The sequence below is a fragment of the Serratia symbiotica (Periphyllus acericola) genome, assembly GCF_964019515.1.
Lineage (GTDB): Bacteria > Pseudomonadota > Gammaproteobacteria > Enterobacterales > Enterobacteriaceae > Serratia > Serratia symbiotica_D.
Genome location: NZ_OZ026452.1, coordinates 634,386 through 749,728 on the forward strand (window position 1 = coordinate 634,386; position 115,343 = coordinate 749,728).

Annotated in this window: 74 protein-coding genes, 5 tRNA genes, 1 other RNA gene and 45 pseudogenes (2 of these 125 cut by a window edge); 38 read left to right on the top strand and 87 right to left on the bottom strand. The window is 50.2% G+C overall.

Annotation, left to right across the window (positions count from 1 at the left end; genetic code table 11):
* The 29 genes and pseudogenes from AACL06_RS03555 to AACL06_RS03695 all read right to left on the bottom strand — a co-directional run.
* On the bottom strand, window positions 1–1,099 hold the 5' portion of the coding sequence (locus AACL06_RS03555) for a glycosyltransferase family 4 protein (RefSeq protein WP_339037931.1). It extends 17 nt beyond the left edge of the window; 1,099 of the gene's 1,116 nt are visible here — the first part of the coding sequence; the start codon lies at window positions 1,097–1,099; the stop codon falls past the left edge of the window.
* A gap of 7 nt (window positions 1,100–1,106) precedes the next feature.
* Window positions 1,107–2,240: a glycosyltransferase family 1 protein gene (locus AACL06_RS03560; protein ID WP_339037932.1), complete on the bottom strand. Its 1,134-nt coding sequence runs from the start codon at window positions 2,238–2,240 to the stop codon at window positions 1,107–1,109.
* 2 nt (window positions 2,241–2,242) lie between these two features.
* A complete protein-coding gene (locus AACL06_RS03565; RefSeq protein ID WP_425336929.1) occupies window positions 2,243–2,647 on the bottom strand; it encodes a GDP-mannose 4,6-dehydratase in 405 nt (134 codons plus the stop codon).
* A pseudogene (locus AACL06_RS03570) lies at window positions 2,583–2,795 on the bottom strand (glycosyl transferase family 1); the annotation flags it as partial. The pseudogene AACL06_RS03570 and the gene AACL06_RS03565, both read right to left, overlap by 65 nt.
* A gap of 7 nt (window positions 2,796–2,802) precedes the next feature.
* The gene (locus AACL06_RS03575) at window positions 2,803–3,936 is read right to left on the bottom strand and encodes a glycosyltransferase family 1 protein (protein ID WP_339037932.1); all 1,134 of its coding nucleotides are present in this window, start codon (window positions 3,934–3,936) and stop codon (window positions 2,803–2,805) included.
* 2 nt (window positions 3,937–3,938) lie between these two features.
* Window positions 3,939–4,343 carry a GDP-mannose 4,6-dehydratase gene (locus AACL06_RS03580; protein ID WP_425336929.1) on the bottom strand — a complete coding sequence of 135 codons (405 nt, stop codon included), beginning with the start codon at window positions 4,341–4,343 and terminating at the stop codon, window positions 3,939–3,941.
* Window positions 4,279–4,491, bottom strand: a pseudogene (locus tag AACL06_RS03585) (glycosyl transferase family 1); the annotation flags it as partial. The gene AACL06_RS03580 and the pseudogene AACL06_RS03585, both read right to left, overlap by 65 nt.
* A gap of 7 nt (window positions 4,492–4,498) precedes the next feature.
* A complete protein-coding gene (locus tag AACL06_RS03590) occupies window positions 4,499–5,632 on the bottom strand; it encodes a glycosyltransferase family 1 protein (RefSeq protein WP_339037932.1) in 1,134 nt (377 codons plus the stop codon).
* A 2-nt stretch (window positions 5,633–5,634) separates the two neighbouring features.
* Window positions 5,635–6,039: a GDP-mannose 4,6-dehydratase gene (locus AACL06_RS03595; RefSeq protein WP_425336929.1), complete on the bottom strand. Its 405-nt coding sequence runs from the start codon at window positions 6,037–6,039 to the stop codon at window positions 5,635–5,637.
* A pseudogene (locus tag AACL06_RS03600) lies at window positions 5,975–6,187 on the bottom strand (glycosyl transferase family 1); the annotation flags it as partial. The gene AACL06_RS03595 and the pseudogene AACL06_RS03600, both read right to left, overlap by 65 nt.
* Before the next feature lie 7 nt (window positions 6,188–6,194).
* A complete protein-coding gene (locus AACL06_RS03605) occupies window positions 6,195–7,328 on the bottom strand; it encodes a glycosyltransferase family 1 protein (RefSeq protein WP_339037932.1) in 1,134 nt (377 codons plus the stop codon).
* Window positions 7,329–7,330: 2 nt separating this feature from the next.
* Window positions 7,331–7,735 carry a GDP-mannose 4,6-dehydratase gene (locus AACL06_RS03610; RefSeq protein ID WP_425336929.1) on the bottom strand — a complete coding sequence of 135 codons (405 nt, stop codon included), beginning with the start codon at window positions 7,733–7,735 and terminating at the stop codon, window positions 7,331–7,333.
* Window positions 7,671–7,883, bottom strand: a pseudogene (locus AACL06_RS03615) (glycosyl transferase family 1); the annotation flags it as partial. The pseudogene AACL06_RS03615 and the gene AACL06_RS03610, both read right to left, overlap by 65 nt.
* Window positions 7,884–7,890: 7 nt before the next feature.
* Window positions 7,891–9,024, bottom strand: coding sequence for a glycosyltransferase family 1 protein (locus tag AACL06_RS03620; RefSeq protein WP_339037932.1), 1,134 nt, complete (start codon window positions 9,022–9,024; stop codon window positions 7,891–7,893).
* 2 nt (window positions 9,025–9,026) lie between these two features.
* Window positions 9,027–9,431, bottom strand: a complete 405-nt coding sequence (locus AACL06_RS03625; RefSeq protein WP_425336929.1) for a GDP-mannose 4,6-dehydratase — start codon at window positions 9,429–9,431, stop codon at window positions 9,027–9,029.
* Window positions 9,367–9,579, bottom strand: a pseudogene (locus tag AACL06_RS03630) (glycosyl transferase family 1); the annotation flags it as partial. The pseudogene AACL06_RS03630 and the gene AACL06_RS03625, both read right to left, overlap by 65 nt.
* 7 nt (window positions 9,580–9,586) lie before the next feature.
* Entirely contained in the window at window positions 9,587–10,720 is a 1,134-nt protein-coding gene (locus tag AACL06_RS03635) for a glycosyltransferase family 1 protein (protein ID WP_339037932.1), read from the bottom strand.
* 2 nt (window positions 10,721–10,722) lie between these two features.
* Complete coding sequence (locus AACL06_RS03640; protein ID WP_339037933.1) at window positions 10,723–11,097, bottom strand: GDP-mannose 4,6-dehydratase; 375 nt, start codon at window positions 11,095–11,097, stop codon at window positions 10,723–10,725.
* 98 nt (window positions 11,098–11,195) lie between these two features.
* Window positions 11,196–12,248: a GDP-mannose 4,6-dehydratase gene (gene gmd / locus AACL06_RS03645; RefSeq protein ID WP_339038266.1), complete on the bottom strand. Its 1,053-nt coding sequence runs from the start codon at window positions 12,246–12,248 to the stop codon at window positions 11,196–11,198.
* A gap of 288 nt (window positions 12,249–12,536) precedes the next feature.
* Window positions 12,537–12,812 (bottom strand): glycosyltransferase, encoded by a 276-nt coding sequence (locus AACL06_RS03650; protein ID WP_339037935.1) that lies wholly within the window; start codon window positions 12,810–12,812, stop codon window positions 12,537–12,539.
* Window positions 12,813–12,890: 78 nt separating this feature from the next.
* Window positions 12,891–13,199 carry a hypothetical protein gene (locus AACL06_RS03655; RefSeq protein ID WP_339037937.1) on the bottom strand — a complete coding sequence of 103 codons (309 nt, stop codon included), beginning with the start codon at window positions 13,197–13,199 and terminating at the stop codon, window positions 12,891–12,893.
* Between the two features lie 720 nt (window positions 13,200–13,919).
* Window positions 13,920–14,321: pseudogene (locus tag AACL06_RS03660) on the bottom strand (glycosyltransferase).
* Window positions 14,322–14,746: 425 nt separating this feature from the next.
* On the bottom strand, window positions 14,747–14,962 hold the full coding sequence (locus AACL06_RS03665) for a hypothetical protein (protein WP_339037939.1): 216 nt from the start codon (window positions 14,960–14,962) through the stop codon (window positions 14,747–14,749).
* Between the two features lie 330 nt (window positions 14,963–15,292).
* On the bottom strand, window positions 15,293–15,808 hold the full coding sequence (locus AACL06_RS03670; RefSeq protein ID WP_339037941.1) for a hypothetical protein: 516 nt from the start codon (window positions 15,806–15,808) through the stop codon (window positions 15,293–15,295).
* Window positions 15,809–15,923: 115 nt separating this feature from the next.
* A complete protein-coding gene (locus tag AACL06_RS03675) occupies window positions 15,924–16,217 on the bottom strand; it encodes a class I SAM-dependent methyltransferase (protein WP_339037943.1) in 294 nt (97 codons plus the stop codon).
* A pseudogene (locus tag AACL06_RS03680) lies at window positions 16,207–17,437 on the bottom strand (ABC transporter ATP-binding protein). Before AACL06_RS03680 ends, AACL06_RS03675 begins: the two are co-directional and overlap by 11 nt.
* Window positions 17,437–18,234 (bottom strand): annotated as a pseudogene (locus tag AACL06_RS03685) (ABC transporter permease). The pseudogenes AACL06_RS03680 and AACL06_RS03685 overlap by 1 nt, the downstream one beginning before the upstream one ends.
* Before the next feature lie 2 nt (window positions 18,235–18,236).
* Window positions 18,237–19,610, bottom strand: coding sequence for a phosphomannomutase CpsG (gene cpsG / locus AACL06_RS03690; protein ID WP_339038268.1), 1,374 nt, complete (start codon window positions 19,608–19,610; stop codon window positions 18,237–18,239).
* Between the two features lie 14 nt (window positions 19,611–19,624).
* A complete protein-coding gene (locus AACL06_RS03695) occupies window positions 19,625–21,037 on the bottom strand; it encodes a mannose-1-phosphate guanylyltransferase/mannose-6-phosphate isomerase (RefSeq protein WP_339037945.1) in 1,413 nt (470 codons plus the stop codon).
* Between the two features lie 587 nt (window positions 21,038–21,624).
* Between AACL06_RS03695 and AACL06_RS03700 the strand changes: the two genes are divergently transcribed.
* From AACL06_RS03700 to AACL06_RS03715, 4 genes and pseudogenes are all read left to right on the top strand, one after another.
* Complete coding sequence (locus AACL06_RS03700) at window positions 21,625–21,786, top strand: hypothetical protein (RefSeq protein WP_339037947.1); 162 nt, start codon at window positions 21,625–21,627, stop codon at window positions 21,784–21,786.
* Window positions 21,719–22,621, top strand: a pseudogene (locus AACL06_RS03705) (IS5 family transposase). Before AACL06_RS03700 ends, AACL06_RS03705 begins: the two are co-directional and overlap by 68 nt.
* Window positions 22,605–22,739 carry a hypothetical protein gene (locus AACL06_RS03710; RefSeq protein WP_339037948.1) on the top strand — a complete coding sequence of 45 codons (135 nt, stop codon included), beginning with the start codon at window positions 22,605–22,607 and terminating at the stop codon, window positions 22,737–22,739. Before AACL06_RS03705 ends, AACL06_RS03710 begins: the two are co-directional and overlap by 17 nt.
* 80 nt (window positions 22,740–22,819) lie before the next feature.
* Window positions 22,820–24,394 carry a TerC family protein gene (locus tag AACL06_RS03715; protein ID WP_339037950.1) on the top strand — a complete coding sequence of 525 codons (1,575 nt, stop codon included), beginning with the start codon at window positions 22,820–22,822 and terminating at the stop codon, window positions 24,392–24,394.
* Between the two features lie 28 nt (window positions 24,395–24,422).
* Here the strand turns inward: AACL06_RS03715 and asmA are convergent, their stop codons facing one another.
* The 4 genes and pseudogenes from asmA to apbC form a co-directional block, all read right to left on the bottom strand.
* The gene (asmA, locus tag AACL06_RS03720; RefSeq protein ID WP_339037952.1) at window positions 24,423–26,252 is read right to left on the bottom strand and encodes an outer membrane assembly protein AsmA; all 1,830 of its coding nucleotides are present in this window, start codon (window positions 26,250–26,252) and stop codon (window positions 24,423–24,425) included.
* Window positions 26,253–26,263: 11 nt separating this feature from the next.
* The gene (gene dcd, locus AACL06_RS03725; protein ID WP_339037954.1) at window positions 26,264–26,845 is read right to left on the bottom strand and encodes a dCTP deaminase; all 582 of its coding nucleotides are present in this window, start codon (window positions 26,843–26,845) and stop codon (window positions 26,264–26,266) included.
* Between the two features lie 129 nt (window positions 26,846–26,974).
* A complete protein-coding gene (gene udk, locus AACL06_RS03730; RefSeq protein WP_339037956.1) occupies window positions 26,975–27,616 on the bottom strand; it encodes a uridine kinase in 642 nt (213 codons plus the stop codon).
* A gap of 100 nt (window positions 27,617–27,716) precedes the next feature.
* Window positions 27,717–28,777 (bottom strand): annotated as a pseudogene (gene apbC, locus AACL06_RS03735) (iron-sulfur cluster carrier protein ApbC).
* A 53-nt stretch (window positions 28,778–28,830) separates the two neighbouring features.
* Here apbC and AACL06_RS03740 point away from each other — a divergent pair.
* A pseudogene (locus AACL06_RS03740) lies at window positions 28,831–29,716 on the top strand (IS5 family transposase).
* Between the two features lie 92 nt (window positions 29,717–29,808).
* On the opposite strand, the gene acnB reads toward AACL06_RS03740, so the two are convergent.
* The 5 genes and pseudogenes from acnB to pdhR all read right to left on the bottom strand — a co-directional run bounded on the left by acnB (window position 29,809) and on the right by pdhR (window position 39,695).
* Window positions 29,809–32,406: a bifunctional aconitate hydratase 2/2-methylisocitrate dehydratase gene (gene acnB, locus AACL06_RS03745; protein ID WP_339037957.1), complete on the bottom strand. Its 2,598-nt coding sequence runs from the start codon at window positions 32,404–32,406 to the stop codon at window positions 29,809–29,811.
* A 346-nt stretch (window positions 32,407–32,752) separates the two neighbouring features.
* Complete coding sequence (gene lpdA / locus AACL06_RS03750) at window positions 32,753–34,177, bottom strand: dihydrolipoyl dehydrogenase (RefSeq protein ID WP_339037959.1); 1,425 nt, start codon at window positions 34,175–34,177, stop codon at window positions 32,753–32,755.
* A gap of 363 nt (window positions 34,178–34,540) precedes the next feature.
* On the bottom strand, window positions 34,541–36,103 hold the full coding sequence (gene aceF, locus AACL06_RS03755; RefSeq protein WP_339037961.1) for a pyruvate dehydrogenase complex dihydrolipoyllysine-residue acetyltransferase: 1,563 nt from the start codon (window positions 36,101–36,103) through the stop codon (window positions 34,541–34,543).
* Between the two features lie 13 nt (window positions 36,104–36,116).
* Window positions 36,117–38,780, bottom strand: a complete 2,664-nt coding sequence (gene aceE, locus AACL06_RS03760; protein WP_339037963.1) for a pyruvate dehydrogenase (acetyl-transferring), homodimeric type — start codon at window positions 38,778–38,780, stop codon at window positions 36,117–36,119.
* Between the two features lie 128 nt (window positions 38,781–38,908).
* Window positions 38,909–39,695: pseudogene (pdhR, locus tag AACL06_RS03765) on the bottom strand (pyruvate dehydrogenase complex transcriptional repressor PdhR).
* Window positions 39,696–40,302: 607 nt separating this feature from the next.
* On the opposite strand from pdhR, the gene AACL06_RS03770 reads away from it, so the two are divergent.
* On the top strand, window positions 40,303–41,655 hold the full coding sequence (locus AACL06_RS03770; RefSeq protein ID WP_339038270.1) for an amino acid permease: 1,353 nt from the start codon (window positions 40,303–40,305) through the stop codon (window positions 41,653–41,655).
* 108 nt (window positions 41,656–41,763) lie between these two features.
* Here AACL06_RS03770 and fumA read toward each other — a convergent pair whose 3' ends face one another.
* Window positions 41,764–43,410 carry a class I fumarate hydratase FumA gene (gene fumA, locus AACL06_RS03775; protein ID WP_339037965.1) on the bottom strand — a complete coding sequence of 549 codons (1,647 nt, stop codon included), beginning with the start codon at window positions 43,408–43,410 and terminating at the stop codon, window positions 41,764–41,766.
* Window positions 43,411–43,709: 299 nt separating this feature from the next.
* Between fumA and AACL06_RS03780 the strand changes: the two are divergent.
* A pseudogene (locus AACL06_RS03780) lies at window positions 43,710–44,234 on the top strand (SprT family zinc-dependent metalloprotease).
* A 191-nt stretch (window positions 44,235–44,425) separates the two neighbouring features.
* On the opposite strand, the gene AACL06_RS03785 reads toward AACL06_RS03780, so the two are convergent.
* From AACL06_RS03785 to mutY, 5 genes and pseudogenes are all read right to left on the bottom strand, one after another.
* Window positions 44,426–44,659: a sugar ABC transporter substrate-binding protein gene (locus AACL06_RS03785; protein WP_339037968.1), complete on the bottom strand. Its 234-nt coding sequence runs from the start codon at window positions 44,657–44,659 to the stop codon at window positions 44,426–44,428.
* A 9-nt stretch (window positions 44,660–44,668) separates the two neighbouring features.
* Window positions 44,669–45,815: pseudogene (locus AACL06_RS03790) on the bottom strand (Na+/H+ antiporter); the annotation flags it as partial.
* Window positions 45,816–45,866: 51 nt separating this feature from the next.
* Window positions 45,867–46,943, bottom strand: coding sequence for a membrane-bound lytic murein transglycosylase MltC (mltC, locus tag AACL06_RS03795; protein WP_339037970.1), 1,077 nt, complete (start codon window positions 46,941–46,943; stop codon window positions 45,867–45,869).
* Between the two features lie 255 nt (window positions 46,944–47,198).
* Window positions 47,199–47,471, bottom strand: coding sequence for an oxidative damage protection protein (locus AACL06_RS03800; RefSeq protein ID WP_339037972.1), 273 nt, complete (start codon window positions 47,469–47,471; stop codon window positions 47,199–47,201).
* A 1-nt stretch (window position 47,472) separates the two neighbouring features.
* Window positions 47,473–48,558 (bottom strand): A/G-specific adenine glycosylase, encoded by a 1,086-nt coding sequence (gene mutY, locus AACL06_RS03805; protein ID WP_425336930.1) that lies wholly within the window; start codon window positions 48,556–48,558, stop codon window positions 47,473–47,475.
* 177 nt (window positions 48,559–48,735) lie between these two features.
* Between mutY and trmB the strand changes: the two genes are divergently transcribed.
* Window positions 48,736–49,455: a tRNA (guanosine(46)-N7)-methyltransferase TrmB gene (trmB, locus tag AACL06_RS03810; protein WP_339037974.1), complete on the top strand. Its 720-nt coding sequence runs from the start codon at window positions 48,736–48,738 to the stop codon at window positions 49,453–49,455.
* Window positions 49,455–49,781 carry a YggL family protein gene (locus AACL06_RS03815; RefSeq protein ID WP_339037976.1) on the top strand — a complete coding sequence of 109 codons (327 nt, stop codon included), beginning with the start codon at window positions 49,455–49,457 and terminating at the stop codon, window positions 49,779–49,781. Before trmB ends, AACL06_RS03815 begins: the two co-directional genes overlap by 1 nt.
* A 732-nt stretch (window positions 49,782–50,513) precedes the next feature.
* Here the strand turns inward: AACL06_RS03815 and dolP (AACL06_RS03820) are convergent.
* The 6 genes and pseudogenes from dolP (AACL06_RS03820) to AACL06_RS03845 all read right to left on the bottom strand — a co-directional run.
* Window positions 50,514–51,089: a division/outer membrane stress-associated lipid-binding lipoprotein gene (dolP, locus tag AACL06_RS03820; RefSeq protein WP_339037979.1), complete on the bottom strand. Its 576-nt coding sequence runs from the start codon at window positions 51,087–51,089 to the stop codon at window positions 50,514–50,516.
* 9 nt (window positions 51,090–51,098) lie between these two features.
* Window positions 51,099–51,368, bottom strand: a pseudogene (locus AACL06_RS03825) (phosphoheptose isomerase); the annotation flags it as partial.
* Window positions 51,369–51,396: 28 nt separating this feature from the next.
* Window positions 51,397–51,972, bottom strand: a complete 576-nt coding sequence (dolP, locus tag AACL06_RS03830) for a division/outer membrane stress-associated lipid-binding lipoprotein (RefSeq protein WP_339037979.1) — start codon at window positions 51,970–51,972, stop codon at window positions 51,397–51,399.
* Between the two features lie 9 nt (window positions 51,973–51,981).
* Complete coding sequence (diaA, locus tag AACL06_RS03835; protein WP_339037981.1) at window positions 51,982–52,572, bottom strand: DnaA initiator-associating protein DiaA; 591 nt, start codon at window positions 52,570–52,572, stop codon at window positions 51,982–51,984.
* A 69-nt stretch (window positions 52,573–52,641) separates the two neighbouring features.
* Window positions 52,642–52,966 (bottom strand): annotated as a pseudogene (locus tag AACL06_RS03840) (YraN family protein).
* 2 nt (window positions 52,967–52,968) lie between these two features.
* Window positions 52,969–54,600: pseudogene (locus AACL06_RS03845) on the bottom strand (penicillin-binding protein activator); the annotation flags it as partial.
* A 62-nt stretch (window positions 54,601–54,662) separates the two neighbouring features.
* On the opposite strand from AACL06_RS03845, the gene rsmI reads away from it, so the two are divergent.
* Both rsmI and rnpB read left to right on the top strand, forming a co-directional pair.
* Window positions 54,663–55,526: a 16S rRNA (cytidine(1402)-2'-O)-methyltransferase gene (gene rsmI / locus AACL06_RS03850; protein ID WP_339037983.1), complete on the top strand. Its 864-nt coding sequence runs from the start codon at window positions 54,663–54,665 to the stop codon at window positions 55,524–55,526.
* A 41-nt stretch (window positions 55,527–55,567) separates the two neighbouring features.
* Window positions 55,568–55,946: RNase P RNA component class A (gene rnpB, locus AACL06_RS03855), an RNA gene on the top strand.
* Window positions 55,947–56,113: 167 nt separating this feature from the next.
* Here rnpB and AACL06_RS03860 read toward each other — a convergent pair.
* A pseudogene (locus AACL06_RS03860) lies at window positions 56,114–57,146 on the bottom strand (RNA-guided endonuclease InsQ/TnpB family protein); the annotation flags it as partial.
* A gap of 16 nt (window positions 57,147–57,162) precedes the next feature.
* Here AACL06_RS03860 and AACL06_RS03870 point away from each other — a divergent pair.
* A pseudogene (locus tag AACL06_RS03870) lies at window positions 57,163–57,752 on the top strand (IS5 family transposase); the annotation flags it as partial.
* A gap of 26 nt (window positions 57,753–57,778) precedes the next feature.
* Here AACL06_RS03870 and AACL06_RS03875 read toward each other — a convergent pair.
* The 6 genes and pseudogenes from AACL06_RS03875 to AACL06_RS03900 all read right to left on the bottom strand — a co-directional run.
* Window positions 57,779–58,238: pseudogene (locus AACL06_RS03875) on the bottom strand (LrgB family protein); the annotation flags it as partial.
* Window positions 58,235–58,642 carry a CidA/LrgA family protein gene (locus tag AACL06_RS03880; protein WP_339038272.1) on the bottom strand — a complete coding sequence of 136 codons (408 nt, stop codon included), beginning with the start codon at window positions 58,640–58,642 and terminating at the stop codon, window positions 58,235–58,237. The pseudogene AACL06_RS03875 and the gene AACL06_RS03880, both read right to left, overlap by 4 nt.
* Window positions 58,643–58,839: 197 nt before the next feature.
* Window positions 58,840–60,867, bottom strand: coding sequence for a methionine--tRNA ligase (metG, locus tag AACL06_RS03885; protein ID WP_339037987.1), 2,028 nt, complete (start codon window positions 60,865–60,867; stop codon window positions 58,840–58,842).
* Window positions 60,868–61,001: 134 nt separating this feature from the next.
* Window positions 61,002–61,181, bottom strand: coding sequence for a hypothetical protein (locus AACL06_RS03890; RefSeq protein WP_339038497.1), 180 nt, complete (start codon window positions 61,179–61,181; stop codon window positions 61,002–61,004).
* Window positions 61,165–62,067 (bottom strand): annotated as a pseudogene (locus tag AACL06_RS03895) (IS5 family transposase). The gene AACL06_RS03890 and the pseudogene AACL06_RS03895 overlap by 17 nt, the downstream one beginning before the upstream one ends.
* Entirely contained in the window at window positions 62,000–62,161 is a 162-nt protein-coding gene (locus tag AACL06_RS03900) for a hypothetical protein (RefSeq protein WP_339037989.1), read from the bottom strand. The pseudogene AACL06_RS03895 and the gene AACL06_RS03900 overlap by 68 nt, the downstream one beginning before the upstream one ends.
* Window positions 62,162–62,803: 642 nt before the next feature.
* On the opposite strand from AACL06_RS03900, the gene AACL06_RS03905 reads away from it, so the two are divergent.
* Entirely contained in the window at window positions 62,804–64,495 is a 1,692-nt protein-coding gene (locus AACL06_RS03905; protein WP_339037991.1) for a protein-disulfide reductase DsbD, read from the top strand.
* A 511-nt stretch (window positions 64,496–65,006) separates the two neighbouring features.
* Window positions 65,007–65,082, top strand: a tRNA-Phe gene (locus AACL06_RS03910).
* A 309-nt stretch (window positions 65,083–65,391) separates the two neighbouring features.
* Here AACL06_RS03910 and AACL06_RS03915 read toward each other — a convergent pair.
* Window positions 65,392–65,520, bottom strand: a complete 129-nt coding sequence (locus tag AACL06_RS03915) for a hypothetical protein (RefSeq protein WP_339037994.1) — start codon at window positions 65,518–65,520, stop codon at window positions 65,392–65,394.
* 13 nt (window positions 65,521–65,533) lie between these two features.
* On the opposite strand from AACL06_RS03915, the pseudogene AACL06_RS03920 reads away from it, so the two are divergent.
* Window positions 65,534–66,484 (top strand): annotated as a pseudogene (locus tag AACL06_RS03920) (IS5 family transposase).
* Here AACL06_RS03920 and AACL06_RS03925 read toward each other — a convergent pair.
* The 6 genes and pseudogenes from AACL06_RS03925 to tamA form a co-directional block, all read right to left on the bottom strand.
* Window positions 66,484–67,020 (bottom strand): annotated as a pseudogene (locus tag AACL06_RS03925) (IS256 family transposase); the annotation flags it as partial. The pseudogenes AACL06_RS03920 and AACL06_RS03925 sit on opposite strands and share 1 nt — an antisense overlap.
* Window positions 67,021–67,281: 261 nt before the next feature.
* Window positions 67,282–67,353: pseudogene (locus AACL06_RS03930) on the bottom strand (IS3 family transposase); the annotation flags it as partial.
* A 19-nt stretch (window positions 67,354–67,372) separates the two neighbouring features.
* Window positions 67,373–67,701: pseudogene (locus AACL06_RS03935) on the bottom strand (transposase); the annotation flags it as partial.
* A 70-nt stretch (window positions 67,702–67,771) separates the two neighbouring features.
* Complete coding sequence (locus AACL06_RS03940; RefSeq protein WP_339037996.1) at window positions 67,772–68,122, bottom strand: gamma-glutamylcyclotransferase; 351 nt, start codon at window positions 68,120–68,122, stop codon at window positions 67,772–67,774.
* Between the two features lie 2 nt (window positions 68,123–68,124).
* Window positions 68,125–71,937 (bottom strand): autotransporter assembly complex protein TamB, encoded by a 3,813-nt coding sequence (gene tamB, locus AACL06_RS03945; RefSeq protein WP_339037998.1) that lies wholly within the window; start codon window positions 71,935–71,937, stop codon window positions 68,125–68,127.
* Window positions 71,934–73,673 (bottom strand): autotransporter assembly complex protein TamA, encoded by a 1,740-nt coding sequence (gene tamA, locus AACL06_RS03950; protein WP_425336931.1) that lies wholly within the window; start codon window positions 73,671–73,673, stop codon window positions 71,934–71,936. Before tamA ends, tamB begins: the two co-directional genes overlap by 4 nt.
* Between tamA and AACL06_RS03955 the strand changes: the two genes are divergently transcribed.
* The 4 genes and pseudogenes from AACL06_RS03955 to pitA all read left to right on the top strand — a co-directional run bounded on the left by AACL06_RS03955 (window position 73,654) and on the right by pitA (window position 77,218).
* On the top strand, window positions 73,654–73,830 hold the full coding sequence (locus AACL06_RS03955; protein ID WP_339038001.1) for a hypothetical protein: 177 nt from the start codon (window positions 73,654–73,656) through the stop codon (window positions 73,828–73,830). The two genes, tamA and AACL06_RS03955, sit on opposite strands and share 20 nt — an antisense overlap.
* Window positions 73,831–73,965: 135 nt before the next feature.
* Window positions 73,966–74,450 (top strand): annotated as a pseudogene (gene msrA, locus AACL06_RS03960) (peptide-methionine (S)-S-oxide reductase MsrA); the annotation flags it as partial.
* Between the two features lie 78 nt (window positions 74,451–74,528).
* Window positions 74,529–75,452, top strand: a pseudogene (locus AACL06_RS03965) (IS5 family transposase).
* 266 nt (window positions 75,453–75,718) lie between these two features.
* Window positions 75,719–77,218, top strand: a complete 1,500-nt coding sequence (gene pitA / locus AACL06_RS03970) for an inorganic phosphate transporter PitA (RefSeq protein WP_339038003.1) — start codon at window positions 75,719–75,721, stop codon at window positions 77,216–77,218.
* A 346-nt stretch (window positions 77,219–77,564) separates the two neighbouring features.
* On the opposite strand, the pseudogene AACL06_RS03975 reads toward pitA, so the two are convergent.
* Window positions 77,565–78,208: pseudogene (locus tag AACL06_RS03975) on the bottom strand (MFS transporter); the annotation flags it as partial.
* Window positions 78,209–78,810: 602 nt separating this feature from the next.
* Between AACL06_RS03975 and AACL06_RS03980 the strand changes: the two are divergent.
* Both AACL06_RS03980 and iolB read left to right on the top strand, forming a co-directional pair.
* Window positions 78,811–80,261: pseudogene (locus AACL06_RS03980) on the top strand (CoA-acylating methylmalonate-semialdehyde dehydrogenase).
* Between the two features lie 136 nt (window positions 80,262–80,397).
* A pseudogene (gene iolB, locus AACL06_RS03985) lies at window positions 80,398–81,171 on the top strand (5-deoxy-glucuronate isomerase).
* Between the two features lie 126 nt (window positions 81,172–81,297).
* On the opposite strand, the pseudogene AACL06_RS03990 reads toward iolB, so the two are convergent.
* Window positions 81,298–82,128: pseudogene (locus AACL06_RS03990) on the bottom strand (MurR/RpiR family transcriptional regulator).
* 246 nt (window positions 82,129–82,374) lie between these two features.
* Window positions 82,375–84,248, bottom strand: a pseudogene (locus AACL06_RS03995) (bifunctional 5-dehydro-2-deoxygluconokinase/5-dehydro-2-deoxyphosphogluconate aldolase).
* Between the two features lie 26 nt (window positions 84,249–84,274).
* Between AACL06_RS03995 and AACL06_RS04000 the strand changes: the two are divergent.
* The 8 genes and pseudogenes from AACL06_RS04000 to AACL06_RS04035 form a co-directional block, all read left to right on the top strand.
* Window positions 84,275–84,436, top strand: coding sequence for a hypothetical protein (locus tag AACL06_RS04000; protein WP_339038005.1), 162 nt, complete (start codon window positions 84,275–84,277; stop codon window positions 84,434–84,436).
* Window positions 84,369–85,271: pseudogene (locus AACL06_RS04005) on the top strand (IS5 family transposase). The gene AACL06_RS04000 and the pseudogene AACL06_RS04005 overlap by 68 nt, the downstream one beginning before the upstream one ends.
* Window positions 85,272–85,545: 274 nt before the next feature.
* Window positions 85,546–85,998 carry a type II 3-dehydroquinate dehydratase gene (gene aroQ / locus AACL06_RS04010; RefSeq protein ID WP_339038008.1) on the top strand — a complete coding sequence of 151 codons (453 nt, stop codon included), beginning with the start codon at window positions 85,546–85,548 and terminating at the stop codon, window positions 85,996–85,998.
* A 33-nt stretch (window positions 85,999–86,031) separates the two neighbouring features.
* Window positions 86,032–86,490, top strand: a complete 459-nt coding sequence (gene accB / locus AACL06_RS04015; protein ID WP_339038010.1) for an acetyl-CoA carboxylase biotin carboxyl carrier protein — start codon at window positions 86,032–86,034, stop codon at window positions 86,488–86,490.
* Window positions 86,491–86,501: 11 nt separating this feature from the next.
* A complete protein-coding gene (accC, locus tag AACL06_RS04020; protein WP_339038012.1) occupies window positions 86,502–87,842 on the top strand; it encodes an acetyl-CoA carboxylase biotin carboxylase subunit in 1,341 nt (446 codons plus the stop codon).
* Between the two features lie 153 nt (window positions 87,843–87,995).
* Window positions 87,996–88,147 (top strand): annotated as a pseudogene (locus AACL06_RS04025) (IS256 family transposase); the annotation flags it as partial.
* Between the two features lie 84 nt (window positions 88,148–88,231).
* Window positions 88,232–88,393 (top strand): hypothetical protein, encoded by a 162-nt coding sequence (locus tag AACL06_RS04030; protein ID WP_339038015.1) that lies wholly within the window; start codon window positions 88,232–88,234, stop codon window positions 88,391–88,393.
* A pseudogene (locus tag AACL06_RS04035) lies at window positions 88,326–89,227 on the top strand (IS5 family transposase); the annotation flags it as partial. The gene AACL06_RS04030 and the pseudogene AACL06_RS04035, both read left to right, overlap by 68 nt.
* A gap of 124 nt (window positions 89,228–89,351) precedes the next feature.
* Here AACL06_RS04035 and AACL06_RS04040 read toward each other — a convergent pair.
* From AACL06_RS04040 to AACL06_RS04105, 14 genes and pseudogenes are all read right to left on the bottom strand, one after another.
* Window positions 89,352–89,797: pseudogene (locus AACL06_RS04040) on the bottom strand (transposase); the annotation flags it as partial.
* 229 nt (window positions 89,798–90,026) lie between these two features.
* Window positions 90,027–94,253 (bottom strand): DNA-directed RNA polymerase subunit beta', encoded by a 4,227-nt coding sequence (gene rpoC / locus AACL06_RS04045; protein ID WP_339038017.1) that lies wholly within the window; start codon window positions 94,251–94,253, stop codon window positions 90,027–90,029.
* Window positions 94,254–94,370: 117 nt separating this feature from the next.
* The gene (rpoB, locus tag AACL06_RS04050) at window positions 94,371–98,399 is read right to left on the bottom strand and encodes a DNA-directed RNA polymerase subunit beta (protein WP_339038274.1); all 4,029 of its coding nucleotides are present in this window, start codon (window positions 98,397–98,399) and stop codon (window positions 94,371–94,373) included.
* Window positions 98,400–98,729: 330 nt separating this feature from the next.
* The gene (gene rplL, locus AACL06_RS04055; protein ID WP_339038019.1) at window positions 98,730–99,095 is read right to left on the bottom strand and encodes a 50S ribosomal protein L7/L12; all 366 of its coding nucleotides are present in this window, start codon (window positions 99,093–99,095) and stop codon (window positions 98,730–98,732) included.
* 65 nt (window positions 99,096–99,160) lie between these two features.
* Window positions 99,161–99,658, bottom strand: a complete 498-nt coding sequence (rplJ, locus tag AACL06_RS04060) for a 50S ribosomal protein L10 (RefSeq protein ID WP_339038021.1) — start codon at window positions 99,656–99,658, stop codon at window positions 99,161–99,163.
* A 327-nt stretch (window positions 99,659–99,985) separates the two neighbouring features.
* Window positions 99,986–100,690, bottom strand: a complete 705-nt coding sequence (gene rplA / locus AACL06_RS04065) for a 50S ribosomal protein L1 (RefSeq protein ID WP_339038023.1) — start codon at window positions 100,688–100,690, stop codon at window positions 99,986–99,988.
* A 3-nt stretch (window positions 100,691–100,693) separates the two neighbouring features.
* On the bottom strand, window positions 100,694–101,122 hold the full coding sequence (gene rplK / locus AACL06_RS04070; protein WP_339038024.1) for a 50S ribosomal protein L11: 429 nt from the start codon (window positions 101,120–101,122) through the stop codon (window positions 100,694–100,696).
* Window positions 101,123–101,284: 162 nt separating this feature from the next.
* Window positions 101,285–101,830, bottom strand: a complete 546-nt coding sequence (nusG, locus tag AACL06_RS04075; RefSeq protein ID WP_339038025.1) for a transcription termination/antitermination protein NusG — start codon at window positions 101,828–101,830, stop codon at window positions 101,285–101,287.
* A 1-nt stretch (window position 101,831) separates the two neighbouring features.
* Complete coding sequence (gene secE / locus AACL06_RS04080) at window positions 101,832–102,215, bottom strand: preprotein translocase subunit SecE (RefSeq protein ID WP_339038276.1); 384 nt, start codon at window positions 102,213–102,215, stop codon at window positions 101,832–101,834.
* Window positions 102,216–102,437: 222 nt separating this feature from the next.
* On the bottom strand, window positions 102,438–103,622 hold the full coding sequence (tuf, locus tag AACL06_RS04085) for an elongation factor Tu (RefSeq protein ID WP_339038027.1): 1,185 nt from the start codon (window positions 103,620–103,622) through the stop codon (window positions 102,438–102,440).
* Window positions 103,623–103,737: 115 nt separating this feature from the next.
* Window positions 103,738–103,810 (bottom strand) — tRNA-Thr (locus AACL06_RS04090).
* A gap of 6 nt (window positions 103,811–103,816) precedes the next feature.
* Window positions 103,817–103,891: transfer RNA gene (locus AACL06_RS04095), tRNA-Gly, on the bottom strand.
* A gap of 204 nt (window positions 103,892–104,095) precedes the next feature.
* Window positions 104,096–104,180, bottom strand: a tRNA-Tyr gene (locus AACL06_RS04100).
* 24 nt (window positions 104,181–104,204) lie between these two features.
* Window positions 104,205–104,280, bottom strand: a tRNA-Thr gene (locus tag AACL06_RS04105).
* A 463-nt stretch (window positions 104,281–104,743) separates the two neighbouring features.
* On the opposite strand from AACL06_RS04105, the gene AACL06_RS04110 reads away from it, so the two are divergent.
* The 4 genes and pseudogenes from AACL06_RS04110 to AACL06_RS04125 all read left to right on the top strand — a co-directional run bounded on the left by AACL06_RS04110 (window position 104,744) and on the right by AACL06_RS04125 (window position 106,728).
* A complete protein-coding gene (locus AACL06_RS04110) occupies window positions 104,744–104,953 on the top strand; it encodes a hypothetical protein (RefSeq protein ID WP_339038028.1) in 210 nt (69 codons plus the stop codon).
* A 280-nt stretch (window positions 104,954–105,233) separates the two neighbouring features.
* A pseudogene (locus AACL06_RS04115) lies at window positions 105,234–105,743 on the top strand (IS630 family transposase); the annotation flags it as partial.
* Entirely contained in the window at window positions 105,732–105,893 is a 162-nt protein-coding gene (locus AACL06_RS04120) for a hypothetical protein (protein ID WP_339038499.1), read from the top strand. The pseudogene AACL06_RS04115 and the gene AACL06_RS04120, both read left to right, overlap by 12 nt.
* Window positions 105,826–106,728, top strand: a pseudogene (locus tag AACL06_RS04125) (IS5 family transposase). The gene AACL06_RS04120 and the pseudogene AACL06_RS04125 overlap by 68 nt, the downstream one beginning before the upstream one ends.
* A 103-nt stretch (window positions 106,729–106,831) precedes the next feature.
* Here the strand turns inward: AACL06_RS04125 and AACL06_RS04130 are convergent.
* A pseudogene (locus tag AACL06_RS04130) lies at window positions 106,832–107,222 on the bottom strand (IS481 family transposase); the annotation flags it as partial.
* Between the two features lie 346 nt (window positions 107,223–107,568).
* Here AACL06_RS04130 and uspA point away from each other — a divergent pair.
* From uspA to AACL06_RS04145, 3 pseudogenes are all read left to right on the top strand, one after another.
* Window positions 107,569–108,003 (top strand): annotated as a pseudogene (gene uspA / locus AACL06_RS04135) (universal stress protein UspA); the annotation flags it as partial.
* A gap of 46 nt (window positions 108,004–108,049) precedes the next feature.
* A pseudogene (locus tag AACL06_RS04140) lies at window positions 108,050–108,588 on the top strand (substrate-binding domain-containing protein); the annotation flags it as partial.
* Window positions 108,588–108,733: pseudogene (locus tag AACL06_RS04145) on the top strand (sugar ABC transporter ATP-binding protein); the annotation flags it as partial. The pseudogenes AACL06_RS04140 and AACL06_RS04145, both read left to right, overlap by 1 nt.
* Window positions 108,734–108,803: 70 nt before the next feature.
* Here AACL06_RS04145 and rsmJ read toward each other — a convergent pair.
* Window positions 108,804–109,550 carry a 16S rRNA (guanine(1516)-N(2))-methyltransferase RsmJ gene (gene rsmJ / locus AACL06_RS04150; protein ID WP_339038030.1) on the bottom strand — a complete coding sequence of 249 codons (747 nt, stop codon included), beginning with the start codon at window positions 109,548–109,550 and terminating at the stop codon, window positions 108,804–108,806.
* An 8-nt stretch (window positions 109,551–109,558) separates the two neighbouring features.
* Window positions 109,559–111,595, bottom strand: a complete 2,037-nt coding sequence (prlC, locus tag AACL06_RS04155) for an oligopeptidase A (RefSeq protein WP_339038031.1) — start codon at window positions 111,593–111,595, stop codon at window positions 109,559–109,561.
* Between the two features lie 222 nt (window positions 111,596–111,817).
* Here prlC and AACL06_RS04160 point away from each other — a divergent pair, with 222 nt between their 5' ends.
* The gene (locus AACL06_RS04160; protein WP_339038033.1) at window positions 111,818–112,660 is read left to right on the top strand and encodes a 23S rRNA (adenine(2030)-N(6))-methyltransferase RlmJ; all 843 of its coding nucleotides are present in this window, start codon (window positions 111,818–111,820) and stop codon (window positions 112,658–112,660) included.
* A gap of 118 nt (window positions 112,661–112,778) precedes the next feature.
* A pseudogene (locus tag AACL06_RS04165) lies at window positions 112,779–113,615 on the top strand (FAD-dependent oxidoreductase); the annotation flags it as partial.
* 33 nt (window positions 113,616–113,648) lie between these two features.
* Here AACL06_RS04165 and AACL06_RS04170 read toward each other — a convergent pair.
* The 3 genes and pseudogenes from AACL06_RS04170 to AACL06_RS04180 form a co-directional block, all read right to left on the bottom strand.
* Window positions 113,649–114,572, bottom strand: a pseudogene (locus AACL06_RS04170) (IS5 family transposase).
* A gap of 250 nt (window positions 114,573–114,822) precedes the next feature.
* A pseudogene (locus AACL06_RS04175) lies at window positions 114,823–115,084 on the bottom strand (IS110 family transposase); the annotation flags it as partial.
* 158 nt (window positions 115,085–115,242) lie between these two features.
* Window positions 115,243–115,343, bottom strand: the 3' portion of a protein-coding gene (locus tag AACL06_RS04180) for a YoaH family protein (RefSeq protein ID WP_339038036.1). Its footprint extends 91 nt past the window's final position; the window shows 101 of its 192 coding nt (coding positions 92–192); the start codon falls outside the window, past its right edge; the stop codon is at window positions 115,243–115,245.

Genomic DNA, 115,343 nt, shown 5'->3' on the forward strand with positions numbered 1-115,343 from the left:
GATGGTACAACTCGATATAGCTTTCCGCCATAGGCTCGGAGGTGAACAAAGCCTGAAAGCGTTTGGCGGCGTTTTCGCCATAGCGCTGCGCCTGCTCAGGATCGTGCCATAATGCGTGCATCGCCTCGCGCAGTGCTTGCGGGTTGGACGGCGGCACAACAATGCCCGTTTCCTGATCGATATTGATATAAGTGGTTCCTGTACCAATCTCACTTGAGATCAGCGGCTTACCATACATAGCCCCCTCAAGCAAGGTTATGCCAAAGGCTTCAGAGCGCAGATGAGACGGAAACACCACGCTATAGCATAATTGCAACAACGCGGCTTTATGTTCATCAGGCAGTGCTCGGAGGAAGTGAATGTGTTTCAATCCCAGATCCTGCGCCTGTTGTTTGAGTGCCGCTTCGATAGGGCCAGCACCGATAATGACCAATGGGAAGTCAGTGTGCTGAATGGCTTTCAGCAAAATATGCAGACCTTTGTAATAGCGGAATGCGCCAACAAACAAGAAAAAACGCTCGCCAACTTGTCGACGCCAATACGCCAGGTGAACCTCATCGGCAACAGGATAAGACTTTTTATCCAGGCCATAGGGAATAACTTTTACCTTGGATAAATACTTTTGCAGTACCGGGCTGGTCTTAACATAGTTTGGAGAGGCGGCAACAATAAAATCGACAGAGTTCAAAAATTTGTCCATCAATGGCGCGTAAATTTTCAATGCTATTTGTTGCTTAACAATATCTGAGTGATAGCTCACTATCGTTGGCTTTTTTATCCCGGTAATAAAGTGCAACAAATCCATGAATGGGTAAGGGAAATGGTAATGAATGATATCTGCCTGAGCCGCCAGCGCTTTAAATTTACTTATTGCACTCATCGAAAAGGGAGTGGATGCCACTTCAAAATCGCAGGCGGCATAGTAAGCCACATGTTTTCCAACCCGTTCATTATCGATATTGCCACGCGCGCTGAGAGACAATATCGTCGATTCAATCTGGTGACACACACCGGCTTCACTTAATTGAAAAATAACCTGTTCTATACCACCAAATGAATCTGGGTAATAAGTTTTATAAAAATGCATAACTTTCAACATGAAAATTTTAAACCTGCTGGTAAGCAAAAATGGTTTCTTGCGCACAGCGTTGCCAAGAAAATTGTTTTGCCCGATTTATCCCGTTTATCCTCGCCTGTTCACGCCAGGCGTCATCTTCAATGCTTTTTTGGATAAGTTCAGTGAGTGTGTCAACATCCTTTGCCGCACACATTAATGCGCAGTCGCCAGCCACTTCAGGTAATGATGCACTGTCAGAACAAACCACCGGTATGCCGGATGCCATTGCCTCCAGCACCGGTAATCCAAATCCTTCATACAGCGACGGAAATAGGAAACTGCGAGCGCCGGCAAATAGGTACGGCAAAACTGCGGACTTCGCGTAGCCCAGATAATGCAGCCAGCAAGCATTTTCAGCACGTTCGAAACGCTGGTGCAACCCTGCGCTGCTCCACCCATAGAATCCACTGATAACCAAAGGATTAGCCAGACGCAATGCCAACGGCAAACGCTCGTAAGCATCCAGCAGTGTTTCAATATTTTTTCGCGGCTCTATAGAGCCAGTAAACAAACAGTAGTGATCAGCTTTTAAACCGAGCGGGGCTAAAAACGGCTTAAGCTTTTCAGCTTCACGTGGATAAAAATCATCGCTACTGGCTAGCTTAGCGGCATACACTTGGCTCAAAGGCAGATTAAAATACTCAGCCAATTCAAGGCGCGTGAATTCGGAGTCCGTTATAAGAATATCGGCGCGCTTAATCGTCAGCAGCAGTTCTTTCTGCATAAAAAGGACACGTTCCGCCGGATGACATTGTGGCCAAGTAAATACCGAGAGATCATGAAAAGTCGCCAGGCAGCGATCGGTCTTGGGCGGCAAATAAAAATTAGGACTGTGGTAGATCGCATCCCGGTGTTTTCTAAGTGTATGCGTTTTTAACCAGGGGGCATTCAAGCGATATAATTCTGAAGCAAAATGGCTTTTTTGTAACCGCCGCCGCAGCCCCTTGACTGCGGAGGGCTGCTCCCAGGCGGTAGGGATCTGTCGGCTTAAATGACGCCCCTGAAGAAATAAAAGCTCAGATATCTCTGATCTTTCTTGCAGGCAGTTGGCTAACTCATAAGCATACCGGCCAATCCCAGTCATAGGAAATTGAATCGGGTCAGTACCAAATACAACTTTCATTATCAGTTTTCAAGCATCCAGCCTAATGTTTCTTCTAGATGTGGTGTCTGCCATGCGCCGATGATTGCGCGCAATTTAGTTGCATCCCCACACAGGCGTTTCACTTCGTTCGGGCGAACAAAAGCAGGGTTCACTCGGATCTCTAAGGAATGACCAGTGATCTTTTTACAGAACATGATCACCTCACGCAGAGAACAGGTTTTACCCGAGCATACATTGATCGTTTCAGCTAGCAGCCTCATTTTCAGTAGCGCTACGTAGGCTTTACTTAAAGCGCGCACATCGGTGAAATCACGCAAAACGTCGATATTCCCTAATTCAATCATTGCCGCATTCTCTTTAGGGAGTGGATGCCACTTCAAAATCGCAGGCGGCATAGTAAGCCACATGTTTTCCAACCCGTTCATTATCGATATTGCCACGCGCGCTGAGAGACAATATCGTCGATTCAATCTGGTGACACACACCGGCTTCACTTAATTGAAAAATAACCTGTTCTATACCACCAAATGAATCTGGGTAATAAGTTTTATAAAAATGCATAACTTTCAACATGAAAATTTTAAACCTGCTGGTAAGCAAAAATGGTTTCTTGCGCACAGCGTTGCCAAGAAAATTGTTTTGCCCGATTTATCCCGTTTATCCTCGCCTGTTCACGCCAGGCGTCATCTTCAATGCTTTTTTGGATAAGTTCAGTGAGTGTGTCAACATCCTTTGCCGCACACATTAATGCGCAGTCGCCAGCCACTTCAGGTAATGATGCACTGTCAGAACAAACCACCGGTATGCCGGATGCCATTGCCTCCAGCACCGGTAATCCAAATCCTTCATACAGCGACGGAAATAGGAAACTGCGAGCGCCGGCAAATAGGTACGGCAAAACTGCGGACTTCGCGTAGCCCAGATAATGCAGCCAGCAAGCATTTTCAGCACGTTCGAAACGCTGGTGCAACCCTGCGCTGCTCCACCCATAGAATCCACTGATAACCAAAGGATTAGCCAGACGCAATGCCAACGGCAAACGCTCGTAAGCATCCAGCAGTGTTTCAATATTTTTTCGCGGCTCTATAGAGCCAGTAAACAAACAGTAGTGATCAGCTTTTAAACCGAGCGGGGCTAAAAACGGCTTAAGCTTTTCAGCTTCACGTGGATAAAAATCATCGCTACTGGCTAGCTTAGCGGCATACACTTGGCTCAAAGGCAGATTAAAATACTCAGCCAATTCAAGGCGCGTGAATTCGGAGTCCGTTATAAGAATATCGGCGCGCTTAATCGTCAGCAGCAGTTCTTTCTGCATAAAAAGGACACGTTCCGCCGGATGACATTGTGGCCAAGTAAATACCGAGAGATCATGAAAAGTCGCCAGGCAGCGATCGGTCTTGGGCGGCAAATAAAAATTAGGACTGTGGTAGATCGCATCCCGGTGTTTTCTAAGTGTATGCGTTTTTAACCAGGGGGCATTCAAGCGATATAATTCTGAAGCAAAATGGCTTTTTTGTAACCGCCGCCGCAGCCCCTTGACTGCGGAGGGCTGCTCCCAGGCGGTAGGGATCTGTCGGCTTAAATGACGCCCCTGAAGAAATAAAAGCTCAGATATCTCTGATCTTTCTTGCAGGCAGTTGGCTAACTCATAAGCATACCGGCCAATCCCAGTCATAGGAAATTGAATCGGGTCAGTACCAAATACAACTTTCATTATCAGTTTTCAAGCATCCAGCCTAATGTTTCTTCTAGATGTGGTGTCTGCCATGCGCCGATGATTGCGCGCAATTTAGTTGCATCCCCACACAGGCGTTTCACTTCGTTCGGGCGAACAAAAGCAGGGTTCACTCGGATCTCTAAGGAATGACCAGTGATCTTTTTACAGAACATGATCACCTCACGCAGAGAACAGGTTTTACCCGAGCATACATTGATCGTTTCAGCTAGCAGCCTCATTTTCAGTAGCGCTACGTAGGCTTTACTTAAAGCGCGCACATCGGTGAAATCACGCAAAACGTCGATATTCCCTAATTCAATCATTGCCGCATTCTCTTTAGGGAGTGGATGCCACTTCAAAATCGCAGGCGGCATAGTAAGCCACATGTTTTCCAACCCGTTCATTATCGATATTGCCACGCGCGCTGAGAGACAATATCGTCGATTCAATCTGGTGACACACACCGGCTTCACTTAATTGAAAAATAACCTGTTCTATACCACCAAATGAATCTGGGTAATAAGTTTTATAAAAATGCATAACTTTCAACATGAAAATTTTAAACCTGCTGGTAAGCAAAAATGGTTTCTTGCGCACAGCGTTGCCAAGAAAATTGTTTTGCCCGATTTATCCCGTTTATCCTCGCCTGTTCACGCCAGGCGTCATCTTCAATGCTTTTTTGGATAAGTTCAGTGAGTGTGTCAACATCCTTTGCCGCACACATTAATGCGCAGTCGCCAGCCACTTCAGGTAATGATGCACTGTCAGAACAAACCACCGGTATGCCGGATGCCATTGCCTCCAGCACCGGTAATCCAAATCCTTCATACAGCGACGGAAATAGGAAACTGCGAGCGCCGGCAAATAGGTACGGCAAAACTGCGGACTTCGCGTAGCCCAGATAATGCAGCCAGCAAGCATTTTCAGCACGTTCGAAACGCTGGTGCAACCCTGCGCTGCTCCACCCATAGAATCCACTGATAACCAAAGGATTAGCCAGACGCAATGCCAACGGCAAACGCTCGTAAGCATCCAGCAGTGTTTCAATATTTTTTCGCGGCTCTATAGAGCCAGTAAACAAACAGTAGTGATCAGCTTTTAAACCGAGCGGGGCTAAAAACGGCTTAAGCTTTTCAGCTTCACGTGGATAAAAATCATCGCTACTGGCTAGCTTAGCGGCATACACTTGGCTCAAAGGCAGATTAAAATACTCAGCCAATTCAAGGCGCGTGAATTCGGAGTCCGTTATAAGAATATCGGCGCGCTTAATCGTCAGCAGCAGTTCTTTCTGCATAAAAAGGACACGTTCCGCCGGATGACATTGTGGCCAAGTAAATACCGAGAGATCATGAAAAGTCGCCAGGCAGCGATCGGTCTTGGGCGGCAAATAAAAATTAGGACTGTGGTAGATCGCATCCCGGTGTTTTCTAAGTGTATGCGTTTTTAACCAGGGGGCATTCAAGCGATATAATTCTGAAGCAAAATGGCTTTTTTGTAACCGCCGCCGCAGCCCCTTGACTGCGGAGGGCTGCTCCCAGGCGGTAGGGATCTGTCGGCTTAAATGACGCCCCTGAAGAAATAAAAGCTCAGATATCTCTGATCTTTCTTGCAGGCAGTTGGCTAACTCATAAGCATACCGGCCAATCCCAGTCATAGGAAATTGAATCGGGTCAGTACCAAATACAACTTTCATTATCAGTTTTCAAGCATCCAGCCTAATGTTTCTTCTAGATGTGGTGTCTGCCATGCGCCGATGATTGCGCGCAATTTAGTTGCATCCCCACACAGGCGTTTCACTTCGTTCGGGCGAACAAAAGCAGGGTTCACTCGGATCTCTAAGGAATGACCAGTGATCTTTTTACAGAACATGATCACCTCACGCAGAGAACAGGTTTTACCCGAGCATACATTGATCGTTTCAGCTAGCAGCCTCATTTTCAGTAGCGCTACGTAGGCTTTACTTAAAGCGCGCACATCGGTGAAATCACGCAAAACGTCGATATTCCCTAATTCAATCATTGCCGCATTCTCTTTAGGGAGTGGATGCCACTTCAAAATCGCAGGCGGCATAGTAAGCCACATGTTTTCCAACCCGTTCATTATCGATATTGCCACGCGCGCTGAGAGACAATATCGTCGATTCAATCTGGTGACACACACCGGCTTCACTTAATTGAAAAATAACCTGTTCTATACCACCAAATGAATCTGGGTAATAAGTTTTATAAAAATGCATAACTTTCAACATGAAAATTTTAAACCTGCTGGTAAGCAAAAATGGTTTCTTGCGCACAGCGTTGCCAAGAAAATTGTTTTGCCCGATTTATCCCGTTTATCCTCGCCTGTTCACGCCAGGCGTCATCTTCAATGCTTTTTTGGATAAGTTCAGTGAGTGTGTCAACATCCTTTGCCGCACACATTAATGCGCAGTCGCCAGCCACTTCAGGTAATGATGCACTGTCAGAACAAACCACCGGTATGCCGGATGCCATTGCCTCCAGCACCGGTAATCCAAATCCTTCATACAGCGACGGAAATAGGAAACTGCGAGCGCCGGCAAATAGGTACGGCAAAACTGCGGACTTCGCGTAGCCCAGATAATGCAGCCAGCAAGCATTTTCAGCACGTTCGAAACGCTGGTGCAACCCTGCGCTGCTCCACCCATAGAATCCACTGATAACCAAAGGATTAGCCAGACGCAATGCCAACGGCAAACGCTCGTAAGCATCCAGCAGTGTTTCAATATTTTTTCGCGGCTCTATAGAGCCAGTAAACAAACAGTAGTGATCAGCTTTTAAACCGAGCGGGGCTAAAAACGGCTTAAGCTTTTCAGCTTCACGTGGATAAAAATCATCGCTACTGGCTAGCTTAGCGGCATACACTTGGCTCAAAGGCAGATTAAAATACTCAGCCAATTCAAGGCGCGTGAATTCGGAGTCCGTTATAAGAATATCGGCGCGCTTAATCGTCAGCAGCAGTTCTTTCTGCATAAAAAGGACACGTTCCGCCGGATGACATTGTGGCCAAGTAAATACCGAGAGATCATGAAAAGTCGCCAGGCAGCGATCGGTCTTGGGCGGCAAATAAAAATTAGGACTGTGGTAGATCGCATCCCGGTGTTTTCTAAGTGTATGCGTTTTTAACCAGGGGGCATTCAAGCGATATAATTCTGAAGCAAAATGGCTTTTTTGTAACCGCCGCCGCAGCCCCTTGACTGCGGAGGGCTGCTCCCAGGCGGTAGGGATCTGTCGGCTTAAATGACGCCCCTGAAGAAATAAAAGCTCAGATATCTCTGATCTTTCTTGCAGGCAGTTGGCTAACTCATAAGCATACCGGCCAATCCCAGTCATAGGAAATTGAATCGGGTCAGTACCAAATACAACTTTCATTATCAGTTTTCAAGCATCCAGCCTAATGTTTCTTCTAGATGTGGTGTCTGCCATGCGCCGATGATTGCGCGCAATTTAGTTGCATCCCCACACAGGCGTTTCACTTCGTTCGGGCGAACAAAAGCAGGGTTCACTCGGATCTCTAAGGAATGACCAGTGATCTTTTTACAGAACATGATCACCTCACGCAGAGAACAGGTTTTACCCGAGCATACATTGATCGTTTCAGCTAGCAGCCTCATTTTCAGTAGCGCTACGTAGGCTTTACTTAAAGCGCGCACATCGGTGAAATCACGCAAAACGTCGATATTCCCTAATTCAATCATTGCCGCATTCTCTTTAGGGAGTGGATGCCACTTCAAAATCGCAGGCGGCATAGTAAGCCACATGTTTTCCAACCCGTTCATTATCGATATTGCCACGCGCGCTGAGAGACAATATCGTCGATTCAATCTGGTGACACACACCGGCTTCACTTAATTGAAAAATAACCTGTTCTATACCACCAAATGAATCTGGGTAATAAGTTTTATAAAAATGCATAACTTTCAACATGAAAATTTTAAACCTGCTGGTAAGCAAAAATGGTTTCTTGCGCACAGCGTTGCCAAGAAAATTGTTTTGCCCGATTTATCCCGTTTATCCTCGCCTGTTCACGCCAGGCGTCATCTTCAATGCTTTTTTGGATAAGTTCAGTGAGTGTGTCAACATCCTTTGCCGCACACATTAATGCGCAGTCGCCAGCCACTTCAGGTAATGATGCACTGTCAGAACAAACCACCGGTATGCCGGATGCCATTGCCTCCAGCACCGGTAATCCAAATCCTTCATACAGCGACGGAAATAGGAAACTGCGAGCGCCGGCAAATAGGTACGGCAAAACTGCGGACTTCGCGTAGCCCAGATAATGCAGCCAGCAAGCATTTTCAGCACGTTCGAAACGCTGGTGCAACCCTGCGCTGCTCCACCCATAGAATCCACTGATAACCAAAGGATTAGCCAGACGCAATGCCAACGGCAAACGCTCGTAAGCATCCAGCAGTGTTTCAATATTTTTTCGCGGCTCTATAGAGCCAGTAAACAAACAGTAGTGATCAGCTTTTAAACCGAGCGGGGCTAAAAACGGCTTAAGCTTTTCAGCTTCACGTGGATAAAAATCATCGCTACTGGCTAGCTTAGCGGCATACACTTGGCTCAAAGGCAGATTAAAATACTCAGCCAATTCAAGGCGCGTGAATTCGGAGTCCGTTATAAGAATATCGGCGCGCTTAATCGTCAGCAGCAGTTCTTTCTGCATAAAAAGGACACGTTCCGCCGGATGACATTGTGGCCAAGTAAATACCGAGAGATCATGAAAAGTCGCCAGGCAGCGATCGGTCTTGGGCGGCAAATAAAAATTAGGACTGTGGTAGATCGCATCCCGGTGTTTTCTAAGTGTATGCGTTTTTAACCAGGGGGCATTCAAGCGATATAATTCTGAAGCAAAATGGCTTTTTTGTAACCGCCGCCGCAGCCCCTTGACTGCGGAGGGCTGCTCCCAGGCGGTAGGGATCTGTCGGCTTAAATGACGCCCCTGAAGAAATAAAAGCTCAGATATCTCTGATCTTTCTTGCAGGCAGTTGGCTAACTCATAAGCATACCGGCCAATCCCAGTCATAGGAAATTGAATCGGGTCAGTACCAAATACAACTTTCATTATCAGTTTTCAAGCATCCAGCCTAATGTTTCTTCTAGATGTGGTGTCTGCCATGCGCCGATGATTGCGCGCAATTTAGTTGCATCCCCACACAGGCGTTTCACTTCGTTCGGGCGAACAAAAGCAGGGTTCACTCGGATCTCTAAGGAATGACCAGTGATCTTTTTACAGAACATGATCACCTCACGCAGAGAACAGGTTTTACCCGAGCATACATTGATCGTTTCAGCTAGCAGCCTCATTTTCAGTAGCGCTACGTAGGCTTTACTTAAAGCGCGCACATCGGTGAAATCACGCAAAACGTCGATATTCCCTAATTCAATCATTGCCGCATTCTCTTTAGGGAGTGGATGCCACTTCAAAATCGCAGGCGGCATAGTAAGCCACATGTTTTCCAACCCGTTCATTATCGATATTGCCACGCGCGCTGAGAGACAATATCGTCGATTCAATCTGGTGACACACACCGGCTTCACTTAATTGAAAAATAACCTGTTCTATACCACCAAATGAATCTGGGTAATAAGTTTTATAAAAATGCATAACTTTCAACATGAAAATTTTAAACCTGCTGGTAAGCAAAAATGGTTTCTTGCGCACAGCGTTGCCAAGAAAATTGTTTTGCCCGATTTATCCCGTTTATCCTCGCCTGTTCACGCCAGGCGTCATCTTCAATGCTTTTTTGGATAAGTTCAGTGAGTGTGTCAACATCCTTTGCCGCACACATTAATGCGCAGTCGCCAGCCACTTCAGGTAATGATGCACTGTCAGAACAAACCACCGGTATGCCGGATGCCATTGCCTCCAGCACCGGTAATCCAAATCCTTCATACAGCGACGGAAATAGGAAACTGCGAGCGCCGGCAAATAGGTACGGCAAAACTGCGGACTTCGCGTAGCCCAGATAATGCAGCCAGCAAGCATTTTCAGCACGTTCGAAACGCTGGTGCAACCCTGCGCTGCTCCACCCATAGAATCCACTGATAACCAAAGGATTAGCCAGACGCAATGCCAACGGCAAACGCTCGTAAGCATCCAGCAGTGTTTCAATATTTTTTCGCGGCTCTATAGAGCCAGTAAACAAACAGTAGTGATCAGCTTTTAAACCGAGCGGGGCTAAAAACGGCTTAAGCTTTTCAGCTTCACGTGGATAAAAATCATCGCTACTGGCTAGCTTAGCGGCATACACTTGGCTCAAAGGCAGATTAAAATACTCAGCCAATTCAAGGCGCGTGAATTCGGAGTCCGTTATAAGAATATCGGCGCGCTTAATCGTCAGCAGCAGTTCTTTCTGCATAAAAAGGACACGTTCCGCCGGATGACATTGTGGCCAAGTAAATACCGAGAGATCATGAAAAGTCGCCAGGCAGCGATCGGTCTTGGGCGGCAAATAAAAATTAGGACTGTGGTAGATCGCATCCCGGTGTTTTCTAAGTGTATGCGTTTTTAACCAGGGGGCATTCAAGCGATATAATTCTGAAGCAAAATGGCTTTTTTGTAACCGCCGCCGCAGCCCCTTGACTGCGGAGGGCTGCTCCCAGGCGGTAGGGATCTGTCGGCTTAAATGACGCCCCTGAAGAAATAAAAGCTCAGATATCTCTGATCTTTCTTGCAGGCAGTTGGCTAACTCATAAGCATACCGGCCAATCCCAGTCATAGGAAATTGAATCGGGTCAGTACCAAATACAACTTTCATTATCAGTTTTCAAGCATCCAGCCTAATGTTTCTTCTAGATGTGGTGTCTGCCATGCGCCGATGATTGCGCGCAATTTAGTTGCATCCCCACACAGGCGTTTCACTTCGTTCGGGCGAACAAAAGCAGGGTTCACTCGGATCTCTAAGGAATGACCAGTGATCTTTTTACAGAACATGATCACCTCACGCAGAGAACAGGTTTTACCCGAGCATACATTGATCGTTTCAGCTAGCAGCCTCATTTTCAGTAGCGCTACGTAGGCTTTACTTAAAGCGCGCACATCGGTGAAATCACGCAAAACGTCGATATTCCCTAATTCAATCATTGCCGCATTCTCTTTAGGGAGTGGATGCCACTTCAAAATCGCAGGCGGCATAGTAAGCCACATGTTTTCCAACCCGTTCATTATCGATATTGCCACGCGCGCTGAGAGACAATATCGTCTAATCAGCGCGGGTTTGCCGCTGCCAAACATCAAAACGAGAACCAATTCTGATTACGGCGAATATCCTGCTCAACCATCATCTGGCATAACTGCTCCAGATTAGTTTTTGGCTGCCAACCCAAAATTTCTTTGGCGCGTTCAGGATTGCCAATCAACAGTTCAACCTCGGCTGGGCGGTAGAATTTGGCATTGACGCGAACCCGCGTTTTGCCCGTCACCACATCGATACCCACTTCTTGCTCTTCTTTACCCTCAAAACGCAAGGTCATGCCCGCCGCTTTAAAAGCCATAGACACGAAATCACGCACGGTTTCGGAACGGTTGGTCGCCAGCACGAAGGTATCCGGCTGTTCGGCCTGCAACATACACCACATACCTTCTACATATTCTTTGGCAAAGCCCCAATCCCGCTTCGCGTCCATATTGCCCAGCTCTAGCACCGCCAGTTGACCTAATTTAATCTTAGCGACGGAATCAGTAATCTTGCGGGTAACAAATTCCCGGCCACGCAAAGGGGATTCATGATTGAACAAAATACCGCTGGAGGCGAAAATGCCGTAGCTTTCACGGTAATTGATGGTCATCCAGTATGCGTATAGCTTCGCCACGCCATATGGGCTGCGCGGATAGAATGGCGTATCTTCTTTTTGCGGTACCCTTTGCACCAAACCAAACATTTCAGAGGTTGATGCCTGGTAAAAGCGAATTTTGGGATTAACGATACGGATTGCTTCCAACAAATTTACTGGGCCAATACCTGTAATTTCAGCTGTGGTGATTGGCTGTTCGAATGAAACGCCAACAGAGCTCTGAGCCGCCAGGTTATACACTTCGGTGGCCCCTGTTTGCTGCAATAGACGAATGCTGGTGGAAAGATCGGTCAAATCGTACTCAATCAAGTTCAAATTTGGGTGCTTAGCAATACCCAATTCTTCAATACGCCAGAAATTGACAGAACTGGTACGGCGATAGGTTCCATAGACCACGTAACCTTTTTCCAACAGCAGTTCAGCAAGATAAGCGCCATCTTGGCCGGTGATACCAGTAATTACGGCTACTTTTTGAAGCATTTCATTATCCATCACAAGTTAGATATACTATGAAAAAGGTTATTTCATTTTGAAACAACATTCAGCAATTGCTTTGCCCTCTGTTCCCATGTCAGCCATTTTAAACCGGTTAGATTAGGAACTCCAGCGTGGTTCTCCAATACCAGCCATTAATCTATGGCATCAGACAGATCATGTGCTGACATACCATCAAAATAAAATGCATGTTCAACGGCAACCTCCCTAAATAACAGGGATTTCTCGCGCAATTATCAGCACGTTATATTGCGCCGCTTCAACCAAAGGCAGACCAAAGCCTTCTCAAGTGCTAGCAACAATCAAACACGCTGCGGCACTATATATCTGTTCCAGGTATTCATCACTCAAGGTAGGTAGCCAAAAGAGTCGGTGATTTAACTCTTTATGACTGGAAAGTCGCTTGATGAGCTGTTCGACCATCCACCCCTGCTTACCGACAATGACAAGATTGATATCTTTACCATTTTTCCACAGTAGTTCGAATGCCTCCAAAACCTGAACATGTTGCTTGCGAGGTTCGACTGTACTCACCATCAAGAAAGTCGTACGTTCCGACATTTTTGCCAGCACATTGGCCGGATCAAGATGTTTACCGTTTGATGGCACAGAGTTAACTAAATCCGCCCCTAAATGAAATCACTGGATATCAAATGAATGGCTTCTTTCTGGGTAGTTATCTCTAACCCAGTGCGTTAATTCATTGGCGATAGTTTGAGAAATACAAATTGCCCCATCAAACTGAGTTATACAGCTTAACCATTTCTCATAGGTATCATTTGCACCAGGGAAAAATGCATCCTGTGCTAATATTGGCAATAAATCATACACAACAAAATGCACGTTAATGCCACGGTAATGTATTTCACGTAAAAAATCTTGCTTAGACAGAACGATACTTGACTGAAGATCTAACCCTAAGAAAATATCGCCCTGCCAGGTTTCCATTGGACTATCCTCTGTCCAATTTGCAGGGATATCAAGAAACTGTCAGGTAAAGTTCCGCGCATAACGATATCCCCGGGAGGATTCCGTTGCATATACCGGTTTAACAATCCATCCTTCTGGTGGACTATGTAATTCCTGACTCCAAATTCCAGGTAACTCTGCCGTCGCAAGATCCAGATGAGCAACAACCCCTGAGATAAAAAAGTCATGAAGGACTACAACACCTGGGTAGTCATATAACAATTTTAACATGTACGCATGAAAAGTAGAATTACCAAAGTGATACAAAGTGTGTTCATATTGATCGATATTTTCTTCGAAGAACTTAACATCCCTGATATTACAGTTGGCAATAATATAAGGATCTGTTATTTTTCTTATCCTGTTATACAATCACATCAATGACATAATGTCTACTTAATGCTGAGATTAATTCAGCACTGTAATCAGCAATACCAATTTTAGCCGGTGGCAATGGTAATATAAAAGCTAAACACCGCCGCCTATCAGATATAATTGGTGCAATGGTGGCTTGCGAGCTATATTTTTCTCATGGAGCCTTTACAAGGCTTTCCGTGCATTATTAGCCTAGATAACCCAGGAGAAAGCCTGTGCCTGTGATTCAGCATGCTTCTCTAAAGATACTTTAAAATCACTATCCGTTAAAATTTTTTCTATTTTATCTGCAATATCCTGGCTATGATAAGGATCAAATAACGCCTATTCATTGCCAATAACTTCAGGAATACTTGACAGGTTTACACCAATAACAGCCTTTCCACAACACATAGCCTGTAGCACCGGCAAGCCGAAACCTTTATGCTATGAAGGGAAAATAGAGAAATCACAAATATTGTACAAACCAATTAAATTAAGCTCAGAAATATAGCCAGTAAAGATGACATCCTGTTTATCCAGACCATACTCTTTACACAATCTATATAATTGATAGCGATCCGCATTCTGTAGGGAGCAAACAATCGCTAATTGATGTTTCGCTCTCAATTTTTTAGGCAATAAAGAAAAGGCTTTTAGTAATCTTTCTATGTTTTTTCTATGATCGATCCCGCCAGTATACAAAATGAATGAGGTATTCAAACTGTATCTATTAGAAATAGCCAAACGCTCATTTTCAGAGAATTCTAGTTTTTGAATTCTTTAGCACAGGCGGTTGAGATATTAACGACATCACTCTCATTGAACCCTAAGTATTTAACAGCTTCATGGCCTGAAGAATTAGAAATTGATAATAACAAATTCGCGCGTCGTATGTGATCTATCTACTCTAAGTACCAGTTTTCAACAACACTATTTTTTAAATATAGATCATTGTGGATCAGTGGAATAAGATCGTAAAGAATGACGGCGGTTGGGATCTTAGTATTAATACTTCCAATACTAGTCACAGCATCATCAGACAACCCTTCAAATAATGAAGTGATCAATATAACATCAGGAAACAGTTTTGTAATAAAGTCTTCTCTAATTTTTTCATTTGTTTTTTTCCGCGCTTCATTACTCTTATCTATAGCACGAACGGGGCCAGATCAGCTCCAAACAACAATATTTTCCTTAAGCATATAACGACCAAACTCATTACAGATACTGCTAATGATCTCAGATAGCATACCATTTAGTAAAAGAAATGTTTCATTATTTTCTTTCGAATCAAGCAGATTCTTAACTAGATCTGACGTGTATCGACCAATTCCTCTTTTAGCATTGCTCGCCTGTAGTCCTTGCATATCAATGACTATACGCATTAATGCTTCCTCGCACCATCACTTGCTTTTTTCTTTAAAGCCTTATAAATAGCGCTTGCTTTTGGTGACAATTGAGATTCAGAGCATGAAAAACTCTTCTGTGAATTATATGCCCCCCCTGTCTATTGAATTTATCTAATACCTTCTTGATATAACTATAAAATCCTATTTTATTTATTATTTTTAGTATTATTCTTTTTAATTTTGGTTTGCTTTTTAAGATACTGATGAGTCTTTTTGCAAAAACAATGAGTTTCCTATTAATATCAGTTTTTACCCATGAGAGGCAATTGTTAAAGTCAATTTTTGATACTGACTTAATACATAATTTTACCCCATGAAAATAGCACTGAGGGGTGCAATCAGTTTCCATGATGTACTGGCATAGACATCCGATAAATTCGCTTTCAACTCGGTATTTTCTTTCTTAACCAGGAGATTTAACCTCTCTATAGCATCGTCTAAATTAGAAATTTTCTCGTCCCTAATTATTAATAATTTATTAATTTTTTGATGATATTGGGTTGATAGCTCTTGCAGTCCCATGCCATAGTTAGAGTTAGCATCAAAAGCTGCATCCAGCAAACTTAATGTGGCTAGTTCCCCTTGCGTTTGAGCAACCACGCTATAATCAGGACTCACACCGCCAAGTATATCGATGATTTGAATATCTTCCTTAGAACTGAGACTCTTATCTTCCTGAAGGCGTAATATTTTATTACGCTCAAAACCTTCATGCTCGACAAGAAAACTCAATAGCGCACTTGGGATAGGGGCTACGTGCGTCGGATCAAGATAAAAATTATTAGTTGATACAATAATATTTTCAGGATTAGGCGTCTCCATAATCAGCAGTCCCCCTGTTTTTAGTATCCTGAAAGACTCCTCAACTAATCGTTTAACATTATAAAATCCAATATGTTAAACTAGATGAAATTACGATACTATGGCCACTGACTGATCAGCCATGCTCTCCAAAAATAGAGATAACATCACTTGTTTTAACATTTAATCCAAGATCGCGGCAGTATGAAAGCATTCCTTCATCATGGTCAATGCCAATGCCGTCAAACCCGATGGATTGCATAATCTCTAGCCATTCACCACGTCCACACCCAAGATCAATAAGAGTCTCACCAAGATAAATATCCTTCAGTGGCTCAATGAATGGCATATAAACATTCAAGCGCTCTTTTATTGATTCACTGCTGCCACGATGCTTATTCTCAAAGGAACTATAAAAACTATCTTTCATTAACTTCTACCTCAGCGGGCAACCAAACTGTGCCTACAAATGCGTCTTTATTAATATTAATTACGTTAAACACTAGCGCTAAATCACGCCATTAGTAACTTTTATTAATATAGGTATCACAGTCGTGAAGCGCAACTGCAATGGAATATTTACCTTCACCTAGGTTCATACATAATTTGAAATCAAATTCTATTTCTTTTCCCGCATGAAGATCACTCAGTGCTTTTCCAATATGAAAAGTATTAGTTCCGAAAATAGGTTGTCCAAGTCGATCTTTAATCATATATCCGAGGATAAGCTCTGGAATATTCTTCTCAACTTTCACAGTTATTTTTAAATTCACTCTTTCGCTAACTCTGACGATCTCAACAGGATTATTATCATAGGAATATAAACCAATAGCCGAGACTTTCGCATATCCAGAACCAGAGATTGTCTGTATTCTTCCTGATTCAGTGTGCGCTTGCTTGATCGTCAACGCTGTTTCTGATTTCTCCGCAAGCATGGCATTGTAATAATCCATGATAGCTTCAGGCTACCCGTCTTTCTCAATCTTTCCAGCGTTAAGTAAAATTTCTCTATCGCAAATGTATTGTATCACAATTTTATCATGGGAGACTATAAGCAACGTTATACCTTTACTTATAAATCTGCGGATGCGGTCAAAGCTCTTATGCTGAAAGTAAGCATCACCAACATATTATGCCTCATCAACAATCAAAATATCAGGTCTGACAGCCGTAGCAACACTAAAAGCTAACTGCATCTGCATGCCACTGGAGTAAACCCTGACAGGCTGTTATATATATTCTCCAATTTCTGCAAATGCTTCAATTTCAGGCATTAGCCCTATCGATATCATTGTTGTTAAGACCTAACAGTTGTCCTGACATATAAACATTCTGTCTGCCTGTGAAGTCAGGGTGGAACCCCATCCCTAATTCAAGCAATGCCGCCACCCGCACAGTGATTTTTATTTTTCCTATGGTAGGCTGGATCGTATCTTTAATCAATTTTAATAGAGTGCTCTTACCAGCATAATTGATACCAATAATGCCAACAGCTTCACAAGAGTGAACGGTGAAATTTATATTCTTCAAAACCCACACTTTCTAATGTTTAACAACTTTATAAGGTGAAATCCATTCAATCAATCGGCCAAAGCGTGATGAATATTTCTTATAGGCTTTGCCAACGATATTTACAGAAATTGTTCCAATTATAATTCATCTACCATATCAGCCGCATGCTTTCTAAAAAGATGCATACCTAAAATACACAGCACAAACGCTTCCATCATTACGGGCCAAACACTTCCCCATTCGATGGATTGTTGATGAATAACAACACGCTGATAGTTATCAACCAATACTGTCATATGGTTATATTTTAATATATCCTGCGCCCATACAGGTAATGTACTTAACACGTAAACGAACGATAGGGGTGAACCAAAACCAAAATTGCAGCAGTACAGCAACAAGTTTCCCAATATCGCGGAAAAAACATTAATAACCCCCAATGCTACGCCTAAACCTAAAGCAAATACCACCTAAATAATTAACAGCGGAATCATTTCCACGACGTAAATAAAATGAAAAATCCCAGTAATAATTAAGAAAATAATAAAAATGGAAAATATGATAGTGAAATTAATTATTGCAGATAGGGCTAGAATAATTGGCAGGCATATACGAGGGAAAATTAATTTTTTTAACAAACCAGCACGCTCGATAAAAATATTTTGGCTTCGACTAAGAATTTCAGAAAATAATCCCCATGTAATTATACCTACGCAAAGATAAACACTGTAAGAGTATGTACCCCCCGTGCCAGGAAGGCGCTTTTTCATGATTTGAGAGAAAATTAGCGTATAGACAAGAATCATTGACAATGGCTGCAAAGTCAGCCATGTTGCGCCTAACATACTCATTTTGTAACGAATTTAAAATTCTCTTTTTACACTACCAAGAATGAAATCTCGATAACGATATATAGTCAGTAATAACTCTTTCATCATTATTTTCCGCCAAGGAATTTCAATATTTCTATCGTTTTTTCATTCATTAGGGTAATATTCCCTCTTGACTCTACATTCAGACGTACTACTTGCTCGGTATTTGATGTCCTTAGATTAAACTGCCAGTCTGAAAACTCAATACTGATACCATCAGTCAAATCAATCCGCAAGGCGTCATGCTCATAAACATCCCTAATATCTTGTATTTTCTGGGAGGCATCGGTTAATTCACGATTAATTTCACCCGAAGCCGGATAGGCTTGAATGCGATCACCAACCAGTTGGCTCAATGTCTTTTCTTTGGCGGAAAGCAACGCAGCCACCAGCAACCATGGGATCATACCGCTGTCGCAATAGGCAAAATCACGGAAGTAATGGTGCGCACTCATCTCCCCGCCGTAGATAGCGTCTTCTTTACGCATCCGTTCTTTAATAAATGCATGGCCAGTTTTAGACATAACCGGAACCCCCCCTGCTTGGTTAACAATATCAATGGTATTCCAGGATAAGCGAGGATCGTGGATAATCTTGGCACCTGGGTTGGTGTGCAAGAAAGCCTGCGCTAGCAGCCCGACGATGTAATAGCCTTCGATAAAACTTCCTTGCTCATCGAACAGGAAACAGCGGTCAAAGTCACCATCAAAAGCGATGCCCATATCGGCCTGATGCGCCAGCACCGCTTTAGCCGTATCGTCACGGCATTCAGGCAATAATGGGTTAGGAATACCGTTCGGGAAATTACCATCCGGCTGATGATGCACTTTCACAAAAGAGACAGGGATTTTGTCGCGCTTAAAACGGCGCTCAATCTCATCAATGACGTGCCCAGCCGCGCCGTTGCCAGAGTTGATAACCAGCTTCATTGGCTTCAACGCCGTTGTATCGATATAACTCAATATATGATTAACGTACTCGTTCAAGATCGTTATTTGCTGATAGCTACCGCGTTTGTTTGCTGCAACCGGAGGAAATGCATTTTCTTGCGCCAACTGTTTGATTGCACGCAGGCCGGTATCGCCACTTATTGGCTGTGCGTTGGCGCGTACCAGTTTCATACCGTTGTAATTCATTGGGTTGTGACTTGCGGTCACTTCTATACCCCCATCCATGCCAAGATGGAAAGTAGCAAAATAGACCTCTTCGGTTCCGCTCACTCCGATGTCATACACATCAGCACCTGCATCTTGCAGCCCATTCGCTAACGCCAACTTAAGAGCCTCACTGGTCAAGCGTACATCTCCGCCGACAATCACACTTAGCGGCTTAAGATATTTCCCATAAGCTCGGCCGATGCGGTAGGCAATATCTTCGTTCAGTTCTTCACCAAGTTGACCACGAATATCATATGCTTTAAAACAAGTTAGGCTATTCATTAAAACCTCAAGATTTAGCAACGACCGTAATGATCTTTGATGAGAATAATGTCATCTTTCCCCAAATAAAAACCCGCCTGCACTTCAATCAGTTCCAAAGGTATATTACCTGGGTTTTCTAAACGGTGAACCACGCCAATGGGAATGAATGTCGACTGATTTTCAGTCAATAGGAAAGTTTTATCTCCGGTTGTCACTCTGGCCGTACCTGCAAGCACCACCCAATGCTCAGTATGATGATGGTGTATCTGAAAGGATAACGCTTCGCCTGGGTTCACGGTAATGCGGTTTATACAGAAACGTTTTTTGGCAATCAAGATATCGCAGATGCCCCATTGCCGGTAAACTTCACTATGTCTTCTATATTCGCTGCGATTGTGTTTTTTCAGATATTCAACCACTTTTTTGACATCCTGTACCTTTGATTTATCAACCACCAGTACAGCATCCTTGGTATTAACAATCACCAGATTGTCGACGCCAACAGCAGCCACCAATTTTTCATCGGTATTGATATAGCAGTCATGAGTGTTATGCAGGAAGATATCACCAGTTAATGCGTTGTCGTCCTCGTCCTTCGAGCTGACTTCCCACAAAGCAGACCATGATCCAACATCACTCCATCCGGCATCTAGCGGTATCATGACGGCATCCTGGGTTTTCTCCATCACCGCATAATCGATAGATTCATCAGGGCAGCACGCAAAGGTGTCTTGTTTAACGTTGATGAAATTCTTATCGCACCCGGTATAACCCAGAGCGTGCTGGCAGGCAGCCAAAATATCTGGCCGAAACTTCTCCAATTCCTCTAAATAGCGCTTGGCACGGAACATGAACATGCCGCTGTTCCAAAAATATTCTCCAGAATCCACGTAATTTTGGGCGGTGGCAAGATCGGGTTTTTCGACAAAACGCTTTACGCAAGTCGCAGAAACATGCTCACCCCAGCTTTCGCCACGCTGGATATAGCCATATCCTGTTTCCGGCCCGGTGGGCACAATACCGAATGTCACCAGGCTTTGCCCCGCAGCAAAAGCCTGTGCTGCCTCGATAGCCGCATGAAACGCCTCAATATCCTTGATGATATGATCCGCCGCCAAGACCAGCATTATGGGATCGTGCCCTTGCGCAAGGGCACTTAGCGCTGCCAGCGCGATCGCTGGCGCAGTATTGCGTCCTACCGGTTCCAAGATGATGTTGTGTGACAACATGTCGATTTGACGCAGTTGTTCAGCCACCATAAAGCGGTGATCCTGATTACAGATTACGACAGGTTCACTAATCTCAATACCATCAAGGCGGTTTAATGTTTCCTGCAACATTGAATGGAAGCTATGCAAACGCAGAAATTGCTTTGGATGAAGTTCACGGGACATCGGCCACAAACGGCTACCGGTGCCGCCTGCCATAATTACAGGTAATAACATTTCTAATCCTTTATCACAGTCCGTAAAGTAATCTAATAAATACAATAAATTAAATAAATATCACTGTGTGTATGTGCGCATTCTTAACGCGGCTAGCGGGCTGAAACTTCTAGCATTTCAAACGACGAATGGGTTACCCGTAGCTCAACAAGCCACAGCTTACCCATCAGTAGGCAAGCTACCGCCCTTGGCTAAACAGCTACTAACCAAATGATAGTTAGTGCGTTACTTCTTATCCCCCAGCCTGTTTGGCTCCGAATAAAATCAGCACAAGTTGTCGTGTGAGTGACATCGAGACAGGCTATAGAGAGAGTAGACGCAATAAATTTTTACCAAGTATGCTACCATCTTGCCCATCAAAACACCTGCCTATCATTCGTTATTTTCATGGCTATATGAAATAGGCGTTCAGTAAATATACAAATTTATATTTCGCCATAAAAACAATTAAAATCATGTATTTATGGTGAAATTCGTGCATTTTTAAATTAAAAATTAGGATACTTCTTAAAACGCATGAACGCAACCGCGTTGCCCGTCGTATAGGGAAAATGAGAGGAGACGAAGAACGGAGAATGTACCAGGATTTGTTGAATAAATCGAACTTTTGGCCGGCACGAGGATCAGATCACTCTCCTTATGTCAAAATAGCGACATTCCGTGGCCCAGCAAAAGTTCAACATCACCAACTGGAAGGCTTACACAAACGCCCTTATCACTCGGGGTTCACTCACTTGCTGGGGGGATGAAACGGCACTTCACGCCTGGTACTGCGAGGCAAAACCTTCTCTGCGTGGTCGCCCACCACATTATTCCGATATGGCAATCACCAGCGTATTGATGCTGAAACGGATTTTCGGCCTGACACTGCGCGCCCTCCAAGGCTTCGTCGACTCCATTGTCACACTGATTAAAGTGCTGTTGAACTGCCCGGACGACACCTGTATCAGTAAGCGGGCGAAGTCCGGCCATGTCCCGTTTAAAACCGCAACGCCGGGTGAAATTGCGCACCTCGTTATCGACTCTAGCGGGCTCAACGTGTTGGGTGAAGGCGAGTGGATGGCAAAAAAACACGGTCAGGAAAAACGGCGGATCTGGCGAAAACTGCATTTGGCCGTAGATACAGAAACACATGAGGTCATCTGTGCTGACCTTTCCTTGAGCAATGTCACCGATACCGAAGCCTTCCCAGGTCTCATCCGTCAGAGGTACCGTAAAATCAAAGTCGCCTCGGCGGATCGGGCTTAGGATACGCGAGTGTGTGATGATGAATTAAGGGGCAAGAAGCTCAAGGCGTTAATACCGCCCAGCAGCGGAGCCCGTTATTGGTCGGCAGACTATGCAGAGCGAAATCAAGCGGTGGTGAACCAGAGCGTTACCGGAGACAACACACGGTGAAAAAGTATCACAGGCTACCACCGACGTTCGATAGCGGCAACAGCGAGGTACAGAGTAAAACAGCTATTTGGTGGTCACCTGTCGCTGCGAGATTATGATGGACAAGTTGCAGAGGCGCTGGCCATGATCTGTGCATTAAACAAGATGCCGCTCACCGGTATGTCAGAAAGTGTACGCCTTGCCTGAAAGCTGCCCATTCAGGGGACTCTTTATTCTAAATCCGATTTATTCAACAAAGCCAATGTACCATTGTATTCCACACCTTGGTCAAAACAAACGCCTGCTTTTTCCTAAACTTTCCTGATTGAAGTTGAATTTTCCCGCTGCAACACTCATCATTCCTGTACGGCATAAGCCGTCTAACTTGCAGGTAAAATTAGGCGTATGGAATGGATCGCAGATCCAACACTTTGGGTCGGCCTGGCCACTTTGGTGGTGCTGGAAATCGTTCTGGGTATAGATAACCTTATCTTTATCGCCATTCTGGCGGAAAAATTACCAAAAAAACAAAGAGATAAAGCTCGCGTTGTCGGCCTGCTGATAGCATTGCTGATGCGGCTGGCGCTACTGTCCTCCATTTCCTGGTTGGGCACACTTACCCAATCGATATTTGTGGTTGCTACGCACGCCTTTAGTAGCCGTGATCTCATTATGCTGATCGGCGGGTTATTCCTGTTGTTCAAAGCCACCACGGAATTGCACGAACGGCTAGAAGGCAAGGATCAAGTACAACAAGAGTCACGCAAAGGCGCTCGTTTCTGGCCAGTGGTGGCGCAAATTGTGGTGCTGGATGCCGTCTTTTCGCTCGATTCGGTGATCACTGCAATTGGCATGGTCGATCATCTGGCAGTCATGATGATTGCGGTTTGTATCGCCATCGGCCTGATGTTGCTGGCCAGTAAGCCTTTGACTTGTTTCGTCAACACTCATCCCACTATCGTCATTCTGTGTCTGAGTTTCCTGCTGATGATCGGCTTTAGCCTGGTCGCAGAAGGCTTAGGCTATCTTATTCCGAAGGGCTACCTGTATGTAGCGATTGGTTTCTCGGTATTGATCGAGGCATTGAACCAACTGGCACAATTCAACCGCCGACGCTTTCTATCCAGGGTGCGTCCGTTACGCGAGCGTACCGCAGAAGCGGTGCGGCGCATGCTGAGCGGCAAGCATGAAGAAGCGGAGCTTGACAGCCATTACGCCAGTTTGCTGGTCGATAGCGCAAGTTGTGAAGTTTTTAACCAGCAAGAACGACATATGATCGAGCGTGTGATGGGGATGGCGCAGCGCACGGTCAGCAGTATCATGACCTCCCGCCATGACGTGGAATATCTAGAACTGAACGATCCACAGGAAAAGTTGACCCAACTGCTGGAGAAAAACCAGCATACGCGCATCGTGGTAGTAGAAAATAGTGCCAGTGACGAACCTCTGGGTGTCATTTATACCATTGACGTGTTGAAACAACAGTTAGCCCAGGTACCACTGGCGTTACGCGCACTGGTGCGCCAGCCGCTGATTTTCCCCGAACAGCTCACATTACTAAGCGCGTTGGAGCAGTTCCGTCAGGCGCAGACGCACTTTGCTTTTGTGGTCGACGAGTTCGGTTCTGTTGAAGGAATTGTCACCTTGACCGACGTCATGGAAACCATCGCCGGTAACCTGCCGGAGGACGGTGAAGAAATCGACGCACGACATGACATTCAGCAAAACGAAGACGGTAGCTGGACAGCCAACGGATATATGCCACTGGAAGATCTGGTGCTGTATCTGCCGCTGTCGCTGGAAGAAAAGCGTGAATATCATACATTGGCGGGCCTGCTGATGGAGCATAGCCAGCGCATTCCGCAGGAAGGAGAACACCTGTGCATCGGGGACTACCTGTTTGAACCGCTGGAAGTCAACAGCCACCGTGTTTTGAAGGTGAAAATTACTTCGTTGTCGCCGCCAGAACCTGATGATTAAACCTGACGTCAATCCCCACACCAGGGTATTAAAGCTTATCAAGCAGCTTTTTCATATCCTGGCCTTCACGCGAGTCCTTATTCTTTTCAACCCAATTACATAGCGCGTTCTTGGCTCGGTTCTCCAACGTTTTATGTAGTATCTGTTCGACTTGTAGCTGATAGTTAAGCTGTGCCCAGGGACCGTAAACCCGCAAAGGAATTGACGTTTTTCGCAACTGTTCGATCAGGTCACTGCGGCCCTGCCAGCCGCCGGTCACCCGCACGTTGATCGCCATGTCACACTGTTTGCCCACCATATTGACGGTGCCGCTGCCATCCAGACTCAGCAGTGGAGACTGAGCATTCATCTCGCTGATTTTCACCCTGCCTTGGTTCAGGCTGGCCTTCGCCGCTAGCTGTGCAACGGCGGTATAATGCGGGTAAGTGTCCTGCCCACGTACGCTGTTGTCGCTGCGTGCCACGACCTGCTGGACCAACTTTTGTACGTTCAAGCCATGCAGTTGCCCCTCCTGCATCGCCAACTGGGCGCTACCGCGCCAGCGATGTATAGAAGAAGGTAACGTGAGGCGATCGCCGGTCAGTTCCCCCTGCATGCTGAATTTTCCACTCATGACCTGCGGCATATCAAAAGCTTTGAGCAGCGTACCCAGTTCCACCTGCTTCAATAGGGGCTGTAGGGCGATGATCGGCTTATCGCTACGCGCATCCAGCGAACCGGGCAAGGAAAAATGCCCATCGGCCAGTTGGCCTGAAAGTTTATGCAGCCTGAGCAGCCCTCGCTGGTTATCAGCCTGAACGGCCAGTTGGGTGATATTCATGCCGCGATAGGTCAATTGATCAACTTGCATAATTAGCTGTGCATTGAAATCGCGCAGTGCAGCCAGATCCTGTTGCTGGTCGTCAATTTGGCTGGCGATAACCGGCGCGGAGGCCGTCACCTGCGGTTCAGAACTTGTGCGGGATTGCCAGCCAGAAAGCGCATCCAAATTGAGATTGGCCGAGGACCAGTTCATTACCAACGCTGGCACCTCCGCCACAGTCGCGCTGATATCACCGGTGAACTGATTGTCGTTGGCACTGATACTTACCGGGTTGAACACAATATGCGGTGGCGTTTGTTGATAAGCGACCTGCGCGTGGCCTTCACCTTTGATGCCGCCATTTAAGATATCCGCCCCTGCCAACTGGTAATTGAACCGGGTTAGCTTCGCGTTTATCTGGCGCGGGTAGTGTTGTAAATCGATATCGGCCGCAATCGTGAAGGTCAAATCGCGCTGATCACGATTTATCCGGCTAGAAAGCGCCATTTGCACCTGACGCTGGTCATTTTGTCGCAGGGTGAGATTGATGTCTCTAACGTTGATCTGTTCATCATTGGCGCGCTGCCAAATCAGCAGGCTATCCACGATCCGCAGATTATCAATACCCAATTTCCACGGTGTGTCTACTGACTCAGCGAAAGGGGTAACTGGCGCGATAGAGGCATCAACTGGAGGCTGTTCTTCACTTTCCGGCGTTAGGCGGATAACAGCATTTTTCAACATCACTTGTTTGACAAACAGGTGGTGAGACAACAGCGGCAACAGTTTGACATCAAGGCGCATATTCTCAGCGCTCACCAATGGCGCTTGAGCCCCTGGCGCGGTCAGCGTTACGTGGCCGGAAAGAATACTCAACTGCGGCCAAATATGCCAACGTAGATCGCCGGCGAGCATCAACTGATAGCCGCTGTTTTGTTCTATTTTCTTAACCATATAGGCGCGAAAATCATTAGGATTGACCAAGAGCACCAACGCGGACATTCCCGCAAACAATACAACCAGTAAGATCACCAATGCTGTCAGTAGTCTTCTCATACCACCCGCCTTTAATCTTTGTCGATTCGACTCGCCACAGCGCCTTGCTGATCGCGGTATTTAGCATCCTGGCGGCTGTTGTAGGGACGCGCAGCTGGCCCAGATAGGGGTTCAAAACTCAGGGCACCGATCAACATCCCAGGGCGTAATGCCAGCGGTAACTTACCTGAATTATAGAACTCCAGTACAATGCACCCATGCCAACCAGGATCGATACGGTGCGCCGTAACGTGTACCATCAGTCCCAGACGCGCCAGAGAAGAGCGGCCATCCAACCAGCCGACCAGATCATTTGACAATGTCACGGATTCAAATGTCACCGCCAGCGCCAGTTCACCTGGGTGAAGGAAGAAAGCTTCTCCTTCCGGCAAGACGATTTCTTCGCTAATCACGCGATCAAGCGCTGCGCTGACTTCATTTTTCGGGCCGCTAAGATCAATAAAGGCGGCAGTATGACCAAGGAACACCCGGAACTGATTGCCCAAGCGGACATCCACTGTGGCCCCGTTAATGCGCTCAATCGGCGGACGCGGTGAAATCAACAGTTTTCCGTTATCCAGCCAGGCTTCTATATCACGGTCACACAGTCTCATCTCTTTTCTCCATCAAAGCGCGTAGCTAAATGAAAATTGCCACACCACGGGCGAAAGATCTACGTCAGGGTGTAAATAGTTTGCTACTAGCAGGGAAGACAATTTTTCAACCGTTAAACAGCATTAGCATTATTGAAAAAATTGACTGATTTTGGCTTTCAGAATATCGATCGCTATACGGTTCTTGCCGCCTCGCGGCACAATAATGTCGGCATATTGTTTGGAAGGTTCGATAAACTGTAGGAACATCGGACGCACAGTTTTCTGATATTGTGCCATAACCGAATCCATCGAACGACCACGTTCATTCACATCGCGCTTCATGCGGCGCATAAGGCAAATGTCCAACGGTGTATCGACGAAGATCGAGAAGTTCATTTCCTGGCGCAGGCGAATGTCTGTCAGCAATAAGATCCCTTCTAGAATGATCACCTTTTTAGGCTCCAGGTGCCCAGTCTCTTTCTTGCGCGTGTGCTCAGCATAGCTGTACAGTGGAACTTCTATCGCCTGGCCTGATTTCAACATTTGCAAATGCTGGAACAGCAGGTTGTGATCCATGGCGCTGGGGTGGTCGTAATTGGTTTTGATCCGTTCTTCCATGGTCAGATGCGTTTGGGCTTTGTAATAACTGTCTTCAGGGATCACGCCGATATGTTCATCGCCTACCTGTTCGCGGAGTTCACGATATAACGTACTGGCAATGAGGCTTTTTCCAGAGGCAGATGCGCCAGCTATACCAATAATGATGCACTGATGCGGCTTGTCAGTCATAAAATTAACGACCTGATTTCGTAGTGTAAAACGGGGGGGAACTAAACGCGCTAATTATAGGGAGTCAGCGGACTTTATGCCACTCTATCGACATCATCAATTACAGCGCGCGGAACGCAATCTCCGTAGGGATCGCTTCTCCCTGCCAATACAACTGTGCGGCAACGCGGCCAGCAAGCTGGCGATACAACTCAGTGAATGGGCTGTTCGGGCGGCTGATCACTGTTGGCGCACCGCGATCCAAATCTTCACTCAGCGAAATATGCAGCGGCATCTGCCCCAAGAGTCAGCTGTGGTATTTCTTCAACAGCTTTTCCGCCCTGCCGGTGCCAAAGATCGGTTTATTATGGCCACAGTGGCTGCAAATATGCACGCTCATATTTTATACAATGCCCAATACCGGCACCTGCACTTTCTCAAACATTACGATGCCCTTGGCCGCATCCAGCAGCGCGATGTCCTGCGGCGTGGTGACTACCAGCGCGTCGGTCACCGGAATAGTCTGCGACAGCGTTAATTGGATGTCGCCGGTACCCGGCGGCATGTCTAGCACTAGATAATCCAGATCTGGCCACAAGGTATCCTACAACAACTGCATCAGTGCTTTGCTGGCCATCGGCCCACGCCACACTATAGCGCGGTCATCACTGACCAGATAGCCGATGGAGTGTGTCGCCAAGTAATGCACCCTAATCGGTAGCATATGTTGACCATCCGGCGAAGTCAGACGCTCATGCATGGTACCCAACATAGTAGTGATCGACGGGCCTTAGATGTCGGCATATAGCAGGCCGACGTTAGCACCTTCGGCGGCCAACGCCAATGCCAAGTTGACGGCGGTGCTAGATTTCCCTACCCCACCTTTACCGGAACTGACGGCAATGATATTGCGCACGCCTTTAACGCCAGGCTGACCATTGGCCCGCTTCATCGTGGCGATATGATGCTTGAGCTGCCAGTCAATGGCGGCTGGCCCCCGGTCACGCGTAGCAATTCACCACCCACGTGCTGTTTCAGCGCCTCAAAGCCGCTGCGCCGGGCAAATGGCAGGATCAATTCAATATGCAGCACACCGTCGAGCAACGCACAATGATGGATGGCCTTCAGTACGGTCAGATTGTTTTTTAACGTTGGGTGGGCGTTGTTGAATAAATCGAACATTTTGCCGGGACGAGGATCAGATCACTCTCCTTATGTCAAAATAGCGATATTCCGTGGCCCAGAAAAAGTTCAACATCACTAACTGGAAGGCTTACAACAACGCCCTTATCACTCGGGGTTCACTCACTTTCTCCGTGGATGAAACGGCACTTCACGCCTGGTACTGCGAGGCAAAACCTTCTCTGCGTGGTCGCCCACCACATTATTCCGATATGGCAATCACCAGCGTATTGATGCTGAAACGGATTTTCGGCCTGACACTTCGCGCCCTCCAGGGCTTCATCGACTCCAGTGTCACACTGATCAAAGTGCCGTTGAACTGCCCGGACGACACCTGCATCAGTAAGCGGGCAAAGTCCGGCCATGTCCCGTTTAAAACCGCAACGCCGGGTGAAATTGCGCACCTCGTTATCGACTCTACCGGGCTCAACGTCTTGGGTGAAGGGGAGTGGATGGCAAAAAAATACGGTCAGGAAGATACAGAAACACATGAGGTCATCTGTGCTGACCTTTCCTTGAGCAATGTCACCGATACCGAAGCCTTCCCAAGTCTCATCCGCCAGAGGTACCGTAAAATCAAAGTCGCCTCGGCGGATCGGGCTTAGGATATGCGAGTGTGTGATGATGAGTTAAGGCGCAAGAAGCTCAGGGCGTTAATACCGCACAGCAGCGGAGCCCGTTATTGGCTGATAATACTATGCAGAGCGAAATCAAGCGGTGGCGAACCAGCGCCTTACAGGAGACAACACACGGTGGAAAAGTATCATAGGCTACTACCGAGGTTCGATAGCGGCAACAGCGAGGTACAGAGTAAAATAGCTATTTGGTCACCTGTCGCTGCGAGATTATGATGGGCAAGTTGCAGAGGCGCTGGCCATGATCTGTGCATTAAACAAGATGCCGCTCGCCGGTATGCCAGAAAGTGTACACCTTGCCTGAAAGATGCCCATTCAGGGGATTCTTTATTCCAAATCCGATTTATTCAACAATGCCCTGTTTACCGTAACCCGAATCATTTGGGGTAGCACGGCCTAGATTGTAGTTTGGAAAATCACACCATCAGCTTTATCCGTGTATTGTCCCAACTGGTTAAAGTTAAGATAGCGGTAGGTATCCGCCGCAGTTTTATAAACCTGCGCCATAAAGGTCTGATACTCGTCCGGCATCGGCAGGCGGCCCAGCATTGAAGCGACCGCCGCCAGCTCTGCGGAGGCAAGGTAGACGTTCGCGCCAGTGCCTAGACGGTTCGGAAAATTACGGGTTGAGGTAGAAACTACCGTCGCGCCGTCCGAGATGCGCGCCTGGTTACCCATGCACAGTGAACAGCCTGGTATCTCAATGCGTGCACCACTCTTACTAAATATGCTGTAGTAACCCTCTTCGGTCAACTGAGCTGCATCCATCTTGGTGGGTGGGGCCACCCACAAGTGGGTTGGCAACGGGCCTTTGTGCTGATCCAGCAGCTTACCGGCTGCGCGGAAGTGGCCTATGTTAGTCATGCAAGAACCAATGAATACTTCATCGATCTTGCTGTTGGCCACGTCAGATAGCATGCGCGCATCGTCGGGATCGTTGGGTGCACACAGAATAGGTTGCGTGATTTCCGCCAAATCGATCTCGATCACCGCAGCAGCTTCGGCATCTGCATCGCCAGCCAGAAGCTGAGGAGCCGCCAGCCATTTTTCCATGCCCTGAATACGGCGATCCAGAGTCCGGCTGTCACCATAGCCTTCGGAGATCATCCATCTTAACAGCACGATGTTGGAATTCAGGTACTCTTCGATCGGTGCCTTATCCAGTTTGATGGTGCAAGCGGCGGCTGAACGCTCAGCGGAAGCATCAGTCAGCTCAAACGCTTGCTCGACCTTCAAGTCCGACAAACCTTCGATCTCCAGGATACGGCCAGAGAAGATGTTCTTCTTGTCCTTCTTCTCAACGGTCAGTAGACCCTGTTTGATCGCGTAATAAGGAATGGCGTGCACCAGATCGCGCAGGGTGATGCCAGGCTGCATTTTACCTTTAAAACGCACCAATACCGACTCAGGCATGTCAAGCGGCATAACGCCCGTTGCTGCGGCAAACGCCACCAGGCCAGAACCGGCCGGAAAAGAGATACCGATCGGGAAACGGGTATGGGAGTCACCACCCGTGCCAACGGTATCCGGCAACAGCATGCGGTTAAGCCAAGAGTGGATAACACCATCCCCCGGACGCAGCGAAACGCCGCCACGGTTCACGATAAAGTCTGGCAACGTGTGGTGCGTGGTCACATCGACTGGTTTCGGATAGGCGGCAGTGTGACAGAACGACTGCATCACCAGATCAGCAGAAAATCCCAGACAGGCCAGATCTTTCAGTTCGTCGCGAGTCATCGGGCCAGTGGTGTCTTGAGAGCCCACGGAGGTCATCTTAGGTTCGCAGTATTCGCCTGGGCGAATACCGGCAACGCCACAGGCGCGGCCAACCATTTTTTGCGCCAACGAGAAGCCTTTGCTGCTGGCTGCAACCGGCTTAGCGATGCGGAATACATCGCTGTGCGGCAAGCCCAGCGCTTCACGTGCCTTGGTCGTCAAGCCACGACCAATAATCAATGGGATACGGCCACCAGCGCGCACTTCGTCCAACAGCACGTCGGTTTTCAGTTCAAAGCTGGCGATCAACTCGCCGGTTTCGTGGTTGCGCACTTCGCCTTTGTAGGGGTAAACGTCAATCACATCGCCCATATTCAGCTCAGAGACGTCCACTTCGATCGGCAGTGCACCAGCATCTTCCATCGTGTTGAAGAAGATTGGCGCAATCTTGCCGCCCAGCACCACACCGCCACCACGCTTGTTTGGCACGTATGGGATGTTGTCACCCATAAACCACAGCACAGAGTTAGTAGCAGACTTACGTGAAGAACCCGTACCAACCACGTCGCCAACGTAGGCTAGCGGGAAGCCTTTCTGGTTCAACAATTCGATCTGTCTGATCGGGCCAACGCTACCCGGCTTATCTGGCACAATGCCTTCACGTTCATTTTTCAGCATTGCCAAAGCATGCAGTGGGATATCTGGGCGTGACCAAGCATCCTGCGCGGGCGACAGGTCATCAGTGTTGGTTTCACCGGTGACTTTGAACACCGTAACGGTGATCTTTTCCGCCAGTTCAGGGCGCGACAGAAACCATTCGGCATCGGCCCAGGACTGCACCACCTGCTTGGCGTGCGGGTTACCTGCTTTGGCTTTCTCTTCCACATCGTAGAAATTATCGAACATCAGCAGTGTATGGGACAATGCTTTTACGGCAATCGGAGCTAGCTTTTCGTTCTCCAGCGCATCGATCAGCGGATGAATGTTGTAACCGCCCTGCATGGTACCTAACAGTTCAATGGCTTTCTTAGGGGAAATCAAGGGGGATACCGCTTCACCTTTAGCGATGGCCGCCAGGAAACCTGCTTTGACATAAGAGGCTTCATCGACACCTGTTGGAACACGATTAATCAGTAAATCTAACAGGAATTCTGCTTCGCCTTGTGGGGGGGTGGTCAATAATTTAACCAACGCGGCCATTTGCGTGGCGTCTAGTGGCTTAGGGGCAATGCCCTCAGCGGCACGCTCGGCTACGTGCTTACGGTATTCTTCTAGCACGATTTTCTCCTCGCTCTCATTATTATTTATTGTGCCTAGTTTTTTATAGTCATACTCTCTACCCTGATGGCAGCACTGCTGCCGATATTGTAAACTTGCAAGGTACATTATCCGGCTCCACTCAGCGAGCATAACAGGATTTAAACCAGCTGTTAATTTGTTCACATAAAAGCAACATTAAATCTTTATTTAATCATTGCGCATCGGGTAATCAGCCGGAAGAGCACAACATGATATACTTAAAATTACAATGGGTATAACGAGTGAAGCAAAGAATTTGGTAGAGCGGACATAAAAAGGCGGCCCCTTTCCAGGGCCGCTTGTTAACGACTCAAGCCAACAAGCATTACTTATTCTTGGCTTTCGAGTTTGGCAAGTCAGTTATGCTGCCTTCGTAAATCTCTGCCGACAGGCCCACAGATTCGTGCAGGGTTGGGTGAGCGTGAATGGTCAGCGCGATATCTTCTGCGTCACAGCCCATCTCGATAGCCAGACCAATTTCACCCAGTAGTTCACCGCCGTTGGTGCCGACAATCGCGCCACCGAGGATACGGTGAGTTTCTTTGTCGAAGATAAGTTTAGTCATGCCATCTGCACAATCGGAAGCGATAGCACGGCCAGACGCAGCCCACGGAAAGGTGGCAGTTTCGTAGCTGATGCCCTTATCTTTCGCTTCTTTCTCAGTCAGACCTACCCATGCTACTTCTGGTTCAGTGTAAGCGATTGATGGGATCACCTTCGGGTCGAAGTAATGCTTCATGCCAGCAATAGCTTCTGCGGCAACATGGCCTTCATGCACACCTTTGTGTGCCAGCATCGGCTGGCCAACGATGTCACCGATAGCGAAGATATGCGCTATATTTGTGCGTAGCTGTTTGTCTACGTTGATAAAGCCGCGTTCGTCAACGTCAACACCGGCTTTGTAGGCATCCAGCATTTTGCCATTCGGTACACGACCGATGGCCACCAGCACCGCATCGTAAAGCTGTGGCTCTGTCAGCGCATTTTTGCCTCCCATAGTGACATAGATACCTTCTTCTTTGGCTTCTACCTCAGTCACTTTGGTTTCCAGCAACAAGTTGAACTGCTTGCTGATGCGTTTGGTAAAAATTTTCACTACATCTTTATCTGCGGCTGGGATAACCTGATCGAACATCTCGACCACGTCGATTTGTGAACCCAGAGCATGGTATACGGTAGCCATTTCCAGGCCTATGATGCCCCCTCCCATAACCAGTAAACGCTGTGGAATAGTTCTCAGCGCCAGTGCATCAGTGGAATCCCACACGCGCGGATCTTCATGGGGAATGAACGGCAATTGAATTGGGCGAGAACCCACAGCGATGATAGCGTTATCGAAGTTAATGGTTGTTGAACCCTTTTCGCCTTCAACAACCAGGGTGTTAGCACCAGTGAACTTGCCCAAGCCGTTGACCACTGTCACGTTGCGGCCGTTGGCCATGCCAGCCAGCCCCCCGGTTAACTGAGTGATCACCTTTTCTTTCCAAACGCGAACTTTGTCGATGTCGGTTATCGGCTCACCAAAAACGATGCCGTGTGCGGCCAGCGCCTTGGCTTCTTCGATCACTTTGGCAACATGCAGCAGTGCTTTGGAAGGGATACAGCCCACATTCAGACAAACCCCGCCCAAAGTGGAATAACGTTCAACCAGTAGGGTTTCAAGGCCTAAGTCAGCGCAACGAAAAGCCGCAGAGTAACCTGCCGGGCCTGCCCCAAGTACCACGACCTGAGTTTTAATTTCAGTACTCATCATGACCTCTTAATTGATTGTTCGTTCGGCGGGGCAGACATCATTATCCCCTTCATCTTTCAAGCTGTAGCGTTGTTGGCTTAAAGCATTTACCCCAGCCACCTGCTTGAGTAAAGCGTTTAGGAACGACGAACTATTCGCCTAGCTGCCACTTGAAATCCATTGGGCATATTATTAATCGAGCTCACAACGCCCTCTATCCACCGGGACGCGTACACCGCGAGCAGTTTACAGAATTGTTAATACTCTGCAAAGCGTGTTCGAGTGAACACTGTCTAAACAATTTTGTTTAATTATGCAAAACCCGACGAAACGCTGCTGAAGCGCTAAGGGCGCAGCATTATGAACTGTACCCCTTGGTCATTACATCACCAGGCGGCGGATGTCAGAAAGCATGTTATTGATAATGGTGATGAAACGCGCACCATCGGCACCGTCAATCACACGGTGGTCGAAGGAGAGCGACATCGGCATCATTAGGCGCGGTATAAACTCTTTACCATTCCAGAGCGGCTCCATAGCGGACTTAGAAACACCCAGAATAGCCACTTCCGGCGCGTTGACGATCGGCGCGAAGTGAGTTGTTCCGATACCACCCAGGCTGGAGATGGTGAAGCAGCCGCCCTGCATTTCGCCGGCGGTCAACTTACCGTCACGCGCTTGTTTAGAGATGGCCATCAGTTCACAAGAAAGCTCAGTAATGCCCTTTTTGTTCACATCTTTGAACACCGGAACGACCAAACCATTTGGTGTATCAACCGCCACGCCGATGTTGATGTATTTTTTTAGCGTCAGCTTCTGGCCATCCTCGGACAGCGAACTGTTGAAACGTGGCATCTGCTCCAGAGCGGCTGCTACGGCTTTGATGATGAAGACCACCGGAGTAAACTTCACGTCCAACTTACGTTTGGCCGCGTCTTCGTTCTGTTGCTTACGGAACACTTCCAGATCGGTAATATCGGTTTTGTCGAAGTGAGTAACATGCGGTATCATAACCCAGTTGCGGCTCAAATTGGCACCAGAAATTTTCTGGATACGCCCCATGTCGATTTCTTCAATCTCGCCGAACTTGCTTAAGTCCACTTTCGGCCATGGCAGCATACCTGGCAGCCCAGCGGCCAGCGCAGTATCGGCGCGTTGTATCACGTCTTTCACGTAAACTTGAATGTCTTCACGCAGGATACGGCCTTTACGACCGGAGCCTTTTACTTTCGCCAGGTTGATGCCAAATTCACGAGCTAAACGGCGGATGACCGGAGTCGCGTGTACATAGGCGGCGTTTTCGCCGAATTTACCTTTGCTGTCGGCGTGAGTAGCGAGTGCAGCGGTTTTGGTTTCTTGCTTGGCTGGAGACAGTGCAACTTCCGCACTCGTCGCAGGAGCGGCGGCTGGTGCTGCGCCTTCCACGGTAAACACCATGATCAAGGAACCGGTTTTAACCTTGTCGCCAGGTTTGATACAGATCTCTTTCACCATGCCGACAAACGGTGTAGGCACTTCCATCGACGCCTTGTCGCCTTCAACGGTGATCAGTGACTGCTCAGCGGCCACTTTGTCACCTACCTTCACCATCACTTCGGTCACTTCGACTTCGTCGCAGCCGATATCCGGCACTTCAACGTCTTTAGCGGCAGTAGCAGGGGCCACCGTCTGTTTTTCTTCTGCTTTCACCACGGGTGCCGCCTGCGCAGCGCCTTCCGCTTCGAAAATCATCATCAGTTTGCCGGTTTCGGTTTTATCGCCAACCGCCACTTTAATCTCTTTCACCACCCCCGCCAGCAGGGATGGTACTTCCATGGAAGCCTTATCGCCTTCCACAGTGATCAGCGATTGTTCAGCTTCAACTTTATCGCCAACCTTAACCATGATCTCGGTGATTTCGACTTCGTCTGCACCGATGTCCGGTACCTTGATTTCGATAGACATTATTCTGTACCTCTTATGCCAGACGCGGGTTAACTTTCTCTGGGTTGATATCGAATTTCTTAATCGCATCAGCGACTACGGAGGCTTCAATTTCACCACGTTTAGCCAATTCACCCAAAGCAGCAACCACCACGTAAGATGCATCGACTTCAAAGTAGTGACGCAGGTTTTCACGGCTGTCTGAACGACCAAATCCATCAGTACCCAGTACGCGATAATCGCTGGCTGGAACATAAGTTCGAACCTGATCTGCGAATAGCTTCATATAGTCGGTAGCCGCTACCGCTGGCGCATCATTCATCACCTGAGCGATGTAAGGCACATGTGGCGCTTCAGTGGGGTGTAGCATGTTCCAACGCTCGCAGTCCTGCCCATCACGCGCTAATTCGGTGAAGGAAGTAACGCTGTAGATGTCGGAAACCACGCCGTAATCTTTCGCCAGGATCTGCGCCGCTTCACGCACATGACGCAAGATAGCACCAGAACCCAACAACTGTACCTTGCCTTTGCTGCCTTCCAGAGTCTCCAACTTGTAGATGCCCTTACGGATACCCTCCTCTGCGCCCTGCGGCATTGCCGGCATTGAGTAGTTTTCGTTCAGCGTGGTCAGGTAGTAATAAACGTTTTCCGGCGCATCGCCGTACATGCGTACCAGACCATCATGCATGATCACCGCCACTTCATAAGCATACGCGGGATCGTAAGAAATACAGTTAGGTATAGTCAGAGACTGAATGTGGCTGTGGCCATCTTCGTGTTGCAGACCCTCACCATTCAGAGTGGTTCGGCCCGAAGTACCGCCGATCAGGAAGCCACGCGCCTGTTGGTCGCCCGCCGCCCAGAACAGATCACCGATACGCTGGAAACCGAACATTGAATAGTAGATGTAGAACGGGATCATCGGCAGATCGTTAGTACTGTAGGACGTCGCAGCGGCCAACCAGGAAGATGCAGCACCCAGTTCGTTGATGCCTTCCTGCAAGATATGGCCTTTCTCGTCTTCTTTGTAGTAGGCAACTTGCTCACGGTCTTGCGGAGTGTACTGCTGGCCATTAGTGCTGTAGATGCCGATCTGACGGAACAGACCTTCCATACCGAAGGTACGCGCTTCGTCGGCGATAATAGGCACCAAGCGATCTTTGATCGACTTGTTCTTCAGCATCACGTTCAAGGCACGCACGAAGGCGATGGTAGTGGAGATTTCTTTGCTCTGTTCTTCCAGCAGCGAGCTGAAATCTTCCAGAGCTGGCAATTCCAGCTTCTGGGTAAACTCTGGCAGACGGCTTGGCAGGTAGCCTTTCAGTACCTGACGGCGTTCGTGCAGGTACTGGTACTCTGCGGTGTCTTTTTCGAAGGTGACATACGACAGTTTCTCGATATCCGCATCAGCAACCGGTACGTTAAAACGATCGCGGAAGTGCTGAACCCCTACCATGCTCATTTTCTTCACTTGGTGAGCGATGTTTTTACCTTCCGCAGTTTCCCCCATACCGTAACCTTTGATGGTATGAGCCAAGATAACGGTAGGTTTGCCTTGAGTGTCCTGCGCTTTTTTCAGTGCAGCAAAGATTTTTTTCGGATCATGACCGCCACGGTTCAGCGCCCAGATTTCGTCGTCGGTCATGTCTTTGACCAGCTCTGCAGTTTCCGGGTAATGGCCAAAGAAATGCTCACGCACGTAAGCACCGTCTTTGGATTTGAAGGTCTGGTAGTCACCATCCAGGGTTTCGTTCATCAGTTGAACCAGTTTATCGCTGGTGTCTTTGCGCAGCAGCTCATCCCAACGCCCACCCCAGATCACTTTCAGCACCTGCCAGCCTGCACCAGCGAAAGCACCTGCCAATTCGTTGATGATTTTGCCATTACCGGTGACAGGGCCATCCAAACGCTGCAAATTGCAGTTGATGACAAACACCAGGTTGTCCAACTTTTCACGGGTGGCAATGGTGAGCGCACCCTTTGATTCTGGCTCGTCCATCTCGCCATCGCCCAAGAAAGCATAAACAGTTTGTTCCGAGGTATCTTTCAAACCCATATTTTTTAAATACTTCAGGAACTTAGCCTGATAGATGGCACAGATTGGCCCCAATCCCATCGATACGGTCGGGAACTGCCAGAATTCCGGCATCAATTTTGGATGCGGATAAGAGGACAACCCCTTGCCGTGAACCTCCTGGCGGAAGTTATTCATTTGCTCTTCGGTCAGGCGGCCTTCAAGGAAGGCACGTGCATAAACACCCGGCGAGATATGCCCCTGGAAGTAAACCAGATCCCCACCATCTTTCTCATTGCGTGCACGGAAGAAGTGGTTAAAGCAAACTTCGTAGAAGGTCGCAGAAGATTGGAAAGAGGCCATGTGACCACCGAGTTCCAAATCTTTCTTGGAAGCACGCAGAACCGTCATGATAGCGTTCCAGCGGATAGCTGAACGAATACGTAGTTCCAGATCAAGGTTACCTGGGTAAGCCGGTTCATCCTCCACCGCGATGGTGTTAACGTAGTTGTGAGCTGCAGCGCCGCCCACCACGTTCGCCCCCCCCTTGCGAGCCTCCCGCAATAGCTGCTCGATCAGAAACTCAGCGCGTCCAACACCCTCTTCACGGATGACCGATTTGATCGCCTGTAGCCAGTCGCGAGTTTCGAACGGATCCACGTCATTGGTTAGACGTTGTGACATGGTGGTATTCCTTATCATCTATCTAATGGTTTATTTGGAGCCAGTCTTCCGGTGTTTTATGACAAAACACCGGAAGACTGGGCCATCATTTGATTGCAGCAATACTTCCAACTAACTCTCCGCGTAGCTTACCCTGAAGAGAATAGTTCTGAATCCTTGCGTTGCTGGAGAAGCCGTAGTGATCTCTCGCGTCGGGTATTCTCCCGGCTGAGATCCAGCAAAACTTCTTCTATAAACGCCAAGTAACAGTGCGAAGCTTCACGCGCCTTTTCTGGTTCGCGTGCCACAATCGCCTCAAAAATCCCGGCGCGCTGGCTGCTCACTGTTGCCAACATCTCACTGCGCGAGTAGAGCAATTCAAAGTTTTTATGCAGATTCTGTTCCAGCATCGGCCTCATACAGCTCAGCAAGTGCAACAACACAAATATTATGGGCAGCTTCAGTCACGACGATTTGATACTTCATAACGGCACCAGCTTCAGCATCGAGATCACCGCTTTTCTGAGTTTGTTGAATCACAATGTGGCAATCGCAGATACGCGCCAGATCTTCATCAGTACCGCGCAGCGCAGCGTAATAGGCGGCAGTACCTTCTAGCGCGTGGCGCGTTTCCAACAGATCGAATTGCGATTCAGGATGGTCGGCCAGCAATTCAGCCAGCGGATTGCTAAAGCTCTGCCACAGATTAGTTTGCACAAAGGTGCCGCCACCTTGCCGACGCAAGAGCAGCCCTTTAGCTTCCAGACATTGGATAGCCTCTCTCAATGAAGGGCGGGAAACACCAAATTGTTTCGCCAGCTCACGCTCTGGAGGCAGCTTCTCGCCGGGATGCAATGTTCCCTCCAAGATCAAGTATTCGAGCCGCTGTTCAATAACGTCTGACAACTTAGGTTGACGGATTTTACTGTAGGCCATGGGTAAATTCTTCTTTGCGAATAGCGCGGAGTCAATTGGTAATACTAATTTCAAATACGTGGCCGTAAAAGTAACAAAGTATTCATCCCCTGTCCATATAAGCTAAGCCTTGATTAAAATCAGGTTATCACACATTTTTTACTGCAAAGCCCAGCGCAAAGCGGTAACACTGTGCTGGTAATACCATTTACGCGTTAACGTTATATGAGGAAGGTTACAGCCTTATTACCCCAGTTTTAATGCATGACTATTGCACCAACGGCGATAAGTTAGGCTGTTTACTGTCCTTTAGACGCAATCAAAAGCGCTTATCCAAGTGATGTCCCGCCGTTGATCATCGCGGCGTTCACGAACAATAATGGGACATTGCCAAAGTTATTTCGTCTATCCCCTGACGTCACACAACCCACATTTTGTTGCCTATCTTGCTGAAATATTAACCATTGTCATCACAAAACAGGTGCAAACTGCCGCACTTAGCATTATTCTTTGCTGACCAGTAGCGGCTACGTTGAATTAATTGCCATATCGCCAATAAAAAAAACAAATATCATAACCATTAATTTACATTATGTAAATCATTCTGCCATAACAAGAGATTTAATTGATGAATGGTCAACAACATGGCGACCAACTAAAACGCGGCCTGAAAAACCGCCATATTCAGCTTATTGCCCTCGGAAGCGCAGTAGGTACTGGGCTATTCCTCGGTATCGCTCAAACAATAAAAATGGCTGGCCCTTCGGTCATTCTCGGCTATGCCATTGGCGGTTTCATCGCGTTTCTGATCATGCGTCAACTCGGTGAAATGATCGTGGAAGAGCCAGTAGCTGGCTCCTTCAGCCATTTCGCGTACAAATACTGGGGCAATCTTGCTGGCTTCGTCTCAGGCTGGAACTACTTGGTGCTATACGTGCTGGTGGCAATGGCAGAACTAACAGCAGTCGGCATCTATGTGCATTACTGGTGGCCGGAGATCCCCACCTGGGTTTCCGCCGCCGTGTTCTTTATGGTGATCAACGCCATTAACATGGCCAATGTAAAAGTCTACGGCGAGGTGGAGTTCTGGTTTGCCATCATCAAAGTGGCGGCGATAATCGGTATGATCGCATTCGGTGCCTATCTGCTGTTCAGCGGCATGGGTGGCCCAGAAGCCACCGTCACCAACCTATGGGCACAAGGCGGTTTCTTGCCAAATGGTAGCATGGGGCTAGTGATGGCGATGGCGGTGATAATGTTTTCATTCGGCGGCCTCGAACTGGTGGGCATCACCGCAGCAGAAGCTGACAACCCGCAAAAGAGCATTCCCAAAGCCACCCACCAGGTTATCTACCGTATCTTGATCTTTTATATAGGCTCACTGGTGGTTCTGCTTTCGCTCCACCCGTGGAGCAAGGTGGCTGAAAGCGGCAGCCCTTTTGTGTTGATCTTTCAGGCGTTGGACAGCAATCTGGTTGCATCCGTGCTAAATATCGTGGTGCTGACTGCTGCGCTGTCGGTATATAACAGTTGCGTTTACTGCAACAGCCGTATGCTGTTCTGCCTAGCACAACAAGGCAACGGGCTGAAAAGCCTGATGAAGGTGGATAGCCGTGGCGTGCCGGTGGTCGCCATCGGCGTTTCCGCCATCGCCACCGCATTTTGTGTGCTGATCAATTATCTGATCCCTGGGCGAGCCTTCGAACTGCTGATGGCGCTGGTAATCTCGGCGCTGGTGATCAACTGGGCGATGATCAGCCTGGCGCACCTGAAATTCCGCGCTGCTAAAAACCGTGAAAGCGTCGAAACGAAGTTCAAAGCTATCTGGTATCCATTCAGCAACTATCTGTGCCTGCTATTTATGGCCGGTATCTTGGTGATCATGTACCTGACGCCAGGCATTCGCATCTCGGTGTTACTGATCCCGCTGTGGATAGCAGTTCTGGCGGTCGGCTACGCCATCAAGCAGCGTAGCCAATGACCTCCAGCCGCTGAAGGTTTTCCCCCTAAATACCACAAATGACCCGCAAATGCGGGCATTTTTCCGCTTTTAGGGGCATACATACCTTTGCTCAGGTTTTTGGGTGGGTTATTTCAAGCAGTTGGAACACTGGCCCGCTTGGATCTTCTGGAAAAAGTCATTGCCTTTGTCATCTACCAAAATGAACGCCGGGAAGTCTTCTACTACAATTTTCCAGATTGCCTCCATCCCCAGTTCAGGATACTCCACACACTCCAAGCTCTTAATACTCCGCTGCGCCAGCACCGCCGCAGGGCCACCGATGCTACCAAGATAGAACCCGCCGTGCTTATGGCAGGCATCGGTCACCTGCTGGCTGCGGTTGCCCTTCGCCAGCATGATCATGCTACCGCCATGTGATTGCAACAGATCGACATAGGGATCCATGCGCCCTGCGGTGGTCGGGCCAAGCGAACCGGATGCGTAGCCGTCCGGTGTTTTCGCAGGGCCAGCGTAGTAGATCGGATTATCCTTGACGTACTGCGGCAGACCTTCACCGCGATCCAAGCGTTCTTTCAGCTTGGCGTGCGCGATATCGCGGGCCACGATGATGGTACCGCTCAGCGATAGACGGGTGGCAACCGGATACTGCGCGAGCTGTTTTAGGATCTCGGCCATCGGGAGATTAAGGTCGATCTTGATCGCTTCGGCTTCCCCTGCGTGACGTAGTGCCTGCGGAATAAACTTGCCTGGGTTATGCTCCAGTTTTTCCAGCCAGATGCCATCACGGTTGATCTTGCCCTTAATATTACGGTCAGCAGAACAGGATACCCCCATGCCAACCGGGCAGGACGCGCCATGGCGTGGCAAGCGCACTACACAAATGTCGTGAGCGAAGTATTTGCCGCCAAACTGCGCGCCCAGCCCCAAATTCTGCGCTTCTTTCAGCAGTTCTGCCTCCAGCGCCATATCACGGAACGCCTGGCCGTACTCATTGCCTTCAGTAGGCAAGCCATCGTAATACTTGGTAGAGGCCAGTTTGACCGTCTTCAGCGTTGCTTCGGCCGAAGTGCCGCCGATAACAAACGCCACATGGTACGGCGGGCAAGCGGCGGTGCCTAAAGTACGCATTTTATCGACCAGATAATCCTTCAGTTTGCCCGGAGACAACAGCGCTTTGGTTTCCTGATACAGGTAGGTCTTGTTGGCTGAACCGCCGCCTTTAGTGATGCACAGGAATTTATATTCCTCGCCATCCACAGTATAGAGATCGATCTGCGCTGGCAGATTGCTGCCAGTATTTACCTCTTTGTACATGTCCAGCGCAGCGTTTTGCGAATAGCGCAGATTATCTTCGATATAGGTGTTGTACACCCCGCGCGACAGCGCCGCCTCATCACCGCCGCAAGTCCAGACACGCTGGCCTTTCTTGCCAAGGATAATCGCCGTACCTGTGTCCTGGCAGGTCGGCAAAATCCCCTTTGCGGCGATCTCTGAGTTACGCAGGAATTGCAGCGCAACGTATCTGTCGTTTTCGCTGGCATCTGGATCTCGCAGGATGTCGGCCACCTGTTGCTGATGCGCAGTGCGCAGCATAAATGAGGCGTCATGGAATGCATGTTGGGCGAGGAGGATCAGCGCTTCCGGGGCGACTTTCAGCATTTCCTGGCCTTCAAATTCGCTCACGGTGACGTGATCGCGGCTCAGCAGGTAGTATTCGGTATCGTCTTTCTTCAGCGGGAACGGATCTTGATAATAGAACGGTTTATTCGACATTGATCTCTCACTTGCATGCTCAATTGCATTAAATTTACACGGAAGCTGCACTACTCAGGTGCAGCAATCAGTCAAAAAAATGCCCCCACCTTACGTATTTTTAAGCAGCTAATTATTGCGCCAAATCACAAAATAACCGTTTTTGTGTAAAGGGAACCGTGGCAACTTTATCCAGTGAGAACTTCTGGTACTGGCTCCTCATGTACGCTTTATTATCCCGCAGTTAACACATTGATTACAATCAATCAGCGTCGATCGGCTTATTGTCAGCAACCACGCCTAGGCTTAAGCTACCTATAATGAACAAAGCAAGAATTCCCATGAAGCTACAACAGGCGGTGATGCGTTGCCTGCGAGAAAAGTTGCAACTGGCTCGGCAGCATTTTTCCGCCGAATTTCCAGAGCCGAAAATCGTTTACTAGCAACGTGGCATTAGTACGGGTACTCCCTCGCTGCTGGCTTGGTAAATCCGCCTGAATCCGGTGCTATTGATGGAAAACCAGCAACCGTTTATCGACGAAGTGATACCCCATGAGCTGGCGCACACCTGTTGGCGTTCTGCCAGTTTGGCCGCGTAGCACACCATGGCCGAGAATGGCGCTGGATGATGGAAAGCGTGCTGCAAGTACCCGCCAGACGCACCCACCAGTTTGAGATCGCCTCAGTGCAACGCAAAACTTTCCCCTACCAACTCTACCAACTGCCGTTGCCAGCAGCATCAGCTCACCGTGCGCCGCCACAACCGCGTACTGCGCGGTGAAAGTGAATACCGCTGCGGCCAGTACGGCGAAAAGCTGGAATTTATCGCTAATGAAAGTCTTTAATAGAGCGATGAATATGTAAAGCGGATAACTGTAGTGAATCAGTCCTCAAGCAACCTGAAGGATATTTGAAAAACCACCACGGGCGTGGGGAAGACTCCAGCCCCATCAGGCTGCCCAGTTGCGTCTGGGGCAACCCCATGCTATCTCGCAGTACGATCACAGTTTCCGCGCTCGATATCATTTTAAAAACGTTATATATTGTCGTCACTCCCAAAGTCGTAATTCAGGAAAATTTTACCTTGTCGGGTCGGTGGATATGCCTGCGTACGTAACACCGTCTTGTCCGGCAAGGTGAATTGCGTTTTATGATCGACCAGGTTTTTCTTGCGCTTGCAGCGACGGGAAATGGCCCGATATCCATCCGCTTCGCGGTACACCTCGTTGACGCTCTCCACCGCCACCTCCGCTGCCATGACAATGGCCATGCGTTCTTAGCTCTTGCTAGCACTCTTATCTGCCACCTGCACACCACGTAGCAACAGCGGTAGCACCAACACGCCAACAATCAGCGACAGCAGGATCACCCCGGTAGCAATAAATATCAGTTGATAACGTGCCTGGAAGGCGCTGCCATCACTCAGCAATAATGGTATAGATAGCACACCGGCCAAAGTAATCGCCCCACCGACCCCGGCGAATGACGCAACCCATAACTCGCGCATGCTGTAATTGCCAAATTGCAGCGGACGCTTTTTCATAAAGCCTTTGCTGGCGTTTTTCATCAGCCACAGCCAGGTAAAATGCAGCACTAGCAGCGCAGCGTAAATGGATGCCACATCGGCGAACAGATACCAGGTCTGAATGGTTGGATCTAGCTCATCCTGCATGAGCGAGGTTTCCAAAATAACAGGGAGTTGCAGGCCCAACATGATGAACACCATACCGTTGAACACAAATTCCAGAATCGCCCAGACGCTGTTAGCACGCAGGCGCATTGCGGATCACACCAAACTGGCTTATGGTCATCCCTGCAGCTACCGCGGTCAGAATGCCTGAGCCGCCAATATTCTCGGCGATCAGAAGATAAGGGGCAAGCAGTAGCAATAGCAGGAAGACAATCTGTGTAGCCGGATCATCGCCGCTCCAGCGACTTATTAAGCGTAGGGATTTGCTGTAAGTCCAGGTGACTGCCACACCAACCAGTAAACCACCGATCGCCACCTTGAAGAACTCAGGGGTAGCGCCGCCGACGGTGAACACCATGGTGCCCATGGCCACCGCGATGGCAAATTTTAGCTACACCAGGCCGGAAGCATCGTTCATCAATGCTTCGCTTTCGAGCACACCCATGATGGGTTTATGAATAGGCCCTTTACCAACAATACCGGATAACGTCACGGCACCGGTTGGCGACAGCACTGCAGCTAGCGCAAAGGCAGCCACCAACGGAATGCCTGGTACCATGACATAAATCAGGTAGCCGACGCCGACGACAGTAATTAATATCAACACCAACGCCAAACCAAGCATTTCGCGCCCATAGTGCAAAAATTCACGCATCGGCATTTTCAGGCAATCGGCAAACAGCAGCGGCGGGATAAACAGCACCATAAAAAGTTCGGGGTCAAAATCGACATGCAGCCCGAAATAACGCTGTGCGCAACGCTAGTGGGGGCATTCCTGCTGGGATTATCAACGGTGCCAGTAGCTTTTCTGCGCCTTTTTCACCTTCACCAAATAACGGCGTGACTCGGCGGCTGGATGCTGGGTAGCCAGCATCTGATACACCTCGGCGGGTTGCATGCCGTTGATAATGCTAACCGCACGGCTTCTGGTGCTGGAAAATACCCGCAGCACACTGCCTGCGCCGCCGTTATAAGCGGTGATCACCGCATAGCGATGAGAGGCCGGGTTCTGAATACCGCCCAGATAGTTGTTCTGCAATAGTGCCAGATAAGCGGTACCGGTATCAATGTTGTTTTCTGGATCGAACAGGTAGCTGCGGCTCGGTTTGCCCCATTTACCCTGCATTTGGAACACATCTTTGCCAGCGGTATGCTGCACCACCTGCATCAGGCCCAACGCGTCTGAGCCGCTCACCGCATACGGGTTAAAGCTCGATTCTATCTGCATGATCGCCAGGATCAGCGACGACTCTACACCGTACTTCTCCGATGCCTTGCGTACCATCGGCAAGTATTTGTGCGCTCGTTTGTCCAGGTGATTTGACACCAGTTGGATGGTGATCGCGTAGATCACATGCAAGCCAGAGGTGCGTTTTTGTAGTTTAGTTTGCAGCAGATCATCGGCAAAGTGTGCTGCTCGCCATTCCCAGCGGATGGGCGATCCTTTGTTATCCAGAACTTGACCATAGAGGAACGGTTCTTGGCTCATCTGAATATCGTTGACATCGGAATAGAGATCGATAGAACCAGGATCGTCCCCCATCATCAAGGTGCTGATGATCGCCTGACGCAAATATGCAGCCGGATCGTTTGTAGCGATGGTTTCAATGGTAATAGTACCAGAATTAAAGTTGATATGGCTGCGGGTCTGATACTGCTCGGTGTATTTGACATAATCTTTCGGCCCGGCGATCAGAACCTCGTTCATGCCCCAAATATTCTCGATATTGTGGGCAAATTGGCCGATCAGTATATCGAAACCGTTGGTGTCTTTGATCCAGGCTTGATTGATTTGATCACTTTTTTTGCCGGAACAGGCGATCAGCAACAGCGCTATCACCAGCAAAGCTAACGTTTTTTTCATTTTATTAACGCCGTATAAGCTAAAAATTATACCCTAAATAATTCGAGTTGCAGGAAAGCAACAACGCAGCGACAAATCGGTCGGGAAGCGATTTGAACAGCGCATGCGCTGGGCCATAGGCTAAACCTCAGGAATGAGTTTCATTAATTCCCAGGCGCTAACACCCGTCAGTGACTGGGGTGAGAGAGGATAGCTCACGTACAGGCAACTTGATGTATCACGGGTATATAAAAGTAAAGCATGGCCACAACAATATTATTCGCTGGGTGGTGTATAGCCTTCGATGTGCACATCGTGCCCTTCAAACAGGAATTTGATCATCTCTTGCTCCAGCAGTTTGCGGTCATCAAGTTTCATCATGTTCAGTTTTTTCTCATTGATCAGCATAGTTTGCTTCTTCATCCATTCTCCCCATGCTTCTTTGGATATTTCGTCAAAGATACGCTTGCCGACATCCCCCGGATAAAGCTGAAAATCCTGCCCTTCGGCATCGCACTGTAGGAAGGTACAAAAAATGGTGCGGCTCATGCTAATTCCTCATCAATGGCGATAAATTTTGTAGTCTTGGAGACTGCTTTTCCAACAGTTGCAACAGGCGATCAACCGGTGCTGCCAGCCCGATCGATGGCGGCTGTGCTAAGTTATACCAGAGACCTGCTCCCTCATCCATGCCGCCACCCACCGCGCTAATTTCCAGCCACATCGGCACGATATCAAGATAAAAGTGACTAAATATATGGCGAAATGCACTTAGCTTTTCCATGCGGTTGCTTTTCACACCGCGTTGTTGCAGCCAGAAGGCCAAACCATCCCGTTCGCTGAACTGCGGGAAGCAGAACAAACCGCCCCATAGCCCAACCGCTGGGCGCTGTTCCAACAACACGCTTTCGCCGTGTTGCAGCAATAAAAAGTAGGCGGTTTTTTCCGGTAGGGTTTGCTTTGGCTTCTTGCCGGGGTATTTTGCCCAGTTGTGATTAGTATAGGCGATGCAACCAACGTTGAGTGGGCAAAGCTCGCACTTGGGTTTGGTGCGGGTACACACCATGGCCCCCAGATCCATCATCGCCTGGTTGAACTGGCCGACATCCTGAGCTGGGGTAACCTCTTCGCTGATCGTCCACAGCCGGTTCTCGACCGTTTTTGTGCCGGGCCATCCCTCCACCGCATAGCAGCGAGCCAACACGCGCTTCACATTGCCATCAAGGATCGGATAGTGCTGGCCGAGCGCCAACGACAATACGGCACCCGCAGTGGAACGGCCAATGCCGGGCAAAGCGGCAATGTCTGCATAGGTAGTCGGGAATTCGCCGCTATGCTGCACGACAATAGCCTGCGCCGCTTTGTGCAAATTGCGCGCGCGGGCATAGTATCCCAGGCCAGTCCATATATGCAGCACTTCGTCCAGCGGAGCCTCAGCCAGCGCGCGCACATTGGGAAAACGTGCCATAAACCGCTGAAAATAAGGAATGACGGTGGCAACCTGAGTCTGCTGCAACATCACCTCAGAGAGCCATACCTGATAGGCGGTTTTATCAAGCTGCCATGGCAGGGTTTTGCGACCATAGCGTTGGTACCAGCTAAGCACCACCGATGAGAACTGTTGTGCTTGCATCATGAGCAGATTCGATATCCGGCAAAAAAATGAATCAAGATTGCAACATAGAGTCAGGATGCTGTAAACCGGAACTTTCCAACACCGTAAGGCAAGCATTAAGATGAATACTTGCTAAAGCAAGGTATCTTTGCATAATGCGCCTTTTCCTAATTGGCAGCCAAATAGACAGAAAACACTATGATTAATGACGTCATCTCCCCGGAATTTGATCAAAATGGCCGCAAGATGCGCCGTATCCGTAGTTTTGTCCGCCGCCAAGGGCGGTTGACCAAAGGCCAGCAGCAGGCATTGGACAACTATTGGCCGGTAATGGGCGTAGAGTATCAGGCTGAACCCGTCGAGATCGCCGCATTGTTTGGCCGAAACGCGCCAACGGTACTCGAGATCGGCTTTGGCATGGGCGCTTCGCTAGTAACCATGGCAGGCAACAACCCGCAACAGAACTTTTTGGGGATAGAAGTGCATTTGCCGGGTGTAGGTGCTTGCCTGGCGGATGCCCACGCGGTCAAACTGAGCAACCTGCGTGTGATGTGTCACGACGCGGTTGAGGTGATGCAGAATATGATCCCGGAAAGTTCGTTGGACATGGTGCAGTTGTTCTTCCCCGATCCGTGGCACAAAGCGCGCCACAATAAACGCCGGATCGTCCAGTCCCCCTTTGTTAAGCTGGTGCTGCGCAAACTGAAAATGGGTGGCGTCTTCCATATGGCGACTGACTGGCAAACTTATGCAGAACATATTTTAGAAGTGATGAACGGAGTCACAGGCTACCGTAATCTTTCCAGTGATAATGATTACCTGACGCGCCCGGATACGCGTCCGCTGACAAAATTTGAATTACGTGGCCAACGCCTGGGACATGGCGTCTGGGATTTGATGTTTGAGAGGAGAAAATAATGGCTAAGAAACGCAGTCGTCGTTTACGCAAGAAGTTACACATAGAAGAGTTTCAGGAAATGGGTTTTTCGGTAGCATGGCGCTTCACCGAAGGCACTGCCGTTGAGGACATCGATAATACGCTGGACGCGTTTATCGACGAAGCGATCGAACTAAACGGTCTGGCGTTTGACGGCAGTGGCTACCTGAAATGGGAAGGTCTTATCTGCCTGCAACGGATCGGCCACTGCACCAATGAGCACCGCAAACAGGTAAAAAACTGGCTGGACGCGCGCAAAATGATCGATGTTAAGGTCAGCGATTTACTCGACATCTGGTGGGACTGAGACTTTTCACGCAGTTAAGGTTTAAGCTGTCTGGCGGGTCAATGCTGATCGCGTAAGGATCGGTTAAACGATCCGCAGCTGGGCGGCGTGATTTTGCCGTAGCCCTTCTTGCATGTCATCACCAGCCGCTGGCCTTGCTATCTGGACTGCCACCACACTTGGCCTAACATTAAGGACGGCTTTGATATAGCTGGCTTTGCCACACATTGGGCTATTGGCCGTTTACCCTTGGGCACGCGCACTGTCTGCCGGAGGCACTGCCCCAACGCCCCCTCCTAGCACCCGTGACCTTCACTTTGGGAAACACCATGCTGGAGTGAACCGAACCAGCGTTTATCTCACTGACTGATTGATAGATGCACACACTGCCCCTATTTAAAGGTTTAATTATTCCAGTCCGACGATGAAATATTTGTCACTCATGAGATGTATATCTTGGATCTTATCCCAGTAGGCGTACATTATTGCAGCCAGTTTGCAGCAACCGCAGCGTACAGGGAGTCCGTTAGGAGGGTGAGCACTGGGGAATGGCTCCCGTGTTGATCCTATAAACCTGGCATACACGGGAGACGTGAAGCTATACATGGTGCATCCTGGGCGGGCGCTAGTGATAGGGAAGCCTTAGGGCGACGTTAGAATACGCGCCAATCAGGGCAGTGACCACTGGCAGCGTTAAAGAGGCTTACATCAATATGAACAGTATGCAGGCCGGGAATGGCAGCGGATCGGCGGTTATTTTACGTAGCTAAAGGCATTAATGACATGTTTCACGCCGCTGATCTGGCTGGCAATTTGCGCCGCCGCCTGACCTTCTTGTCGCGTGACCAGACCCAACAGGAACACTTCACCATTCTCGGTAATGACCTTCACGTTGGTAGAATTAACCGTATCGCTGGTGAGCAGTTGCGAGCGTACTTTGGTGGTGATCCAGGTATCAGAAGAAGCCGTGCTCAGGCTGACCGGCTTGCCCTGACGGATCTCGTTATACACTTCGCTAGCACCTTCAATCCCCATGGCGATCTGTTTGGCACGGCGGGTCATATCGCTGTTCGGCAATTGCCCCGTCAACAACACTTCGCCATGATAAGCGGTAGCGACTACCCGGGCACCCTTCTTCAACTGCGGATCTTTACTCAGCGCGTTTTCAATCCGGGCTTCCAAGGTGCCATCGTCCACTTGGGTGCCAATGCTGCGCGGATCAGTGGCAGTTTTAGTGACGATAGCTGCGCTGCCGATCACCACACCAGCGATACAGCCTTGTAATAACAGTGCGCTGCACAGTACTGCAAATGGGGCTTTTAGCTTCATTCTCGTTCCTTAATCGTCCTGGTGGGGAAACAATATACTATCTATCAGTTCGCAAAGGCAGTTTACGGTCAACATATGCATTTCCTGAATGCGTGCACTACGGTGCGATGGAATACGGATCTCAACATCCTGTGGGCCAAGCAAACCAGCCAGTTCCCCGCCGTCGTGGCCGGTAAGCGCAACAATCTTCATATCCCGCGTGACCGCTGCCTCAACCGCTTTCACAATATCACGGCCGTTACCACGGGTGGAAATCGCCAGCAAAAATATGAAAGTATGCAGGCCGGGAATGGCAGCGGATCGGCGGTTATTTTACGTAGCTAAAGGCATTAATGACATGTTTCACGCCGCTGATCTGGCTGGCAATTTGCGCCGCCGCCTGACCTTCTTGTCGCGTGACCAGACCCAACAGGAACACTTCACCATTCTCGGTAATGACCTTCACGTTGGTAGAATTAACCGTATCGCTGGTGAGCAGTTGCGAGCGTACTTTGGTGGTGATCCAGGTATCAGAAGAAGCCGTGCTCAGGCTGACCGGCTTGCCCTGACGGATCTCGTTATACACTTCGCTAGCACCTTCAATCCCCATGGCGATCTGTTTGGCACGGCGGGTCATATCGCTGTTCGGCAATTGCCCCGTCAACAACACTTCGCCATGATAAGCGGTAGCGACTACCCGGGCACCCTTCTTCAACTGCGGATCTTTACTCAGCGCGTTTTCAATCCGGGCTTCCAAGGTGCCATCGTCCACTTGGGTGCCAATGCTGCGCGGATCAGTGGCAGTTTTAGTGACGATAGCTGCGCTGCCGATCACCACACCAGCGATACAGCCTTGTAATAACAGTGCGCTGCACAGTACTGCAAATGGGGCTTTTAGCTTCATTCTCGTTCCTTAATCGTCCTGGTGGGGAAACAATATACTATCTATCAGTTCGCAAAGGCAGTTTACGGTCAACATATGCATTTCCTGAATGCGTGCACTACGGTGCGATGGAATACGGATCTCAACATCCTGTGGGCCAAGCAAACCAGCCAGTTCCCCGCCGTCGTGGCCGGTAAGCGCAACAATCTTCATATCCCGCGTGACCGCTGCCTCAACCGCTTTCACAATATCACGGCCGTTACCACGGGTGGAAATCGCCAGCAAAATGTCGCCGGTGTGCCCAAGTGCGCGCACCTGCTTGGCGTAGACTTCGTTGTGCAGTCTATCGTTGCTGATAGCAGTCAGCACCACGTTATCGGCGTTAAGGGCGATGGCTGGCAAGCTGGGGCGTTCGGTTTCAAAACGATTGATCATGCTAGCGGCAAAGTGCTGCGCGTTGGCCGCCGAGGTGCCATTGCCACAGCACAGGATCTTGTTACCGTTGAGTAAAGATTGAACCAGTGTCATCGCCGCGCGGGAGATGGCGTCTGGCATAGCCTCCGCTCCTGCGATCTGGGTTTGGATGCTTTCGGTAAAACAGGCTTTAATTTTATCCAGCACGTTTAATCCACTCAGTCAAAGGGTAAAACCCGATTAATCCGCATTGAAGGCGTTGGGTATCCAGGCTAACTAGCTACCGGTAATGGCCATAACATCAAAACGGCAAGATGATGTGTCAAAGCTAGCTCCGCGCCCCGTCAGCCAGACGGCGGCGGCGTGCAGCACCCGCCACCCGCTGCTGTTTACGGTAGGTAACACTGGCGGCCACACCGCCAAAGATATCATTGCGGCGGTAACGCACTTCGACGAACACCCAGGTTTGACCATCACGCATGATAAGGTCGAGTTCGCCGCCGCGCAGCGAAACGTTGGACGCGCAAAAAGTGAGACCAGCGCGTTCCAGATGACGCCGAGCAAACAGCTCATAGGCCGCCCCCGTAGCACGTTGATTCATGAGATCGGTTTGATTAACGTCAACTGGGCCGGGGTGGCGACGATATAAACTGCATCAATAATGCCACCACCGGATCCCCTTGGCTCATCGCTCGATGACACGCGAGGTGTCTCGCTGGCGATAGTCACATTGGGTAGCGTAGTAACAGAGGGAATCGGCATGCCAGTCAAGCGAAGGCCGCCGTTGTTTACCGCCTTACGCAGTTCATCGGCAGAGCCAATACCTTGCTGTAATACCATTTGGCCACCCAGCTTTTGCCACTCTTGATTAAAGGCTTTGGCGATACGATCGCCGAAGGAAGCGCGCGGCACCAAAAGCAGCGGTTGGCGTTGCTGCTGATCCCAGATATGGCGGGCGGCATCGCGCGCTTCATCCTCCGGCGACAGCGCAAAGTAACAAATGTTTGGATCATCATTCGGCTTTTCCGGGTGATTGAGTGCCAGTACGTTCAGCGTAGTATGGCTGCCAGAAAGCTGATCGACGTTTTCTTTCAGCAACGGGCCGACCACCAGTGTAGCACCATCCTGCTGCGCCTGGTTCAGCAACGCTGCCAACGGCTGGCTAGTGGTGTCATACACCTTAACTTGCACATTATTGGTAGCCTGCGATGGGTTGATTGACGCTATAGAAGGCACCGACTGATCTGCTGGCTGAGGCGAAGTACTGACCGCACCGCTTGCGTTGAGATCTGCGGAGATGACGGCTGATTGGTCAGGGTTAGTGGTTTGCAGTGCTTGCGGTGTCGGCGCAGGTGCGGAGACGCCGTTCTTCGCGGCTTCAAAACCCTGCAAGATGGCGTCGGCGAACATCTGAGCTTGGCCGCTCAGCGACAGCAACAAAGCGATGCTTGAGGTGGAGGCTTGGGTGAAGTTCAACACCGGATTCAACGGGGTCGGCAATTTTTTCGCCGCCGGATTATGCGGGTAGCGGTTTTGCCAGTCTTTGATGCCCGCCCGGAGCAGGTCTGGATCTTGCCGGTTATCCTGATAGATACGCAGCAGATCTAGCCATCCTTGCAGCACGTTCTCGTTGGCGTTGATCACCAGGCAATTGACGTTCTGCGGCGTCAATTGCAGCAATGTTTGCCAGGTCTGATCGAGATTGTTTTGGTGTGCCTGGCCGATCAGCAGCGGTTCTTGCGCAACATAGGCGCGGATCAGAGGCAGAGAAGAGGTACCCTGATTGGCGCCAATTTGCGCCTGATAGTAGCGCATCTGCTGATTAGCCGACAGCGAACCGCTATCCAGATGATCCTGAGTGCTACGAGCTCTGATGTTTCTTTTGCTGGCTACCTCTAGTTCAGCGGTCAGAAGTTGTCGTTCCGCCAATTGCACGCTGCTGAGGTTTTTGGGCAGTTGTTCCCACTGATCACTGGCCTGGGGCAATTTCCCCTCACGCAACAACGCGCGAATAGCAAGTAATTGCCAGTCAGCCTTGTTATCATCACTGCTTTGTTGAAGTTGCAGTAGATAGTAATCAGCGTTGGCGTTGGCCTCGTCTTGTATATTAACGGGCGGCGTTTGCGGTACCGGACTTGCACAACCCGCCAGCAAAAGGAGTGCTGCGATGACTGCGGTAAGTCGGACAGGCTTGGAATGCCCTGCTTTGGTAGCAACAAATGTTGAGGAAAGCATACGGTATCCAGTGGTATTTTTTTCAAGATGCACAATATTAAATCGGCAACCCGGATGAAACAATGAATCAGCAGCAACAATCCGTCATTTCTACATCAACGCTGTATGTGGTACCCACGCCTATCGGCAACTTAGGCGATATAACCTACCGTGCGCTAGAAGTACTGAAAAAGGTTGATCTGATTGCCGCAGAAGACACACGCCATACCGGCTTGCTGTTACAACATTTTGCGATTAGCGCACGGTTGTTTGCACTGCATGATCATAACGAACAGCAAAAAGCCGAACAACTGCTGGTAAAGTTGCAGGCAGGTCAGAGTATAGCGCTAGTCTCTGATGCTGGCACACCGCTTATCAACGACCCTGGTTATCACTTTCTACGCCGTTGCCGCGAAGCCGGTATCCGCGTGGTGCCGTTGCCGGGAGCCTGCGCAGCAACTACCGCCCTGTGTGCTGCTGGCGTCGCCTCAGACCGTTTTTGTTATGAAGGTTTCCTGCCAGCGAAAACCAAGGGGCGTAAGGATACGCTGATGGCGCTGGCAGAGGAACCACGCACGCTGATTTTCTATGAATCTACCCATCGCCTGGTAGAAAGTTTGCAGGACATGGTCATCTTTTGGGGGCCACAGCGCTATGTGGTGTTGGCACGCGAACTGACCAAAACCTGGGAGTCAATCTATGGTGCACCAGTCGGTGAAGTGCTGGCCTGGGTACAGGAAGACGAAATGCGCCGTCGTGGCGAAATGGTATTAATCGTCGAAGGCCACAAGGCGCAAGAGGATGTTATACCGCTTGATGCGCTGCGCACGCTGGCGCTTTTGCAGAAAGAATTGCCGCTGAAAAAGGCGGCAGCGCTGGTGGCAGAAATCCACGGCGTGAAGAAAAATGCGCTGTACAAGCACGCGTTAGAGCAACAAGGATCGTAAAGCAGTTGACCTATCGCCAACGCGGCGCTACCATCCGCGCCGGAGTTGACCAGACAGTCGCCGCTTCATTGCCGTCCTCTTCGGGGGAGACAGGTGAAGGGGAGGAAAGTCCGGGCTCCATAGGGCAGGGTGCCAGGTAACCCCTGGGAGGTGCAAGCCTACGACTAGTGCAACAGAGAGCAAACCGCCGATGGCTCGCGCAAGCGGGATCAGGTAAGGGTGAAAGGGTGCGGTAAGAGCGCACCGCGCGGCTGGCAACATTTCGTGGCACGGTAAACTCCACCCGGAGCAAGGCCAAATAGGGATTCACATGGTACGGCCCGTACTGAATCCGGGTAGGCTGCTTGAGCCAGTGAGCGATTGCTGGCCTAGAGGAATGACTGTCCACGACAGAACCCGGCTTATCGGTCAACTCCCACAATAAAAAAATCCCCGATTAACAATATGTTACGCAAGGATTTTGGTTGTTGTACGCTGAAATTTTCAGCCAGAGCACGATGCTAACTTCATTTTTTACAAGCTCAACTATCCTGGCTGGTGCTTCCTGACATCCTCTCCGGCCTAAAGGACGGGGATTCCTACAGCGTTCAGACCGAAAGCTGACTCACCTGGGTGGGTTCCTGCTTTAACGGGCGGGGTCTGACTGCACTATCCCTCCATTGGCGTTCGTGGTGTATCCACATATCTGACACACAAATTTACTTTGCGACAGGCGGTTTTCTTTCGCTGTATGACCGCAGCATGCACCCCGCTGGCTGGTATATGCCGCAGATACTGCTAGTACCTGTGCTCTTCGCCAGAGCTGCTTGTACTCAAGTTGACGACGCATTTCATACCATCCCTGACCAGTATCGAGCGGTTTAAGCCTGATCTAGCTCTGACGTTTCGCCCGTGCTGCTCTGCCGTGCCTGTTGCCGACTTTGACATGTTACTGACCTTCAAGTCTTCAATGACGATCATTGCGTGGTTTTTGCAGATTTCACTGGTGATTTTATGAAGGTAGTCGCGCCGAATATTGGCAATGTGCGAGTGTAGATGCTGGATTTTTCGCTTATGTTTCTGCCAGTTGGCGCTGAATTTTACCTTTCTGCTTAACTGACGCTGAAGTATTGCCAGCTTGTGCTGGCTTGTTTTGAAGCTGTTGACGGGCGGGTATACCGTGCCATCTGAAAGCGTAGCGAGTTTGGTGACTCCGGCATCCACTCCGACCATTGACGCTGAGTTATGAACGGGTTCAGTAACTTCGTATGCTGTCTGGATGCTGACGTACCATTTGCTGCATGACTGGCTGATGGTGACATTTTTCACTTCACCTATAATTTCGCGGCTGTTGCGGTAGCGTATCCATCCCAACTTTGGCAACGATATACGACTATTGGCTTGATTGAGCTTCACACCTTGTGGGTAGCGCAATGCACCATTCTGCACGCGTTTTTTTAAACGGGGGAATGCTGCACGCTTCTGGAAGAAATTATTGTAGCCGCGCTCTAAATCTTTCAGTGACTGCTGCAACGTCTGCAATGGAGATTCTTTAAGCCATTGTGTTTCAGGATCGGATTGGCGTTGTTGAATAAATCGAACTTTTGGCCAGGACGAGGATCCGATCACTCTCCTTCTGTCAAAATAGCGATATTCCGTGGCCCAGCAAAAGTTCAACATCAGCAACTGGAAGGCTTACAACCACGCCCTTACCACTCGGGGTTCACTCACTTGCTGGGGGGATGAAACGGCACTTCACGCCTGGTACTGCGATGGAGGCAAAACTTTCTCTGCGTGGTCGCCCACCACATTATTCCGATATGGCAATCACCAGCGTATTGATGCTGAAACGGATTTTCGGCCTGACACTTCGCGCCCTCCAGGGCTTTGTCGACTCCATTGTCACACTGATCAAAGTGCCGTTGAACTGCCCGGACGACACCTGCATCAGTAAGCGGGCGAAGTCCGGCCATGTCCCGTTTAAAACCGTAACGCCGGGTGAAATTGCGCACCTCGTTATCGACTCTAGCGGGCTCAACGTGTTGGGTGAAGGGGAGTGGAAGGTAAAAAAAACACGGTCAGGAAAAACGGCGGATCTGGCGAAAACTGCATTTGGCCGTAGATACAGAAACACATGAGGTCATCTGTGCTGACCTTTCCTTGAGCAATGTCACCGATACCGCAGCCTTCTCAGGTCTCATCCGCCAGAGGTACCGTAAAATCAAAGTCGCCTCGGCGGATCGGGCTTAGGATACGCGAGTGTGTCATGATGAGGCACCGAGAACACCGGCGAACATCACGCAGACCGCGCTGATTGCCGGAATGCGCCAAGCGATTGCGCCACTGCCATGGCGATAGGGGTGGTAACCGATTTCGGTATCACTGAAGCAGTGATTTCTGTTGTAGCGCCCAGCCACAGTGCAATGACGACACCGCTGATCATCGCGGTCATACTACCGATAAAGCATACCGCGATGATTGACTTCCAGCGGGCGCGGATCTGGTGCAGCTGCTAATACAGTGGGAAGGCCAGTTTCACTACCGCCGGTTGCAGCAAATCATTGAGAATTTTACTGCCCTGAAAATAGCGTGGGTAGGATGTCGGCCAGTAGCAGAAGCGGAATAATCACCGCTATGGAAACCCAGCGGCGTGTGAAGCCGCTGTGCCAGCCTGCGGGAGGCAAAATAGACCGCCAGCGTCAATGGCAGTGACCACCAGATTTCATGGATCATTTCCCTTCCTCCGTCTCGTCTGGCTTACTGACAATTCGGCGTTGGCGCTGGAAATAATGGGCGCTGTAACCGACCACAACCAGCACTAGCAGCGTGCTGACCAGGCAGGAAATGACCAGTGGGCCGAGGTTAGCGATGATCTGGGAGTAATATTGCATGATGCCTACGCCGATCGGCACGAACAGCAGCACCATGTAGCGGATCAGCAACTGGCAGCTGGGGTTGACCCATTTTGTTGGTAGGATTTGTAGGGAGAGCAGGGTGAACAGCAGCAACATGCCGATGATGCTGCTGGGAATGGCGATGGGCAGCAGTGCCGCCAAGGCATCACCGGTGAACAGACAGAAGTAGATAAGGGCGATTGCCCTTAGGTATTTCCAGCAGAGCTTAAACACCTTGGTTATACTCCATTGCCTGTTTAATTAACATATTTATCATACAATTAAGCCTAGGAGTAATGCCACCGCCCACACCATGAATTCTCGCTATGCGCTCGCTAGGGTAGCGGGTAATGAACGGCAGCATCACATGTGACCGAGGGCTAACCCCGGTGGACGAAAAGGCCAAGCATGCTTGGCCCTTGCAACAGGCAATAGCACAGTTATTTAACCGGCATGCCAGGTTGGGCGCCGCTGTCTGGGCTGAGCAGGAAGATTTCTTTCCCCCGTGAACCCGCCGCTATCACCATGCCTTCGGAGATGCCAAAGCGCATTTTGCAGGGTGCCATGTTGGCGACCATGATGGTTAAACGGCCTTCCAGTGCTTGCGGGTCTGGATAGGTAGCACGGATGCCGGAGAAGATCTGGCGTGATTCGCCCCCTAGATCCAGTTGCAGTTTCAGCAGTTTGTCAGAGCCTGCGACAAACTCGGCGCGGGTGATCAGCGCGATGCGCATATCCAACTTGGCGAAATCATCAAAGGTGATGGTACTCTGAATCGGATTATCAGCTAACGGGGTGCCCACCGGTTGGACAACGGTCATATCTTCTTTCGAGGCGTTGACCATGTAGTTTACCTGGTCGAGATCGATACGCTTAAACAAGGTGCTGAACACGTTGATCTGATGTCCCAGCAGCGGCTGCTGAAACGTATCCCAGCGCAGTTCGGTGTTGAGGAAGGCTTCGCTGCGCGTAGCCAACATTGGCAGCACCGGCTTCAGATAGGTCATCAGCACGCGGAACAGGTTGATGCCCATCGAGCAGATGGCTTGTAGGTCGGTATCGCGGCCTGCTTCCTTCGCCACTACCCACGGCGCTTGCGTATCCACATAGCGGTTGGCCAGATCGGCCAGCGCCATGATTTCGCGGATCGAACGGCTGAATTCGCGGCTGGCGTAGGCGTCACCAATATGCTCTGCCGCATCGACGAAGGTGTGATAGAGCGCCGGATCGGCAAGTTTATCGGCCAGTTGACCGCCAAAACGCTTGCTGATAAAGCCGGCGTTGCGGGACGCCAGGTTGACCACCTTGTTGACGATATCGGTATTCACACGCTGTACGAAATCTTCCAGGTTCAGGTCGATATCGTCGATGCGCGAAGACAGCTTAGCGGCGTAATAATAACGCAGGCAGTCAGCATCCAGATGCTGTAGATAAGTCCCAGCTTTAATAAAGGTACCGCGTGATTTAGACATTTTGGCACCGTCCACGGTCACGTAGCCGTGCACGAAGAGGTTGGTTGGTTTGCGAAAGTGGCTACCTTCCAGCATCGCTGGCCAGAACAGGCTATGGAAATAAACGATGTCTTTGCCGATAAAGTGATACAGCTCGGTGCTGGCGTCTTTACACCAGAACTCGTCGAAATCCACATCACTGCGCTTGTCGCACAAATTTTTGAAAGACCCCATGTAACCGATAGGCGCGTCCAGCCAGACGTAGAAATATTTGCCCGGTGCATCTGGGATTTCGAAGCCGAAGTAAGGCGCATCACGGGAGATGTCCCACTGCTGTAGACCAGACTCGAACCACTCCTGCATTTTGTTCGCCACCTGCTCTTGCAGTGCACCAGAACGGGTCCATTCTTTTAGCATTGCGCTGAACCCAGGCAAGTCGAAGAAGAAATGCTCGGAATCACGCATCACTGGCGTAGCACCGGAAACCACAGATTTTGGCGCGAGCAGTTCGGTCGGGCTATAGGTTGCGCTGCACACTTCGCAGTTATCGCCGTATTGATCCGCTGCTTTGCATGTTGGGCAGTTGCCTTTCACGAAACGGTCAGGTAGGAACATGCCTTTCTCTGGATCGTACAACTGGGAGATGGTGCGCTTCTTGATGAAGCCGTTTTCCTTCAGGCGAGTGTAAATCAGGTTCGACAGCTTACGGTTTTCATTACTATGGGTTGAATGATAGTTGTCATAGCTGATGTTAAAACCGGCGAAATCCTGTTGGTGTTCTTGGCTCATTTCCGCGATCATTGCTTCCGGCTTAATGCTCAATTGCTGTGCTTTCAGCATGATTGGCGTGCCGTGCGCATCGTCTGCACAGATGAAATAAACCTCGTGGCCGCGCATTCGTTGGTAACGAACCCAGATATCTGCCTGGGTGTGCTCGAGCATGTGGCCAAGATGGATGGAACCATTTGAGTAAGGTAGCGCGCACGTCACCAATAATTTTTTCGCGACTTGAGCCATAGTGAGAACTTGCTTTCTGTTAAATAAAAAGGGCCTTCGATGTTAACCGATTAGGCTCTTTGCGGCTAGGGTGGTTTCTTGCAAGTTATGTGCGCCAGCCGTGCGGCAGTTCTGGTATGCTTGCCACCAGTGACTCATTTAAAATCAAGGAGCCGGGATGAATGCGAAATCCCCGGAGCCAAGCAACTCCGAAGTTGTGCGTGCCCTGGTGACCGGTGTACTGGCCGCCTTTGAACACCCAACGGGCTTTGTTGAATAATCAGATTTGGAATAAAGAGTCCCCTGAATGGGCATCTTTCAGGCAAGGCGTACACTTTCTGGCATACCGGCGAGCGTCATCTTGTTTAATGCACAGATCATGGCCAGCGCCTCTGCAACTTGCCCATCATAATCTCGCAGCAACAGGTGACTACCAAATAGCTGTTTTACTCTGTACCTCGCTGTTGCCGCTATCGAACGTCGGTGGTATCCTGTGATACTTTTCCACCGTGTGTTGTCTCCGGTAACGCGCTGGTTCACCACCGATTGATTTCGCTCTGCATAGTCTGCCGACCAATAACGGGCTCCGCTGCTGGGCGGTATTAACGCCTTGAGCTTCTTGCCCCTTAACTCATCATCACACACTCGCGTATCCTAAGCCCGATCCGCCGAGGCGACTTTGATTTTACGGTACCTCTGACGGATGAGACCTGGGAAGGCTTCTATATCGGTGACATTGCTCAAGGAAAGGTCAGCACAGATGACCTCATGTGTTTCTGTATCTACGGCCAAATGCAGTCTTCGCCAGATCCGCCGTTTTTCCTGACCGTATTTTTTTGCCATCCACTCGCCTTCACCCAACACGTTGAGCCCGCTAGAGTCGATAACGAGGTGCGCAATTTCACCCGGCGTTGGTGTTTTAAACGGGACATGGCCGGACTTTGCCCGCTTACTGATGCAGGTGTCGTCCGGGCAGTTCAACGGCACTTTGATCAGTGTGATAATGGAATCGACGAAGCCCTGGAGGGCGCGAAGTGTCAGGCCGAAAATCCGTTTCAGCATCAATACGCTGGTGATTGCCATATCGGAATAATGTGGTGGGCGACCACGCAGAGAAGTTTTTGCCTCGCAGTACCAGGCGTGAAGTACCGTTTCATCCCCCCAGCAAGTGAGTAAACCCCGAGTGATAAGGGCGTTGTTGTAAGCCTTCCAGTTGCTGATGTTGAACTTTTGCTGGGCCACGGAATGTCGCTATTTTGACAGAAGGAGAGTGATCTGATCCGTGTGCCGGCCAAAAGTTTGATTTATTCAACAACGCCGCACCCAAAATATAAAGCCAAACGCTGTACAGAGGAAAATTAATAATAACAGAAAAGGCTGGTAGCCCAAAAGGCATGCTAAATCTGCTAGATAGCGTGCCTTTTATTTTCCTACGCCCACAAAAATTAACGCTCAATCCTCATTTATTCTCATGTATTCTCATGTATTCTTATGGTCATATATAGGCACCAGGCTGGACAGTATTGAGTTCGCTGCTAGGTTTCTGTGCGCTTCGTGTTCAGCAGCACTGCCGCTCAATTTCCCCTAGGGGAATAAACTTGGCTTCTAGCTAATCTCTCTTCAAGTTATAGTGCTCATACAATCCCATGAGAGAGCTGAAGATGAATCCCATGAGAGGGCTGAAGATGCCAGCTTGCGAAGCTGTCACCATACTCTGTAGCGCATCTGACCAAGCCAGCGCTCAGCCACTAGCGGTACCAGTTGCGCTGAATGCATGCATCGCGTTGCCGCACGATGCAAAGGCGGGTAACTAGAGAAAAAATACGACGTGCGGATGTTATTCATACGCGATAATCGCCATCAAGACGCCTTACTCTGCACCCTAAACTACATCGCCTGTACCAGATATCCGAACTACTGGTGCTGCCGTCGATAGCTGAAGAAAAAGATTACCTTTATGGATCAACATATTATTAAACTGATTTTGCTGCTTTGCAACCTATTTTTCTTGCCGCAGGCGGCGCAAGCTTCGTTGTTTGGCCAAAATGGCGGTAACCAGTACGTTCCCGTTGATCAAGCTTTTGCCTTCGATTTTAAGCAGCAGGATCACCAGCTGACTCTGAACTGGCAAATTCTCCCCGGCTATTATCTCTATCGCCAGCAAATTAAACTAGTGCCACAGCAGGTAACGCTGGAGGCTTTCACACTGCCAGAAGGGCTAAGCCATAAGGACGAGTTCTTTGGGGAAGTCGCCATTTTCAAACAACAGCTTAACCTAAGCATTCCACTAAAGCAGGCGGCATCCAATGCCAGCCTGAGCGTCACCTATCAGGGCTGTGCAGAAGCTGGCTTCTGCTATCCGCCGGAAACACTGCTTATCCGACTGGATGCCGTCACTGCTTTGCCGCTCGCGGCTCAAACAGAACCGGCCAGCCTGCCGTTCTCGCCGCTGTGGGCGCTGTTGATCGGCATCGGCATCGCCTTCACCCCCTGCCTACTAACGATGTACCCACTAATTTCCGGCATCATTCTTGGCTACGAAAGACCGAACAATAGCGGGCGCATTCTGGCACTGGCGGTGGTTTATGTGCAGGGCATGGCGTTGACCTATACCCTGCTGGGCCTAGTCGTCGCGGTTGCTGGGCTACAATTTCAGGCTGCGCTGCAACACCCTTACGTGCTGATCGGGTTTTCGGTGTTATTTTTCACTATAGCGTTATCCATGTTCGGGTTGTATTCGTTACAACTACCCTCTGCACTGCAAACCCGTCTGGCAAACTGGAGCAACACCCAGCGTGGTGGTTCGTTGACCGGTGTGTTCCTAATGGGCGCGCTAGCTGGCTTGATTTGTTCTCCCTGCACCACCGCTCCGCTCAGTGCCATCCTGTTGTACATCGCTCAAAGCGGTAACATGTGGGCCGGCGGCAGCACACTGTATTTGTACGCGCTCGGAATGGGGATTCCACTGGTGATCGTCACCCTATTCGGTAACCGCCTACTGCCACATAACGGGCCGTGGATGCAGTATGTGAAAGAGGGCTTCGGCTTTGTGATCTTAGCGCTGCCTGTATTCCTGATGGAACGAGTGCTCGGCGATGTATGGGGACTACGCCTGTGGAGCCTACTCGGCCTGGCCTTCTTCGGCTGGGCGTTCACCCTGAGCCTGAAAGCCTCACGCGGCTGGGCGCAGGCACTGCAACTCCTGCTGTTGGCAGCAACCGTGATCACCGCCAGACCGTTACAGGATTGGGTCTTCGGCGCTGACAACACGCAGAAAGTTCATCAGGCTCTCCTGAACTTCACCCACATCAATAGCATCAAGCAACTGGAGGGGGCACTGCAACAGGCACAGGGCAAACCAGTGATGCTGGATCTATACGCCGACTGGTGTATAGCCTGCAAAGATTTCGAGAAATATACCTTCAGCGATGCATCGGTACAGGCTAAGTTGGCTAACGTAGTATTGCTACAAGCAAACGTGACCGCCAATAACGCCGGACAAGCAGCGTTGCTGAAACGCCTGCAAGTCATCGGGTTACCAACTATTTTGTTCTTTAACGGTACTGGTCAAGAGCTGGCCGACCAGCGAATTACCGGATTTATGGATGCACCAACGTTCAACGCACATTTGCAGAAAACGGGGCAATAAGTACGGAACCGAATGGAAAGAAGCAGAATACAGCGCAAAGATACAGCATGAGGCTAGCCTAGTGGCCTGTTGCGCGCTATGACGTGCTACAAGGCGGTGTCCTCCGGTCATTGAGCATAATGTCGTCGCAGACCCAAAAGCCCGTAGTCAAGGCGGAGAGGGGTAGGGCATAACGGGCCAGACAACGCGAAGTAGCGCTTTTAGGGCGCGACCTGCTGCGCGAAATGGACGCCGATACGGTGGCACAGCAGATAAAAATGCTGCCTGAAGAAACTGTGGGTAAAGCACCAGACAGATCCTAGACGTATTGGCTGCTAAACATATATCTTGCAAGTGGGGCGCAGTACCGCAGAAACAGCGAGCTAAGCAGAGAGAACGGATCATGTTGACAGGACAAAGCGGTGATTCATACGCTCTCTGACTTAAAAACCAGCAACCGTATGCATTTTTATACTTTTAGCACATAAAACCGTTGACGCCTCCCAGCCAATACGTTTTAATGCGCCCCGTTGCCCGGATAGCTCAGTCGGTAGAGCAGGGGACTGAAAATCCCCGTGTCCTTGGTTCGATTCCGAGTCCGGGCACCATCCTCAGAGCCCTGTCATTAGCAGACGATATCCCTAACGGGCACGACAGTTGTTCCCAGCATGACGCTGGTAGTTTCTACCGACCATAGCTGAACACGGGACTGTAAGGCGTAGAGGATGTTACGTCCATCCTCCAGACTTCTTATGTCCATTAAATACACATCATAAACGTACTTACCCTCAGATCATTTCTATGTCAATCCTTTGTAAAGAACTAACTCGCTTTTTGCCATTTTTACAATCAGATTATTAGGTTTGACTTATGATTAGCCCTAGGCTACATCGATTTGTTCAAGCAAACTTCTAACCTTATTGATGTCGCTCTGTACGTACTGGAGTGTAACTGAAGGAGGGCTTTGTTGAATAAATCGGATTTGGAATAAAGAGTCCCCTGAATGGGCATCTTTCAGGCAACGCCTGGCGGCGCATCAGTTTCATATAATTTTGGGCGTTGTTGAATAAATCGAACTTTTGGCCGGGACGAGGATCTGATCACTCTCCTTCTGTCAAAATAGCGACATTCCGTGGCCCAGCAAAAGTTCAACATCAACAACATTCTTCCAATATGGCAATCACCAGCGTATTGATGCTGAAACGGATTTTCGGCCTGACACTTCGCGCCCTCCAGGGCTTCATCGACTCCAGTGTCACACTGATCAAAGTGCCGTTGAACTGCCCGGACGACACCTGCATCAGTAAGCGGGCAAAGTCCGGCCATGTCCCGTTTAAAACCGCAACGCCGGGTGAAATTGCGCACCTCGTTATCGACTCTACCGGGCTCAACGTCTTGGGTGAAGGGGAGTGGATGGTAAAAAAACACGGTCAGGAAAAACGGCGGATCTGGCGAAAACTGCATTTGGCCGTAGATACAGAAACACATGAGGTCATCTGTGCTGACCTTTCCTTGAGCAATGTCACCGATACCGAAGCCTTCCCAGGTCTTATCCGCCAGAGGTACCGTAACATCAAAGTCACCTCGGCGGATCGGGCTTAGGATACGCGAGTGTGTGATGATGAGTTAAGGGGCAAGAAGCTCAAGGCGTTAATACCGCCTAAAAGCGGAGCCCGTTATTGGTCGGCAGACTATGCAGAGCGAAATCAAGCGGTGGTGCACCAGCGCGTTACCGGAGACAACACACGGTGGAAAAGTATCACAGGCTACCACCGACGTTCGATAGCGGCAACAGCGAGGTACAGAGTAAAACAGCTATTTGGTGGTCACCTATCGCTGCGAGATTATGATGGGCAAGTTGCAGAGGCGCTGGCCATGATCTGTGCATTAAACAAGATGACGCTCGCCGGTATGCCGAAAGTGTACGCCTTGCCTGAAAGATGCCCATTCAGGGGACTCTTTATTCCAAATCCGATTTATTCAACAACGCCTTTTTTCGATGCCTCCTAGATTGCCAGATAAATCACTTTTCTCAATGAGTGATCTGTAGGGAACACTTTACGTTTCTTTATCGCCTGCCGGATCACGCTGTTCAGCGATTCAATAGCGTTGGTCGTGAAGAAAGCATTGCGGATATCCGCAGGATAACCGAAGAACGTGTTGAGATTTTCCCAGTGAGTACGCCAACTTTTGCTGATTTGCGGGTATTTTTCATCACAGATGCCTGCAAACTTGTCCAACGCCATCAGAGCCGCTTCCTCTGTCTGGGCCTAGTACACCGTTTTCAACCCGCTAGTGACCGCTTTGTAGTCTTTCCACGATACGTACTTCAATACGTACTTCAGGCTGTTACGTACCATGTGGATAATGCACAGTTGGATGTGGGTTTGTGGATAGACGCTATTTATCGCATCGGGGAAGCCTTTCAGGCCATCCACGCAAGCAGTCAGGATGTCTTGAAGACCCCGATTTTTCAGCTCAGTCAATACGTTGAGCCAGAACTTGGCCCCTTCATTCTCTGCCAGCAACATGCTCAGCATTTTTTTCGTGACCGAGGTGCTCGGTAAGCTCAGCATTCAAGGCGGTTTAGACGGTGAGCTTGGTCAGCATACGAGAAAACGCGTTGAGGTCAGCTTCAGTTTTAAGGCCTTTGGCCAATTCAGCAGCAAGTGCTTTAAGTTTCTTTTCGTCCATAATTTGCCTGTCTCCGTTGTCAGGAAGAACATATCAAAAACAAGCAATTACACAATTTAAATCACAGTCTCCCACATGTTGGACACTTTTCTTTAACTGGCGGCTGACATGGCCTAAGTTCGATACTGTACCGGACTCAAGCCGTTCAGTTTTGCCTTGATTCGTTCATTGTTGTAGTAATGGATTTATTCAACAAAGTCTATTGAGAGCCATGATACCGTTTGCACGATAAATACGCGACCAACTGCTGACAGTACAGCAGCGGCTATTTTAAATTTTGCAGTAGCTTTACGGGATGACTGCCCGTTATCCTGCATCCAGAGACGCACGGACTCTTTAAATTCAGCAGAGTAGGAACGAATCGGTATCATGAAGCCGTCTTCGCCACTGGCTTTCCAGTGCTCAGCCCAGCGCCGGACTGTACCCTGGTCAATACCAAACAACTGAACTGTTCTTTTCGCTCCGTTATCGCTGTTCAGATAGTGATGAACAACTTGTTGCTTGAATTCAGTAGAGTATTTTTTTCTGCCCATTGAAATACAAAACCCCTAATCGTTGGATGTCCAACTTTTGTGGTTCACTTCACAGTTTAGCGGTGTTTTTTTATAGTTTTTCGTTGAGACGCTTCAGCCAGTCTCCGCTGTTAATTCGCGGGTACCCATCCACACTGTGTTTATACAGGTAGATCCACGCACTCCCATAAGGCGTATGAATTAACTCACGCTTATAGTCCTTGGTATTGCTTTTCAGTTCGTCAAGCTCTGCCAGAATTGATGAGTTAATACGATACACCTCGCAATGTATCATGCCCTTTCCTGGGATCGCTGCCGGGTAATGACCCAGATTATAAATATGATAGCCTGCGAGTTCATGCTCGCCGAGCCATTGGGCGTTGGTCATCCAATGGCTATTCCCCTGTTTGCTCCGCAAGCTACCATAGACAATTATTCGCATCGCTAAAAATCAAACTGATAGAGCAAATCTAATGCCTGATCGAGACCAGAGACTGCTTCAAGATACAACTTAGGCATCAGGCGGTAACGCAACGTCAGCGTGGCCAGCGAGTCGAAAATGCCCACCCCATATTTTACCTGTAAGCCAGGGAGAACATAGCCACTTACCACAACCTGAGAGCTGTCGCCAACCCCTTGGGTATCAAGAGCCAAATCAATCACGCCAAACGCTTCGCCAATTTTACCCACAAGTTGACCACTTTGCGCCACCCCGATACCAATTAACATTGAGGTCATAGCGTTGCCGTCGGCACCGGAATTGTGCAATCCCTGGCCGCGTAACAGGTAGGACAACGCTTCCTGTTGCGATTTGACTGGGGCTGAGAATACTTCCAACTTAGGCGCATCTGCCGAGCCAGTGACACGCACCCCAGCAGTAACATCGTCCTCGGTAGACTTAGGGTTACGGATCGCCTCAATGTTAAGCATTGGCTGATCTGGCAGGCCGGAAAATATCAACTGGCCTTTACGGACAATCAGATCCTGCCCATAAGCATGGAAACCGCCTGAAGGGATATCAATCTGTCCATTAAGACCCAGCCCTTTCTTGTCTTGCACCACTTTCAAGTCGCCCTTCAGCCCAGCTTTCAGACCAAAAGCGTCCAGCCGAACATCGTCACCGATGTGGATCATCAGGTTGCTATTGATCGGGATTGAGGCGGTTTTCGGTTGGATCGGTTTCAATTGGTCATTGAGCATCACCTCATCAGAAGAAATGCCTACCGCGCTTTCCGGCAGTTCCTGCACCGTAATACGCGCCCAGGGGATATCTACCGAACCATTGAGCGAAAAGAGCTGAGACGTGGCTTCAAATACCAGATCTGGCGAGACGTCAATGCGGATCATCGGCGGCACCGTTACCCGCAGCTTATTGCCTTTGGCAGTAATGCGCGCGCGCCATGCGTCGAGTTCACGCCAGTCGGCATCACCCGTGAGGTTAAGCTGCCCAAGTGTGGGACTGATCATCCCTTCCAGCGTCGAGGTCATGCCGTTGAAGTTCATTGCTAGTCGACCATCCGTCATGTCAAACGGCATCGAATGCCCCTGCACATTCACCTTATCCAGCGTCAACCGACCAAACACCCGGGGTTTCTGTGCACTACCACCCAGGCGCAGGTTGGCATTCAGCATGCCTGCTGCTTTTTCGCCCCGCATTAACGCTGGGTTAATCATCGCCAACGAGATATCAGTGATGTTGACGTTGCCGCTGATATTACGTCGTACCTGTGGGTCTGCCACTTGAATATGGCCGTCAAACTGGCCGTTTTCGTTCAGTTTGATCAGCCAATCAGCCTGCGCACGGCCATTGTTCAGCTCAGCATTAAGCGTCAATGTATCGAAAGCGATCGGCAGCGCGTTACCCTGCATCTGCTGCACCACTTTGACACCGTTACCCACCAACGAAACCTTGGCTTCCGGCAATGCGCCGCCCGGTTTCCAACTGACGTTGGCTCGCCCGGTAAACACGCCACTCAGTGTAGTTTCTTCACCAAGGAACGGCTTGAACACTGCAAGATCAAAGCGGTTAAGCACCAGGCTGGCTTCGCCGCTTTGGCCTGCTTCGAGGGTTTTCGGCACACACAATTCAGCATTCTGGTTCTGCCAGCAGTGCGGGCCAATACTGATTTTATGTGCGGTATTCAAGTAGTCCAGCGTGATGGCGCGGGTATGGTGACATTCGCCAACCAGGGTATCGAAACGGGTATTATTCAGGTTGCCATGCCAGCGCTGCTGCTGACGATCAAAGCTGCCTTGCAGTGCAAGTTGGCCGGAAACTGGCTTGCCGTCAACCTCTAGTTGCATCTGATGCTGCTTCTCACTGCCCTTGGCGTTGAGGGTCAGCAATCTGACTTCCGACGTATCCTGTTTCAGTTGTTCAACACGAACCGCCAGTTGACCCTGTATCTGGTCAGTAGAGCGCACATCGCCATCGATCTTCACCCGATTGATGCGCAGTGCCTGCCACTGTAAGCCAAAGGCCGTTAGATCGGCCAGCAACTGCGGTGCCTGTAGGTTGCCACGCAGTTTGAACAATCCCTTCAAGGTACCGCCTAACCCCGGTAGTATGCCATCAAGGCGCGGCGCGTCTATATTAGCATCCAAGTTCCAGTTCTTCTCATCCAACTGGCCTGCGACATTCAGTTGGTTGCGCCCCAACGTCAAACCGATGCCAGGGATTTTCCATTGCCCGGCGGCATTGCCGCTCAACATGCCACGCGCCGTGACCTTATTGTGTTTCACGTTGCCGTCCAGTTGCAATACCGGCACCTGTAGTTGCCAGTTGCCGCCGTGCAAACTGCCACGGGTAATGATCTTGCCGTCCAGCTTCGCCGACCATTCCGGCCATTGCTTGGCGCTGTTGATGCCACTCAGCGTCAACTGCGCATTCCAACTGATTGCGTTACTCCAATCCACCAACGCGGTGAGATCGGTATTGCCCTGTAGCGCCGCCAATCGCAAGCGCTCCAGTTTGAACTGTTCGATGTTGCCTTTGCCATCTAGCATCAACGCCGCCGGTGGCAAATCATGGCCGCTGATATTGGCGTGGGTAGACAGTGCGTAGTCGGTCGCCTTGCCGTTAAAACGCAGGCGGAAATCGTTGACCTTATATTGCGATTCGCCGATCAGCGGCCATTTCAGTTGCTTGCTCTGCAACGTCATCGCCATGGGCAGACCCACCTCGGCCAAACGAGCCTGCAAGTCAAGCTGCGCACCCACGGGACCGGACAGGTTGAGCGCCACCTTCAGTACTTCACGCAATCCGCCACAGAGGTTTAGCGTGATCTTCTCGCCCTTTAGCGGCGAGATGTCCAGCGTGCTGTTAGCCACAATATTTATCGGAAAATCACCGTTCAGCGCCGCCTGCCCTTGTGCAGACAGCGTGCCCTGTGGCAACTCGACGTCGAAATTATCTAACTGGATGTGCTGATCCTTGGTGCTGGCCTGGAGCAGTAGGTGGGTGATCAGCACATTGGTATCACCAACCAAACGCAGGTGTTCACCGTTAATTTCCTTAACGGTGATATCCAGCGGCAAACGAATTTCCGGCAAATCCGGCAGCAACGGTTTGGCGAATAAGGCTTTCAGAGTTTCTCCTAGCGGCGGTTCTGCCGATTTCGCTGTCTTATCGCCCTGCTCACCAACCTTTTTCGTCACTTCTACCCCTACCCCTGATAGTACCGTTTGCGGCCGCGGGTTGTGCGAGGTTTTCGGCAACGCGATCAGCAGCGAGTTGATTTTGGTAGGCATCAGCGTCAACGCGTGCGCTTGCCATTGCGTCCCAGTGCGCAACTCAGCCAGCGAAATCGCCGTACCATCGACGCTGACTTTGACGTTATCCAGCGCCAGCATACGCAGGATAATCGGGTATGGCGTACTGAGATGAGTGGCGGGTGTCCTGGTTTCTTTAGCCGGTGTGGACGGCACCATCTCTTTGGTGTTAATCACCACATCAACATCCTGCGCAGTTAAAGCATTGACGCACAGCGAGCGGTGTTTAAAACAGGACAGATCGAGCGATAGATGGAACTGCCCAACAGTCATCGCCGTGCCTGGCATCTGGTACTTCACGCCTTTCAGCGTCAGATCACGCCAGCCGCCGCTGACGCTGTCGATGTCCAACCCTGGCACCCAGCGCGCTGCGCCGTTGATCGCCATATGTAGTCCGTTGGTGGTGCCGAGAAAAAAGGCTCCCCCCCCTATCAGCAACAACAGAACACCCATGGCTCCGAGACAAATCTTTTTCACCAGGCTCATAGCTCAGGCCCCAAACCGATGTAGAACTGTACTCCATGGGTCTCTTTGTCTCCCACAGGCGCGGCAATATCCAGCTTCACCGGCCCCAACGGCGACTGCCAGCGCACGCCTATGCCCGCGCCGGTTTTAACATTGCTCTTTTTGATGTCGTCCACCGCTTCGCCGGAATCAACAAACACCGCACCCCACCACTTGCCGGTCACGTTATATTGGTATTCCAGCGAACCGGTCAGAATTTTGGAAGCACCGATAACCTTACCCTCGTTGTCACACGGTGAAATACCTGTGTACTTATAGCCGCGAATACTGCGATCTCCTCCGGCGAAGAAGCGCAGGTCCGGCGGCACTTTGTCGAAGCCATTTGTTTCGATCCACCCCACCTGCCAACGTACCAAGAAGCGGTGTTTGTCGGCCAGAGTGCGGATCCAAACGTTCTGCGCCTGCATTAGCGCAAAGTCCACGCCGTAACCCCAAGTGGTATTGGACACATCAATGGAATAGCGCTGGCTGTCACCCCAGGTTGGCATCAAACCGCCACGCGAGCGAGTGCGGTTAACGCTGACACCGGGGTACAGCAGCATGGTGGTGTTGGTGACAGTACCCTGGGTAAAGTGATCCAGACGCCAGGTCAGGTTCACAACCCGCTGCCAGCCGCTGGAAAGATCCCAGTTACGCGACACCACCACTTTGGAAGTAACGGACTTGGTATCGTTGAGATCGACGTTCTTGAAGCCCCCCTGCAACAGGAAGTATTGCTCAAGCGGGTTCTTCAGCAGTGGGATTTTATAGGTCAAATCTAGCTGCTGCTCCGGTGCCGAAACGCGAGCACTGCTTTCCAGACTATGGCCGCGATCATTGAGCCAGGGTTTTTTCCAGGGACCCTTCACGCGCGGACCAACATCGGTGGAATAACCGACCCCAGTCTCGATAGTATTGCGGGTGCGCGGCGTGACCCATGCATATAGCGGCAACACCCTATTTCCTTTTGAAGTTTTGAAGTCAGGAAACACCACTACCGAATTAAACCAGCTGGTGGCGGACAAACGCCGATTCAGTTCGGCTAAGTCTTCCGAGCTGTAATAATCTCCCTGATGAAAGGGCACTAAATTTTGCAGATAGTCTTCTCGGATTTGCGAACCTTCAAACTTTACCTCGCCAAAACGGTAGCGCGATCCGCTGTTAAAATCGATATCCCAAAAGGCTCTATGCAAATCTTCAGCCACGCCGAGCTGGCTATCAAGCATGTCTGCATCAAAGTAACCCTTACGCAGCGCTAGGCTGGTCAAAGAATTTTTAAAGCTGTCGTACTTGCCGTGGTTGAGGATCTCGCCAAGGGTCGGACGGCCTTGCTTTACCAGCGTCAGGTAATCCTCATCGGTGAGAGCGTCGCCCTTCAGCACGATATTGTCACCGGCAATGTGCACCGGCTCACCGGGGTTCACCTTAGCATGTAACACCTGGCGCGATAGACCTCGCCGATCGTCCAGCGTAAAATCGATGGTTGGATTGTAGTAACCTAATGCCCTCAACCCCTGACGTACCGCTTCGTTCACGCGCGCCCGTAAATGACCATCGTTACCGACCTCTTCAGGCGTTATAGAAGACAGCCGACCCCGGACGTTTTTCTCCAGCTCACCACTCAGACCTTCCACCTTGATCCGCACATTCGCCGCGTAGGTCGCAGTTGCCACAAAAAAAAATAAAACAAGCACATGAATGGATATCGTAGCACGCATTCCCCTTGTTTATTTTACCTTTCTATTGGTATTTGCTCTGGGCTATCAGGCAGGCAGCCCATATAGCCCTATTCCAGGCGCTGCCATGCATGAAGGTTTGGCTGTCACTGTTCACCTGGCGCATTCTTCACTTTTGGCATACAAAATACTGCGTTAAGCTTACACATAAACCCAACCAATCGCTTATTGTGAGCAAAGACGCGGTTGGATACAACTCTAGGGCCAATTCTTACCCTGATAACAGGAGTGCATTGTGGTGCGATTTTTTAATAAATCACTCACCGCCGATGGGATGTACGTGCTATCAGGCCGCACCACACCCATGCCGGTGACTAGGTTAAACGTGGTCACCGGGCATTCGATGACCCAGGTGCCAAGCGGCATGGCATTGGCGATCTTCGCCATGTGCTGTTTCTGGGGCGTGTAGCGTCTGTTCTGGCAGAACCGGGCGTTTACAGCACTGCCGCTGGCTACAGCGGCGGTTATACGCCGAATCCAACCTACAGTGAGGTGTGCAGCGGCCAAAACGGCCATGCCGAAGTAGTGTGCGTAGTGTTCGATCCCAAAATCATCAGCTACAAACAATTGCTACAGATGTTTTTGGAAAACTACGATCCGACGCAGGGTATGCGTCAAGGCGGCGAAATTGGCACGCAGTACCGCTCAGCGATTTTCACGCTGAACCAGGAACAACACACCGAGGCCGAGCGCAGCCAGCAACGTTTCCAGCAGGCGATGGAGTCAGCGGGCGACAAACGCGTCATTACCACTGATGTGGGGCGTTGTTGAATAAATCGAACTTTTGACCGGCACGAGGATCAGATCACTCTCCTTCTGTCAAAATAGCGACATTCCGTGGCCCAGCAAAAGTGCAACATCACCAACTGGAAGGCTTACAACAACGCCCTTATCACTCGGGGTTCACTCACTTGCTGGGGGGATGAAACGGCACTTCACGCCTGGTACTGCGAGGCAAAACCTTCTCTGCGTGGTCGCCCACCACATTATTCTGATATGGCAATCACCAGCGTATTGATGCTGAAACGGATTTTCGGCCTGACACTTCGCGCCCTCCAGGGCTTCGTCGATTCCATTATCACACTGATCAAAGTGCCGTTGAACTGCCCGGACGACACCTGCATCAGTAAGCGGGCAAAGTCCGGCCATGTCCCGTTTAAAACCGTAACGCCGGGTGAAATTGCGCACCTCGTTATCGACTCTAGCGGGCTCAACGTGTTGGGTGAAGGCGAGTGGAAGGTAAAAAAACACGGTCAGGAAAAACGGCGGATCTGGCGAAAACTGCATTTGGCCGTAGATACAGCAACACATGAGGTCATCTGTGCTGACCTTTCCTTGAGCAATGTCACCGATACCGAAGCCTTCCCAGGTCTCATCCGCCAGAGGTACCGTAAAATTAAAGTCGCCTCGGCGGATCGGGCTTAGGATACGCGAGTGTGTGATGATGAGTTAAGGGGCAAGAAGCTCAAGGCGTTAATACTGCCCAGCAGCGGAGCCCGTTATTGGTCGGCAGACTATGCAGAGCGAAATCAAGCGATGGCGAACAGGCGCGTTACCAGAGACAACACACGGTGGAAAATTATCACAGGCTACCACCGACGTTCGATAGCGGCAACAGCGAGGTACAGAGTAAAACAGCTATTTGGTGGTCACCTGTCGCTGCGAGATTATGATGGGCAAGTTGCAGAGGCGCTGGCCATGATCTGTACATTAAACAAGATGACGCTCGCCGGTATGCCAGAAAGTGTACGCCTTGCCTGAAAGATGCCCATTTACGGGACTCTTTATTCCAAATCCGATTTATTCAACAACGCCACGCAGATTGTAAAACTCTGACGCTGTCAGCGCCATAGTGAGAATATTACCCTAGCTAGATGCTCATTCCACACTAATATTCTTTATTTTTTCATGTCGATAACATAAACCCAACATCTATAAATAAAAAAAATGCTATATTTTCCTTTTCCCCTGGCCCGGTTGTCACTGATAATGTGCGGCGTTCATGTCTACAAACTGACTTAACACTTATGCTGCATTTGTTTACTGGGTTAGATTTCGATACTAGTCTGATGTTGATTCTCGCATTGTTGTTCGTGTTGTTTTATGAAGCCATCAATGGCTTTCATGATACGGCCAATGCGGTTGCTACAGTCATCTATACCCGTGCCATGCATTCGCAACTTGCGGTCATTATGGCGGGTTTATTCAACTTTCTTGGCGTGATGCTCGGTGGTTTGAGTGTTGCCTACGCCATTGTCCATTTGCTGCCTACCGACCTGTTGTTGAACGTCAGTTCAGCGCACGGATTAGCGATGGTGTTCTCCATGCTGCTGGCGGCGATTATCTGGAACCTCAGCACCTGGTATTTCGGTCTGCCAGCCTCCAGTTCCCATACGCTGATTGGCGCAATCATCGGTGTCGGTTTAACCAACGCCCTGATGAACAATACATCGATAGTAGATGCGTTGAACGTTCCGAAAATGATTGGCATTTTCCTGTCATTGCTCATCTCGCCGTTGGTCGGCATGCTGGCCGCCGGGCTGATAGTGTTCGCCTTGCGCCGCTATTGGTGTACCACCAAAAAACGCCAGCGTATCCACATGACCCCTGCGGAACGTGAAAAGGTCGACGGCAAACGCAAACCGCCGTTCTGGACTCGTATCACACTGATCCTGTCAGCGATTGGTGTCAGCTTCTCGCACGGTGCCAACGATGGCCAGAAAGGTATCGGTTTGCTCATGTTAGTGCTGATCGGCATTGCTCCGGCAGGTTTCGTCGTCAATATGAATTCCACCGGTTATGACATCACCCGTACGCGTGATGCGGTCTTCCACCTACAGCAGTATTACCAGCAGCACGGCGATGCGCTGCCACAGGAGGTGTCCTTGACGCCTAGTGTGCCAAGCAGGGATGAAGACGCTGTGTTAAACCAACCCCTTGAGTTCCACTGCAACATCTCCCGTGCTATGGCGACGATTGAGCTAACTTTGGGGCAGTTGCACAATTTGCAGAGCTACAGCCAACTAACGGTAAAGCAACGCAGCCAACTGCGTCGCCTGCTGATGTGCATCACCGATACGGCGAACGACGCCAAGCTACCTGAAACCTCTGAGGCTGACCAGCGCTTCCTAAAGAGCTTGCGTCAGGATCTGCTAGAGACCGTCGAATATGCGCCGATGTGGATCATCGGCGCGGTTGCTCTGGCGCTGTCACTCGGCACCATGGTCGGTTGGAAACGCGTTGCCACCACCATCAGCGAGAAGATTGGTAAGAAAGGCATGACCTACGCCCAGGGCGTGTCGGCCCAGATGACCGCCGCTTTATCAATCGGCATAGCCAGCTATACTGGCATGCCGGTATCCACCACCCACGTGTTTTCTTCGGCGGTTGCTGGCACGATGATCGTGGACGGTGGCGGTGTGCAAAGCAAAACCGTGAAGAACATCCTATTAGCCTGGTTACTGACTCTGCCAATCTCTATGCTGCTTTCCGGCTGCCTGTACTGGATCGCCCTGAAGTTTGTTTAAACGATTCATCTCATAAAAAAGACGGCCAGGAGGGCCAGTCACTTAGACCCTACCAGGTAGGCGTCCATTATTACAGCCAGTTCGGACACCGACAGTGCGCAACAACCGGCGTATACAGTGAGTAGGTGGGGATTGTCCGCACTACCCAAGGCCAAAATAGCCTAATGGGATAGGTTCTTAAGGTGATCGGCATTTTTAGAGGCTAAGGTAATACTGGCCTCGTAATAAAAGTGCTTCAAATGACCCAGTATCGCTCCCGGCGATACCCCTGGCAGGCTGTTTGTAAGGGTCAACTAAAACCGGACACTGATTTAGGCACATTGTAATCGAACATGTTTGCCTCCTAGGATACTTTGGTCAACATCGCCAAAGCCTGATCTTCACGACCGACAATTACGTCGTCACGACCGACAATTACGCTCCAGCGCTGCGATTCTATAATGATAAACACCAGCATCAGGAACAGCACGCTAGGGATCACTTCCGAACCCATCATCCAACGCCAGCCCATTTCTACCAGCCAGGCTTCGCTGGCGATTTTGAAGTTAACGTAGAAGATCACAATTTGGCCGAACACGATGGCGAACTGCTGCATGCTGAGCACACGACCACGCATATCTTTTGGTGAGACTTCCGATATGTACATAGGTGAGATGGTGGCGGCGATACCCACTGCCAACCCCCCGATGATGTGGTAAATTATAAACCAGGTGAAGGTAGTCGCCAGGGCCGCGCCGCCAGCATCAGGGCTTTTTTACGGCCATAATGCGCAGCCAACGGCCCGGCACCAAAAGCGCCAACGACACAGCCAATAACTATGTTGGAAACTGCCCAGCCAGTTTCGATTGAGCTGAGGTCAAAATAGGTTTTAAGGGTATCGTTCACACCAGAGATCAAGGCAGTATCGTAACCGAATAGAATGCCGCCGAGAGCTGCAATACCGCAAATTCGTAGTATATACCCGGTATTATGCTTACGCTGATGTGACATATTTTGCTTCGATTTTTATCCTGGCTTCCATCCACGCAGTAGGTTTTAGGGAAGAGCGAGGCGGAAGGGTGTGAACCGTGCCTGTCATCCAGGCGGTGGTATTCGAATGAATCTTCGCTAAAAGAGAGCATTTATTTCATCATTAGGGAATAATAAAATATTTATTTTTAGATCAAGTTCAAAAAAACCGTAAACAGCCAACAGGCATTGCCAGGCTATCCCTTTGCGTCAGGCTTTGTCATATTGCTAGATTGGCTGACTATTTCTGTATAAAAGTCAGGGATAATTCCCGCTGGCCTGTGGATAAGTGGAATGGCGGCTTTTTCCCGACATGTCATGGCATTGTATAAAAGCGTGGCAAAACTGCCACCTCCCGTACTAAAAATAAATTTTCTAAAATAATTTATTTAAAATATTTTTTTCAATGAAATAGAGTTTGCTTCATTCGGTCAGGATTGAGCCTGCTTGTGTGCCTCTCCAGCAAGCAGCGTGATGAAAACGCTACCGCCTGCGGACAGGGCCGCAGGCGATCTGGCGACAGCGGCCTTAAAAGAGGGTGAGATATGAAAACCGTGGGTAACTTTATTGGTGGGCAGGTGTGACTGAGCAGCAGCAATCAAACCGTCGACGTGCATAACCCAGCTACCGGGAAGGTTGAACGCCGTGTCACACAGAGCACTGCCACGGAAGTGAAGCAGGCCATTGACGTGGCCCACCAGATTTTTGCCGACTGGTCGCGCACCACACCACTGCGCCGGGTGCGCATTATGTTCAATTTTAAGGTGCTTCTGGAACAGCATCATGACGAACTGGCGACGCTGATCATTAGTGAACACGGAAAGGTTTACTCCAATGCGCTGTGCGAATTGACCAGCGGTATTAAAGTGATCGAGTTTGCCTGCGGTATTCCGCATTTGATCAAGGGAGAGTATTCGGCTGACGTCGGCAACGGCGTTGACAGCTTCTCGCTAATGCAGCCTCTGGGCGTGGTTGCGGGTATCACCCCGTTCAACTTCCCGGTGATGGTGCCGATGTGGATGTTCCCTATCGCACTGGCCTGCGGTAACACCTTCGTGCTCAAGCCGCAAGCGTTGGCACCTTCGGCTGCAGTACGGATGGCAGAATTACTCAAAGAGGCTGGCCTACCTGACGGCGTGCGCTAACGAAGATGCTGCGCAATTGTGTACAGACTCACATATTCAGGCGGTGAGCTTTGTCGGTTCGGCCGCCGTGGAGGAGTATATCTACACGACGGCCAGCGCCCATGGTAAGCGGGTACAGGCCTTCGGCGCGGCGAAAAATCAGGCCATCATCATGCCGGATGCCGATCTCGACGCAACGGTAAAGGCCCTGATGGGCGGTGCGTTCGGCTCTGTAGACGAACGTTGTATGGCGCTACTAGTCGTGGTGGTGGTCGGTGACGACACGGCTGATAAACTGATCGCCAGGTTAAAACCGTTGATCACCCAACTGCGCGTTGGCCCGGGCATTCAGCAGGGCGGCGAAGAAAATGAAATGGGGCCGCTGGTCTCCTCAGCACACCAAAAAAAGGTATTGGGTTATATCGATCTGGGCGTGGAAGAAGGCGCAACGCTGGTGGCCGACGGCCGTAATTATCAGGTGTCTGGCTACCCCAAGGGTTACTATGTTAGCGGCACCCTGTTTGACCACGTTAAACCGAATATGCGTATCTATCGTGAAGAGATCTTCGGACCGGTGCTGGGCATTGTCCACGTGCTTGACTACCAGACTGCCATCGACACGGTGAACAGCCATGAATCTGGCAATGGCAGCGCCATCTTTACCCGTAACGGCCACTACGCGCGCCAGTTCGTGCAGGAAGTGCAGGGCGGTATGGTGAGGGTCAACGTGCCGGTGCCGGTACCGATGGCATTCCACAGCTTCGGCGGCTGGAAGCGCTCGGTGTTCAGTGCGCTGAACGTCCATGGTACCGACGGTGTACGTTTCTACACCCACATGAAAACCGCCACCGTCCAGCTGGACTACCGGGCAGCAAACTGTGTCTGAATACAGCATGCCGATGCTGGGTTAATACACTTTAGGCAACAGGGGACGTGATTAGAATGGGAGTAGTAGCCGTTGTCGTTTTTACCGAATAGCCCATTTACAATAGAATCACTATGTCTTCATTGCTTGCCAAGCGTTAGCAGCCAAATACTCAAGGCCGCATCCAGCACGTCACCCCAGAAAATGCCGACTGGCGCTTTGTGGGGTTTGATGTCTATCACCTTAGGGCTGGTCAGTCGCTGCCGTTGGAAAGCGGCAATAAAGAGCTGTGCCCGGTATTGGTCGCTGGCACTGCTTCCCTCACCACCCTACCTGCGCAATACCCAAGAATCGGCAAATGCATGAGTCCGTTTGAGCGCATACCGCCTTACGCGGTAGACGTGCCGCATCACGACAAGATTGAAGTACGAGCGGAAGGCGCCTTGGAATTGGCGGTCTGCAGCGCACCAGGAAATGGGCACCTGCCGTCACGCTTGATCACCCCGGCGGAGGTCGGCGTTGAATATCGTGGCAAAGAGCGTAACCGGCGTCTGGTGCACAATATTTTGCCGGACAGCGAACCGGCCGACAGCCTGCTGGTAGTGTAGGTTTATACGGATGAAGGCAATACCAGCTTGTATCCCAGCCACAAACATGACCAGGAAGACTCGCAGAATGAAATCTATCTGGAAGAGACATATTATCACCGTATCCAGCCAGAGCAAGGTTTTTGCACGCAGCGGGTATATACCGACGATCGCTCACTGGATGAGTGCATGTCGGTGTTTAACCGCGATGTGGTCAAGGTGCAGCGCTGCTACCACCCGGTGGCGACATTAGCCGGTTACGACAGATATTATCTCAACGTAATGGTCGGCCCAGTACGGCGGTGGAAATTCACTTGGGAAAAAGACCATGCCTGGATTAACACCGACAGTTATCCAGCAACCCAATAATTATTGCGATGTTAAATATTTCCGACGTTACTCAGGTGAGCGTCACTCTATCAGGGGGAGAAGGTCGGAGGTGAATGATTTCACGTCGCTATATCTCCTCTCTGCCAAAGCGGAGAGGATGATTTATTACTCTTCTTTGGCGTTATTCAATGCCAACGATACCGCCAGGGTCTGCGCCAGACACATTGAAGCGACCTGGGAGCGGAAACCATCCACCTGGCCTTCACGCACCACAAAGCACACATCGCTGAAGGTGGACAGCCGACTGACCTGGCTGTCGGTAATGGCGATCTGCTGCAAACCGTACTTGGCACCCCATTCCACCAGTTCCTGCGCGTACGGCGAATAGCTGATGGCGATCACCACGTCATTCAGCTTCACCATGCTGAGCTGTTCGGTAAACATGCCGCCCAGTCCGTCAATCAGGAACGCCCGGCGCTCCAGATGGAGCAACGCATAGGTGAGGTAGGAAGCGACGCTGAATAAACGGCGCAAACCAATCACGTAGATATTCTTGGCGTTGTTCAGCAACTCAACCGCCGGATCCAACTGCTCGGAGCTGGTTTGCATCACCAATTGGTGCAATGACTAGGAATTGATCATATTGAAAACATTAATAATTTCCGCCGGCTTTTCCGGTATGACGTGTCCGTCGGTAGAGGTTCGACGAAACAGGCGCGCACGTTCGGTGTAGTTGACCGTTTCTTCCATCAGGTGCTGGCGAAAAACCTGTTTCATTTCGTTGAAGCCGCTAAAGCCAAAGTTGTTGGCGAAGCGGATCAGGGTAGAGGGTGGGACGCTGGCCTGCACGGCTATGGAGGCGATGGTATCGAAAGCAATGCTATTACTGTTATCCAACATGTAACGCGCCACCTGTTTCAAACGCTTGCTCAGTGTTTCATAGCGATGGCGGATCTCGTCCTGTAACAGCGAAAGTTGAGTTGGGTTTTCATCCATTCGGCTCGCAGTGTGGGCTAAGGCGTATCCGCCTAACGCCTGAGTTATTAACAGGTCATTCTAACAGATGGATTAGAAATTTCATTTCACCAAAAAGCGATTGATTAGATTTCAAGTAGCGTTACTTCAAAGAAAACAGACAAAAAATCCCCTTAAAGCGGCGAAAAGCCATTTAATGGGAGGGTTCGGCAATCATGGCTGATGAGGCGTAGGGCGGTATTGACGCCAGAAACCAATCAGCGTCAGTTAATTTTGTTTCACCTGCTCGATTAAAGCAGCATCATCCAGCTCTCCCTGCAGCTAGCGGCGTGAAAGCTGCCCAAATATGGTGCGGCCGACCGCAAAACCTTTTACCCAGCGAGCCTCTACAGCAGCCGCGAAACTGGCTTTCAACGTTTCTTCCGACGCATCCTGCCCCAGGATCAACACCCCACGGCAGAACGGATAGTTAGCGTCGATCAAAGCACCGACCTGCTACCAGTTCTCGGCGCTCAACGGAGGCAATTTCCACCAGTCCGGCTTAATAACTAACAGATAAAAGTGCTGCAACATATCCAGATAGTAACCTTCGTCTTTATCGGCGTTACTTTCCCGGCAGGATAACCTCCAGCAGCAGTTCATGACCGGACTTGCAGCAACCGCGATATACCTCGCTAATCAATCCATCCTGTTTGCGGCGCAGTTCGGCGACGTCATATGGGTGGTAAAACACCAGGCATTTCACTACATGTTCCTGAGGCTAGTCGATAAGCTGCGAGCTGATATTGCCGTGCTCCAGCCGCAGTGTACGTGACTCAGGCAGCTCGACCGGCCGACCGATCCACTAGCCCTGGCCGGTGATCGCGTGCAACGCCGCCTGACCATAGGTGGTATCCGCCATAATGCCGCTGTTGCCCCGCAGCCCTGCTGCCTCTGCGGCTTGTTGCGCCGCTGTCAGCAGCAGGGTTTTTAGTACGGGGATGCGTTCTTCGCTGACGTTGGCTTCTCGCGCCATATCCACCAGTTGTTTGCGGTGATCGAATGCGAATACGCACAGTTCCGGCCACTGCTGCTTACGGGTGGTGACCCGGTGCAGATGGTTAAGCCGCTCATCGCAGTCCGGGCGTTGCGCTTCCTGTTCGCGTTGCAGATAGTCATCCAGTTCCTGCTTACTGGGCATTGCCGGGGCGCAGCCATTGCGCGAAACGACTAATGCGCCGCAGGCATTGGCATAGTGTCAGGCCTGATCCCAGCCTTCATCGTTAAGATGGCAGCGAAGCAAGCCGGAAATAAAGGTATCGCCTGTGCCCAGCACGTTCAGCACCTCAACGCGTACACCGGCATGCAGTTTTACCTGCAGCCAGTCGGTGGCGATCTCACCTTTCAATACCGAACTGCTCTACTCCACGTTTACAGACCAGCGTGGCCTGGGTTGCTTTACGCACGTTTGTCAGTGCGCTCAGGGTGTCGATGCTGCCGCCGACAATATGAAAATCTTCTTCGGTGCCGACAATCAAATAAAAGTGATGCATTACATACTGCAGTTCGCGGGTCACCTTTGCTGACTCGACAAAGCGGGTTTTACCATCACACAGCGACGTTAGGCCCCACAGTACCGGCCGGTAGTCGATATCCAGCACAGTGAGCAGGCCATGGCGACTGGCGTATTACAACGCCTTCAATACCGTAGCGCGGGTATTCTGATGTCAAAGATGGGTGCCGGTAATGGATAGCGCACGCGAAGACGCTATGAAGGATTCGTCGATATCGTCCGGCTTCAACGCCATATCCACGCAGTTTTCACGGTAGAAAATAAGCAGGAAGGTTTCCTGATCTTGAATGCCAAGGATCACTAGGCCGGTAAGGTGCTGGGGATCGGTGATCAGGCATTGGGTATCGGCACCGACGCGTTGTAGTTCTTCGCGCAGGAAACGGCCCATATGTTCGTCGCCGACGCGGGCCAGCATACTGGCCTTCAGACCCTGGATGGCGGTGCCGTAGGCCACATTGCCGGAATGGCCGCCGATATATTTGGAGAATATGCTGGCCTCTTCCAGACGCGTGCCGATCTGTTGTGCATAGAAATCGATGGCGATACGCCCGAGATAAATGACATCAAGCTGTTTTTCTTGTGTAGCCATACCCGTTTCATTCTGTATTAAGGGCGTTGTTGAATAAATCGAACATTTGGCCGCCACGAGGATCCGATCACTCTCCTTCTGTCAAAATAGCGACATTCCGTTGCCCAGCAAAAGTTCAACATCACCAACTGGAAGGCTTACAACAACGCCCTTATCACTCGGGGCTCACTCACTTGCTGGGGGGATGAAACGGCACTTCACGCCTGGTACTGCGAGGCAAAACCTTCTCTGCGTGGTCGCACACCACATTATTCCGATATGGCAATCACCAGCGTATTGATGCTGAAACGGATTTTCGGCCTGACACTTCTCGTCCTCCAGGGCTTTGTCGACTCCATTGTCACACTGATCAAAGTGCGGTTGAACTGCACGGACGACACCTGCATCAGTAAGCGGGCAAAGTCCGGCCATGTCCCGTTTAAAACCGCAACGCCGGGTGAAATTGCGTACCTCGTTATCGACTCTAGCGGGCTCAACGTGTTGGGTGAAGGCTAGTGGATGGCAAAAAAACACGGTCAGGAAAAACGGTGGATCTGGCGAAAACTGCATTTGGCCGTAGATACAGAAACACATGAGGTCATCTGTGCTGACCTTTCTTTGAGCAATGTCACCGATACCGAAGCCTTCCCAGGTCTCATCCGTCAGAGGTACCGTAAAATCAAAGTCGCCTCGGCGGATCTGGCTTAGGATACGCGAGTGAGTCATGATGAGTTAAGGGGCAAGAAGCTCAAGGCGTTAATACCGCCCAGCAGCGGAGCCCGTTATTAGTCGGCAGACTATGCAGAGCGAAATCAAGCGGTAGCGAACCAGCGCCTTACCAGAGACAACACACGGTGGAAAAGTATCACAGGCTACCACCGACGTTCGATAGCGGCAACAGCGAGGTATAGAGTAAAACAGCTATTTGGTGGTCACCTGTCGCTGCGAGATTATGATGGGCAAGTTGCAGAGGCGCTGGCCATGATCTGTGCATTAAACAAGATGCCGCTCGCTGGTATGCCAGAAAGTGTACGCCTTGCCTGAAAGCTGCCCATTCACGGGACTCTTTATTTCAAATCCGATTTATTCAACAACGCCCCTTTACACTCCCACAATGATTATCTGGACTGACTAACTTGGTTTTAAATATCTTCGCTGATAAGATCAGTATTCAGCTGCTAATTGCTACGATATCGTTATAATACCCGACCTTGATCCTGTTCTAAGAGAAAATTCCCCCCTTAACAGATAGATGACAAATCGGTGACATCGGGTTATTTTCTACGATGTTGGTTTTATTGCCGGAGATACCAGCACAATGTCGAATAATTCTCACATTTTGCTTCTAAACGGCCCCAATCTGAATCTGTTGGGGACGCGTGAGCCAGAGAAGTACGGCAGCACAACACTAGCAGAGATTGTTAATGAATTAGAAAACCAGGCGTCCGCACTGGATATAATACTGAGTCATCTGCAATCCAACGCCGAGTCTCTGCTGATCGATCGCATTCATCAGGCACGCGGCAACACGGATTTCATTTTGATCAACCCGGCTGCGTTCACGCACACCAGTGTGGCGCTACGCGATGCATTGCTGGCGGTGCAGATCCCCTTTATCGAGATCCATCTGTCCAACGTGCACGCTCGTGAGCCTTTCCGCCATTACTCTTACCTCTCTGACGTAGCGGTAGGCGTGATCTGTGGGCTGGGTGCAAATGGCTACACTTTTGCTTTACAGGCAGCGGTTAACTGTCTGTCAAATACCCACTAAATTGCTACACAAAAAGAGTACGGAATCACACTCATGGATATTCGTAAAATCAAGAAACTGATCGAACTGGTTGAAGAATCAGGCATTTATGAACTGGAAATCTCTGAAGGCGAAGAATCCGTTCGCATCAGCCGTGCCGCACCAGCGCAGGCTTACCCAATGATGCAGAAGGCATATGCACTACCGGCACAGCAACAGCCAGCTCTGGCTGCAACAATAGGCAGCGTGTCAGGTGCAGAACCCCCTGCGTTGATGAGTGGTCATATCGTTCGCTCCCCTATGGTTGGTACCTTCTACCGCACGCCAAGCCCCGACGCGAAAGCCTTTGTGGAAGTTGGCCAGAGCGTGAATGTCGGCGATACGCTGTGCATCGTTGAAGCAATGAAAATGATGAACCAGATCGAGGCAGATAAATCTGGTGTTGTTAAAGCTATTCTGGTGGAAAGCGGCCAGCCGGTTGAATATGACGAGCCACTGGTCGTCATCGAATAACGAGGCGTTTCATGCTTGATAAAATTGTTATCGCCAACCGTGGCGAGATAGCACTACGTATTTTGCGTGCCTGTAAAGAGCTGGGCATCAAGACCGTGGCAGTTCACTCCATAGCCGACCGCGATCTGAAACACGTACTGCTGGCTGATGAGACCGTGTGTATCGGCCCGGCACAATCGGTAAAAAGTTACTTAAACATCCCGGCTATCATCTCTGCGGCGGAAATCACCGGTGCAGTGGCGATCCACCCTGGCTATGGCTTCCTGTCCGAGAATGCCGACTTCGCCGAGCAGGTTGAACGCTCAGGCTTTATCTTTATTGGCCCAAAAGCGGAAACTATCCGCCTGATGGGCGATAAGGTTTCTGCGATCAGTGCCATGAAGAAAGCCGGGGTACCTTGTCTGCCTGGTTCCGATGGCCCGCTGACCGACGATATGGATAAAAACCACGCCTTTGCCAAACGTATTGGTTACCCGGTGATCACCAAGGCATCCGGCGGTGGTGGCGGCCGTGGCATGCGCGTTGTGCACAGCGATAAAGACCTTGAGCAGTCTATTAACATGACGAAAGCAGAAGCCAAAGCGGCTTTCAACAACGAAATGGTTTATATGGAAAAATACCTGGAGAACCCACGCCATATTGAAATTCAGGTATTGGCTGACGGCCAGGGCAACGCTATCTATCTGGCTGAGCGTGATTGTTCCATGCAGCGCCGCCACCAGAAAGTGGTAGAAGAGGCACCAGCACCAGGTATCACTAGCGACATGCGCCGTTATATCGGCGAACGTTGCTCGAAAGCCTGCGTGGAAATCGGCTACCGGGGTGCAGGTACTTTTGAGTTTCTGTATGAAAACGGCGAGTTCTATTTCATCGAAATGAACACCCGTATTCAAGTTGAACATCCGGTTACTGAGATGATCACCGGTGTGGATCTGATCAAAGAGCAGTTACGCATTGCTGCCGGTCTGCCTCTATCGATCAAACAACACGATGTGAAGATCCATGGCCACGCGGTGGAATGCCGTATCAACGCCGAAGATCCAAATACTTTGCTGCCAAGCCCAGGCAAGATCACTCGTTTCCATGTGCCAGGTGGTTTCGGCGTGCGTTGGGAGTCTCATATCTACGCTGGCTATACGGTGCCACCGTACTATGACTCCATGATCGGTAAGCTGATCACTTACGGTGAAAACCGAGATGTGGCAATTTCCCGCATGAAGAATGCGCTGGCCGAGTTGATCATTGATGGCATCAAAACCAACATTAAGTTGCAGCAAAAGATCATGAACGATGAAAACTTCCAGCATGGTGGCACCAACATCCACTATTTGGAGAAAAAGTTAAACCTATAGGAAACTGAAGACAGAAGGCCGGTTGATTGTATCCCCCAAAATTAGATGGGGGAACGTTAAACGGTTGGAGTGTTAGAAATTCTGTGTCATTCAAGTCAATATATAATCAAAAAGGAATGACACATATCCTAACCCTTCAATTTCGATAACGCCCTGAAAGTACGTCAGGATATGGTCAGGCCTTGACGGGCAAAGATGGTATTTTAACTCCGTTAATCTAGCCGTTGATGGAAGCTGCTTTGGCCGCTGAACGTGACTCCCATCTAGCTCACAACCTTGAAGCCAACCGTAAAAACGGTTCGACAAAATAAACAATCAAAACACTCACAGGCGCTTTTAACTGGCCACGCCTCGGGAGCGCAACAGCTCTTTTGAACATCAGCGGGGCTTTGTTGAATAAATCGAACTTTTGGCCGGCACGAGGATCAGATCACTCTCCTTCTGTCAAAATAGCGACATTCCGTGGCCCAGCAAAAGTTCAACATCACCAACTGGAAGGCTTACAACAACGCCATTATCACTCGGGGCTCACTCACTTTCTCGGTGGATGAAACGGCACTTCACGCCTGGTACTGCGAGGCAAAACCTTCTCTGCGTGGTCGCCGACAACATTATTCCTATATGGAAATGACCAGCGTAATGGCAATCACCAGCGTATTGATGCTGAAACGGATTTTCGGCCTGACACTTCGCGCCCTCCAGGGCTTCGTCGATTCCATTATCACACTGATCAAAGTGCCGTTGAACTGCCCGGACGACACCTGCATCAGTAAGCGGGCAAAGTCCGGCCATGTCCCGTTTAAAACCCCAACGCCGGGTGAAATTGCGTACCTCGTTATCGACTTTAGCGGGCTCAACGTGTTGGGTGAAGGTGAGTGGATGGCAAAAAACACGGTCAGGAAAAACGGCGGATCTGGCAAAAAATGCATTTGGCCGTAGATACAGAAACACATGAGGTCATCTGTGCTGACCTTTCTTTGAGCAATGTCACCGATACCGAAGCCTTCCCAGGTCTCATCCGTCAGAGGTACCGTAAAATCAAAGTCGCCTCGGCGGATCGGGCTTAGGATACGCGAGTGAGTCATGATGAGTTAAGGGGCAAGAAGCTCAAGGCGTTAATACCGCCCAGCAGCGGAGCCCGTTATTAGTCGGCAGACTATGCAGAGCGAAATCAAGCGGTAGCGAACCAGTGCCTTACCAGAGACAACACACGGTGGAAAATTATCACAGGCTACCACCGACGTTCGATAGCGGCAACAGCGAGGTATAGAGTAAAACAGCTATTTGGTGGTCACCTGTCGCTGCGAGATTATGATGGGCAAGTTGTAGAGGCGCTGGCCATGATCTGTGCATTAAACAAGATGACGCTCGCCGGTATGCCGAAAGTGTACGCCTTGCCTGAAAGATGCCCATTCAGGGGACTCTTTTATTCCAAATCTGATTTATTCAACAACGCCCATCGGGGAAGCCTTTCAGGCCGTTAACGCATGCGATGAAAATGTCCGTTCAGCCCGCAGTTTTTAGCTCTTTCAGCACGTTCAGCCAGAACTTCGCGCCTTCATTTTAGGCCAGCCAAATGCCCAGCGCGGAGAACACGGATTTGTTGATGATGCGGCTGTCCTGCCGGACTTTCAGTAGGATACAGTTAAGATCAACAGTCGGATAGACTGCATCCAGTGGTCGGTTTTGCCATTTGACAACCGGCTCTATGACGACATCGGTGAGGTTTTTCTTCACCAGCTGCGGTTCAAAGGAACCGTCACGATCGCGCGGAGTACGCAGCTCCAGCGGGCCATCGCCAGTGGTAACGGTTTTGGTGGAATAGCCGTTGCGGGCATAAGAGCCGATCTTGGACTGATTTTTTTCAGCAGCCGATCGAACTGGTTGAGTTCCTCAGGGGTTTTGAGATTTTTGGCCAATTCGTTAGCCAGAGCCTGAAACTGTTTTTCGTCCATAAACTAACCTGTTTTTGATGTTGGATTGAATAGATTAAAGCTGGCATTAGCGGATAATGTCTTACGACACTCTCCGCTATTAGTAAGGCGGATAGAGCTGATAGCTATCCTCATCCATCTATATAAAACATACCGAAGTATGGTGCTGATCTATTAATGAGGGATTTCTGGGGATCCTCAGCGCTAAAGGTGCGGCTTATCAGTCCAGTCGGTGCCATGCATGCGGCGGTTACTCGTCGTTTCCGCCGCCTAGATTGCCTGCATTGAGTAGTTCAGCCAGGTTGGCTGTTGCTTCTTCCGCGCTGACCTGCGGAACAATCGGTGTTTCATCCTGCGCACGACGACGCATACGATCCTGATGATAAGCGTAACCCGTACCGGCTGGGATCAGACGGCCCACGATGACGTTCTCTTTCAGACCACGCAGTTCATCACGCTTGCCAGCAACCGCCGCTTCGGTAAGAACGCGCGTCGTTTCCTGGAACGATGCTGCAGAAATGAAGGATTCGGTCGCCAGGGAAGCCTTGGTGATACCCAACAAGTCACGTGAGAAGGTTGCCGGGATCTTACCTTCAGCTTCAAGCTGACTGTTGGCAATCTTAACGCGTGAAACTTCAGCTTGCTCGCCTTCCAGGAATTCGCTCCCCCCCGCACTGACAATGGTGCCTTTACGCAGCATCTGACGAACGATAACTTCGATATGTTTATCGTTAATCTTAACACCTTGTAGACGGTAAACTTCCTGCACTTCGTTAGTGATATAGCGGGTAACAGCATTCACACCACGCAAGCGCAGAATGTCGTGCGGAGACTCTGGGCCGTCGGAAACAACGTCACCACGTTCTACAATTTCCCCTTCAAATACGTTGAGCTGACGCCATTTCGGGATCATCTCTTCGTAAGCATCGCTACCATCCAGCGGAGAAATTACCAGCCGACGTTTGCCTTTGGTCTCTTTACCGAACGAGATAATCCCGCTGATTTCAGCCAGGATTGCCGACTCTTTCGGACGACGTGCTTCGAACAAGTCCGCAACGCGTGGCAGACCACCGGTGATATCTTTAGTACCGCCGGATTCTTGAGGAATACGCGCCAAGGTATCACCCGCACCGATCTGAATGCCGTCTTCTAGTTGCACAATCGCTTTGCCTGGCAGGAAGTATTGAGCAGGCATATCAGTACCTGGGATCAACACGTCTTCGCCTTTGGCATCAACGATTTTCAGCGCCGGACGCAAATCTTTACCGCTACCGGTACGCTCTGAGCTATCAAACACTACCAGGGAAGACAAACCGGTCAGTTCGTCGGTCTGGCGAGTAATGGTCTGGCCGTCAACCATGTCAGCGAAACGAATGAAACCACTCACTTCACTGATAACTGGCATAGTGTGTGGATCCCAGTTAGCCACCGTTTTGCCGCCATTAACTTCTTCACCGTCACCTTTGCCCATCACTGCACCGTAAGGCACTTTGTAGCTTTCTTTGGTACGGCCAAACTTGTCGATCAGCTTCAACTCGGTATTACGAGAAGTAATCACCAGCTTTCCCGCTGCATTCATAACGAACTTAACATTGTTCAGCTTCAGACTACCTCTATTCTTAACCTGAATGCTGGACTCTGCTGCCGCACGTGATGCCGCACCACCGATGTGGAAAGTACGCATCGTCAACTGGGTACCCGGCTCACCGATGGATTGTGCCGCGATAACGCCGATGGCTTCGCCCTTGTTGATGATGTGACCACGCGCCAAGTCACGACCATAGCAGTTGGCACACACACCAAAGTCAGTTTCGCAGCTCACTACTGAACGAACTTTAACGCTATCGACAGAGCTCTCTTCCAACAGATCACAAGTCTTCTCATTCAATAGGGTATTGCGTGGCACCAAAATATCAGCCGTACCCGGCTTGATGATATCTTCCGCTGTTACACGACCCAGAACGCGTTCACGCAGTGGCTCTTTAACATCGCCACCTTCAATAACCGGCGTCATCAGGATGCCGTTGTGCGTACCGCAGTCATCTTCAGTTACCACCAGGTCCTGTGCAACGTCTACCAGACGACGAGTCAAATAACCAGAGTTAGCGGTTTTCAGTGCGGTATCCGCCAAGCCTTTACGCGCACCGTGCGTCGAGATGAAGTACTGGAGTACGTTCAGACCTTCACGGAAGTTGGCGGTGATTGGCGTTTCAATGATCGAGCCGTCCGGTTTCGCCATCAGGCCACGCATACCAGCTAACTGACGGATCTGAGCAGCAGAGCCACGCGCACCGGAATCAGCCATCATAAAGATGCTGTTGAAAGAAACTTGCTGTTCCACCACGCCATCACGGTTAACTACTTCTTCGACCGATAGGTTTTCCATCATCGCTTTCGCAACACGCTCGTTCGCCGCAGCCCAAATATCGATCACTTTGTTGTAGCGTTCACCCGCAGTAACCAGACCAGACTGGAACTGCTCCTGGATCTCGGCAACTTCGGTTTCTGCCTCTTCGATGATCTCCGCTTTCTTAGCCGGAATAACCATATCATCGATACCCACTGAAGCACCAGAGCGAGCCGCATAGGCAAAACCGGTGTACATTATCTGGTCAGCAAAGATAACGGTCGGCTTAAGACCCAAGATGCGGTAACAGGTGTTCAGCATCTTGGAAATCGCTTTCTTGCCCAGAGTCTGGTTAACGATCAAGTATGGCAGACCTTTTGGCACGATCATCCACAGGATAGCTCGACCAATAGTGGTATCCACGATGTTGGTCTGTGTCGTCCATTCGCCTTCGGCGGTTTTGACGTCTTCGGTAATACGCACTTTAACCCGCGCATGCAGTGACGCCAGACCGGCGCGGTAAACACGCTCAGCTTCTTTCGAACCATTTAGCACCATGCCTTCGCCTTTGGCGTTAACACAGTCGCGGGTCATATAGTACAGACCCAATACCACGTCTTGCGAAGGAACGATGATTGGCTCGCCGTTCGCGGGTGACAGGATGTTGTTGGTAGACATCATCAGCGCACGCGCTTCTAACTGGGCTTCTAGCGTCAGCGGTACGTGAACAGCCATCTGGTCACCATCGAAGTCGGCGTTATATGCCGCACAAACCAGCGGATGCAGTTGGATCGCTTTGCCTTCGATCAGAACAGGTTCAAACGCCTGGATACCCAGACGGTGCAGGGTTGGTGCACGGTTCAGCAATACCGGGTGTTCGCGGATCACTTCGTCCAGGATATCCCAAACTACAGCCTCTTCACGCTCAACCATTTTCTTGGCGGCTTTGATGGTGGTGGCTAAGCCACGCAGCTCCAGCTTACCGTAGATGAACGGTTTGAACAGCTCCAGCGCCATTTTCTTCGGCAGGCCGCACTGATGCAGACGCAGGTAGGGACCGACGGTGATGACAGAACGGCCAGAGTAGTCAACACGTTTACCCAACAGGTTCTGACGGAAACGACCCTGCTTACCTTTGATCATATCGGCCAAAGATTTCAGAGGACGTTTGTTAGAACCGGTAATCGCACGACCGCGACGGCCGTTATCTAGCAGGGCATCTACCGCTTCTTGCAGCATACGCTTTTCGTTGCGCACAATGATGTCAGGCGCAGCCAGATCCAGCAGGCGTTTCAGACGGTTGTTACGGTTGATCACGCGGCGGTACAGATCGTTAAGATCTGATGTCGCGAAACGACCTCCATCCAGCGGAACAAGTGGCCGCAAGTCTGGCGGCAGTACCGGCAGCACGGTCAGGATCATCCACTCCGGTTTGTTGCCAGACTCCACGAACGCTTCCAGCAACTTAATACGCTTGGTCAGCTTTTTGCGCTTGGTTTCGGAGTTGGTTTCGTTTAAATCTTCACGCAGTTGCTCGCACTCGACTTCCAGATCCATGTTTTTCAACAGGGCCTGAATAGCCTCGGCACCCATTCTGGCGTCAAATTCGTCGCCGAACTCTTCCAGCGCATCCAGATATTGCTCTTCAGTCAAGATCTGACGGCGCTCAAGGTTGGTCATGCCGCCTTCAACCACCACGTAGGATTCGAAGTACAGCACGCGTTCGATATCACGCAGCGGCATATCCAGCAGTAAACCGATGCGCGAAGGCAGCGATTTCAGGAACCAGATGTGCGCAGTCGGCGAAGCTAGCTCAATGTGGCCCATGCGCTCACGGCGCACTTTGGTTTGGGTCACTTCAACGCCGCACTTCTCACAGATTACACCGCGGTGTTTTAGGCGCTTGTACTTACCGCACAGACACTCGTAGTCTTTTACCGGCCCAAAGATACGGGCGCAGAAAAGGCCGTCACGCTCAGGTTTGAACGTACGGTAGTTAATGGTTTCCGGCTTTTTAACTTCACCGAACGACCATGAACGGATAATGTCTGGTGAGGCCAGAGCAATCTTGATCGCATCAAACTCTTCGGTCTTAGTTTGCGCTTTTAAAAACTTCAATAAGTCTTTCACGGATTGGCTCCTGTCGGAGTTAAACCTGTTGGGTATCCACAACCGCAGTAGATACCCGTGTGACCTGAAAAACCACCCTCAGGCACCCTAAGGCCGGGAGCCTGAGCTGGAAACCGATTACTCGTCTTCCAGTTCTATATTGATACCGAGCGAGCGGATTTCCTTCAACAGTACATTGAAGGACTCCGGCATGCCTGGTTCCATACGGTGATTGCCATCCACGATGTTTTTGTACATCTTGGTACGGCCATTAACGTCATCCGACTTAACGGTGAGCATCTCTTGTAAGGTGTAAGCTGCGCCGTAGGCTTCCAGTGCCCACACTTCCATCTCACCGAAGCGTTGACCACCAAACTGAGCCTTGCCACCCAGTGGCTGCTGCGTCACCAAGCTGTAAGAACCGGTTGAACGGGCGTGCATTTTATCGGCAACCAAGTGGTTCAGTTTCAGCATGTACATGTAACCGACAGTAACCTGGCGTTCGAACTGCTCCCCAGTACGGCCATCGTACAGCGTAATCTGACCAGAGGTTGGGATGCCGCCCATTTCCAGAAGTTGTTTGATTTCCGTCTCTTTCGCACCATCGAACACTGGCGTTGCGATCGGCATTCCATTTTTCAGGTTCTCTGCCAGACGCAATACTTCATCGTCAGTGAAAGTGTTCAGGTCAACTTTCTGGCAAACGTCATCACCCAGATCGTAGGCCTTCTGGATGAACTCACGTAGTTTGGCCAATTCCTGTTGCTGCTTGAGTATTTGGTTGATCTTCTCACCAATGCCTTTTGCAGCCATACCCAGGTGGGTTTCCAGGATTTGGCCAATGTTCATACGTGACGGTACGCCCAGTGGATTCAGTACGATGTCTACCGGCGTGCCGTTTTCATCGTAAGGCATATCTTCGATCGGGTTGATCTTGGAAATAACACCTTTGTTACCGTGGCGACCTGCCATCTTGTCACCCGGTTGTATCTGACGTTTAACCGCCAAATAGACCTTAACGATTTTCAACACGCCGGGTGCCAAATCATCGCCTTGAGTGATCTTGCGACGCTTGGCTTCCAGCTTCTTCTCGAAATCGGATTTCAATTCGTCATATTGCTTCGCCAACTGTTCCAGTTGGTTTTGCTTTTCTTCCTCAGTCAAGCCCAGTTCCAGCCAGCGATCGCGTGGCAGCTTACTCAATGTCTCAGCTTCAACACCGCCAGCAACCAGCACCGCGTGGATACGTGCAAACAAGCCTGCTTCCAAGATCTGCAATTCTTCAGTCAGATCTTTCTTCACCTGTTTGAGCTGCATCTCTTCAATTTCCAACGCACGCTTGTCTTTTTCCACGCCATCGCGGGTGAAGACTTGCACATCGATAATCGTACCAGAGACGCCGTTGGGGGCACGCAGTGAAGAGTCTTTAACGTCGGAGGCTTTCTCCCCGAAGATCGCACGCAGCAGCTTCTCTTCCGGTGTCAGTTGAGTTTCACCCTTCGGCGTTACCTTACCAACCAGAATATCGCCACCGTTCACTTCAGCACCGATATAAACAATCCCGGATTCATCCAGTTTGGAGAGTGCAGCTTCACCCACGTTAGGGATGTCGGCAGTAATCTCTTCAGGCCCCAGCTTGGTATCACGAGATACGCATGCCAGTTCCTGAATGTGGATAGTGGTGAAGCGATCTTCTTGCACCACGCGTTCGGAGACCAAGATGGAATCTTCAAAGTTGTAGCCATTCCACGGCATGAAAGCAACACGCATGTTTTGACCCAGCGCCAGTTCACCCAGATCTGTAGATGGGCCATCCGCCAGCACGTCGCCGCGCTCAATTGGCTCCCCCAGATTAACACAAGGCATCTGGTTGATGCAGGTGTTCTGGTTGGAACGCGTGTACTTAGTCAGGTTATAAATATCGATACCTGCTTCGCCTGGATACATCTCGTCTTCGTTAACTTTGATAACGATACGGGAAGCATCCACGTACTGGATCACTCCGCCGCGTTTAGCTACGGCGGTAACGCCAGAATCAACTGCTACAGCACGTTCCATACCGGTACCGACCAGCGGCTTGTCCGCACGCAGGGTTGGTACCGCCTGACGTTGCATGTTCGCACCCATCAATGCACGGTTGGCATCATCGTGTTCCAGGAATGGGATTAGTGAAGCACCAACTGAGACAACCTGCTGGGTGGATACGTCCATATAGTCAACCTGGTCACGGCTGAACAGGCTTGATTCGCCTTTGCTGCGACAGGTAACCAGATCTTCCACGAAGCGGCAATCATCATCCAAGTTGGAATTTGCCTGAGCGATAACAAAGTTGCCTTCTTCAATAGAAGACAGATAGTTGATTTCATCGGTCACCACACCGTCACGCACGCGGCGGTACGGGGTTTCCAGGAAGCCATACTCGTTAGTCTGTGCGTACACGGACAAGGAGTTGATCAGACCGATGTTCGGCCCTTCCGGCGTCTCGATTGGGCATACGCGGCCATAGTGAGTCGGGTGTACGTCTCGAACTTCAAAGCCCGCACGTTCGCGAGTCAGGCCACCTGGACCCAGTGCGGAAATACGACGCTTATGTGTGATCTCGGACAACGGGTTGTTCTGATCCATAAATTGAGACAGTTGGCTGGAGCCGAAGAACTCTTTCACAGCCGCCGAAATCGGCTTGGCGTTGATCATATCTTGAGGCATCAGGGTGTCCAGATCGCCCAGAGACAGACGTTCTTTAACCGCACGCTCAACACGCACCAGGCCGATACGGAACTGATTCTCAGCCATTTCGCCAACAGAACGGATACGACGGTTACCCAAGTGGTCGATGTCGTCTACTTCGCCTTTACCGTTACGGATATCAATGAGCTTCTTCATCACTTCAATGATGTCGTTTTTGCTCAAGATGCCCGAGTCTTCGTTCTCGTCACGCAGCAGAGAACGGTTGAACTTCATACGGCCAACCGCAGACAGATCGTAGCGGTCTTCAGAGAAGAACAGATTCTCGAACAGGCTTTCGGCAGCTTCGCGAGTTGGCGGCTCACCAGGGCGCATCATGCGGTAAATTTCTACCAGCGCGCTCAAGCGATCGCTGCTCGGATCGACGCGTAAAGTCTCAGAGATATAGGCACCGTGATCCAGATCGTTGGTGAACAGCGTTTCGATACATTTGTGTCCCGCCTGGCTCAGTTTGGCCAGCAGATCCAGAGACAACTCCATGTTGGCGGTACAGATCAGTTCACCGGTATTGGTATCAATATAGTCCTGCGCGACCACTTTGCCCGCGATGTACTCAACCGGTACTTCAATCCTGTAAATTTCGTCTTTTTCGAGCTGACGGATATGACGCGCGGTGATGCGACGGCCTTTCTCTACGTAGATTTTGCCGCTTCCTTCGATATCGAAGGAAGCAGTTTCACCACGTAGTCGCTCTGGAACTAGCTCCATTTGCAGCTTGTTACCATGGATTTCAAAAGTGATTTTGTCAAAGAACAGGTCAAAGATCTGTTCAGTGGTGTAGTTCAATGCACGCAGGATGATGGTCGCTGGCAACTTGCGGCGACGGTCAATACGCACGAACAGGTTGTCTTTAGGGTCAAACTCAAAATCCAACCATGAACCACGGTAAGGGATGATGCGTGCGTTATACAGAACTTTACCCGATGAGTGAGTTTTCCCTTTATCGCTGTCAAAGAATACACCAGGACTGCGGTGCAACTGAGAGACGATAACCCGCTCAGTACCGTTGATAACAAAGGTACCGTTTTCGGTCATGAGCGGTATTTCGCCCATATAGACTTCTTGTTCCTTGATGTCTTTAACCGTACCTTCCGGGGCTTCACGCTCATAGATTACCAGGCGCAGTTTTACGCGCAGCGGTGCAGAGAACGTTACACCACGGATCTGGCACTCTTTGACATCGAACACCGGCTCACCAAGACGGTAGCTAACGTATTGCAGCTCCGAATTGCCACTGTAGCTTTGGATAGGGAAAACAGAACGGAAGGCGGCTTCTAGGCCATACTGCCCCTCTGGATCTTGCTCGATAAACTTCTGGAACGAGTCAAGCTGGATAGAAAGGAGGTAAGGTATGTCCAGAACTTGTGGACGCTTACCAAAATCCTTACGAATACGTTTTTTCTCGGTATAGGAGTAAACCATAGGGTTCCTCAGCTCGCTGGAAAGTCGAACCACTTTGTCCGCCCTAATAGGGAACGGCTCATGCAACACGATTTTGTCGACCGGAAAGCGGGAACACTTTCCGTAATACCTCTTTTCTATCACGCTTAAATCATTTCATTGCGGCGTGCGACAGATTTCACTGAAGCAAAAGGGACAGTATATTAAGTCGTCGATAGAAAAAGATATTAGGGTTAGCCAGTAGCCAAACTGTGGAAACTCTACCGACGCCCAACAGCGCAAAAGGGCTGGTGACCTTTTGGTCACCAGCCATCAGTCTGTTAAGACAGACTGTACTCTGAAAAGTTAATCTTATTTAACTTCAACAGAAGCACCCGCTTCTTCCAGAGATTTTTTCAAAGCATCAGCATCGTCTTTTCTGATGCCTTCTTTCAGTACTGCTGGAGCAGATTCTACTAGGTCTTTAGCTTCTTTCAGACCCAGACCAGTTGCGCCACGTACTGCTTTAATAACAGCAACTTTGTTACCGCCAACAGCAGAAAGTACGACGTCGAACTCAGTTTTTTCTTCAGCAACCTCGGCTGGGCCAGCAGCAATGGCCACGGCAGCAGCAGCAGAAACACCGAATTTTTCTTCCATAGCGGAAACCAGCTCAACAGCATCCATGACGGACATAGCGGCAACGGCTTCCAAGATTTGGTCTTTAGTGATAGACATAAAAATTGTTCCTAAAATTCAGAAATAGTTTTAATACGTTAGCAAAGGCTAAGAAAGAGAGTGTCTTATGCCGCTTCTTTCTGATCGCGTAGTGCAGCCAGAGTGCGAACCAGTTTGCCAGCAGCGGCTTCTTTTATGGTTGCCATTAGGCGAGCGATCGCTTCATCGTAAGTAGGCAGCGTCGCCAGGCGGTCAATTTGTGCCGCAGGGATCAGCTCACCTTCAAAGGCCGCAGCTTTAACCTCGAATTCTACATTCGCTTTTGCGAACTCTTTGAACAGACGAGCAGCAGTGCCCGGGTGTTCACTAGAGAATGCAATCAAGGTAGGACCGACAAACATGTCTTCCAGGCATTCGAATGGAGTGCCCTCAACTACGCGACGCATCAGGGTGTTGCGAACAACACGCATGTAAACGCCAGCTTCACGACCTGCTTTACGCAGTTCAGTCATTTTATCAACGGTAACGCCGCGATAATCCGCAACAACCGCAGACAGCGCGCCTTTGGCTACTTCGTTGACTTCAGCAACAATCGCTTGTTTGTCTAGAAGATTTAATGCCATAAGCTTTTTGCTCCTGGATTAGCCGGGGAATATCCCCGTGAACTCACTTTACTCAATACCTGGTGAAAAATAAGGCGTTGAGCACTTTAATACGGTGAGCAGAATCCAGTAAAGACCATAAAAAAATTCTCTACTCTGTCACCGTCTACGCAGGAAGGATTAAGTACCTTTCTATACACCTGCGGTCTTGGACGGAGGCCTGGATGGGCCAGGCTCTCCAACCGAAAATTATTTTCGCTTCACTATGGAAAGGCTAATAGCGAAACTTTGGGGCGTAGGATTCTAGACAAATCCCACCCCCAAGTCAAAGCGATAATCGCGAGGCGATCAGTTTGCTACAGCAGTCAAGCCGCTTTGATCGATAGCAACGCCAGCACCCATCGTGGTGGAAAGGCTAACTTTCTTGATGTACGTACCTTTAGCCTGAGATGGTTTTGCTTTTTTTAGCGCAACCAGCAGGGCCTCGAGGTTTTCTTTTAGCTTGTCTGACTCGAAATCAACCTTACCGATAGTGGTATGGATTATGCCATTTTTATCGTTACGGTAACGAACCTGCCCGGCTTTAGCGTTTTTCACCGCTTCAGCAACGTTCGAAGTCACAGTACCTACTTTCGGGTTTGGCATCAGGCCACGTGGCCCCAGGATCTGGCCCAGTTGACCGACAACGCGCATTGTATCCGGAGAAGCAATAACAACGTCGAAGTTCATTTCGCCTTTCTTGATCAAGTCTGCCAGATCGTCCATACCTACCAGCTCTGCGCCAGCGGCTTTAGCTGCTTCGGCGCTAGGGCCTTGAGTAAATACTGCAACGCGAACGCTACGACCAGTGCCATGTGGCAGAACGGTAGCGCCACGGACGTTTTGATCAGATTTACGCGCGTCGATACCCAGATTAACGGATACATCAACGCTTTCTACGAATTTAGCGGTGGCCAGCTCTTTCAGCAGAGCAACGGCTTCAGTGGTTTCATACTGTTTAGTCGCATCAACTTTGTCACGGATCACACGCATGCGCTTGGTCAGTTTAGCCATCTCTTAATCCTCCACCACCAAACCCATGGAACGAGCAGTACCTTCGATGGAGCGAGTCATCGCTTCAACGTCTGAACCAGTCATATCCGCAGCTTTTGTTTCTGCGATTTCACGTACCTCAGTACGCGTCACTTTACCGACTTTGTCTTGGTTCGGCTTGCCAGAACCAGACTTGATACCCGCCGCTTTTTTCAGCAGAACTGCTGCGGGCGGGGTTTTAGTCACAAAAGTGAAGGAGCGATCAGAATAAACGGTAATAACAACCGGGATCGGCAGACCTTTTTCAACGCTGTCAGTCCTAGCATTGAACGCCTTACAGAACTCCATGATGTTAACACCTTGCTGACCCAGAGCGGGGCCAACTGGTGGGCTTGGGTTAGCCATACCAGCTGCAACTTGCAGCTTAACGTAGGCTTGTACTTTCTTGGCCATTTAAACTTCCTCGATTTGGGTAGTATCGCCTCTTAAGAGGCTCCCCGTGTTCACCTAGCTCAGAACCATCAAGCAGGGCATCTAAAAACAAGAGGCGCAAGATTGTAGTTGAATTTCATGCCCCTGACAAGTGGGAAAACGCCGCCAGCCATTGATCAGCTCTCAACCTTTTTCAACCTGGCTAAAGTCCAGTTCCACCGGTGTCGCACGGCCAAAGATAGAAACAGAAACTTTCAGGCGGCTCTTCTCGTACTCCACTTCTTCGACCACACCGTTAAAGTCAGCAAACGGGCCATTGTTAACGCGAACCAGTTCACCTGGTTCAAACAGTGTTTTTGGACGCGGCTTATCACCCACCTGTTGCAGGCGATTCATGATCGCATCTACTTCTTTATCGCTGATCGGTGCCGGACGGTCTGAAGTACCGCCGATAAAGCCCATGACGCGTGGAACGCTACGGACCAAGTGCCAACTGGCGTCATTCATTACCATCTGCACCAATACGTAGCCAGGGAAGAACTTGCGCTCGCTCTTACGACGTTGACCACTACGGATTTCAACCACTTCTTCCGTAGGCACCATCACTTCGCCCAACAGCTCTTCCATATCGTACAGTTTGATATGTTCACGCAGCGATTGTGCTACACGACCTTCAAATCCGCAAGACACCTGAACGACGTACCAGCGTTTTTTTGGAGCTTCAGACATTTTAGAACCTCAGGCCAGTAATAAACGAGACCAAACGAACCAGAACACCATCCAGCCCCCACAGAATCATTGACATAACGGCAGTTACCGCAGCAACAATCAACGTAGTATGTAGCGTTTCCTGACGAGTTGGCCAAATCACTTTACGCACTTCGGTTCGCGCTTCGCGCGCAAAGGCAACTATGGCTTTGCCTTTGGTAGTCATCAGCGCCACTGCACCTGCAACGGTGATGGCCAGCACAACTGCCAACTCACGCAATGGCAGGCTTAAATCACGATAGTAATAGTTACCGACGATAGCCACAACCAACAGAATGGCAACGATCAGCCACTTAACCGCTTCCAGGCAGCGCCCGTGCCCTTGAGCCTCGGTATTCGCACTCATAAACCAACCTGTTACAATAATCCAAACCAAACCAGACCGATCAAATACCGTTTTGCCAGTATCTAGGCATATACGCTATGACACATTAGCCAAAAATTTTAAGAGCCTATCTCACTAATGATTGTGCAAGATCGCTGGTGAGGTGTGTTCTTGTTCACAGCGTAGAAGTAGGGCATCAAATAATGCCCCTTTTCCGTGCGTCGCGTCAAACGTTATCAGCGATTAGGCGATAACTTTAGCAACAACACCGGCACCAACGGTACGACCACCTTCACGGATGGCGAAACGCAGGCCGTCATCCATCGCGATTGGGTGTATCATGGTGACTTTCATGTTAACGTTATCACCTGGCATGACCATCTCGACACCTTCTGGCAGCTCAATGGTGCCGGTTACGTCAGTGGTACGGAAGTAGAACTGCGGGCGGTAGCCTTTGAAGAATGGCGTGTGCCGACCACCTTCCTCTTTACTTAGGATGTACACTTCTGAATCAAACTGAGTGTGAGGCTTAATGGAGCCTGGTTTAGCCAGAACTTGACCACGTTCGATATCTTCACGCTTGATACCACGCAGCAGAACACCCACGTTCTCGCCGGCACGGCCTTCGTCCAGCAGTTTGCGGAACATTTCAACGCCGGTACAGGTAGACTTAACGGTGTTTTTAATACCAACAATTTCAACTTCTTCGCCAACTTTGATGATGCCGCGCTCAACACGACCAGTGACAACGGTACCACGACCAGAAATGGAGAATACATCTTCGATCGGCAGAAGGAACGGCTTGTCTATAGCGCGCTTTGGCTCTGGGATATAAGAATCCAGTGCTTCGGCCAGCTCGATGATTTTAGCTTCCCACTCCGCATCGCCTTCCAGCGCTTTCAGCGCAGAGCCACGAATCACCGGCAAATTATCACCAGGGAAGTCGTAAGCAGACAGCAGTTCACGAACTTCCATTTCTACCAATTCCAACAATTCTTCATCATCGACCATATCGCACTTATTCATGAATACGATGATGAAAGGAACGCCAACCTGACGACCCAGCAGAATGTGCTCACGGGTCTGAGGCATTGGGCCGTCAGTCGCAGCAACTACTAATATAGCACCGTCCATCTGAGCAGCACCGGTGATCATATTTTTCACGTAATCGGCGTGCCCTGGGCAGTCAACGTGTGCGTAGTGGCGTGTCGGGGTGTCATATTCAACGTGAGAAGTGTTGATGGTGATACCACGCGCTTTTTCTTCTGGTGCGTTATCAATTTGGTCGAAAGCGCGTGCGGAACCGCCGTAAGTTTTAGCCAAAACAGTGGTGATCGCGGCAGTCAGGGTGGTTTTACCGTGGTCAACGTGGCCGATAGTACCGACGTTAACGTGCGGTTTTGTACGTTCAAACTTTTCTTTAGACATCGATTGTCCCTCTAAGACACGGATAAATCGGTGGTATCACCACATCAACCAGGCATTTGCTCATTGAATTCAGAACAGAAAGAAAATCATAGGCAAGAAGAGTGGCACAAGTGATGACTAGTAGGCAGATTCCAACTGCCGACCTCACCTTTACCAAGGGTGCGCTCTACCGGCTGAGACATATCAGCACATCTTGGAGCGGGCAGTGGGAATCGAACCCACATCATCAGCTTGGAAGGCTGAGGTAATAGCCATTATACGATGCCTGCATCCTGGAACTTGGCTACCAGATTTTTCTGTAAAATTTAGGGGTAGAGCAAGATTGTTGGTCACTTGGCTCTTATATCTTTCGAGCCGACTGTATTTATCTCAGCAAAACTGAATCTCGCTAAAGACTTTTTGCCTTTCCCTTTCGCATTGAACTAGTTTCTGCGAGATTTACTGCTCTTCAGTCAATTGCCAAAGGCAAGATTTGGTGGTGGGGGAAGGATTCGAACCTTCGAAGTCTGTGACGGCAGATTTACAGTCTGCTCCCTTTGGCCGCTCGGGAACCCCACCAGCTTTTAATTATTGCAACTTGAATGGTGCCGGCTACCGGAATCGAACTGGTGACCTACTGATTACAAGTCAGTTGCTCTACCAACTGAGCTAAGCCGACATCAAGTGAAGATTATTTTAGGTAGAGCTGTCGGCCTATGCAACAAAAAAATTGCGTTACGCACACTTTCGCTCATAAATTAGCCAATTTAGCATACTGTCTTACAATTCATTATCCACGACGTACAAACATTCATCAATCGCAGTCATCACTCTATACAATTTTGCTCACCTTTTACCAGCGTTGCACCACCTCTTATCCGTGTTGGTCGTCCCAAATCGATTAAGCCGGGGTGCCAAACCGTTAGCGGGATCAATACACCAGAAAAGTGAAATCTACCCTGTGCCAAAGCATTAACGGCCACCAAGCCCCACCTCTGTTGTCACTGCCGCACGATTTAATATTCTGGCTCAGTTATTGATTTTTTCATGATTCCCCCTTCATCTAGGTGAAATGACCTATGAAAAGTGTGTTGATAAACGCCACCACGCTGCCCATTTACCACGATATACTGTCCCACCTGTTGACTGATGCGGTCACACATGGCACTTCGATGGACTATGACACGCAGATCCTGCATGAAGATACCGAAAGCTATTTCCACAACCTGAAACAGACGCTCAACAGGGGGAGAATGCTGCTAGGAATCGCTAGAGACGAACGCAGCGTCATCGATACTATGCAACTGGCACTGTGTCCAAAACCCAACGGTCCCAGCCGTATGAAGGTTTAAAAGCTGTTGGTTCATAGCCACGCGCAACATAACAGCCTGTTATACCGGCTCCGCATCAGAAACGCTGTACCACTGCTGTCTGGTAGATCTGCCCGACTACGCCGCCATCCCGATGGCTACTCTCACCCGACGGTGATTTATTATCAATGTTAACCAGCTTTCCCGCGCCATCACCAACTAAATACCTGCGCCAAATAGTAGATCACTGAAGAAACTCAATCCGGTTTGAGCGATCTGATCAATCGCCAAACATCACAGCCCCTCACAACCGGACTGAGTAATGCCGATCATAGCACCCATCCCCCGAAATGAACGACGTCAGATGCAAAAAATTATCCAGAAAACACCAGATAAAAATTATGCCAGACGCCTTATCGCCATGTTGATGTTACACCGTGGCAACACGCTGACTTACCTAGGTAAAACCTTATGTGCCGCCCGTTCCTCTGCCGGACAATGGGTTAATTTGTTCACATTGGGCGGCTATGAAGGATTAGCAAGCCTTTCACCTAGACGCCCCCGAAAATGGCCCACAGAGGCGATGTTGAAGATGCTTGATTTGCTCGTTCAGCATTCCCCACAGGACTTTGGCTATCTGCGTTCTCGGTGGAATACTGAGATGTTAAAGATTAAAATTAATAAATTATTTAACTCGACGTTACATCCTGGCTCACTTCGGCGCTGGTTGCCGAGAGCTGGTATTCTGCTGCGTAGAGTGGCTGCAACTTTGCACATCCGAGATCCTTATAAAGAGGAAAAACTGGCGGCTATTGAGGCGTTGTTGAATAAATCGAACTTTTGGCCGGCACGAGGATCAGATCACTCTCCTTCTGTCAACATAGCGACATTCCGTGGCCCAGTAAAAGTTCAACATCACCAACTGGAAGGCTTACAACAACGCCCTTATCACTCGGGGTTTACTCACTTGCTGGGGGGATGAAACGGCACTTCACGCCTGGTACTGCGAGGCAAAACCTTCTCTGCGTGGTCGCTCACCACATTATTCCGATATGGCAATCACCAGCGTATTGATGCTGAAACGGATTTTCGGCCTGACACTTCGCGCCCTCCAGGGCTTCGTCGACTCCATTGTCACACTGATTAAAGTGCCGTTGAACTGCCCGGACGACACCTGTATCAGTAAGCGGGCGAAGTCCGGCCATGTCCCGTTTAAAACCCCAACGCCGGGTGAAATTGCGCACCTCGTTATCGACTCTAGCGGGCTCAACATGTTGGGTGAAGGGGAGTGGATGGTAAAAAAACACGGTCAGGAAAAACGGCGGATCTGGCGAAAACTGCATTTGGCCGTAGATACAGAAACACATGAGGTCATCTGTGCTGACCTTTCCTTGAGCAATGTCACCGATATGGAAGCCTTCCCAGGTCTCATCCGTCAGAGGCACCGTAAAATCAAAGTCGCCTCGGCGGATCGGGCTTAGGATACGCGAGTGTGTGATGATGAGTTAAGGCGCAAGAGGCTCAGGGCGTTAATACCGCCCAGCAGCGGAGCCCGTTATTGGTCGGCAGACTATGCAGAGCGAAATCAAGCGGTGGTGAACCAGCGCCTTACCGGAGACAACACACGGTGGAAAAGTATCACAGGCTACCACAGACGTTCGGTAGCGGCAACAGCGAGGTATAGAGTAAAACAGCTATTTGGTGGTCACCTGTCGCTGCGATATTATGATGGGCAAGTTGCAGAGGCGCTGGCCATGATCTGTGCATTAAACAAGATGCCGCTCGCCGGTATGCCAGAAAGTGTACGCCTTGCCTGAAAGATGCCCATTCAGGGGACTCTTTATTCCAAATCCGATTTATTTAGCAAAGCCGCCTCAAGACTCTGTAGCGAGTGCAATCATCAACAGAGGTGTACTGTTACAAGCCGGGGCCAATTTTACAGGTATCCATCTTAACCCGATCACCAGGAACAGGGCGTTCGTCGCGAATGAAATCAGCTTTACGCCGAAATTTAACAACTGTCTTAACCTGATGCTGGCAAAGAACATTGTGGATCGTAGCTATCGCCAGAGAGAAGGAATGAAGCCGCTTTAACTCACTCTGAATGCGTCTTGCTCCTAGATTTCGCCGGGAAGGTAACTCCAGAATCAGAGCGACTTCGCCAGCACTGGTTTTCGTTGATGGAGAGTTTTTAGGGCGACGACTGTGGCTTTCCAGTCCTGCCCTGTTCCAGATACCTTCGCCACTATTTATGCAATCTTGGGCGGGAAATGCCGCAGTGACGGCATACAAGTCCCGCATCACCAGATATTTCATAAAGTTTAACCCACTGTAGCCGCTGCTAAATTTCCTTGTTCATGGTGAGTCGTGATAGTGCAAAGATGTCTATGAATCACACACCTAATGGAATAGGTTCTAAATTCCATCTTAGATCTCGATACTCTGAAGGCTCATACTATTAAGCGACATTTTTGCGTAATTCAATAAGTTATCTTCTTAACGTACGTTCTCGTTCCGTTGGCCCTCAAACCCCCAAATCAATTTGACTGGTATACTCCTTTAGGGCAGGCAAGATGTCAGCGCAACGTGTTCTAGCTGCTGGATTATTTGGCACTATACTCTGTATTGGCATGATTCAATATGGAAGGAGTATGCTTATTGCTTACCAACACATTCTCATTGCGGTAGATCTATCCCCAGAAAGCAAAATTTTGGTAGAGAAAGCCGTAACTATGGCGCGACCATATAACGCGAAAGTCTCTCTGATCCACGTAGATGTTAATTATTCTGACCTATACACTGGCCTGATTTACGTCAACCTAGGCAACATGCAGCAACGCATCTCCGAGGAAACCCACCAGGCATTGACCAAACTGTCGCACAATGCTGGCTACCCAATTACCGAAACTCTCAGCGGTAGCGGCGATTTGGTACAGGTACTGGTGGATGTCATCAAGAAATACGATATGGATCTGCTGCTATGCGGCCACCATCAGGACTTCTGGAGTAAGCTGATGTCTTCTGCACGCCAACTGATCAACAGCGTACATATCGATATGCTAATCGTGCCGCTGCGCAATAATGAAGAAGAGATGGAGCAGGATGTGCTGCAACCGGCATCAAAGGTGATTTTGGGCGTTGTTGAATGTATGTGTGATTTCCGTGTGCCTATTTTCGACAACGCCTGTTTTTGCCGCCGATAAAGATGAGATCATCGTGGTTGCCAAAGTGACCGGCATTCCATGGTTCAACCGCATGGAAGTAGGTATCAACCAGGCGGCGAAAAATCTCGACGTCAACACCTGACAGGCCAGCCCCTCTATACCAACCCCAGCCGCACGGGTCAAGGTGATTGAGGATCTGAACGCCAAAAAAATCAACACCATCATCCTAGTGCCGAACATTGCCGAAGTGTTGGAGCCGGTGCTAGAAAAGTGCGCGACAAAGGCATCGTAGTGCTGACTTATGGATCTCTAGACCCTCAGGTCAGCCAGTGGGATCGGCAGCGAGAAGTACGCGCAGGCCAACTAAAAGACATGGGTGACAAAGGTGGCTATGCGATCTACGTTGACGCACTGACCGTACCGCTGCACAACGCCTGGGCCGATTCAGCCATCAACTATCAGAAAGCAAAATACCCGAAAATGTTTGAAGTCACCTCGCGCCTTCCGGTGGCGTCTCGATCGTCGGACTGTGCGCTGCTGGCCGTACCGAGCTGCGCCTCAGCCTGTTCGGCATGGCCCGCCCCGATAGCGGGAGATCAGGGTGGGGGGCCAGCCAGTGCAGCTGCACAACAGTCGCGAAGCGGTGCGTCACGGCATCAGCTAGGTGCCGGAGGATCGCCGAGGCGGTGAATGGATAAATCATTACTGGCCCGTCTGCGCGGCAAAGGTTATAGCGGCATGTAGATATCGAAGCGGTGGCTTTTAGTCAAGGTGGCGGCATGGGCTGGCACGTTGCCCAGCGGTGGCGCGTAGTCCGGGCGTTTCACTACGATGCGCTTGGTCGCCAGCCGACGCGCCGGAGCTAGCAACCCATCGGCGTCATCGTCGCTGCCTACCAGCGATTGAAATACCCGCATTTCTTTCTTCACCAGCGCGCTTTTCTGCTTATGTGGGTACATCGGATCAAGGTACACCACCTCTGGTCGCGGGGCGAGATCGGCCAGCGCCGTCAGGCTGGTGGCATGCACCAACGTCAAACGCTCACGCAGCCACGGGCCAATTACCGCATCCTGATAGCCGCGTTGCAGGCCGTCATCCAGCAATGCGGCCACTACCGGGTGGCGTTCTAGCATTCTTACCCGGCAAGCCAATGCTGCCAGCACAAAGGCATCGCGCCCCAAGCCAGCAGTGGCGTCTACCACATCCGGCAGTCCGCTACCCTTTAGGCCGACCGCTCTAGCCACCGCTTCACCACAGCCTCCACCAAAACGACGCCGATGCGCCAGAGTTCCGGACACGAAATCGACGTAGATCGCGCCCAGTTTAAGTTCGTCACGCTTGCGCAGTTCCAATCGTTCCGGGGTCAGCACCAGCGCCATCGGCGCATCGTCGTCCGAGGTCAACTGCCAACGCTGTGCCAAAATAGATAAGGTGCCGGGATCGACACCTGCTTCACAGCTTAAGTACACCCTCACCTGCCGGGTTATCCTATAAGACCGTAATGGCGTAGCATGGCATCCAACTGCGGTTCGTGGCCACGGAAGCGTTTAAACAGTACCATCGGCTCTTCCGAACCACCGCGCGACAGGATTGTGTCAAGGAAGGATTGGCCGGTTTCGGCGTTGAAGATGCCCTCTTCTTCGAAACGCGAGTAAGCATCAGCCGACAGCACTTCTGCCCACAGGTAGCTGTAGTAGCCCGCCGCGTAGCCGCCAGCGAAAATATGGCTGAAGGCATGTGGAAAGCGGCCCCAGCTTGGTGAAGGTACTACCGCCACCCTTTTATTAACTTCCGCCAACGTTGGCAAGATTTGCGCGCCGCTTGAAGGGCTGTATTCGAAATGTATGAGGAAATCGAACAGCCCGAACTCTAACTGACGCAGGATAAATAGCGCCGCCTGATAGTTCTTGGCTGCCAGCAGCTTATCGAGCATTTCTTGCGGCAGAGGTTCGCCGCTTTGGTAATGGCCGGAGATAAACGCTAATGCTTCCGCTTCCCAGCACCAGTTTTCCATAAACTGGCTTGGCAGTTCGACCGCATCCCACGGCACCCCGCTGATACCCGATACCCCAGCGGTGTCGATTTGGGTCAGCATATGGTGCAGGCCGTGGCCGAACTCGTGGAACAGCGTAGTCACTTCGTTATGGGTAAACAGCGCCGACTGGTCGCCCAGCGGACGGTTAAAGTTGCAGGTTAGGTAGGCGACCGGCTTTTGCAGCGTGCCGTCTGCCTTGCGCAGGCTGCCGGCACAATCGTCCATCCAGGCACCACCGCGTTTGTTTTCACGCGCGTACAGATCAAGGTAGAAGCTGCCGCGCAGTTCGCCGTTGGCGTCGAATAGATCGAAGAAGCGCACGTCAGGATGCCAGGTATCCACCCCGCTGCGCTCTTTGGCAGTGATGCCGTAGATACGTTTCACCACCTCGAACAGCCCTTCGACCACCCGTTGCTCCGGGAAGTACGGGCGCAGTTGCTCGTCGCTGATGGAGAACAGGTGTTGTTTTTGTTTTTCGCCATAATAGGTAATATCCCAGGCTTCTAGTTCGTCCACGCCGTAATGTTGTTTGGCAAAGATGCGCAGTTGCGCCAGTTCCTGCTCGGCCTGCGGACGGGCGCGCTTGGCCAAATCGTTCAGGAAGCTGATCACCCGTTGCGGGCTTTCCGCCATCTTGGTTGCCAGCGATTTGTCAGCGTATGTCTCAAAGCCAAGCAGTTGGGCCAGTTCGTGGCGCAGCGCCAGCGTTTCCGCCATCACTGCACTGTTATCCCATTTGCCGGCGTTCGGCCCCTGATCCGAAGCGCGGGTAGCGAAGGCGCGGTACATCTCTTCACGCAACGCACGGTTGTCGGCGTAGGTGAGCACCGGCAGATAACTCGGCATATCCAACGTCAGCAACCAGCCTTCTTGCTCTTTGGCTTGTGCCATTGCCTGTGCCAAGACTCTGGCCGGCAAGCCACTCAGTTCGGTTTGGTCAGTAATCAGTATGCTCCAATCCATGGTGGCATCGAGCACGTTGTTGCTGTAGGTAGAACCCAGTTCGGATAGCCGTGCGACGATCTCACCGTAGCGCTGCTGTTTGTCCGCCGACAGGCCGATGCCCGATAGCTCAAAGTCACGCAGCGCGTTTTCCACCGATTTGCGTTGCGGTGCGCTCAGTTGGCTGAAGGCCGCCCCCTCTTTCAAGCTACGATAGGCTTGATAAAGCCCTTCGTGCTGGCCTACCCAGGTGCCGTATTCCGATAGCAGCGGCAGTGCCTGCTCATAGGCAGCACGCAGTTCCGGGCTGTTTTTCACCGAGTTCAGATGCCCAACCGGCGACCACATGCGCGATAGGCGATCGTCCGACTCCGCCAGCGGCTGACACAGGTTATCCCAGGTGAACGGCCCCGGCTCCGCGACCACGCTCTCTACAGCAGCACGGCAGTCTGCCAATTCGGATTGTATCGCAGGCACGATATCTTCAGGGCGGATCGCCGAAAACGGCGGTAGGAAAAACGGGGTCAGCAACGGATTCGTCATAGAGCAGTCCTGATTAGTGTTATCGCCCACCATAGCGGGCAAGCCATAAAATGCAGATGAAAGATTAACATGGAGCTATGCAACAGGAAAATCAATGCCCGGCGTTGTTGATAGTGCCTACGGCAACGCAGTTCATTTTTTTCCAGCTAGACAGTTTATACTGCACAGATTATCAGCCTTATTGAAAGCTCCGTCTGCGGAGTACAAGGAATTGCCCCCGCCATGTTAAGTTATAGCCATAGTTTCCACGCTGGCAACCACGCCGATGTGCTCAAACACAGCGTCCAGAGCCTGATCATTGAGTCGCTTAAAGAGAAAGAAAAACCCTTCTTCTATCTGGATACTCACTCAGGCGCGGGGCGCTATCAGTTGCGTAGTGAGCACGCCGAACGCACTCGCGAATACCAGGAAGGTATCGGCCTGCTATGGCAACGCAAAGATCTGCCAGAAGAACTGGCTGCCTACATGAGCGTCGTGCACAATTTTAACCGCTCCGGCACGCTGCGCTACTATCCCGGCTCCCCGCTGATCGCCCGCCAACTGCTGCGTCCGCAGGATAAGATCTACCTGACCGAACTGCACCACAGTGATTTCCCGCTGCTAAGCAGCGAATTTCAGAAAGATGAGCGCGCCAAAGTGCAGCGTGCCAACGGTTACCAACAGTTGAAATCCCAATTGCCGCCACCATCACGCCGTGGGCTGATCCTGATAGATCCACCCTACGAGATAAAAACGGATTATCAGGAGGTGATTAAAGGCATTCAGGAAGGCTATAAGCGCTTCGCCACCGGCAGCTATGCGCTATGGTATCCAGTGGTAATACGTCAGCAGATCAAACGCATGCTGAAAGAGCTGAAGGCCACCGGTATCCGCCGAATTCTACAAATCGAATTGGCAGTGAAACCCGATAGTGACCAACGAGGCATGACCGCTTCCGGTATAATCGTCATTAACCCGCCGTGGAAGTTGGAACAGCAGATGCGCACCGTGCTACCATGGCTACACAATGCGTTGGTTCCCTCCGGTATAGGCCACTATTTAGTGGACTGGGTGGTGCCGGAATAATGGCATCCAGGCGCAATACGCCGTGCCTATTGCAGCCATCGATGCAACCTTTGCGACAAACCCACATTAAGCTTTAAACTCTTTCCTCTTCGAATTTCACAACTCATGGAAATCACAGATGACGAAACATTACGATTATCTAGCAATTGGCGGGGGAAGCGGTGGTACCGCATTGATCAACCGGGCAGCCATGTACGGCCAAAAATGCGCACTGATTGAAGCCAAGGAACTGGGCGTCACCTGCGTCAACGTGGGTTGTGTACCGAAAAAATTCATGTGGCATGCGGCGCAGATCGCCGATACCATCCATCAATACGGCGCGGATTATGGCTTTGAAACTACTGCGCCTTTGACTGGAAGAGACTGGTCGCCAACCGCAGCGCATATATCGACCGTATTCATCGTTCCTACGACAATGTACTCGGCAAGAATCAGGTTGATGTGATGAAGGGCTTCGCACGCTTTGTCTATGTCCATACCGTAGAAGTGAACGGCGGCCGCCACCGCCGATCACATCCTGATCTCCACTGGCGGCCGCCCAAGCCACCTGGATATTCTGGGTAAGGAATACGGCATCGACTCCGATGGCTTCTTTAAACTGGATTCCATGCCAAAACGCGTCGCCATCGTGGGCGCTGGCTATATCGCTGTCGAGATCGCCGGGGTGCTGAACGCACTGGGCGCGGAGACACATTTGTTCGTGCGTAAGCAAGCACCGCTGCGCGCCTTCGACCAAATGCTCGTCGAAACCATGGTGGAAGTGATGAGCACCGAAGGGCCATGTCTATACACTGAATCAGTGCCGAAAGCGCTCGTCAAAAACACCGATGGCAGCCTGACACTGCAACTGGAGAACGGCCAAGAATTTATCGTTGAAAGCTTGATCTGGGCTATCGGCCCCCAACCAGCGACCGACAACCTGAACCTGGCCGTCACCGGGGTGAAAACCTCAGATTTGGAATAAAAGAGTCCCGTGAATGGGCATCTTTCAGGCAAGGCGTACACTTTCTGTCATACCGGCGAGCGTCATCTTATTTAATGCACAGATCATGGCCAGCGCCTCTGCAACTTGCCCATCATAATCTCGCAGCGACAGGTGACCACCAAATAGCTATTTTACTCTGTACCTCGCTGTTGCCGCTATCGAACGTCGGTGGTAGCTTGTGATACTTTTCCACCGTGTGTTGTCTCCGGTAACGCGCTGTTTCGCCACCGCTTAATTTCGCTCTGCATAGTCTGCCGACCAATAACAGGCTCCGCTGCTGGGCGGTATTAACGCCTTGAGCTTCTTGCCCCTTAACTTATCATCACACACTCGCGTATCCTAAGCCCGATCCGCCGAGGCGACTTTGATTTTACGGTACCTCTGACGGATGAGACCTGGGAAGGCTTCGGTATCGGTGACATTGCTCAAGGAAAGGTCAGCACAGATGACCTCATGTGTTTCTGTATCTACGGCCAAATGCAGTTTTCGCCAGATCCGCCGTTTTTCCTGACCGTATTTTTTTACCTTCCACTCCCCTTCACCCAACACGTTGAGCCCGCTAGAGTTGATAACGAGGTGCGCAATTTCACCCGGCGTTGGGGTTTTAAACGGGACATGGCCGGACTTCGCCCACTTACTGATGCAGGTGTCGTCCGGGCAGTTCAACGGCACTTTAATCAGTGTGACAATGGAGTCGACGAAACCCTGGAGGGCGCGAAGTGTCAGGCCGAAAATCCGTTTCAGCATCAATACGCTGGTGATTGCCATATCGGAATAATGTGGTGGGAGACCACGCAGAGAAGGTTTTGCCTCGCAGTACCAGGCGTGAAGTACCGTTTCATCCCCCCAGCAAGTGAGTAAACCCCGAGTGATAAGGGCGTTGTTGTAAGCCTTCCAGTTAGTGATGTTGAACTTTTTCTGGGCCACGGAATGTCGCTATTTTGACAGAAGGAGAGTGATCTCATCCTCGTCCTGGCCAAAATTTCGATTTATTCAACAACGCCGTGCAGAGATGCAAGTATATTCTTAAAAAATTTTTGGCATAGTAAACGTGCAGGCATAGTGATATCTCGTTGAATTAGTTGTATAATCAATAAGATCATAAATCTCTTTGCCAGTCACTTTTTCTGGGGATACCTCAGGGGTTGCCACCATTTTTGCAACACTGATTTTGATTAAAATCGTTCTTGTTGCTCTTTACAAAGGTGCGGACAAATTGCGAAGAAATCAGCTTCGCTTTATGCCCTACGACAAGCGATAAAATGAGCACCGGCGCAAGCTTCCACTACGACGGTGGCCGATGTACATCCAGTCAGAAACTCAATATGTTTGGTACGAGTAAGCTTTTTGCGCAGTAATGCCTTGCCTGATTTATCCTGACAATGAATGTGAAAAGAATATTTGCCGAGATCGAAACCAATAAGCGTGACGTTTTGCATGATAGCCTGCTACATAAAAGAAACACCCTGCCAGCGTACTGCTCACAGGCTAGTGGGAACCTTCTCATTAACCGCCTCAGGCGGTTTTTTCCAGTGACATCGTAATGTTATTTGCTCTTAAGCGAACCTGCCGCCAAACCCGCGAGCATAATTAGGCCTTACCAGTGGCTTTGGGAATCTTCATCATCGAACAATAACGTGACCTGTTCACTTTGGTGTTTTTGGCGGATTTCCTGCGCGACGTAGGCGATAGCTTCAC

Excerpts from the sequence above, each read along its gene's own strand:
- dolP (WP_339037979.1), bottom strand. The coding sequence starts at position 51,972 with ATGAAGCTAAAAGCCCCATTTGCAGTACTGTGCAGCGCACTGTTATTA.
- AACL06_RS03590 (WP_339037932.1), bottom strand. The coding sequence starts at position 5,632 with ATGAAAGTTGTATTTGGTACTGACCCGATTCAATTTCCTATGACTGGG.
- AACL06_RS03560 (WP_339037932.1), bottom strand. The coding sequence starts at position 2,240 with ATGAAAGTTGTATTTGGTACTGACCCGATTCAATTTCCTATGACTGGG.
- AACL06_RS03620 (WP_339037932.1), bottom strand. The coding sequence starts at position 9,024 with ATGAAAGTTGTATTTGGTACTGACCCGATTCAATTTCCTATGACTGGG.
- mltC (WP_339037970.1), bottom strand. The coding sequence starts at position 46,943 with ATGAAAAAAACGTTAGCTTTGCTGGTGATAGCGCTGTTGCTGATCGCC.
- AACL06_RS03770 (WP_339038270.1), top strand. The coding sequence starts at position 40,303 with ATGAATGGTCAACAACATGGCGACCAACTAAAACGCGGCCTGAAAAAC.
- AACL06_RS03610 (WP_425336929.1), bottom strand. The coding sequence starts at position 7,735 with ATGAACGGGTTGGAAAACATGTGGCTTACTATGCCGCCTGCGATTTTG.
- AACL06_RS03800 (WP_339037972.1), bottom strand. The coding sequence starts at position 47,471 with ATGAGCCGCACCATTTTTTGTACCTTCCTACAGTGCGATGCCGAAGGG.
- AACL06_RS03580 (WP_425336929.1), bottom strand. The coding sequence starts at position 4,343 with ATGAACGGGTTGGAAAACATGTGGCTTACTATGCCGCCTGCGATTTTG.
- AACL06_RS03815 (WP_339037976.1), top strand. The coding sequence starts at position 49,455 with ATGGCTAAGAAACGCAGTCGTCGTTTACGCAAGAAGTTACACATAGAA.
- nusG (WP_339038025.1), bottom strand. The coding sequence starts at position 101,830 with ATGTCTGAAGCTCCAAAAAAACGCTGGTACGTCGTTCAGGTGTCTTGC.
- AACL06_RS03955 (WP_339038001.1), top strand. The coding sequence starts at position 73,654 with ATGGATATCGTAGCACGCATTCCCCTTGTTTATTTTACCTTTCTATTG.
- rplJ (WP_339038021.1), bottom strand. The coding sequence starts at position 99,658 with ATGGCATTAAATCTTCTAGACAAACAAGCGATTGTTGCTGAAGTCAAC.
- gmd (WP_339038266.1), bottom strand. The coding sequence starts at position 12,248 with ATGGATAATGAAATGCTTCAAAAAGTAGCCGTAATTACTGGTATCACC.
- AACL06_RS04160 (WP_339038033.1), top strand. The coding sequence starts at position 111,818 with ATGTTAAGTTATAGCCATAGTTTCCACGCTGGCAACCACGCCGATGTG.
- dcd (WP_339037954.1), bottom strand. The coding sequence starts at position 26,845 with ATGAGACTGTGTGACCGTGATATAGAAGCCTGGCTGGATAACGGAAAA.
- cpsG (WP_339038268.1), bottom strand. The coding sequence starts at position 19,610 with ATGAATAGCCTAACTTGTTTTAAAGCATATGATATTCGTGGTCAACTT.
- AACL06_RS03575 (WP_339037932.1), bottom strand. The coding sequence starts at position 3,936 with ATGAAAGTTGTATTTGGTACTGACCCGATTCAATTTCCTATGACTGGG.
- AACL06_RS03940 (WP_339037996.1), bottom strand. The coding sequence starts at position 68,122 with ATGCGAATAATTGTCTATGGTAGCTTGCGGAGCAAACAGGGGAATAGC.
- secE (WP_339038276.1), bottom strand. The coding sequence starts at position 102,215 with ATGAGTGCGAATACCGAGGCTCAAGGGCACGGGCGCTGCCTGGAAGCG.
- AACL06_RS03675 (WP_339037943.1), bottom strand. The coding sequence starts at position 16,217 with ATGAAAGATAGTTTTTATAGTTCCTTTGAGAATAAGCATCGTGGCAGC.
- AACL06_RS03565 (WP_425336929.1), bottom strand. The coding sequence starts at position 2,647 with ATGAACGGGTTGGAAAACATGTGGCTTACTATGCCGCCTGCGATTTTG.
- AACL06_RS03635 (WP_339037932.1), bottom strand. The coding sequence starts at position 10,720 with ATGAAAGTTGTATTTGGTACTGACCCGATTCAATTTCCTATGACTGGG.
- trmB (WP_339037974.1), top strand. The coding sequence starts at position 48,736 with ATGATTAATGACGTCATCTCCCCGGAATTTGATCAAAATGGCCGCAAG.
- AACL06_RS03655 (WP_339037937.1), bottom strand. The coding sequence starts at position 13,199 with ATGGAAACCTGGCAGGGCGATATTTTCTTAGGGTTAGATCTTCAGTCA.
- AACL06_RS03905 (WP_339037991.1), top strand. The coding sequence starts at position 62,804 with ATGGATCAACATATTATTAAACTGATTTTGCTGCTTTGCAACCTATTT.
- accB (WP_339038010.1), top strand. The coding sequence starts at position 86,032 with ATGGATATTCGTAAAATCAAGAAACTGATCGAACTGGTTGAAGAATCA.
- udk (WP_339037956.1), bottom strand. The coding sequence starts at position 27,616 with ATGACTGACAAGCCGCATCAGTGCATCATTATTGGTATAGCTGGCGCA.
- AACL06_RS03625 (WP_425336929.1), bottom strand. The coding sequence starts at position 9,431 with ATGAACGGGTTGGAAAACATGTGGCTTACTATGCCGCCTGCGATTTTG.
- rsmI (WP_339037983.1), top strand. The coding sequence starts at position 54,663 with ATGAATCAGCAGCAACAATCCGTCATTTCTACATCAACGCTGTATGTG.
- lpdA (WP_339037959.1), bottom strand. The coding sequence starts at position 34,177 with ATGAGTACTGAAATTAAAACTCAGGTCGTGGTACTTGGGGCAGGCCCG.
- tuf (WP_339038027.1), bottom strand. The coding sequence starts at position 103,622 with ATGTCTAAAGAAAAGTTTGAACGTACAAAACCGCACGTTAACGTCGGT.
- tamA (WP_425336931.1), bottom strand. The coding sequence starts at position 73,673 with ATGCGTGCTACGATATCCATTCATGTGCTTGTTTTATTTTTTTTTGTG.
- rplL (WP_339038019.1), bottom strand. The coding sequence starts at position 99,095 with ATGTCTATCACTAAAGACCAAATCTTGGAAGCCGTTGCCGCTATGTCC.
- aceF (WP_339037961.1), bottom strand. The coding sequence starts at position 36,103 with ATGTCTATCGAAATCAAGGTACCGGACATCGGTGCAGACGAAGTCGAA.
- AACL06_RS03665 (WP_339037939.1), bottom strand. The coding sequence starts at position 14,962 with ATGCGTATAGTCATTGATATGCAAGGACTACAGGCGAGCAATGCTAAA.
- aroQ (WP_339038008.1), top strand. The coding sequence starts at position 85,546 with ATGTCGAATAATTCTCACATTTTGCTTCTAAACGGCCCCAATCTGAAT.
- AACL06_RS03605 (WP_339037932.1), bottom strand. The coding sequence starts at position 7,328 with ATGAAAGTTGTATTTGGTACTGACCCGATTCAATTTCCTATGACTGGG.
- rplK (WP_339038024.1), bottom strand. The coding sequence starts at position 101,122 with ATGGCCAAGAAAGTACAAGCCTACGTTAAGCTGCAAGTTGCAGCTGGT.
- asmA (WP_339037952.1), bottom strand. The coding sequence starts at position 26,252 with ATGAGAAGACTACTGACAGCATTGGTGATCTTACTGGTTGTATTGTTT.
- mutY (WP_425336930.1), bottom strand. The coding sequence starts at position 48,558 with ATGATGCAAGCACAACAGTTCTCATCGGTGGTGCTTAGCTGGTACCAA.
- accC (WP_339038012.1), top strand. The coding sequence starts at position 86,502 with ATGCTTGATAAAATTGTTATCGCCAACCGTGGCGAGATAGCACTACGT.
- rplA (WP_339038023.1), bottom strand. The coding sequence starts at position 100,690 with ATGGCTAAACTGACCAAGCGCATGCGTGTGATCCGTGACAAAGTTGAT.
- fumA (WP_339037965.1), bottom strand. The coding sequence starts at position 43,410 with ATGTCGAATAAACCGTTCTATTATCAAGATCCGTTCCCGCTGAAGAAA.
- metG (WP_339037987.1), bottom strand. The coding sequence starts at position 60,867 with ATGGCTCAAGTCGCGAAAAAATTATTGGTGACGTGCGCGCTACCTTAC.
- prlC (WP_339038031.1), bottom strand. The coding sequence starts at position 111,595 with ATGACGAATCCGTTGCTGACCCCGTTTTTCCTACCGCCGTTTTCGGCG.
- dolP (WP_339037979.1), bottom strand. The coding sequence starts at position 51,089 with ATGAAGCTAAAAGCCCCATTTGCAGTACTGTGCAGCGCACTGTTATTA.
- aceE (WP_339037963.1), bottom strand. The coding sequence starts at position 38,780 with ATGTCACAACGTCTAACCAATGACGTGGATCCGTTCGAAACTCGCGAC.
- AACL06_RS03670 (WP_339037941.1), bottom strand. The coding sequence starts at position 15,808 with ATGGAGACGCCTAATCCTGAAAATATTATTGTATCAACTAATAATTTT.
- AACL06_RS03915 (WP_339037994.1), bottom strand. The coding sequence starts at position 65,520 with ATGAAACTGATGCGCCGCCAGGCGTTGCCTGAAAGATGCCCATTCAGG.
- rpoB (WP_339038274.1), bottom strand. The coding sequence starts at position 98,399 with ATGGTTTACTCCTATACCGAGAAAAAACGTATTCGTAAGGATTTTGGT.
- pitA (WP_339038003.1), top strand. The coding sequence starts at position 75,719 with ATGCTGCATTTGTTTACTGGGTTAGATTTCGATACTAGTCTGATGTTG.
- tamB (WP_339037998.1), bottom strand. The coding sequence starts at position 71,937 with ATGAGCCTGGTGAAAAAGATTTGTCTCGGAGCCATGGGTGTTCTGTTG.
- AACL06_RS03640 (WP_339037933.1), bottom strand. The coding sequence starts at position 11,097 with ATGCCGCCTGCGATTTTGAAGTGGCATCCACTCCCTAAAGAGAATGCG.
- AACL06_RS03695 (WP_339037945.1), bottom strand. The coding sequence starts at position 21,037 with ATGTTATTACCTGTAATTATGGCAGGCGGCACCGGTAGCCGTTTGTGG.
- AACL06_RS03785 (WP_339037968.1), bottom strand. The coding sequence starts at position 44,659 with ATGGCCATTGTCATGGCAGCGGAGGTGGCGGTGGAGAGCGTCAACGAG.
- AACL06_RS03595 (WP_425336929.1), bottom strand. The coding sequence starts at position 6,039 with ATGAACGGGTTGGAAAACATGTGGCTTACTATGCCGCCTGCGATTTTG.
- AACL06_RS03650 (WP_339037935.1), bottom strand. The coding sequence starts at position 12,812 with ATGTCGGAACGTACGACTTTCTTGATGGTGAGTACAGTCGAACCTCGC.
- AACL06_RS03715 (WP_339037950.1), top strand. The coding sequence starts at position 22,820 with ATGGAATGGATCGCAGATCCAACACTTTGGGTCGGCCTGGCCACTTTG.